The sequence below is a fragment of the Agarilytica rhodophyticola genome (assembly GCF_002157225.2).
Classification (GTDB): Bacteria; Pseudomonadota; Gammaproteobacteria; order Pseudomonadales; family Cellvibrionaceae; genus Agarilytica; species Agarilytica rhodophyticola.
This window is the reverse complement of sequence record NZ_CP020038.1, coordinates 1,361,029-1,476,371: the sequence shown is the minus strand read 5'-3', so window position 1 is coordinate 1,476,371 and position 115,343 is coordinate 1,361,029. Positions and strand designations below refer to the sequence as shown.

At 43.3% G+C, this 115,343-nt stretch carries 95 protein-coding genes and 1 riboswitch (1 of these 96 running past the window's edge); of the genes, 27 read left to right on the top strand and 68 right to left on the bottom strand.

The window, feature by feature from the left end; genetic code table 11:
- The 37 genes from acs to BVC89_RS06095 form a co-directional block, all read right to left on the bottom strand.
- Nucleotides 1–1,616, bottom strand: the 5' portion of a protein-coding gene (gene acs, locus BVC89_RS06275) for an acetate--CoA ligase (RefSeq protein ID WP_086934539.1). It extends 322 nt beyond the left edge of the window; 1,616 of the gene's 1,938 nt are visible here — the first part of the coding sequence; it begins with the start codon at nucleotides 1,614–1,616; its stop codon lies off the left edge, out of view.
- A gap of 323 nt (nucleotides 1,617–1,939) precedes the next feature.
- On the bottom strand, nucleotides 1,940–2,899 hold the full coding sequence (locus tag BVC89_RS06270) for a hypothetical protein (protein WP_158657805.1): 960 nt from the start codon (nucleotides 2,897–2,899) through the stop codon (nucleotides 1,940–1,942).
- Nucleotides 2,900–2,965: 66 nt separating this feature from the next.
- Nucleotides 2,966–3,463 carry a hypothetical protein gene (locus BVC89_RS06265; protein ID WP_086930362.1) on the bottom strand — a complete coding sequence of 166 codons (498 nt, stop codon included), beginning with the start codon at nucleotides 3,461–3,463 and terminating at the stop codon, nucleotides 2,966–2,968.
- 8 nt (nucleotides 3,464–3,471) lie between these two features.
- Nucleotides 3,472–7,863 carry an RHS repeat-associated core domain-containing protein gene (locus BVC89_RS06260; RefSeq protein WP_086930361.1) on the bottom strand — a complete coding sequence of 1,464 codons (4,392 nt, stop codon included), beginning with the start codon at nucleotides 7,861–7,863 and terminating at the stop codon, nucleotides 3,472–3,474.
- A 3-nt stretch (nucleotides 7,864–7,866) separates the two neighbouring features.
- Nucleotides 7,867–8,940 carry a DUF2169 domain-containing protein gene (locus BVC89_RS06255; RefSeq protein WP_086930360.1) on the bottom strand — a complete coding sequence of 358 codons (1,074 nt, stop codon included), beginning with the start codon at nucleotides 8,938–8,940 and terminating at the stop codon, nucleotides 7,867–7,869.
- A gap of 29 nt (nucleotides 8,941–8,969) precedes the next feature.
- Entirely contained in the window at nucleotides 8,970–11,054 is a 2,085-nt protein-coding gene (locus BVC89_RS06250) for a type VI secretion system Vgr family protein (RefSeq protein ID WP_086930359.1), read from the bottom strand.
- Between the two features lie 284 nt (nucleotides 11,055–11,338).
- A complete protein-coding gene (locus tag BVC89_RS06245; protein ID WP_086930358.1) occupies nucleotides 11,339–12,163 on the bottom strand; it encodes a universal stress protein in 825 nt (274 codons plus the stop codon).
- A 167-nt stretch (nucleotides 12,164–12,330) separates the two neighbouring features.
- Nucleotides 12,331–13,197 carry a DUF2931 family protein gene (locus BVC89_RS06240; RefSeq protein WP_245929409.1) on the bottom strand — a complete coding sequence of 289 codons (867 nt, stop codon included), beginning with the start codon at nucleotides 13,195–13,197 and terminating at the stop codon, nucleotides 12,331–12,333.
- Nucleotides 13,155–13,376 carry a hypothetical protein gene (locus tag BVC89_RS06235; protein ID WP_086930356.1) on the bottom strand — a complete coding sequence of 74 codons (222 nt, stop codon included), beginning with the start codon at nucleotides 13,374–13,376 and terminating at the stop codon, nucleotides 13,155–13,157. The genes BVC89_RS06240 and BVC89_RS06235 overlap by 43 nt, the downstream gene beginning before the upstream one ends.
- 37 nt (nucleotides 13,377–13,413) lie before the next feature.
- Complete coding sequence (locus BVC89_RS06230) at nucleotides 13,414–14,421, bottom strand: DUF2931 family protein (RefSeq protein WP_086930355.1); 1,008 nt, start codon at nucleotides 14,419–14,421, stop codon at nucleotides 13,414–13,416.
- A gap of 64 nt (nucleotides 14,422–14,485) precedes the next feature.
- Entirely contained in the window at nucleotides 14,486–15,538 is a 1,053-nt protein-coding gene (locus BVC89_RS06225; RefSeq protein WP_086930354.1) for a DUF2931 family protein, read from the bottom strand.
- On the bottom strand, nucleotides 15,531–16,901 hold the full coding sequence (locus tag BVC89_RS06220) for a phospholipase effector Tle1 domain-containing protein (RefSeq protein ID WP_086930353.1): 1,371 nt from the start codon (nucleotides 16,899–16,901) through the stop codon (nucleotides 15,531–15,533). The genes BVC89_RS06225 and BVC89_RS06220 overlap by 8 nt, the downstream gene beginning before the upstream one ends.
- Nucleotides 16,901–18,019, bottom strand: a complete 1,119-nt coding sequence (locus tag BVC89_RS06215) for a beta-ketoacyl synthase N-terminal-like domain-containing protein (protein WP_086930352.1) — start codon at nucleotides 18,017–18,019, stop codon at nucleotides 16,901–16,903. Before BVC89_RS06215 ends, BVC89_RS06220 begins: the two co-directional genes overlap by 1 nt.
- Complete coding sequence (locus BVC89_RS06210) at nucleotides 18,012–19,325, bottom strand: TIGR02270 family protein (protein ID WP_086930351.1); 1,314 nt, start codon at nucleotides 19,323–19,325, stop codon at nucleotides 18,012–18,014. Before BVC89_RS06210 ends, BVC89_RS06215 begins: the two co-directional genes overlap by 8 nt.
- 12 nt (nucleotides 19,326–19,337) lie before the next feature.
- Nucleotides 19,338–19,718, bottom strand: a complete 381-nt coding sequence (locus BVC89_RS06205; protein ID WP_086930350.1) for a DUF4150 domain-containing protein — start codon at nucleotides 19,716–19,718, stop codon at nucleotides 19,338–19,340.
- A gap of 53 nt (nucleotides 19,719–19,771) precedes the next feature.
- Nucleotides 19,772–20,764: a DUF2169 family type VI secretion system accessory protein gene (locus tag BVC89_RS06200; RefSeq protein WP_086930349.1), complete on the bottom strand. Its 993-nt coding sequence runs from the start codon at nucleotides 20,762–20,764 to the stop codon at nucleotides 19,772–19,774.
- A gap of 52 nt (nucleotides 20,765–20,816) precedes the next feature.
- Nucleotides 20,817–21,425: a DUF6484 domain-containing protein gene (locus tag BVC89_RS06195; protein WP_086930348.1), complete on the bottom strand. Its 609-nt coding sequence runs from the start codon at nucleotides 21,423–21,425 to the stop codon at nucleotides 20,817–20,819.
- 36 nt (nucleotides 21,426–21,461) lie between these two features.
- Nucleotides 21,462–23,444: a type VI secretion system Vgr family protein gene (locus BVC89_RS06190; protein ID WP_086930347.1), complete on the bottom strand. Its 1,983-nt coding sequence runs from the start codon at nucleotides 23,442–23,444 to the stop codon at nucleotides 21,462–21,464.
- 611 nt (nucleotides 23,445–24,055) lie between these two features.
- Nucleotides 24,056–24,904 (bottom strand): pantoate--beta-alanine ligase, encoded by an 849-nt coding sequence (gene panC / locus BVC89_RS06185; RefSeq protein WP_086930346.1) that lies wholly within the window; start codon nucleotides 24,902–24,904, stop codon nucleotides 24,056–24,058.
- A gap of 87 nt (nucleotides 24,905–24,991) precedes the next feature.
- On the bottom strand, nucleotides 24,992–26,341 hold the full coding sequence (dnaB, locus tag BVC89_RS06180; RefSeq protein WP_086934538.1) for a replicative DNA helicase: 1,350 nt from the start codon (nucleotides 26,339–26,341) through the stop codon (nucleotides 24,992–24,994).
- Nucleotides 26,342–26,709: 368 nt separating this feature from the next.
- Nucleotides 26,710–27,156 (bottom strand): 50S ribosomal protein L9, encoded by a 447-nt coding sequence (rplI, locus tag BVC89_RS06175; protein ID WP_086930345.1) that lies wholly within the window; start codon nucleotides 27,154–27,156, stop codon nucleotides 26,710–26,712.
- 33 nt (nucleotides 27,157–27,189) lie between these two features.
- Nucleotides 27,190–28,059, bottom strand: a complete 870-nt coding sequence (locus BVC89_RS06170) for a hypothetical protein (RefSeq protein ID WP_086930344.1) — start codon at nucleotides 28,057–28,059, stop codon at nucleotides 27,190–27,192.
- Between the two features lie 35 nt (nucleotides 28,060–28,094).
- Nucleotides 28,095–28,322 (bottom strand): 30S ribosomal protein S18, encoded by a 228-nt coding sequence (gene rpsR / locus BVC89_RS06165; protein WP_086930343.1) that lies wholly within the window; start codon nucleotides 28,320–28,322, stop codon nucleotides 28,095–28,097.
- A 2-nt stretch (nucleotides 28,323–28,324) separates the two neighbouring features.
- On the bottom strand, nucleotides 28,325–28,765 hold the full coding sequence (gene rpsF / locus BVC89_RS06160) for a 30S ribosomal protein S6 (protein WP_086930342.1): 441 nt from the start codon (nucleotides 28,763–28,765) through the stop codon (nucleotides 28,325–28,327).
- Between the two features lie 203 nt (nucleotides 28,766–28,968).
- A complete protein-coding gene (rlmB, locus tag BVC89_RS06155; RefSeq protein WP_086930341.1) occupies nucleotides 28,969–29,721 on the bottom strand; it encodes a 23S rRNA (guanosine(2251)-2'-O)-methyltransferase RlmB in 753 nt (250 codons plus the stop codon).
- Between the two features lie 74 nt (nucleotides 29,722–29,795).
- Complete coding sequence (gene rnr, locus BVC89_RS06150) at nucleotides 29,796–32,324, bottom strand: ribonuclease R (RefSeq protein WP_086930340.1); 2,529 nt, start codon at nucleotides 32,322–32,324, stop codon at nucleotides 29,796–29,798.
- A 308-nt stretch (nucleotides 32,325–32,632) separates the two neighbouring features.
- Nucleotides 32,633–33,931, bottom strand: coding sequence for an adenylosuccinate synthase (locus BVC89_RS06145; protein WP_086930339.1), 1,299 nt, complete (start codon nucleotides 33,929–33,931; stop codon nucleotides 32,633–32,635).
- Nucleotides 33,932–33,999: 68 nt separating this feature from the next.
- A complete protein-coding gene (locus tag BVC89_RS06140; protein ID WP_245929352.1) occupies nucleotides 34,000–35,190 on the bottom strand; it encodes an ATP phosphoribosyltransferase regulatory subunit in 1,191 nt (396 codons plus the stop codon).
- A gap of 152 nt (nucleotides 35,191–35,342) precedes the next feature.
- Nucleotides 35,343–36,224, bottom strand: coding sequence for a protease modulator HflC (gene hflC, locus BVC89_RS06135; RefSeq protein WP_086930337.1), 882 nt, complete (start codon nucleotides 36,222–36,224; stop codon nucleotides 35,343–35,345).
- 2 nt (nucleotides 36,225–36,226) lie between these two features.
- The gene (gene hflK, locus BVC89_RS06130) at nucleotides 36,227–37,387 is read right to left on the bottom strand and encodes an FtsH protease activity modulator HflK (protein WP_086930336.1); all 1,161 of its coding nucleotides are present in this window, start codon (nucleotides 37,385–37,387) and stop codon (nucleotides 36,227–36,229) included.
- 152 nt (nucleotides 37,388–37,539) lie between these two features.
- The gene (gene hflX, locus BVC89_RS06125; RefSeq protein WP_086930335.1) at nucleotides 37,540–38,880 is read right to left on the bottom strand and encodes a ribosome rescue GTPase HflX; all 1,341 of its coding nucleotides are present in this window, start codon (nucleotides 38,878–38,880) and stop codon (nucleotides 37,540–37,542) included.
- Between the two features lie 12 nt (nucleotides 38,881–38,892).
- Nucleotides 38,893–39,150: an RNA chaperone Hfq gene (hfq, locus tag BVC89_RS06120; RefSeq protein ID WP_086930334.1), complete on the bottom strand. Its 258-nt coding sequence runs from the start codon at nucleotides 39,148–39,150 to the stop codon at nucleotides 38,893–38,895.
- Nucleotides 39,151–39,487: 337 nt separating this feature from the next.
- A complete protein-coding gene (gene miaA, locus BVC89_RS06115) occupies nucleotides 39,488–40,420 on the bottom strand; it encodes a tRNA (adenosine(37)-N6)-dimethylallyltransferase MiaA (protein ID WP_086934537.1) in 933 nt (310 codons plus the stop codon).
- Between the two features lie 92 nt (nucleotides 40,421–40,512).
- Nucleotides 40,513–42,432, bottom strand: coding sequence for a DNA mismatch repair endonuclease MutL (gene mutL / locus BVC89_RS06110; RefSeq protein WP_086930333.1), 1,920 nt, complete (start codon nucleotides 42,430–42,432; stop codon nucleotides 40,513–40,515).
- Nucleotides 42,433–42,450: 18 nt separating this feature from the next.
- Nucleotides 42,451–43,758 carry an N-acetylmuramoyl-L-alanine amidase gene (locus tag BVC89_RS06105; protein WP_216825099.1) on the bottom strand — a complete coding sequence of 436 codons (1,308 nt, stop codon included), beginning with the start codon at nucleotides 43,756–43,758 and terminating at the stop codon, nucleotides 42,451–42,453.
- Between the two features lie 56 nt (nucleotides 43,759–43,814).
- Complete coding sequence (tsaE, locus tag BVC89_RS06100) at nucleotides 43,815–44,309, bottom strand: tRNA (adenosine(37)-N6)-threonylcarbamoyltransferase complex ATPase subunit type 1 TsaE (RefSeq protein WP_086930331.1); 495 nt, start codon at nucleotides 44,307–44,309, stop codon at nucleotides 43,815–43,817.
- Nucleotides 44,309–45,853 (bottom strand): NAD(P)H-hydrate dehydratase, encoded by a 1,545-nt coding sequence (locus BVC89_RS06095; RefSeq protein ID WP_086930330.1) that lies wholly within the window; start codon nucleotides 45,851–45,853, stop codon nucleotides 44,309–44,311. Before BVC89_RS06095 ends, tsaE begins: the two co-directional genes overlap by 1 nt.
- A 150-nt stretch (nucleotides 45,854–46,003) precedes the next feature.
- Here BVC89_RS06095 and queG point away from each other — a divergent pair, with 150 nt between their 5' ends.
- Nucleotides 46,004–47,113, top strand: a complete 1,110-nt coding sequence (gene queG / locus BVC89_RS06090) for a tRNA epoxyqueuosine(34) reductase QueG (RefSeq protein ID WP_086930329.1) — start codon at nucleotides 46,004–46,006, stop codon at nucleotides 47,111–47,113.
- Here queG and BVC89_RS06085 read toward each other — a convergent pair.
- Together BVC89_RS06085 and orn are read right to left on the bottom strand one after the other, a co-directional pair.
- Complete coding sequence (locus tag BVC89_RS06085) at nucleotides 47,110–47,394, bottom strand: hypothetical protein (protein WP_086930328.1); 285 nt, start codon at nucleotides 47,392–47,394, stop codon at nucleotides 47,110–47,112. The two genes, queG and BVC89_RS06085, sit on opposite strands and share 4 nt — an antisense overlap.
- Before the next feature lie 295 nt (nucleotides 47,395–47,689).
- On the bottom strand, nucleotides 47,690–48,247 hold the full coding sequence (gene orn / locus BVC89_RS06080; protein ID WP_086930327.1) for an oligoribonuclease: 558 nt from the start codon (nucleotides 48,245–48,247) through the stop codon (nucleotides 47,690–47,692).
- A gap of 111 nt (nucleotides 48,248–48,358) precedes the next feature.
- Between orn and rsgA the strand changes: the two genes are divergently transcribed.
- The 3 genes from rsgA (at nucleotide 48,359) to asd (ending at nucleotide 51,272) form a co-directional block, all read left to right on the top strand.
- Nucleotides 48,359–49,420 (top strand): small ribosomal subunit biogenesis GTPase RsgA, encoded by a 1,062-nt coding sequence (gene rsgA, locus BVC89_RS06075; RefSeq protein WP_086930326.1) that lies wholly within the window; start codon nucleotides 48,359–48,361, stop codon nucleotides 49,418–49,420.
- Between the two features lie 25 nt (nucleotides 49,421–49,445).
- A complete protein-coding gene (locus BVC89_RS06070; RefSeq protein ID WP_425428388.1) occupies nucleotides 49,446–50,276 on the top strand; it encodes a rhodanese-like domain-containing protein in 831 nt (276 codons plus the stop codon).
- 138 nt (nucleotides 50,277–50,414) lie between these two features.
- Nucleotides 50,415–51,272, top strand: coding sequence for an archaetidylserine decarboxylase (gene asd, locus BVC89_RS06065; protein WP_086930324.1), 858 nt, complete (start codon nucleotides 50,415–50,417; stop codon nucleotides 51,270–51,272).
- 24 nt (nucleotides 51,273–51,296) lie between these two features.
- On the opposite strand, the gene BVC89_RS06060 is transcribed toward asd, so the two are convergent.
- From BVC89_RS06060 to BVC89_RS06005, 12 genes are all read right to left on the bottom strand, one after another.
- Nucleotides 51,297–52,703: a cyclic di-GMP phosphodiesterase gene (locus BVC89_RS06060; RefSeq protein ID WP_086930323.1), complete on the bottom strand. Its 1,407-nt coding sequence runs from the start codon at nucleotides 52,701–52,703 to the stop codon at nucleotides 51,297–51,299.
- 141 nt (nucleotides 52,704–52,844) lie between these two features.
- Nucleotides 52,845–53,912 (bottom strand): uroporphyrinogen decarboxylase, encoded by a 1,068-nt coding sequence (hemE, locus tag BVC89_RS06055; RefSeq protein WP_086930322.1) that lies wholly within the window; start codon nucleotides 53,910–53,912, stop codon nucleotides 52,845–52,847.
- Between the two features lie 413 nt (nucleotides 53,913–54,325).
- Nucleotides 54,326–55,744, bottom strand: coding sequence for an FAD-dependent oxidoreductase (locus BVC89_RS06050; protein WP_086930321.1), 1,419 nt, complete (start codon nucleotides 55,742–55,744; stop codon nucleotides 54,326–54,328).
- Between the two features lie 3 nt (nucleotides 55,745–55,747).
- Nucleotides 55,748–60,196: a glutamate synthase large subunit gene (gltB, locus tag BVC89_RS06045; RefSeq protein ID WP_173780749.1), complete on the bottom strand. Its 4,449-nt coding sequence runs from the start codon at nucleotides 60,194–60,196 to the stop codon at nucleotides 55,748–55,750.
- A gap of 439 nt (nucleotides 60,197–60,635) precedes the next feature.
- Nucleotides 60,636–62,177 carry an SPOR domain-containing protein gene (locus BVC89_RS06040; protein WP_158657804.1) on the bottom strand — a complete coding sequence of 514 codons (1,542 nt, stop codon included), beginning with the start codon at nucleotides 62,175–62,177 and terminating at the stop codon, nucleotides 60,636–60,638.
- Nucleotides 62,178–62,341: 164 nt separating this feature from the next.
- Nucleotides 62,342–63,418, bottom strand: coding sequence for a 3-dehydroquinate synthase (gene aroB / locus BVC89_RS06035; RefSeq protein ID WP_086930319.1), 1,077 nt, complete (start codon nucleotides 63,416–63,418; stop codon nucleotides 62,342–62,344).
- Nucleotides 63,419–63,422: 4 nt separating this feature from the next.
- Nucleotides 63,423–63,935 carry a shikimate kinase AroK gene (gene aroK / locus BVC89_RS06030; protein ID WP_086930318.1) on the bottom strand — a complete coding sequence of 171 codons (513 nt, stop codon included), beginning with the start codon at nucleotides 63,933–63,935 and terminating at the stop codon, nucleotides 63,423–63,425.
- Between the two features lie 7 nt (nucleotides 63,936–63,942).
- The gene (locus BVC89_RS06025) at nucleotides 63,943–66,219 is read right to left on the bottom strand and encodes a type IV pilus secretin PilQ (RefSeq protein WP_086934535.1); all 2,277 of its coding nucleotides are present in this window, start codon (nucleotides 66,217–66,219) and stop codon (nucleotides 63,943–63,945) included.
- A gap of 5 nt (nucleotides 66,220–66,224) precedes the next feature.
- A complete protein-coding gene (locus BVC89_RS06020; protein WP_086930317.1) occupies nucleotides 66,225–66,764 on the bottom strand; it encodes a pilus assembly protein PilP in 540 nt (179 codons plus the stop codon).
- A gap of 1 nt (nucleotide 66,765) precedes the next feature.
- Nucleotides 66,766–67,383: a type IV pilus inner membrane component PilO gene (locus BVC89_RS06015; RefSeq protein WP_086930316.1), complete on the bottom strand. Its 618-nt coding sequence runs from the start codon at nucleotides 67,381–67,383 to the stop codon at nucleotides 66,766–66,768.
- A complete protein-coding gene (locus BVC89_RS06010; protein WP_086930315.1) occupies nucleotides 67,376–67,942 on the bottom strand; it encodes a PilN domain-containing protein in 567 nt (188 codons plus the stop codon). The genes BVC89_RS06015 and BVC89_RS06010 overlap by 8 nt, the downstream gene beginning before the upstream one ends.
- A gap of 1 nt (nucleotide 67,943) precedes the next feature.
- Nucleotides 67,944–69,011: a pilus assembly protein PilM gene (locus tag BVC89_RS06005; protein WP_086930314.1), complete on the bottom strand. Its 1,068-nt coding sequence runs from the start codon at nucleotides 69,009–69,011 to the stop codon at nucleotides 67,944–67,946.
- Nucleotides 69,012–69,204: 193 nt separating this feature from the next.
- Between BVC89_RS06005 and BVC89_RS06000 the strand changes: the two genes are divergently transcribed.
- Nucleotides 69,205–71,946, top strand: coding sequence for a penicillin-binding protein 1A (locus tag BVC89_RS06000; RefSeq protein ID WP_216825098.1), 2,742 nt, complete (start codon nucleotides 69,205–69,207; stop codon nucleotides 71,944–71,946).
- A gap of 219 nt (nucleotides 71,947–72,165) precedes the next feature.
- Here the strand turns inward: BVC89_RS06000 and rpmE are convergent, their stop codons facing one another.
- Nucleotides 72,166–72,378 carry a 50S ribosomal protein L31 gene (rpmE, locus tag BVC89_RS05995; RefSeq protein ID WP_086930312.1) on the bottom strand — a complete coding sequence of 71 codons (213 nt, stop codon included), beginning with the start codon at nucleotides 72,376–72,378 and terminating at the stop codon, nucleotides 72,166–72,168.
- A 209-nt stretch (nucleotides 72,379–72,587) separates the two neighbouring features.
- Here rpmE and BVC89_RS05990 point away from each other — a divergent pair, with 209 nt between their 5' ends.
- On the top strand, nucleotides 72,588–74,846 hold the full coding sequence (locus BVC89_RS05990; RefSeq protein ID WP_086930311.1) for a primosomal protein N': 2,259 nt from the start codon (nucleotides 72,588–72,590) through the stop codon (nucleotides 74,844–74,846).
- Between the two features lie 2 nt (nucleotides 74,847–74,848).
- On the opposite strand, the gene BVC89_RS05985 is transcribed toward BVC89_RS05990, so the two are convergent.
- Complete coding sequence (locus tag BVC89_RS05985; RefSeq protein WP_086930310.1) at nucleotides 74,849–75,982, bottom strand: Ig-like domain-containing protein; 1,134 nt, start codon at nucleotides 75,980–75,982, stop codon at nucleotides 74,849–74,851.
- Nucleotides 75,983–76,312: 330 nt separating this feature from the next.
- Here BVC89_RS05985 and BVC89_RS05980 point away from each other — a divergent pair, with 330 nt between their 5' ends.
- From BVC89_RS05980 to BVC89_RS05965, 4 genes are all read left to right on the top strand, one after another.
- Nucleotides 76,313–76,840: an SPOR domain-containing protein gene (locus BVC89_RS05980; RefSeq protein WP_086930309.1), complete on the top strand. Its 528-nt coding sequence runs from the start codon at nucleotides 76,313–76,315 to the stop codon at nucleotides 76,838–76,840.
- Between the two features lie 338 nt (nucleotides 76,841–77,178).
- Nucleotides 77,179–77,718, top strand: coding sequence for an ATP-dependent protease subunit HslV (gene hslV / locus BVC89_RS05975; protein ID WP_086930308.1), 540 nt, complete (start codon nucleotides 77,179–77,181; stop codon nucleotides 77,716–77,718).
- A 29-nt stretch (nucleotides 77,719–77,747) separates the two neighbouring features.
- Entirely contained in the window at nucleotides 77,748–79,070 is a 1,323-nt protein-coding gene (hslU, locus tag BVC89_RS05970; protein WP_086930307.1) for an ATP-dependent protease ATPase subunit HslU, read from the top strand.
- Nucleotides 79,071–79,096: 26 nt separating this feature from the next.
- Nucleotides 79,097–79,483 carry a gamma-butyrobetaine hydroxylase family protein gene (locus BVC89_RS05965; RefSeq protein WP_086930306.1) on the top strand — a complete coding sequence of 129 codons (387 nt, stop codon included), beginning with the start codon at nucleotides 79,097–79,099 and terminating at the stop codon, nucleotides 79,481–79,483.
- Between the two features lie 46 nt (nucleotides 79,484–79,529).
- Here the strand turns inward: BVC89_RS05965 and BVC89_RS05960 are convergent, their stop codons facing one another.
- The 3 genes from BVC89_RS05960 to BVC89_RS05950 are packed head-to-tail and all read right to left on the bottom strand — an operon-like array spanning nucleotide 79,530 to nucleotide 82,186.
- Nucleotides 79,530–80,396, bottom strand: coding sequence for a DAHL domain-containing protein (locus BVC89_RS05960; RefSeq protein WP_086930305.1), 867 nt, complete (start codon nucleotides 80,394–80,396; stop codon nucleotides 79,530–79,532).
- 45 nt (nucleotides 80,397–80,441) lie between these two features.
- The gene (locus BVC89_RS05955; protein WP_086930304.1) at nucleotides 80,442–81,221 is read right to left on the bottom strand and encodes a DAHL domain-containing protein; all 780 of its coding nucleotides are present in this window, start codon (nucleotides 81,219–81,221) and stop codon (nucleotides 80,442–80,444) included.
- On the bottom strand, nucleotides 81,218–82,186 hold the full coding sequence (locus BVC89_RS05950; protein ID WP_216825097.1) for a cytochrome-c peroxidase: 969 nt from the start codon (nucleotides 82,184–82,186) through the stop codon (nucleotides 81,218–81,220). The genes BVC89_RS05955 and BVC89_RS05950 overlap by 4 nt, the downstream gene beginning before the upstream one ends.
- Nucleotides 82,187–83,004: 818 nt before the next feature.
- Here BVC89_RS05950 and ubiE point away from each other — a divergent pair.
- The 4 genes from ubiE to BVC89_RS05930 all read left to right on the top strand — a co-directional run bounded on the left by ubiE (nucleotide 83,005) and on the right by BVC89_RS05930 (nucleotide 86,461).
- Nucleotides 83,005–83,754, top strand: a complete 750-nt coding sequence (gene ubiE, locus BVC89_RS05945; RefSeq protein WP_086930303.1) for a bifunctional demethylmenaquinone methyltransferase/2-methoxy-6-polyprenyl-1,4-benzoquinol methylase UbiE — start codon at nucleotides 83,005–83,007, stop codon at nucleotides 83,752–83,754.
- Between the two features lie 12 nt (nucleotides 83,755–83,766).
- Nucleotides 83,767–84,396, top strand: a complete 630-nt coding sequence (locus tag BVC89_RS05940) for a ubiquinone biosynthesis accessory factor UbiJ (protein WP_086930302.1) — start codon at nucleotides 83,767–83,769, stop codon at nucleotides 84,394–84,396.
- A 12-nt stretch (nucleotides 84,397–84,408) separates the two neighbouring features.
- Nucleotides 84,409–86,019 (top strand): ubiquinone biosynthesis regulatory protein kinase UbiB, encoded by a 1,611-nt coding sequence (gene ubiB / locus BVC89_RS05935; protein ID WP_086930301.1) that lies wholly within the window; start codon nucleotides 84,409–84,411, stop codon nucleotides 86,017–86,019.
- A 169-nt stretch (nucleotides 86,020–86,188) separates the two neighbouring features.
- On the top strand, nucleotides 86,189–86,461 hold the full coding sequence (locus BVC89_RS05930; RefSeq protein WP_086930300.1) for a glutaredoxin family protein: 273 nt from the start codon (nucleotides 86,189–86,191) through the stop codon (nucleotides 86,459–86,461).
- Between the two features lie 41 nt (nucleotides 86,462–86,502).
- On the opposite strand, the gene BVC89_RS05925 is transcribed toward BVC89_RS05930, so the two are convergent.
- From BVC89_RS05925 to BVC89_RS05880, 10 genes are all read right to left on the bottom strand, one after another.
- Entirely contained in the window at nucleotides 86,503–87,441 is a 939-nt protein-coding gene (locus BVC89_RS05925; RefSeq protein WP_086930299.1) for an AraC family transcriptional regulator, read from the bottom strand.
- A complete protein-coding gene (locus BVC89_RS05920; RefSeq protein WP_086930298.1) occupies nucleotides 87,441–88,244 on the bottom strand; it encodes a MipA/OmpV family protein in 804 nt (267 codons plus the stop codon). The genes BVC89_RS05925 and BVC89_RS05920 overlap by 1 nt, the downstream gene beginning before the upstream one ends.
- Nucleotides 88,245–88,337: 93 nt before the next feature.
- Nucleotides 88,338–90,479: a polyribonucleotide nucleotidyltransferase gene (pnp, locus tag BVC89_RS05915; RefSeq protein ID WP_086930297.1), complete on the bottom strand. Its 2,142-nt coding sequence runs from the start codon at nucleotides 90,477–90,479 to the stop codon at nucleotides 88,338–88,340.
- 353 nt (nucleotides 90,480–90,832) lie between these two features.
- A complete protein-coding gene (rpsO, locus tag BVC89_RS05910) occupies nucleotides 90,833–91,102 on the bottom strand; it encodes a 30S ribosomal protein S15 (RefSeq protein ID WP_086934533.1) in 270 nt (89 codons plus the stop codon).
- Nucleotides 91,103–91,437: 335 nt separating this feature from the next.
- Complete coding sequence (gene truB / locus BVC89_RS05905; protein ID WP_086930296.1) at nucleotides 91,438–92,376, bottom strand: tRNA pseudouridine(55) synthase TruB; 939 nt, start codon at nucleotides 92,374–92,376, stop codon at nucleotides 91,438–91,440.
- Between the two features lie 57 nt (nucleotides 92,377–92,433).
- A complete protein-coding gene (gene rbfA / locus BVC89_RS05900; RefSeq protein WP_086930295.1) occupies nucleotides 92,434–92,820 on the bottom strand; it encodes a 30S ribosome-binding factor RbfA in 387 nt (128 codons plus the stop codon).
- 21 nt (nucleotides 92,821–92,841) lie between these two features.
- Nucleotides 92,842–95,805 (bottom strand): translation initiation factor IF-2, encoded by a 2,964-nt coding sequence (gene infB / locus BVC89_RS05895; RefSeq protein WP_086930294.1) that lies wholly within the window; start codon nucleotides 95,803–95,805, stop codon nucleotides 92,842–92,844.
- Nucleotides 95,806–96,066: 261 nt separating this feature from the next.
- The gene (gene nusA, locus BVC89_RS05890; RefSeq protein ID WP_086930293.1) at nucleotides 96,067–97,554 is read right to left on the bottom strand and encodes a transcription termination factor NusA; all 1,488 of its coding nucleotides are present in this window, start codon (nucleotides 97,552–97,554) and stop codon (nucleotides 96,067–96,069) included.
- A gap of 17 nt (nucleotides 97,555–97,571) precedes the next feature.
- Nucleotides 97,572–98,027, bottom strand: a complete 456-nt coding sequence (gene rimP, locus BVC89_RS05885; RefSeq protein ID WP_086934532.1) for a ribosome maturation factor RimP — start codon at nucleotides 98,025–98,027, stop codon at nucleotides 97,572–97,574.
- A 623-nt stretch (nucleotides 98,028–98,650) separates the two neighbouring features.
- Nucleotides 98,651–99,103 (bottom strand): amidohydrolase family protein, encoded by a 453-nt coding sequence (locus BVC89_RS05880; RefSeq protein WP_086930292.1) that lies wholly within the window; start codon nucleotides 99,101–99,103, stop codon nucleotides 98,651–98,653.
- A gap of 808 nt (nucleotides 99,104–99,911) precedes the next feature.
- Between BVC89_RS05880 and BVC89_RS05870 the strand changes: the two genes are divergently transcribed.
- From BVC89_RS05870 to thiE, 10 genes are all read left to right on the top strand, one after another.
- Nucleotides 99,912–101,135: an acyl-CoA dehydrogenase family protein gene (locus tag BVC89_RS05870; RefSeq protein WP_086930290.1), complete on the top strand. Its 1,224-nt coding sequence runs from the start codon at nucleotides 99,912–99,914 to the stop codon at nucleotides 101,133–101,135.
- A gap of 3 nt (nucleotides 101,136–101,138) precedes the next feature.
- Complete coding sequence (locus BVC89_RS05865) at nucleotides 101,139–101,948, top strand: SDR family oxidoreductase (RefSeq protein ID WP_086930289.1); 810 nt, start codon at nucleotides 101,139–101,141, stop codon at nucleotides 101,946–101,948.
- Complete coding sequence (locus BVC89_RS05860; RefSeq protein ID WP_086930288.1) at nucleotides 101,945–103,036, top strand: phosphotransferase family protein; 1,092 nt, start codon at nucleotides 101,945–101,947, stop codon at nucleotides 103,034–103,036. Before BVC89_RS05865 ends, BVC89_RS05860 begins: the two co-directional genes overlap by 4 nt.
- Nucleotides 103,037–103,738 carry a histidine phosphatase family protein gene (locus tag BVC89_RS05855; protein WP_086930287.1) on the top strand — a complete coding sequence of 234 codons (702 nt, stop codon included), beginning with the start codon at nucleotides 103,037–103,039 and terminating at the stop codon, nucleotides 103,736–103,738. It begins immediately after the preceding gene.
- A 17-nt stretch (nucleotides 103,739–103,755) separates the two neighbouring features.
- Nucleotides 103,756–104,505, top strand: a complete 750-nt coding sequence (locus BVC89_RS05850; protein WP_086930286.1) for an SDR family oxidoreductase — start codon at nucleotides 103,756–103,758, stop codon at nucleotides 104,503–104,505.
- Between the two features lie 282 nt (nucleotides 104,506–104,787).
- A riboswitch (TPP riboswitch) is annotated at nucleotides 104,788–104,931 on the top strand.
- A 303-nt stretch (nucleotides 104,932–105,234) separates the two neighbouring features.
- The gene (gene thiC, locus BVC89_RS05845; protein WP_086930285.1) at nucleotides 105,235–107,088 is read left to right on the top strand and encodes a phosphomethylpyrimidine synthase ThiC; all 1,854 of its coding nucleotides are present in this window, start codon (nucleotides 105,235–105,237) and stop codon (nucleotides 107,086–107,088) included.
- A 9-nt stretch (nucleotides 107,089–107,097) separates the two neighbouring features.
- Nucleotides 107,098–108,195 carry a glycine oxidase ThiO gene (gene thiO, locus BVC89_RS05840; protein ID WP_086930284.1) on the top strand — a complete coding sequence of 366 codons (1,098 nt, stop codon included), beginning with the start codon at nucleotides 107,098–107,100 and terminating at the stop codon, nucleotides 108,193–108,195.
- Complete coding sequence (gene thiS / locus BVC89_RS05835; protein WP_086930283.1) at nucleotides 108,192–108,389, top strand: sulfur carrier protein ThiS; 198 nt, start codon at nucleotides 108,192–108,194, stop codon at nucleotides 108,387–108,389. The genes thiO and thiS overlap by 4 nt, the downstream gene beginning before the upstream one ends.
- A gap of 2 nt (nucleotides 108,390–108,391) precedes the next feature.
- Entirely contained in the window at nucleotides 108,392–109,177 is a 786-nt protein-coding gene (locus tag BVC89_RS05830) for a thiazole synthase (protein WP_086930282.1), read from the top strand.
- 10 nt (nucleotides 109,178–109,187) lie between these two features.
- Complete coding sequence (thiE, locus tag BVC89_RS29575; protein ID WP_086930281.1) at nucleotides 109,188–110,756, top strand: thiamine phosphate synthase; 1,569 nt, start codon at nucleotides 109,188–109,190, stop codon at nucleotides 110,754–110,756.
- Between the two features lie 45 nt (nucleotides 110,757–110,801).
- Here thiE and pdxR read toward each other — a convergent pair whose 3' ends face one another.
- Nucleotides 110,802–112,265 carry a MocR-like pyridoxine biosynthesis transcription factor PdxR gene (gene pdxR, locus BVC89_RS05820; protein WP_086930280.1) on the bottom strand — a complete coding sequence of 488 codons (1,464 nt, stop codon included), beginning with the start codon at nucleotides 112,263–112,265 and terminating at the stop codon, nucleotides 110,802–110,804.
- Between the two features lie 140 nt (nucleotides 112,266–112,405).
- On the opposite strand from pdxR, the gene BVC89_RS05815 reads away from it, so the two are divergent.
- The 3 genes from BVC89_RS05815 (at nucleotide 112,406) to BVC89_RS05805 (ending at nucleotide 114,891) form a co-directional block, all read left to right on the top strand.
- A complete protein-coding gene (locus tag BVC89_RS05815) occupies nucleotides 112,406–113,182 on the top strand; it encodes an aldolase (RefSeq protein ID WP_086930279.1) in 777 nt (258 codons plus the stop codon).
- Nucleotides 113,183–113,193: 11 nt separating this feature from the next.
- Entirely contained in the window at nucleotides 113,194–114,063 is an 870-nt protein-coding gene (locus BVC89_RS05810; RefSeq protein WP_086930278.1) for a dihydrodipicolinate synthase family protein, read from the top strand.
- A 126-nt stretch (nucleotides 114,064–114,189) separates the two neighbouring features.
- Nucleotides 114,190–114,891, top strand: a complete 702-nt coding sequence (locus BVC89_RS05805; RefSeq protein WP_086930277.1) for a type 1 glutamine amidotransferase — start codon at nucleotides 114,190–114,192, stop codon at nucleotides 114,889–114,891.
- A 36-nt stretch (nucleotides 114,892–114,927) separates the two neighbouring features.
- On the opposite strand, the gene BVC89_RS05800 is transcribed toward BVC89_RS05805, so the two are convergent.
- Nucleotides 114,928–115,305 (bottom strand): thioredoxin domain-containing protein, encoded by a 378-nt coding sequence (locus BVC89_RS05800; RefSeq protein ID WP_216825096.1) that lies wholly within the window; start codon nucleotides 115,303–115,305, stop codon nucleotides 114,928–114,930.
- Between the last annotated feature and the right edge of the window lie 38 nt (nucleotides 115,306–115,343).

Below are 115,343 nucleotides of genomic sequence, written 5' to 3'. Positions count from 1 at the left end.
ACCTTATCATGTAACACTAAAGCACTTTCCACTTCGGCGGTTCCCATACGGTGGCCAGAAACATTAAGTACGTCGTCTATACGTCCGGTGATCCAATAATAACCATCGCTATCTCTACGTGCCCCATCACCGGTAAAGTAGTAGCCGGGATAGGTACTAAAATAGGTTTGGATCATGCGCTCGTGATCCCCGTATACAGTGCGTATTTGACTTGGCCAAGTACTTTTTATAGCCAGGCTGCCTTCTCCTTCACCACTAATTTCATTGCCTTTGTCATCAAGCAGCACCGGTTCTACACCAAAGAAAGGTAAGGTTGCAGAACCAGGTTTCAGCGCCATAGCCCCAGGCAAAGGGGTAATCAACTGCGCCCCTGTTTCTGTTTGCCACCAGGTATCCACAATGGGACAGCGGGCTTCACCAACGACGTGATGATACCACTCCCAAGCTTCGGGATTAATCGGCTCACCAACCGTGCCTAATATTCTAAGACTTTTTCGTGACGTTGCAGTGACCAATTCATCTCCCAAGCCCATCAATGCACGCAGTGCCGTCGGCGCCGTGTAAAAGATATTGACCTGATGTTTATCACAAATCTGCCAACAACGACCACCATCGGGATATGTGGGAACACCTTCAAACATAAGGGTAGTGGCACCATTCGCAAGAGGGCCATAGACAATATAAGTGTGGCCGGTTACCCAACCCACATCGGCGGTACACCAATAAATATCACCATCGTGATAGTCGAAAGTATATTTGTGCGACATGGCCGCTTGTAGTAAGTAGCCACCAGTCGTATGCAGAACACCTTTAGGCTTACCAGTAGAGCCGGAGGTATAGAGGATGAACATGGGGTCTTCCGCATCCATGGGCTCAGGAGCGCACTGACTTTCTACTTTGGCACCCAGCTCGTGGTACCACACATCTCGCTCAGAAGACCACTCAACCGCACCTGATGTATGCTGAATGACAAGAACGGTATGCACATTCGGGCAGCTGGCCACTGCTTTATCGGCATTGGCTTTTAGGGGGATGCGTTTACCGCCGCGAACCCCTTCATCAGCAGTAATCAGTAATTGGCAATCGCTATCGAGAATACGATCCTTGAGAGCTTCTGGTGAAAAGCCACCAAAAACTACCGAGTGAATGGCGCCAATTCGTGTACATGCCAACATCGCATAAGCGGCTTGCAAGATCATCGGCATGTAAATACAAACACGATCGCCCTTTTTTACCCCTCTTGCCTTTAGAGCATTAGCAAAACGGCACACCTCATCATGTAATTGCTGGTAACTAATTTTTTTATCAACATTAGGATCATCACTTTCCCAAATAATGGCCGTCTGCTCGGCGCGTTCAGGTAAGTGGCGATCGATACAGTTGTAGCTGACATTTAGTTGGCCGCCTAGAAACCACGCAGCATGCCCTTGGTGAAAATCAAACTCCCTCACAGTGTGCCATTTCTTATCCCAACTTAAAAAGGCCTCCGCCTGCTCAGACCAGAAAGCATCAGGCTCACTGATTGAACGCTGATACATATCGCGGTATGTCTCTTGATCAATATGGCATGATTGAGAAATAGATTCCAATACAGGATAAGTTTTAATGTCGGACATGTGCACACCTCGCTTATTATCATTATGACTGGTCATGATACGTCGCCAAACAGAATCTTGATGGCTTTGCTATGATGTCAATCCTAAAGTAAAGAACTATCTAACGTCTATAAGACGTTGGGTTTATATGTGTGTGGCACAAAAATCTAAAATGTAATACACAGAGCATAAAGTGCTACTGCTTATGTGACGCTACTCAATACTAATAACCGAGAAAATAAAACATCAGAACCTGATTTAACTCATCACGAACCTTGAACATATCAAAGTAGAGAGCAAAACACATCGCGAGTAAAGGAGAATAATAGAGAGTATGCTTGAGCTTAAATAGGAGAACATTGTTGCTTTATGTTTTTGACTAGGGTCTGAATAAATGGCAAGTTAATGGGCATACTTAGTTCTGCTGTATTATCTAAAAATTCTTTAGTAGATGCCATTCTAAGTAAGGGGTGATCAACATCAACTGGCACTACTAAGCCTCGCTGTTGACGTAGCTTAAACCATACTAAAATTTCATAAGGTAATAGGTATAGACTAGGCAAAAATAGCTCGCTAAAGTCAAATGCATTGTTCTCTAAATTATCAAGGTTCGTCGCCGACGATATCCTCGCTTGGGCAATATGATTATCTGCCAGAAGTAAGACATACTTTTCTAACTTACGCTGATCTTGCGTATCCCAGTTATTTAACACTTCTTGAAATAAATCAAAATCTTTTGGTTTGAATGCTTTATTTATATCTAACTTTTTTTCATTATGCTGGATATAAAGACCTGCAATAAACCACGCAATATGCGCATTAGGCTGCCCTCGTTTCATAATCGATGAGACACTGTTTAGTGAGTCGATCAAATGCTTACCTACAAGTTCCGCATTTTTCTTTTGATTAAGAATAATACACAAAGATAAGATGAGTAACGCCTTATTCATTGGCACAAAAGGCTTTGGGCTTGGAATATAAGAAGAAGACAACACCCCATAGTGTATCACAAATACACCATAAGCACTTGCCTTAGTCAGGTGTTCGGTAGCAATTACATTATCATTTAACTTCGTTTTAGCAAACATACCGTACTCGAAATGAAGTTCAAATAGCTCATAAACTGATTTAAAACCAAGAGCATCGATAGGTTGCTTAGGGTCTTCTAAAATAGGCCATGTAGACTCATTAAATATCTTACAATATTCATTTTCCTCAAATGGAATATGATATTTAAAGTTGATATCCTCTTCGACAGCATCATCGTATAAATTTTGCAAGAACTGTATGTGATTATCCATCATGGCTTCTCTTATTATAGTATGTAAAGCATTATCGTTTTGACTATTCTCTACACACTGACATTTTACTTATCTATCAGCCTCATTTAAGACAAATTTTTTCGCTTCATCCTCGGGAGGAAAGGCATATAAAGCAAAAGCGACAATCTGCTCCATACTTTTGTCAAAACGAATGGATATCGCATACGGTTTGCCATCTTCACGAACTAGCTTCCATGTTCGAGATGACTTTAGATATTTATGACCAAAGGCCGCAGAAGAACCTATTTTCTCTTTTACTACAGCATAAGAATCTGATCGCTTTATACCATACAATAAATCATGCGGGTATTCCTCATGAACAAAGGATTGAAATACAAGTGGGGAACCTTGGCTCGCTGTTTCGCCACTAATTTCTTTAAAAGTAAACTCTAATCCTAAATCGGATTTTTCCGTAGAGACATCCCCTTCAGTAATATAGCTATCATCTAAAATTGGTAGATTTAAGCCCAATGAGTCAAGAGCGGAAATAACGACATCACTATCCATTGGTAGATAAAGCAGATCAATTACATCTTCAATTTTCATATTTTCCTCTATAAACAGTGGCTGATGGCCGCATCGATAATTTCATCAAAATATTCTTGCCCTAGTTTTTCAAACTCATTCAGCTGGCTGATAATTGCGGCGCGGCAAGGGTCATTCATATGCATTTTTTTAATTGTTTGTTTCTTTACTTCTTTAACTTCAGCTTTAGCAATGTCAGGTAGACTTTTACCTCTTGCCATAGCTTGACCAGCAGTAGTATGTGGCGCTGTAACTTTTGTTTTCGCTTTATGTACATCATGTGGTATTGCCAGTGTATCCATATTTTTACTAATCTGATTTTTTATACATTTCTTCTCAGCTGCACTCATTTCAGCCATATCAACACTATTATTAACATGACCTTTAGATGGCAAATGATCCTTATCAAGCTTTTCACTATCTGTTTTCTTATCTTTACTATGGCCACCACTACCTTGGTCTTTATATTTTTTCTTATCGCCGCACTTAATTTCTTTCCCTTTTGACTTATTTTTTTCTTTAGTTTTTGTAGTTTTAACTTTTTTAGATTTTGCCAGACATTTTTGCAGGGCATCTTCTAGGGCATCGAACTGGTCGTAAAGGTCTTTTAATTCAAGGCCCAAATTTACCAAATCATAAGCACTCCACGCCGCCATTGCCCAGCCTACAAAAGGTACAGCGGCAGCACCAAGCTTAGCCGTTTGTTTAGCGACAACTTTAGCTAGTGGCTTTATCGCTTTTTTATATAATTTATTTTTCTTTCTCTCGATTGCTTTACATACTGGGTTGTAACCGGCAGGATCGACGAAGTTCACCGGGTTATTTTCAACGTAGCGATAGAAGTTGGTGTCGCCGGATATAAAACCCATAGGGTCGTTGCTAAGAAAACGTTGAATTTGCGGATCATAGTAACGAGCGCGATAATAGTAAAGATCGGCAGCATCGAACTCGCGTCCGGTGTACGCATAAGGATTATATGTTTCCTGTTTTTTTGTATGTTTTAAAACAGTACCGTAGCTATCATCATATTCGAATTGTTCTACTATTTCACCGTTGGCGTCCGTCAACATTGTGATACTGCCTTGGTGGTCGCGATGATAATAATAAGTACGTTGTGTTTTCGCTTTTAGTATAGCTTGTTGGTCTATTTCATTGAGAGAATCGAAATAGGTTTTTTCTACATCACTTAAAGACAGTACTTCATGATTATGTGTAGTGATAGATAGAGGCACATCAATTTCATCGCCGTGAACAATACTTGCTAGCAGTTTCTTGTCTTCATCCAATACAGCAATGATATTGTGCTGATCATATAAATAATGGTGAATAGATTGTTGTACTTGCTGATTATTCTCAAACAATGTAAGCGACTTACTTACTCGTCGATTTAGTGCATCGTATTGAAATTGTAAACATTTAATGCACTCATTATTTTCATCATAAGTGGAAACTTCTTGTAGCTGATCAAATAAATTATAAAAGTAATAAACGCTTTCTGAGTGATCTAAACGTTGCTTTTTAACTAGGTTGCCACGCTTATCATAACTATATTGATAGTAGTTATTTTTTAACAACTGATTGTTGGCGGCATTATAAGTGGCACGGTAGGTAAGTGCATTATCATACTTACTAAGTAGCAGATTACCCGCATCATCATATTCAAAGCTATGCTTGCCCGCGCTAGTTAGTCGTCCGGCGGCATCATAATGATAGCGTATTTTTTTATCTGTTTGGCTGCAGTTTTTTTCAGCCAATAAGCCTCTGGAGTCAATACTGTAGTTAAGTTCTGCCAAGTTCGATAATTCGCGAGTATTGGCAGTTGTTATCTGCGTGATATTGCTGCTTTCGTCATATTGAATTGTATCAGCAAGATCATTTGGAAAAGTGCGTTTGATTATATCGCCATTGGGATTATGTAATTGTGTAATACAATCAAGTTCCCTTTGCACTTGGTTCATACGCTGCTTAGAATCATAACGATAGTTATGAGATTCCCCCATAAAACCGACACCTGCATGCAAGTCGCCCTTTGAAGTATACCAGCGGCTTACCTCAATTCCGTGTTGTCGGCTGGCGACTAAACGACTTTCACTATCATAATTAAATGTAAGCTTTTGTCCGTTTAAATTCGCACTAACTAAGTCACCATCGGAATCATACTGACACAGTAACTTCTCTTCATAATAGCGAGGGTTTTCAGATGAGCTATCATTGGTTTTTTGACGGGCGGTAACTTGCACTACGTTACCTAGGTCATCGTAATGAAAAAACATCTCACTATTATCTTCACGTTGAATAGCAATCAGCTGGCCGCGATCATTATGACGATAGCGTCTACGACTTTCGTCACCATTTTGCTGGCCGATGACCCGGTCTTTTTTATCATATGCATAACACGTGGAGTTTCCACTTGCATCAATAATATGATCCAACTGCTGGCTATCGTTGTAAACAAATTTTGTGGTGTGATTTAGTTCATCTCTATGATGGGTGATGAGATCGAGAATATCGTATGAAAATGTTTCAAGATTACCCTGAGGGTCACTTTGGCTAACTTTACGCCCAAGCTCATCGTAGGTCATTTGAAAGATATTATCGCGAGCGTCGATAATATGAGTAATCTGATCCTTATCATTGTAAGCAAATTTAGTAACACTTCCTTTCGCGTCGGTGCTCACCGTGCGACGCCCTTTTTCGTCATATTGATATTTAAAAATAACATCGTTCGATATAGCAGTGCTTAACAAATTATAACGTTCATCATACACATTAATAATTTTACGACCATCATCACTGACGACAGCAGGCTGAGGATTATTACCTTCGTATTTGTATGTCACTTGGTGACCACAGCTGGCACAACATCCGTTTGTCACGGATACTAGACGATGACGCTCATCATACTCTTCAATTCGCGGATCACCGTCATTGATAATGATTTTTGCCGTGCGCGTAGTAGGATTATAATCTTCTCGCTGAGTACTGCCATCAACAGCGGTAATAGCTTTTATCACACCGTAATCATCTAAGCCATAGAGTATCGACTGTTGCTGTTGGTTAATTTTTTCAACCAGTTTTTGCTGGTGATAGATATAGCGAAAAGTCTCACTATCTTCGGTGTATCTGTTGACTCTACCATTATCTCCATAGCCAACACTAAGACCTATTTTTCTAGCAGAATCACGCACTTCAATTAAACGAGACCAAGGTAGAGGTGCTTCATCTCTTTTACCATTTGCAGGAACTGTATTTTGCAATGTTTGATAAACATAATGTTCGCTGCGACCTGCCGGTGGTGTGATCTGAATAAGATTATCATCTGCATCATAGTGGTATTGCCACGTTCGTTGCGAGTGATCATACATACGATTGACACAGTGGCGAGCGTTATATTCAAAATGTAAGCGTGCACCACTGCTATTGTAAATACTAAGTAAGGCGCCATTCGCTTTATAGTCAAACTTCAACCAGTTTTGATTAGCGTCTCGGATTTCTAATAAGCGATTATTTCTATAGATTTCCGTGGTGGAATCAAAATAGTTTAATATCCAGTATTTACCGTCATGGTTAACATCAACCCCCACACTACCAACGTCGATATATTGCTGATCCTGCAAGATAAAATCAAATTCTCGACCTTCAGCGGTATACAAACGACAACGTTTTTCGTCTAAGGCAACAAATTGTTTTTCATAATGAAAACGACGATCACGACCAAAAAAGCCGCGGTATTGACTACCGGATAAATACCTTAGCGAGGGTGTAATTTCCATCTTACCAGCCAAAGTAATCGCCATGTAATCATACACATAGTAAAGCTGCCCTGTGTATAGCATGACCGGGGAACCTGTGGCAGCACCAAGGCCGCCAGAGCTACCCCCTGCCGTTGGCTTAGTGGCACCAGGCATGGACTGTGCGCCAGCACCCTGCCCCGCAGATTGATGCAACTTTTGTGCTGCCGGGCCATCGAGATCGGAAGGTAGGGTTTCACCTTGAATAGCGCCATCATCTTCAATGGTAACGAGGGAAGCATTTTCACTACAGGTAATTTTGCCGATGGTATTACCACCTTGCATCATTTGCAGATCACCTTCCCTGACTACATGTTGCTTATTGGCTTTAACTGTAGGGCTGGCCATCGCTTTTATCGGCTGTGATTTAGCTTCTACAGTGCCCGACTTTACTCCTCCCTTGCTGCCCTTACCATCGCCTTTTACCGAAGTTGTGTCACTGCCGTGAATATAAGTGGGTTTACCATTAACCAAGACATCATCAGCGGTAGCTACAGCCTTACTCAATTTTTCACTAACCGGATAAGGCACAGGAACGATGGCATTACCGATGGGCGTCAAATTAACACTTGGAGCAGAACTTACAACTTTATATTTGCTGTCTTTTCTTGCCCAGAATTTATTCGGCATATTTCACTCCCTACCCTGTTTTTTTTCTTGCTCAGGAATCAACATGGCCTCGGCTTTAATTGCTGAGTCCATAAGTTGAGTATACGAACGCCAGGATGCGTAAACACATAATTGCTCACCATCCAGGCCATCAATATCAACAATCAAGGTGTCTAAGTTCATCACTTGATGTTGTGTGTAGGTATTACTGAAAACTCTTGCTAAAAAACGAAAGTTGGGTATTTCAAAGTAACTTTCAGGTGAATTTTTAATAAGGTTAGACAGTGACACTTTGGCCCCCGCCTGCAGATAGCCACGCATTATTAAAGCTGGATGAGCGCCTTGGTTATGATGAAAGTCAAAATCGTGGGGAGGCAATGGATGCTGTTTTTCAAGCCAGTTATCATCATAAGTTCCAGCATAATCCAGACGGCTTTTCCAACTGCGATGAATAAAACCAAAACCCGCTGGGATATGTTTATAAGGCTCATGTTGATAGTCTATGCGAACATCAGGTATATGCTGTTGGTGTTTATGGGGGTATCTACCGCAACCCACTGGGTTGTACAAATCAAGTTCATAGACTTCATTAGCTTTGCCTTTGTTGTGTATTTTCTTAACGCCACCGGTACAGTATTCATAGCGAATAGGCAAAGATACTTGCGTGCTAACATCATTAAAATAACGGCTCGCTTTAATCATTAACGACTGACGATTAAGTAAGGTTTTTCCATCAGCGGCATAAACACTAACGGCACTCCCCCAGTTATTCGTCATCATATTTTGGGGAGCATAACTGCTAGCATTAACAATGATGTCCGTATGGGCTTTGTGGTTGACATAGTCAGATTCGTAACGCACTGAACTATCGACTTCGTCCGAGAAAAACTGGTCTTCGGAAAATAACTCCCCTTGCTCTTTATCTAACTGCAAGCGCCATTTAGTGCCTTCGTTTGATTTAACGTTACCATCGTTATTTTCCTCAGCCATAATCAATTTAAACTTCACACGAACCATACAGGTCGCGGACCATTTATTGCGATTATTAACTGTTTCCCAAGCATTGCCAGGAAAAGGCGTGTAATTATTAAACTCCACTAGTGGGGGCTCCCGTGGATTTATTCACTTTAGTTAATTTCTACGACTTTGCCTTTTACCGTAGTTTGCTGACCACTTTCAATAAGAATCTCTTTGCCTTTAAGCACAATGGTACCGTCGCTATTTAACACAAGTGAACTATCTCCCACAGCTAACTCGAAGCGTTTACCAGCCAGGATATGTTTCATAATACCCACCTGCTCGGTTGAACTTAGACCCACAGTTTCGTTTTTTGCCGCACCCACAGAGATCTGATAAGCCGCACCAATACTCAAGGCTTTGGCAACCGTTATGGTCTCGGCTTTATTGCCGCCGACGGTTTCAACTTGGTTGCCACCTATAGAGACTTTTTCATTAGCGCCGACACTTTCAACACGATTACTGCCAATGCTAATGGATTCGTTAGCTCCCACTTGTTCTGTACGATTACTGCCGATAGATATTGTTTCGTTGGCACCGACACTCTCTGTGCGATTACTTCCTATGGAAATTTTCTCATCGACACCCACACTTTCTGTGCGATTATTGCCTATAGAAATTGTTTCATCATTGCCAACATTTTCCGTGCGATTATTACCGACATTTGTCGTCTCGTCGTTTTTAACTAAATTATTCTGATCTTTTTCTGCTTGGATATAAACTTCTTCAGCACCCAATTTATCGTCAAAGCGCAACTCATTGTAGTTAGAGGCGCTACCACCTTTAGTAGAGCGAGATTTAATTCCGCTTTGGGTTTTTGAAGTATAAGGAGGGCGATTCTTACCATTGTAAACAGTACCGCTAATGTAAGGGCGATCAGGGTCTCCATCAAAAAAATCAACAATCACTTCGTGACCGATGCGAGGAATAAACGACGCTCCCCACTTGTTACCCGCCCAGGTTTGCGCAACACGCATAAAGCATGTGCTATTTTCATTTTTCTTACCTTCGCGATCCCAAATAAATTGCACTTTAATGCTGCCAAACTCATCCACGTAAATTTCTTCACCTGCCGGGCCTACCACAACGGCAGTTTGAGGACCCCGCATAACAGGGCGCTTATGTACAATGGTGGGTCGGATATGAATGTCAACAGGTAAACAGGTGAACGAATTACTGTAACCTAAATCATTATCCTCATCGTGATTGATATAAGTATTGTCATATGCCTCGTGAGTAACACTATGAAGAATATACTCGCCTTTTTCTTTTTTTGTTGTGTGCTTGTCTAAACAGAAACGTCCGCCTGCATAAAGGCTGCTATAGCTGCTACCGGCCTCAACCAGATTACGGCTACTCTCTTCTGCTACCATTCTCTTTTTTGCCAACTCCCGCCCAAGTGCCTTACCGTAAAGTCCTGGATATTCATAATGCTCATAAGCACCATTTTTTTCAAAACTACTGACCGTAGGCGTATCTGCTTTCAAATCTTTATCGGGGGTTTTGAAATCGTAATCGTTGAGAGTCCAGCGACCCTTTCGAAAGCGATGTTGATGCTCCCAACGGTGAATTTGGGGACCTGGATGGCTGCCATGAGAATATTCCAGTTGAAATTCAGCACATGGATCATATGCATGGTTTTCATCCACTAAAATTAGCTGATGCTTATCTTTTTCATGTTGGAAAAAATAGCTAATTCCATCCTCTTCTAACAAGCGAGAAACAAAGTGAAAGTCGCTCTCATTGTGCTGAATACAGTATTCTCTTTTTTTACCGCCATCAGTTCTAAATTCAAAATCGGTAAAGCCAAGATCATTGAAAATTGTACTGACGATTTCTTTGGTATTTTGATGCTGAAATACTCGATGATCATTAGTTTGGGACAAAAACCATAACCAAGGAACCATCGTAAACTTATATTCACGTAGGTCATCAGCTTTGATTTCACCAAACACAAAACCAACAACAAAACCATGGAAAATACGCTCCTGCACATTTTGAATGGTGACAGTTACATCTTTGCCAATAATTTGCTCTGGTTCGATATCTAAATTAGAAGAAAGGGCAGTAATTTCAAAATCAAAAGGTTTAGAGATGTATTCCGTCCCTTTAAAGCCTGTAATCAAGAAAGTATCTTGCCCGAGAGAAAAGTCCGAAATATTGATTAGACGGTGTTCCTGAGTATATTGCGACATATCAGTTTTTCCATATCTCAATGGTCAGTTTTCTTAAATGCCTCTCACTATTATTATCTCTGCTTGCAGACATCAGCTCTACCTACAAGGAGCAGTAGCATTTAATACTAAACTATATTGCACGCAAATATATCATAATAAAGGCACAAAAAATCATGCCTTCATTCGCAAAATAGGGCGCCTACCTTAAGCTCTACCCTGCAGAGTATTTCGGGGTTAGTATGTAACGGTTGAGATAAGCGCCTTTGTTAACTCGGAAGATCACTTTTATTACCACAAAAAGGCTACATTTTCTGGCTATTTATTACCATAATATCTTGTGTTAGGCCTGCCACCACTCGGGAAGCTGTATTACCACGGCGCGAGCTTGTCATACCATTTTGACCGAGAGTTCCCATTACCACCAGATCAGCATGTATTTCTTTAGCTATCTTGGCAACACTCTCGTCGGTATAACCTTGGGTCACATGAATTTTCTCTGCAGGCAAACCGGTCTGGCGCGCTAATTGACCGCGGTCAGGGTAGTTCATTGAATCAAGATAGGCATTCACCACGTGCAGATCGGCGCCATAGGTTTCCGCTGCTACTTTGGCCCAGGAAATAATGCCGGTATTTAACTGCTTCTGTATGTCCTTAACTGCTTGGAAGTTCACGGCAGCTAAAATAATAGAGCGTTTTTTGGGTGCCTCTGGCTGAATCAATACTACGGGACATTCTGCTGTTTTAAGCAGATCCCACTTGGATTCACTAAAAGTAAAACGAGAGGTATTGCTGCGCGCATGCACAGGTAAGTAGATACGATCTGCGGTAAAATGTTTCGCCGACTGTACTATCGACTCCTGCCATTGGTGAGACCAGGAAACTTCGATACTGTATTCAAAGCCAATTTCTTCAATAGGCTTGCGAATCACCTCTTCAAACCACGCCTGATCGCGAAAAAGATTATCATTCACTGCCCGAGTATCCACCGACTCACCATCAATCGCGACAAAGACTTTTAATTGGGTCTTGCTTGGTCGTAACTTAGACACTTCTAGCACGCGCTCTAAAGCTACAGGGGCAGCATCAGAAGGATCGACGACGACAAATAACTTTTCTATATCAGACATTTCTATTCCTCGGGACTTGGTATGTGCACGCACATCATAGAACAAAGGAGCGGCCTATAGCTACGGTTTGATACGATTCAGGGCATTATTTTGAGCCGTATCAAAATACTATAGTCACTGCGCTATCGCGCTTCTTTTATCACTAAATACCTTGGCGCTCGGAATCCCTATAGACGTTTTGCTTTTTCTTCTGAAACGGCTGCGCGGTGGACAATGACCTCCGTTTTCTCAAGGGCGATTACCGTATCCTGATAACGTAAACTAGCCCTTAACTCCCAGCGTTTTTTGGCGGCGATATGAATTTCTAATTGTAAGGGGCGTTGTCGCTGATCTTCTGGAGCCAAGGTTTGGAAGGCGTGAATTATTTCTACTTCATCAAAATTTAAACGAAATTGCATCACTTTATTCCAGGGACTTTTCCAGGCAAACAGCATACTTCGAGGGATGGCTCGGGTTTTCGCTAAATCGTCCTCATTTAAGGGGTAATAGAGATAATCCTTTTCCCCATTAAAGTAACCAATATAATCAATCACTTTAGGAGGACGCTCCACATTGGTAATAACGGGTTGCCAATGATATTGGGTGCGGTAATTTTTCCAAATGTCAAAAGGAATAGTGTCTTGTTGGATTTGGTTCAAGACTTTTTGAGGGACTTTTCGATTCACAATGTTACTAACATATTCTTCACGAGGGGTATCGCTTTCAGTAACACGCGTCCAAGGGATATCCACTTCTTTTGCCTGACCAAAAAATACCTCAGTAATTTTATGCACCCCAGATATCCATACCGCCACACTGCCACCTGGCGCTAAACCAGCGGTAATACGCCGATAGGTAGCATGTTTTTCCAACCAATGATCGTCATAGCCGTCTTGGAATAACTTTAGAATTTTATCGTAAGGGAGATCAAAAGTACCCTCATAAAAGGTATTTTCCGTATAGGAGAAATACAAAATATAAAGGCGATTGGGTAAGGGTTTGAATTCAGGTCCTACTGCATGGGTAGAAACAAATCGTCCCCAGCCCTTGCTAATGGAAGCTTTATTAGGGATATATAGGGAGCCTTCGCTATCGTGATAAAAAAACGGCCATCGATAACCTGCATAGGATAATTTTGCGGAGCGCTTTCACTGGCATCCCAATCAAATTTGCTCTGAGCACCGCAACCAGTTAATAATAAAAACAAGGAGGAGGTCAGTTTTTTCCATAACATATTAATGCTAATTCCTTTTACTAAAGTAATATTGCAACTATAAACGCTTGGCTTTTTCTTCTGAGATAGCAGCAAGATGTATTTTTACTTCTGTTTTCTCAAGCTCAATAACAGTATCCTGATAACGTAATCTGGCTCTTAGCTCCCAACGTTTTTTGGCGGCAATATGAATCTCTAATTTTAGAGGGCGTTGTCGCTGCTCTTCAGGGGCAAGAGTTTGAAAGGCCTGAGTAATTTCTGCCTCATCAAAATTTAAATCAAACTGCATGGGTTTATTCCAAGGACTTTTCCACACAAAAAGAATACGCTTAGGCACAGCTCTGGTAGCGGATATAATAGATTCATCTAATGGATAATAGAGATAGTCCTCTTCGCCATTTAAATAAGCAATATGATTAATCAGCTTAGGAGGGCGTTCAACATTGGTAATGATCGGTTGCCAGTTATACTTGATGCGATAGTTTTTCCACAGATCAAAAGGAATGTTACCCTGTTGGATTAAAGCCATCACCTCTTCGGAGACACGATCTTCAACAAGGGTGGATGAAACATATTCTTCACGAGGTATAGTACTTTGTGTAACACGTGCCCAAGGGACCTCCACCTCTTCTGCTTGGCCAAAAAAGACTTCAATACTTTTATGCACGCCAGTAATCCATACAGCAACACTACCAGCTGTAATACGCCAGAATGTAATATCTTTTTCAAGACGAGGGCTAAAATAACCAGCCTGAAAAAGCTTTAATATTTTATCGTAAGGCAAGTCAAAAGTGCCTTCGTAAAAGGTATTTTCTGCGTAAGAAAAATAAAGAATATAAAGCCGATTAGGCAAAGGCTTTAATTCTGGCCCTACAGCATGAGTAGAGACAAAATCTCCCCAGCCAGGACTAATAGAAGATTTATCAGGGATATATAGGGAGCCTTCGCTATCGTGATAAAAAAAACGGCCATCGATAACCTGCATAGGATAATTTTGCGGAGCGCTTTCACTGGCATCCCAATCAAATTTGCTCTGAGCACCACAGCCACTTAATAGTAAAAACAAGGAGGAGGTGAGTTTTTTCTATAACATATTAATGGTAATTCCTTTTACTAAAATAACGTTATTGCTATAGACGTTTTGTCTTTTCTTCTGAAACAGAAGCAAGGTGCACTTTAACTTCGGTTTTCTCAAGTTCAATAACAGTATCCTGATAACGCAAACTGGCCTTTAGCTCCCAACGTTTTTTAGCCGCAATATGAATCTCCAACTGTAAGGGGCGTTGTCGCTGCTCTTCTGGAGCCAGGGTTTGAAAAGCCTGGGTAATTTCCGTCTCATCAAAATTTAGACGAAACTGCATGGGTTTATTCCACGGGCTTTTCCAAACAAAAAGAATGCTTTTTGGAACGGGTCGGGTCTTGGCTTGATCGTCTTCATTTAAGGGGTAGTAGAGATAATCCTTTTCCCCATTAAAGTAACCAATATAATCAATCACTTTGGGAGGTATTTCCACATTGGTAATGATCGGTTGCCAGTGGTATTGGGTACGGTAATTTTTCCAAAGTTCAAAAGGAATAGTGCCTTGTTGGATTTGATTCAAGACTTTTTCCGAAGCGGATCTATTAACTACGCGTTCAACATACTCTTCTCTAGAGCTTTGGCTTTTAACAACATCGTGCCACTCTATATCCACTTCATTTGCCTGACCAAAAAATACTTCAGTAATTTTATGTACCCCGGATATCCATACTGCCACACTGCCACCGGGGGCTAAACCAGCGGTAATACGCCGATAGGTAGCATGTTTTTCCAACCAGTGGTCGTCATAGCCGTCTTGAAATAACTTGAGAATTTTATCGTAAGGAAGATCAAAAGTACCTTCATAAAAAGTATTTTCCGTATAGGAAAAATACAAAATATAGAGGCGATTGGGCAGAGGTTTGAATTCAGGCCCTACCGCATGATCAGAAACAGATGTACCCCAGCCTTTGCTAATAGAAGATTTGTCAGGAATATATAAAGAGCCGTCACTATCGTGATAAAAAAAACGGCCATCAATAACCCGCATAGGATAATTTTTGGGAGCACTTTCACTAGCACTCCAATCAAATTTGGTCATGGAGCCTCCACAGCCACCAATTAATAATAGTAAGGATGAACATAGGTATTTCCAGTTAGCCATAGTGCTCCACTCGCTCGCGCCTACCGTTCACCAAGTTGGGCTTATGGGCGGCCACCCCCCAAGTGGTTTCTAGCTGGGCCGAGAAATGCAGATAGTCGTGGCGTAACTGGCGCAGCCAAGGGGCATTATGAAACCAGTCCTGTTTTTTTGAGCCACCATTAGCATAAGCATCCAAACGCTGATAGACCTGATTTAAAAAAGCACCAGTAATAGCATTTTCATCTTCTAAGTCGGGTAGAATATTAATCCCGTTTTCACGGGCAAAACGGGCCATAATACGCAGAGGAATGCGGCTATAGTGATTGCTAATACTTTGCCGGGTTACCGTTATTTTGCCCGGAATGGGGGGCGCCATATAGCCGTAGCCCATACTCATGGTGGAAATAAAGGGCTTAACTACTGTAATTTCCTGATCGTGATACCAGCCCTGAGCCATAAGATCAGCGCGATCGCGATTTAGCTCCGCCTCACTATGGGACTCCCTTATTACTAAGTCTTCACCATGGCCATCGCGATAGCCGCCACCAATATCCGAGTGTACACCGGGTAAAAACACCTGTTTGCCGCCAGTACTATTGACATTGGTAAGGGAAAAGTTCGCGCGGTACTCCTCAGCAGCAGCCAATTGCAGCACCTTTTTTGCTTTGTATTTAGCGATGCTGTCTAGGTGTAAGGTTTCTGTGTCGTTGCTATGGGACAGGCCATGGGAGGCCACCGTATCGTAGAGGCCAGCAAAATGTACTTCCACCAATTCGACATCTTCAAAGCCCGCAGAAACTAGGCGGCGTTTTAATGGCCTTGCAGGTACTTCCACCATGCCCCCATAGCCGGTGGCAATATAGGAGGACTGGGTGCTGAGGGCCTGGTGAATAAAATTACGTGCCGCCGCCGCCCCGCGGCTAAAGCCAAAGACATCCAGAGTCAGCTTTTCGATAATGCCTTTATCCTCAATCTCTTCCTGCATTTTGTTAAGCACCCTGGTGATACCAATGCGTACCTTGGCCTCCACTCCTGTTGATCCTTGCCCCAGGGCATAACCAATATTTTTATCACTGCCAAAGTTTTGCGTACCAATTCCTTCCACATAGGTGGAGAAGGCAAAATCGTAGCCGTCGGCCTGCTCCTCCACATAACGTTCCATTTTCGCCACATTACTGTAGTCGTTACCGTAACTGTCGGACTTTTTGTTGTTGCGGTAGGCCGCTGTGTTTTTTTCCCTTGCTCCGGTGTTGTCACGGTTATTAAGGGTACCGTCGAAAAATACGCTAAAGCGCACTTTTATTTTGGATTTGAGGTCATCTTCCGGTCGCTCCGGTTCTTCCGGTGGCTGCGGGGCGTGTACGGATTCACCAATATCAGTCATCAGCCTTGATCTCCTTTTTGCATAGAGTGTGATATAGAGTGCTTATGGTTTGGCGAATGGGCAATAGACGCTAATTTTACAGCAGAACGCCGACTGTAATCAGAGGAGGCATAGACAAGATGGGCCGCCTGCCCTGTTGAGCACAGCATATTATCCGCCGCCAGGGCAATAAGCACAGGGCCTGTGGCCGCCCCTAAATCTCCGTAATAATCTGCTGGATGTTCGATTCTCACTTGTTCGCTAAAGTACTGTTGATTGCGCGTCATTGCCACACCGTATTCTTTTGCCCAGAAGCGCTCGCCATTCATGGAACTGTAAATGGTAGCAATATCCCCCTTCGGCTCTGACCCTAAGGCCTGTTTAAAGGCTTTATCTAGGCCTTCACCTAAATAGGGTTGATCGCTGTGTAAATGGCCCGTTTCCTCTGCACTGCCGGGGTGGTGTATGCCCACGATCTTGCCTTTATGGACCATAGCTTTCGCAGGATCACGGGTGAGCAGTAAAAAACCAGCGCCTTCTCCCGCTGCAAAACCGTCCAGCGTCGCCGGCGCCAGTACCCGATCGGCGGCACTAAGCTTGGCAATAATGGGATAGTGCCAGTAACTGTCGCTGCCCCCCACCAGAACATAATCTTCTCCTGCTTCATAGAGATAGCGAAAAGCCAATTCCAAGGCTTCAATACCCGCTGCACGGCCATTATAGATATAGCGAATATGCTCGCGAGATAGGGGCAAGTCACTGCGCTCAACCAAATTATTGGTAATGCTGCTAGCGCTGACTTGGTCAATGCTCTCATCCACTTCGGGCATGGCCATAATAAGGGGAATAGGTTTATCGAGGCTATAATTGGCGACGGCTTCTCGTAGGGCAATCAATGCCATTTTGATCACATGATCGTAAAGACCGCTGTAATAATTGCCTTGATCAATCTTATCTTCAAGATGGGCGAAGACCTCTTTGGGCACACCGGCCATGGTAATAGGCTGGTTATCTTCTGTGTAATAGCCTGACACCTTGTAGCGCACGATTTCTGCTTTTACACCAGCGATGGTCATGGCAGCCTGGGTGCCAAGGGCAGAGACAATGCCGCGGCCAGCCAGGTAAATCAGCTCAAACATCTGCGCCTCCCTCTAAAGCTTTTCCTAGCCGAGCCTTGACATTAGGCAAGATACAACTGGGGTCGAGCAAGGCCAGCTCCATTGCCGCGCTGTGGCGATGGGCCTGGTAACCTTGTTGTAGCTGCTGTTGCAGCAGTTCCGGTGTGATAGCTTTGCCTAAAAAGTAACGCTTACCGCTAGCATATTGTTGGCCGTACTGCTGCCATAGCACTTTCAGTTTCTCAACATTGGGCCAGGGCAGATTTTCATCTGGATCTAAGCTGACATCCTCGTCTTGAGGGTCATCATTGGGGACGATGGCGGCAATATCCGGCACATCGATGGCCAGGTCATTTTCCTCTAGATAGATACCCGTAATATGGGTAAAGGCCGCACCAGCGATGCGGGCAAAAGGCAGATGTTCCATGGTTTGCAGCAACCAAGGCACCACTTGGGGATCGCCAAAAACGCTACAGGCATTAATGGTGGCACGCTTAAGTTTTTTATTTGCAGGCTCTTTATTACTAGGCCCTTTATTACTAGATAGGGCCGAGACCAGGCGTCGCCCCTGCTCAGCACTGACGCAACGCATGACAATATCAATCGCCTGCTGTTGGAAGGGGTTAGCTGTTACCACGGTCGGCTCTAGTACTTCAAGCATATGCCTATTGCCAAGTAGTAAGGCCGACCAGCGCGCCCAAAATGCGACAGCTTCGTCGCTGGCATCAACCCCGGCATTAATGGCAGGCATCAAGGCTTTTAGTTTTAACTCGCCAATAAGACGCATAGCCCTGGCGTGAAACTGGCTGTGGGCGAGGCAGTCCTCGCGCTGGAGCAGCTCAAACAAAATAGGCCCCGGATCTTGTCGTCTCGCACTGTAAACAGCAATCGCTAGGTATTTATGATCCAGGTCTTTGCTCTTAATAAATCTATCTAACCAGGGATCAACAAACTTTGCCGGCAGCCAAGCCAGGGCTGAAATTAAGCCTTTTAAGGCATTGTCATGGCTAAAAGCGGTCTCGACTACCTGTTGTATACGCTTAACTTCAAGACTGCGAAAAGCAAAGATAGCGGCAGTAAATACCTCCCCGGCCTGACGCCATTCCAAACCCGCTTTACAAATCTCCCAGGCATCCTCGGTGGAGGTGGTATGCAGGGCATTGAGATTATTCTGGATACGATCTTCCAGCTCGATTAGCTCAGCCGGTAAGTAGTGAGGTTGTACCAGTGCCGTTGCCCGCAGCAGCCATAAAAACGACGCGTTATCGACAGACTGTTCGAAAACTTCTCGAAAATAACCGTGAATGGATGTAGGTGTATTTCTCATGGATAAAGCTGTTTAACCCACAATATTCTTTTTATTGTGAAATAAAGGATCACCCAGTCGGCAGACATTTTTGCCTTCAAATTTAACATCGGGGGAGTACATCATAAATTCACATTCAGATTTTTGCGTACCGCTGACTACGCCTTTTTGCACACCGGGTTCATCACCGCTACTCTTGCTATAGACTGCAGTTTTTACCATCGGCATTTGTTTATCTGTTTTCACCGTTTTCGGCCCTTTGGTGGTGTCACTGGCCTGCCCTAAATTTGGGTAAGGTATGGGCACAATGGCCGAGCCTACTGGTGTTTTACAAACATCAGGAAAGACAATACTTTTACCGCCACTGCCCTTGTGAACAATGCCTCTGCCATTTGCAAATGTGGTTTGTGCCATGTAGGTGGCTCTCCTTGGTTTTTCCGTGGTTTAGCTCGCGGCCTTCAATTTAATTACCGATTTAAATAAACGGTGGCCTGTTTAATTTTTGTTAATTTTTTATCGCAGCGATAGGCCGCTTTCCAGCTCATGGAAAACAATTTTTGATTGGGTTCAATCGTTAGCGTTTCCATATTAAAAGCTATCTGCTTAGCTTCATTGTTAACATCAACACGACACGCCAGCGACACGGTGGGCAGCTGGCAGTGAATCTCCCCTTGCGGGTGCATATTGCTAATGCTCACCGATTCTCCCCCTTGGATAAAACCCGGATAGATGAGATCTTGGTGGGCGCAGTTAAGGAAGCGCTTATTAAAATCTTCTGGCAAAAAAGGCGCACGCTGTAAACGCCAAGTATCGTCATAGGTACCCGCATAGTTAGTACGCGGGTGCCAATTAGGGGCCACAAAAGCAAAACATGTCGGTGCTGGCGTGTCCTTGGGCGAACGAATCAGCTGTTGAGGGTCTTCAAGATTCGGTAAAGCAGTACCATCTAACACACTCTCATTGCGCTCACCAAGATATCCCAACCCCACAGGATTACGCACTTCTGCGCTAATGACACGCCCTTCTTCTACATGCTGACCACCATAAGCACGTTCGTAGACGAGCGGCATTGAGTGGAAAGCTTGCGGCGGGGTTATTTCACCTTGATGCCATTGACGATCACCAAATACCCGAACTGCCTTGCGCCGTTTACCAACTTCAAGGGTAACATCAAGACCTCTTACAGCTTTACCGTCTTTGGCGCAGGCCGCGCCCAGCATAATAATATCAGTAGCGGCTTTGCCTGTATGGAAGTCGGAAGCGAGGGTAATACTTGATTGACCAGGCTCTGCTAGGTATTCATCGAATTGCTGCGGCGGCAACTGCTCATCACACAATACCCAATTAGTTTTGAACTGAAAACGAGCCTTAACATTGACATATAAGGTATCAATTCCAGATTCATCGGGAAAAGTCGCCATACTTGCACTAAAAGGTGTGCGATTATCCAGCTGTAACATAGGTTTTTTTAAAAAATTACCTCGTGCTTCATCACATTGCTATCTCAGCAGCCTAATTTACTTGGACTGAACCACCAAGAATACGATTGACTCCCGTCGAGCGATTGAGTAAGTAATTGCCCCTAATCATAATCTTGCCGGATTTTGTTAAGGTTATGCTGGATTCACCACAACGTAACACAATGTTTTCTTGTGCTTCGATGGTGACCTGCTTGCCATCGACCAGCACTTGTTCTTGCAACTGCTCTTGCATAGGGGGATTCACCTCCTCATGACGCTGTTGTTCCAATTCAACTGGTGTACTCATTTCAGGCTGCGCAACTTTTATATTATCAAGCAAGTTCATTAATGTGCTGCGCACAATTCCCATAACAATGGGTTGACGAATATCCTGGTTCACAAACATTAACGCCACTTGCATACCAACATGTTGTTGCTGCAAATTAATTGTGGAGACTGCTGGTATTGACGCCGGCTTATCTGTGACCTGATCGAATTGATATTGCACCAAGGGCCGATGATGTTCATCAAAACCGATAAAAGATCCTATCAATACATCTCCAGGTAAAATTTTGCCAGAAGATTCCAAAGCAACGTCTTCTTCATCGTTTGCCATAGCAAAAGGATCAATGTCATCTTTGTGCTGTATATCATCGCTCATAGTAATTTAGCGCTCATAATACTGTCCGTACGGAAATTAATTAGAGGATACTTTACTACCTTTAATAATGATGTCACTAGAACCTTTAACATTAATGGTTTTACCGCTAATGGTAATGTCACCATTGTTCTTCATCATAATTTTTGCAGCACCGGTTTGGATAATAATCTGATCGTCAGCATCCATAGTGATAGTTTTCGAACGAAATTTATAATGTTCTGTAACAGCTTCGGTGTAATTGCCTTCGACCGTTTCTTTCAGATCTTTGCGCACGGTGATGGTCATATTTTTGCCGATAGTTTCGGTATGATTTTCACCTACATCTATCGATACATTCTTGCCGATATTTTCGGTATGGTTGTTACCTACATCGATAGACTTATTTTTACCAATAGTCTCAGACTGGTCGTTATCGACAGTTTTATGACGATCATGATTGATAAAAGAGTTTTCATCATGTTTTACTGTTTTGGTGCGATCGTTATCAACGGTTAAAGTCTCGTTATTTTCAATCTGAGTATCCATATTTTTTTCAGCATGGACATAAATTTGCTCAGAACCTTTTTTGTCGTCGAAACGAATTTCATTGTAGTTATCTGCCGTACCACCTTTGGTAGAGCGAGTTTTAATACCACTTTGAGTTTTTGAGGTATAAGGCGGCCTGTTTTTGCCATTGTAAACCGAGCCACTAATATAAGGTCTGTCTGGATCACCATCAAAAAAATCAACAATAACTTCATGGCCTATGCGAGGAATAAACGACGCACCCCATTTATTGCCTGCCCAGGTTTGAGATACCCGCATAAAACAGGTGCTGTTCTCGTTTTTTTTACCTTCGCGATCCCAGATAAATTGTACTTTGATTCGACCAAATTCATCGACATATATCTCTTCACCCGCAGGGCCAACCACCTCAGCCGTTTGCGAGCCTCGCATCACTGGACGCTTATGTAGCACGGTAGGACGAATATGAACATCGGCAGGAATACAGGTGAAACTATTGTCGTAACCCAGCTGACCTTCTTCTCCAGAGGTATAAGTGTTATCGTAAGCTTCATGGGTAACGCTTGTAAGAATATAATCACCCTTTTCTTTCTTAGTCGTATGCTTAGTCAGGCTAAATCGACCACCGGCATATAAGGAACTGTAATTGCTACCTCCTATCACGATATTACGTGTACTTTCTTCTGCTTCCATGCGTTTTTTTACCAGTTCACGCCCAAGGGCTTTGCCATACAAAGCTGGGTATTCATAGTGTTCGTAGCGGCTATTATTCTCAAAGGTACTAACAGTGGAAATATCTGTTTTTAAATCTTTATCCGGAGTTTTAAAATCATAGTCATTTAAAGCCCAACGCCCTTTGCGAAAATTATGCTGATGCTGCCAGCTATGAATCTGCGCATTGGGGTTGCTACCGTGAGAATATTCCAAAGCAGACTCAGCACATGGATCATAGGAATGTTTTTGATCTACCAATACCAGCTGATGTTTGCTATTTTCATGCTTAAAGTAATAACTGATACCATCTTCTTCTAACAGGCGAGAAATAAAGTGAAAGTCACTCTCGTTGTGCTGAATACAATATTCTCTTTTCTCGCCACCTTCTGCACGGAATTCAAAATCGGTAAAACCAAGATCATTAAATATTGTTGAAACTATTTCTTTAGTATTCTGATGTTGAAAAATACGATGGTCGTTGGTTTGGGTTAAAAACCACAACCACGGCACCATAGTCAACTTATATTCGCGCAAATCATCTGCTTTTATTTCACCAAAAACAAAGCTTACAATAAAACCATGAAACGGCCTTTGTTGAGCATTTTGAATGGTCACTGTGACATCTTTACCCACAACATCTTCTGGTTGAATCTCCAGGTTTGTGGATAAAACCGTAATCTCAAATTCAAAGGGCCTGGATAAATATTCTGTTCCCTTGAACCCGCTAATCAATAAGCTATCTTTGCCTAAAGAAAAGTCAGTGATATTGATTAAACGATGTTCCTTAGTATAGTGTGCCATATCAGTTTTCCAAACCCTCAAAATCTACTCACTTAAAGCATTTTTCGCCAAGCCCAATAAAGGAAATAAACGACAAATTTGATGGCGAATTACACGCTAACGGTTACAAAGCGGCAGCATAAAATTTCGCCATCGCGGCCTATATTATGACATATTTATGAAGCGGGAGGGTTAACGAAAAAGCGCAAAAGAACAGTTTTTATTTAATATTTTATATTTATCAGCAACAGGATTTAATAAGTACTGTGGTAGAAATAAATGTTACCAAGCTCTAGCTCGAATACCCCGTTAAAAGCCAAAAAATTTTCCCAACAAAAACCTGTAAAGTAAACCGACACAACCTCCCAGGTATTATAATAATTTTATCGATAAGACTTAACATCACTTTACTGTGAAGCTCAATATAATATTTATAAAAATAAATTATCAATTAATCTTCACTCCCCGAACACCCATCATTTTGAAAAAAATAACTGTATTGATTCGCATAAACAAGTAAGTATTTTAATGCTTAAGAAAATAATTTATACGCCGTAAGAATAGATGCAAGAACAAGTGCCCATTGTATTAACGTAAAAATAAGGGCACTGTGTATGTGGATAATTAAGTGTTTATAATTCAAGAGAAATATTGTCGATAAGCCTAGCACCCTGGGTATACATGGCACCGAGAACAGTAATATATTTATCGTCGTTAGCTGCTGGTGCAAGGGTTTTACTGTTGCACACATTAAAATAATCTGGACGAAAGCCCGCTGCACTTATTTGTGCTTTTGCTTCGTTTTCCAATAGCTGAAAATCTTTTTCTCCTTGATTTATTTGCTCACACACCCATTTTAAACTCAGGTGCAGCTGATTAGCTTTAGGACGCTCTTTAGCAGTGATAAAAGTATTGCGTGAGCTCATTGCCAAGCCATCGTCTTCACGCACAATATCACCTGCAATAACTTCAACAGGAATACATAAATCTTCAGTCATGCGTCGGATAATCGCCAGTTGCTGAAAGTCCTTAAGGCCAAAAACCGCAATATTAGGTTGGACAATGTGAAATAACTTAGAAACAACTGTAGTGACCCCTTCAAAATGGCCAGGGCGGCTCGCGCCGCAAAGAACATCAGCCATCGAAGGTACAATAACACGGGTTTGTGCATCCATCCCGTTGGGGTATATTTCCTGCTCTTCAGGGCAGAACAATATATGGCAGCCAACACTTTTTAGCTTTTGAATATCATTTTCCAGAGTGCGCGGGTATTTGTCCCAATCTTCATTTAAGCCAAATTGCAGGCGGTTGACAAAAATACTGCACACCACAATATCTGCATAGTTTTGTGCTGTTTTCACCAGCGCCAGATGGGCATTATGAAGGTTGCCCATCGTGGGCACAAAGCCAACTTTTTTACCTTCATTTTTTGCTTGCTGAAGTGCTTCTCGCACGCTTTTTATTTGATGAAAAACTTGCATGATATGTCCTGAACAGTGGTTATACAGCAGAATAATAATCTGCTGCACTGCAACGCACAAGCTTTAAAAAAGCCTTTTCGTCGGAACTTATTGGGGGCCTTGGAAATATTCTGGAGCGAGATTATCAAAGCGGGTAAATTTCCCCACAAAAGCAGCTCTACATGTACCTATTTCACCATTACGTTGCTTACCGATAATTAATTCTGCAATCCCTTTATCCGGGCTTTCTTCATTGTAGTATTCATCTCGATAGATAAATAAAATGACGTCTGCATCCTGCTCAATGGCACCAGATTCCCGCAAATCCGAGTTCATAGGCCGTTTGTTGGGTCGTTGTTCAACACCACGATTAAGCTGAGAAAGTGCAATAACTGGACAGTCATATTCTTTCGCCAGCGCCTTAAGCGCACGTGATATTTCAGATATTTCCTGAGTTCTACCCTCACTGCCACCGCCAACGTGCATCAGCTGTAGGTAATCCAGCATGATCATGCCTGGGTTACCATGTTCTCTGGCGATTCTTCGTACACGGGCACGAACTTCATTAGGGGTTAGTCCCGCGGTATCGTCGATAAATAACTTTTTATCTTTTAGCTTGCGCGCAGCAACCTCTAGCTTTGGCCAATCCTCTTCAGTCAATTTACCATTACGCAAACGCCCTTGGTCGATTCGCCCCATCGACGACAACATCCGCATTACTAAAGATCCTGACGGCATCTCCATACTGAAGATCAATGCCGGGCGATCTTGAGTAAGAATAGCGGACTCGACAAAGTTCAATGCTAGCGCCGTTTTCCCCATAGAAGGACGAGCAGCAAGAATGATAAGTTCGCCATTTTGCCAGCCTGACGTTTTCTCATCGAGTTCGTTAATACCTGTTTTAAGGCCCGTGATATCACTATCAGAGCGAAAAAGCTCATCAATTTTATCAACCGTCTCCTTCAAAAGCGTATTAACGTCGGCAAAGCCCCCTTCTTTAGGACGCTCTTCAGAAATTTCTAATACACGTTTTTCAGCCAGCTGTAGCAAATCATCAGAAGCCAGTCCACCAGGGTTGTAGCTAGCCCGGCTGATCTCGGTAGCAGCAGAGATCAACTGCCTTAACGTCGCCCGCTCGCGTACGATTTTTGCGTAGGCGACCACATTGGCACTACTAGGAACCTGGGTAGCAAGGTCAGCAATATAGTCTAAGCCGCCTGCACTCTCTAGCTCATCTCGGTGGCTCAGCTCTTCAGAGACAGTAATAACATCAATCGGTTGCTCACGTTCAATAAGCTCAGCCATGACACTGAAAATCTTACTGTGACCGAGCTTAAAGAAGTCACTATCTGATACCACTTCAGCGACAGCGTCATATTGACTGGAGTCACGCAGCAGGCCGCCTAAAACTGACTGTTCGGCTTCTAATGAGTGAGGCATAACACCCGCAGCAGGCATTTCATCACTGTGAAGCTCGCGCTCTATTTCAGGATAATCGTAGGGTTCAGACTCAGACATTCGTATCTTTATTTAAGTATAAATATTTGCAAGCATTGTATTATTGATTGTACTGCCTTGTGAGGATATTTCCTCACATAGTTGCGATGAAAAGGTTGCGATGAAAAAATTTTGCAGCCTTCTTAAAGTAACTTTCTATGGTAACAGCAGTAAGGTTTTCAGTAGCTTAGGGCCTGTAGGCCTCAAAGTAAGCACTTTTTGCTTAGATATGTATATTTAAGATGCAAAAAAGCGCACTGCCGGCCATTATTCCAGCAGTGCGCTCGATTTTACTCAGAAATAACGCTACGGGTATAGCGTATTTGCAATTACTCAGCTTCGACTTGAAGTTTAACTGCTTGTACAACGTCTACGTGAAGTTGCAAAGTGATTTCATATTCACCTATTTCACGTAAAGTACCTTCTGGCAGTTTAACTTCGGCTTTAGTAACTGCAACGCCTGCAGCAGTGATTGCTTCGGCGATATCACGTGCACCAACAGAACCGAACAACTTGCCTTCATCACCCGCTTTAGCAGTGATAGTAACGCTAAGCTCTTCGAGTTCACGAGCGCGAATTTCAGCAGATTCTTTCTTATCTGCTGCAGCTTTCTCAAGCTCTGCTCTGCGCGCTTCAAATTCTTTTAGGTTATCTGCAGTGGCGGATATCGCTTTACCTTGTGGCAAAAGATAGTTGCGGCCAAAGCCTGACTTAACGTTAACTTTGTCGCCAACGCCACCTAGTTTACCCACTTTTTCGAGTAGAATAACTTCCATCTCGCTTTCCTCTATTTTTCAGTAATATTATCATTACTGCTTAAATTGAATTTTTTGTCTGTAGTCGAGCCAAGTATCGGTAAGGCCAGCCAGCATTAAGATAATGCTCAATGGTAAAAACAGAATAATGGCAACATACATCACCACCACGCTGCTGGGCCCCATATTCGACTTAGCAATTGCATAATGTGCTAAGCCCAAACCTGCAAAAAATAAGGGCATGCCAAAGAGGCCTGTCCAGTATACGTATTCATCCCCTCGCATCAGGCAATAAACAAGTGCCAATGCAGAGCTTAGAGCGATTGGTGTATTCAAACGAAGTGCATGAAATTCAGTCTGAAATCCACCTGGATTATATAAAATCGCCTGCCACCAGCGCCCTACAAGCAAGCCGAATATCGCACTGACACCGATAAGGCATGCGAGGATACCCGTCGCTTTGACTGCGCTGATATCTTGCTGACTAACAACACTAACACTATCTGTCGCGTCATTTTCAAGTGCCAGATTTGCAGCAAGATCCATAAAAGAACCAGAGAAATCTGGGGCTAAATTGAAAACATCAGCGCGAATCAGAATTGCTATTAGGCAAGCTAACGCTACTGTTGCCGCCAAGGCAGCGGGCCATATCACACACCACCTTAATACCAACGATATGCCGTAACACACCACGAATACGCCTATTGTTGCCAAAAAGAGTATTGCATCCACATTACCAGAGTAAACTCCGAAGAATGCGGGCAGTGTTGTTGCTACCGCGATAATCAGCCCTTCTTGCCAACCTTTGCGCAAGGTCACTAGGGCAATCGTAGCCTGAGGTACAACTGGAAACCAACTGCCGATCAGGGCTACTACAATCGCTTCAAGACGCCCGCGCATAATAAATTCAGCTAGCAAGCGCATGAGGATTTGCTCTCTACAATTTAGTTAACTAACGATTAGTCGTGGCTATCAGTGTATGGCAACAACGCAAGATAACGTGCGCGCTTAACTGCTGTAGCCAATTGACGCTGATACTTTGCTTTAGTCCCAGTGATACGACTAGGTACGATTTTACCTGTCTCAGAGATATAAGCTTTTAATGTATCAAGGTCTTTATAATCAATTTGCTTCACACCTTCAGCGGTGAAACGGCAAAACTTACGACGACGAAAAAAACGAGCCATGATTATGCCTCCTCACTATCTGCTGTTGGTTGATCATCTGCACTTTCTTCTACCGCTGCTGGAGCTTCAGCTTCGGTATCGTTAGAACGGCGGTCAGTGCGATTTTTGCGCTCACGGTTTTCTTTTTCCGCTTTCATGATAGGTGACTCTTCAGTCACAGCTTCGTCAGTGCGGATCACCATGTTTCGCAAAACAGCATCGTTGTAGCGAAAGTTAGTCGTCAGCTCTTCAAGTGCTTCATCAGTGCACTCAACGTTCATAAGAACGTAGTGAGCTTTGTGAATTTTGTTAATAGGATAAGCGAGTTGACGGCGACCCCAGTCTTCTAGACGGTGCACCGCGCCACCCTTAGTGGTGACATTAGATGAATAGCGCTCGATCATACCGGGCACTTGTTCACTCTGATCCGGATGAACCAGAAATACAATTTCGTAATGACGCATTTTATGCTCCCTACGGGTTAAAGCTTCTCAGGATATTCTGATGAAGCAAGGAGTGGTTAGCCCTTCATAAATTGAAGGGCGGCGTATTCTATGTGGCCGACGATCAAATTGCAACCGAGCAATGAGATTAGCTGCGTATTAAACTATTTTAGAGTCGATAAATGTAGGACGAGGATGTCCTACGATACGAATTTGAGGAATGATTAGGCCTCAGAGGAAAGGGATCGTTGACGCAATGTCTCAAATAACACAACCCCGGTCGCCACCGAGACATTAAGACTGGAGACACTGCCATGCATGGGAATCTTCACTAATACATCGCACGTTTCTTTAGTTAAACGCCGCATGCCGGAACCTTCAGCCCCCATGACAATAACTCTAGGGCCGGTTAAATCCGAATCATAAGTGGAGTCCGTCGCTTCGCCAGCAAGCCCGGTCACCCATAAACCGAGTTCCTGCAGCTTTTTCAAGCAACGGGCTAAATTGGTAACAGCAATAAGAGGTGTCGTTTCGGCAGCGCCCGAAGCCACTTTACGGGCTGTTTCGTTAAGACCTACAGAGTTATCCTTGGGAATTACCACTGCATGCACACCCGCCGCATCAGCACTTCGTAGGCATGCGCCTAGATTATGGGGGTCAGTAACACCATCGAGTACTAATACCAAGGGCACAATATCAGGGGTTTGCACAAGTTCGTACAAGTCGGCTTCAATAAGGTTTTTCCCCGCTTTTACCAGCGCCACGACCCCCTGATGGTTGCCATCACATAAAGCATCTAAGTCTTTCTTTTCAACATATTTAACAACACCATTAATAGCAGCTACCGCATCTAAGATTTTCTGCACTTTTTGGTCTCGACGACCGCGGTAGATATATAACTCTTTGAGTCTGTGTGCAGAAGTCTTGAGCAGCGACTGCACTGCATGTATACCAAAAACTTGTTCATCATTGCTCATAATTTGTATGCAGCTAGCCTGCCCTAATCGATGTTAGTAACTTTTGTTTTTCTTCGTTTTAGCTATTTTTGAACTTAGTTATTCTTAGACTTAGTCTTTCTTCGCTTTTCTCTTTTAGTTTTCTTGCTCTTTTTCGCTTTTGACGAACTGGTGGCTTTAGTTTTTTTCTTAGCTTTAGCAGCTACCTTTGCTTTCACAGCCTGCGGTTTACCTTGATCTTGTTTAACAGTTTCGACTTCCCCTTCGCTGACTGCATCTGAGATGGGTCTTTTACGTACTCGTCGACGAGACTTTGGCTTTATTTCACTGTTCTTACGGTAACCCGGCTCCATATCATCACTAAGAGTATTTGTGCCTTTGCGTTTTTTCGACTTAATCTTTATCAGCTCAAAATCCACTTTACGCTCGTCCAGATCGACTCTTGCCACCTGAACCCGCAGTTGATCACCAATACGAAAAACCCGTCGGCTTCGCTCGCCTACTAAGCGATGCTGTGAGGCTTCGTGGTGATAGTAATCCTGGGGCAGCGAGGTTATATGTATTAACCCCTCTACATATAAGTCTGATAATTCTACAAACAACCCAAAGGCTGTGACGGCACTAATAACTCCATCAAACTCTTCGCCGACACGTTCTTGCAAGAATTCACACTTCAACCAGCTAATAACATCGCGTGTCGCTTCATCTGCGCGTCGCTCGGTAGTCGAGCACTGTTCGCCAAAGCTCACCATATCTGCTGTGTCATAAGGGTAATTTTCCGAAAATGGCACAAGAGCTCGTTCCGGATGACGACGGACTTTGTTGGAAGCTATATCAGCACGCACAAGTGCGCGAATAGCGCGGTGAACAATCAAATCGGGATAACGGCGAATGGGAGAAGTAAAATGTGCATACGCTTTATAAGCCAATCCAAAATGCCCAAGGTTTTCCGCCTGATATTGCGCTTGGTTCATACTTCGCAGCATAACTGTTTGAATTAAGTGAGCATCTGGCCGCTCTCCAACCTGTGCCAATACATCACGATAATCCTGTGGGCTGACCTTGCCGCTGCCTTTCATACTTAGCCCAAGCTCGCCTAAAAATTCATTAAGCCCTTCTAATTTCTCAGCTTTGGGGCCTTCATGCACACGATAAAGGGTAGGAATTTTGAGACTCTCTAATAACTTTGCAGCACAGACATTGGCCGCCAACATGCACTCTTCAATCAGTTTGTGGGCTTCATTTCTTTCCACAGGTATGATTTTGTGTATTTTGCGCTCTTCATCGAAGATGATGCGCGTTTCTTTTGTTTCGAAATCAATAGCCCCTCTCGCTTCCCGTGTTAAACGCAAAGCGAGATAAAGACGATAAAGCTCATCGATATGCTGTGTGAGAGCAGCAATATCTCCTTTTTGCTGCCGCTTAGGGTTTGCCAGAAATGCTCCCACTTGGGTATAGGTAAGACGAGCATGAGAGTGCATAACACTCTCATAAAATTTATAGCCACTAATTTTACCAGCAGCACTTATCGTCATCTCACAAACCATACAGAGTCGATCTGTCTTCGGGTTCAAAGAGCATAAGCCATTAGATAAAACCTGCGGCAGCATGGGCACAACATAGTCGGGAAAATACACCGAGTTGCCCCGTACCATGGCTTCCTGGTCTAGAGCTGAGCCAGAAGGCACATAGTGTGAAACATCGGCAATGGCCACAAATAAACGCCAACCACCTGAGCGCTTACGTTCACAATAGACGGCATCGTCGAAATCTCTGGCGTCTTCACCATCGATAGTGACAAACGGCAGGTGACGTAAATCTATCCGGTTTAATTTATCTTCTTCTTTTACCTCAGCGGTAAAAAACGAGGTTTGCTGTTGCACGTCCGCAGGCCAAGTATGAGGAATACCATGGGAGCGAATGGCAACATCGATTTCCATCCCAGGTGCCATATGGTCACCAAGCACTTCCATAATGCGGCCGACGGGCTTTTGGTAACGATCTGGTTGTTGGGTAACCTCCACCACCACAAACTGTCCCGCCTGGGCATTAGCCGTATCTTCTGGTGGAATAATAACATCTTGGCTATTGCGCGGATTGTCTGGCCGCACAAAATGACTGCCTCCCTGGTTAAGGTAGCGCCCTACCAGTTGATGGGTATTGTGGCTTAAAACCTCGACAATTTTTCCCTCTCTACGCCCTTTAAAATCTTCTGGGCTTGGTCGGGCAAGAACTTCATCACCATCAAAGACTTTGCGCATTTGCCGATTACTTAAATGAATATCGGCAGAACCATCAGTAGGAATCACAAAGCCAAAGCCGTCGCGATGCCCTTGTACCCGGCCACGTACTAAGTCCATTTTATTGGTTAAACCATATTCCCGTCGGCGGTTGGTGGCCAATTGCCCATCCCGCTCCATAGCATTTAAGCGCCTACGCAAAGCTTCTTTCGCCTGGTCACCGTTAATTTGTAGTGCTTTACATAGTTTTTTGTAGTCCATTGGGCCAGAAGATTTTTCTAGCACTTGAGATATTAATTCACGACTTGGAATAGGGTTAGCGTAATTGGAAGCTTCTCGTTCAGCGAAGGGATCTTTAAGTTTATTTTTTTTCAAACGATTCATCCTTCATTATTTTATTTATGCCCATGGAAAATACAGTAAGCGAGCCACTATCGAAACTAACTATCGAAACTATGAGCCACCAGTATAACGGCATGTCACCTTCGATTTGAAGGAAAGCTCTTATCATACCAAAGACAGTATAACCAAAAAGTAAGCAGACCTTAGATTTTGAAATCTGCGAGCAGTTTCAAAAATACATTGGGTGGGATGTAATAGGAAATTCAAAGCCCATAATTGCACAGAAATTATGGGCTCTTAAACAAAGGCTAAAGAGCCATAATATGGAGAACTAAAAAAGATGAAAGGGGCTAGCCAACCGCAAATAAGTCGTTGCGAATAATGGTTTCCATACGATCGGGCCCGGTTGAAATAATATCTACAGGCACACCTACCAGCTCTTCAATTTTCTCGATATAAGATAATGCAGTATCAGGCAAATCGTCCAAAGATTTAACGCCAAAAGTAGAAGCATTCCAACCAGGTAGCACTTCATATACAGGTTGAATTTCCTCCCAGCCTTCGGCATCGCAAGGAACGCCAACAGCTTGCCCTTGAGCATTTGTATAACCGACACAAATCTTAACTTCATCCAAGCCATCCATTACATCGAGCTTGGTAAGACATATGCCACTCATACTGTTAATACGCACTGCATGTTTAACCGCGACCGCATCAAACCAGCCAGTGCGACGCTTACGCCCGGTGGTTGCGCCGAATTCATTACCTTTAACACCCAGATGCTCGCCGACATTGCAGTCCAATTCTGTAGGGAATGGACCAGAGCCTACGCGAGTTGTGTAAGCTTTTGTAATGCCTAAAATATAATCTAGATAAAGTGGACCAAAACCTGAACCTGTAGCTGTTCCTCCAGCGGTGGTGTTGGAGGATGTCACGTAGGGATATGTGCCATGATCGATATCCAGCAGGGAGCCTTGCGCACCCTCAAACATAATGCTTTCACCTTTTTCGCGAGCACTATGCAGGTAGTCGATCACATCAATAATAATATCTTTCACTTGTGCGAACTGTTCAAGTATATCAGCCAGGGTTTTATCATAATCCAAGGCTTCACATTGGTAGTACTGAGTCAATACGAAGTTATGATACTCCAGCACTTCTTTGAGCTTGCTAGCAAAGCGATCAGGCTGCAGAAGATCACCTAAACGCAGACAACGGCGAGCGATTTTATCTTCATAAGCAGGCCCGATTCCTCGCCCAGTAGTACCAATTTTTGCGCTGCCACGCTTGACTTCCCGCGCGTTATCTAACGCGATATGGTAAGGCAAGATAAGTGGACAAGCGGGCGAAAGACGCAAGCGTTCACGCACAGGCACATTGCGCGCCTCAAGCTCTGCCATTTCTTTTAACAAGGCTTCGAGGGAGAGGACAACACCATTGCCGATGAGGCAGGTGACACCGTCTCGCAAAATGCCCGAGGGAATAAGGTGCAAGACGGTTTTTTCACCGTCGATAACCAACGTATGGCCAGCATTATGCCCGCCTTGAAACCTCGCTACATTGCTCACCTTTTCGGTGAGTAGATCAACGATTTTACCTTTGCCCTCATCGCCCCATTGCGAGCCGAGAACCACAATGTTTTTACCCATTACCGTATTGCTCTCTTGAATAGCTATATTTTAAATTGATGGATTTAGGGAGTACCTAATGTGTCTGATTACATATTTTTCAATAGCACTTGATCGTTTTCCACACACAGAATGCGATCGCAATGCTGATAGTCTTCCGGCATAGCTTGCCCCGGAACTCCCATAACTACACGCTCACCTTGAGCACGCAATTCTTGAACTTTTTGCCAAAGCGCTTCACCGGCTTCATGGCAAGCAAAAATACCTTTATCCGGAGGTGAGCACTCATGTCTTTGCAAACGACATATGGCACTTAAGTTAATATCAAAGCCCGTCGCAGAACGAGCGCGACCAAAGGCTTCGCCAACAGAATCATAGCGCCCACCGCGGGCGATAGCATTGCCGACACCTGGGGCAAAAGCACCAAAAACAATACCTGTGTGGTAGTGGTAACCACGTAATTCGCTTAAATCAAAATACAGCTGCACATTAGGGTAACGAGCAAGTACGGTATCCGCTAATGTTGCAAGATCGTCGAGTGCTGCGTGTATTTCAGATGGTGCATCAGCAAAAGCTTCACGGGCCAGCTCAATAATTTTGTCACTGCCTGAAAGTTTCGATAGCGCGGAAAGCCATTGTCGCGCCTGCTCATCTTTAACATTCTCATTAAGCCAACGATCTATATCAGAGAAGGCCTTACTTTGCAGCAACGAAAATAGCGCACTTTCTTGCTCAGTATTTAACTCAGCTGCTCGTGCTAAACAGCGAAAGATCCCCACATGGCCCAGGTCAATATATTGGCAATCTAAATTTGCTACTGTCAGGGCTTCAAGAAGTAGGCTGACAACTTCAACCTCTGCTTCTAAGGCAGAGACGCCGAACATTTCAACTCCAACCTTAATCGGCGAGCGAGATCCCAGAGGGGATTTGGCTTTGGTCTGCAATACATGGCCGGCATAACAGAGCCGGTTAACACCTGAACGCTTAAGACTGTGAGCGTCCATCCGCGCCGCCTGGGGCGTAATATCGGCGCGCAATCCGAGGGTACGACCAGATAGTTGATCCGTCAGCTTGAATGTTAATAGCTCGATATCCTGGCCTGAACCAGTTAGCAGAGAATCTGTAAATTCGATCATTGGCGGAATGACATAGTCATAGCCCCAACGTATAAACAAATCTACAAACCGCCTACGCAAACTCTCAAGATACAATGCTTGTTCAGGTAATACTTCTTCAATGCCATCAGGCAATAGCCAACGATCGACTTTATTGTTCATCATGTCTCTAAATTATTACTTGAGTCACTGCTTGGTCAGAAAATAGCGTTGCTCAGAGGCTTGCTATTATTTAAAGCATAAAAAAACCGGCTCAATGGTGGCCGGTTAATTTATTTTACAGAAGATTGTGTAGTTTAGACAGTATAAATATTATCTTACTTAACTTTCTTGCCTGTGGAATTATTCAGATACTTGAAAAAGTCACTTTCAGGATCGAGTAAAAGAATATCTTCCTTACCACTAAAGGTAGCTCGATAGGCATTTAAGCTGCGAACAAAGGCATAGAATTCAGGGTCTTTGTTGTAAGCTTCAGCGTATATGGCAGCAGCTTTCGCATCTCCCTCACCACGTAATAACTCGGCTTTGCGGTAAGCGTCAGCTTCAATGATAACCTTTTCCTTATCAGCATTAGCCATAATGATCACTTCTTGCTCTTTACCCTTAGCGCGATGCTCACGTGCTTCTCGCTCACGTTCGGCCCTCATCCTGTTGTATACAGGCTCACTCACTTCATCAGGAAGATCAATCTTTTTGACACGAACATCGACGATTTCCACCCCAAGAGACTCTTGGGTAAATTCATTAAGTTGCACCGTAATGCTGTTGATCAATTGATCCCGCTCGCCGCTGACAACTTCCTGCAGAGAACGTCGAGCAAACTGGTTGCGCAAACCTTCATTAATACGCTGCGCCAGCAAGCGCTGAGCGCGATCTTCTTCACCGTTGGTAGCGGTATAGAATTTACTAACATCGATAATACGCCACTTAGCATAAGAGTCGACCATCATACTTTTCTTTTCGACGGTCAAAAAACGCTCAGGTCTAGCATCCAGCGTCAACACACGAGCATCAAACTTCCGGATAACATCAATAAGAGGTATTTTAAAATGCAAACCCGGACGCAAGTCTTCGATGTGCACTTTACCCAAACGTAGTAATACACCACGCTCATATTCGTTGACGATATAGGCAGAGTTGCCCCCGATAATTATCGCAACAATAACTAGTACAGAATAAAGCATCGTTTTTGGCGTCATGATTAACGACCCTCCCGGCGACGAGAACTGGAAGTAGTTAATTCACGTTTTAAGCGCTCAACCACTTGATTGACAATCATATCTCGATCCGAAGGTGAGATGTTTTTACCCATAGACGGAATTGATGATCCTCCTGGCGCAGAAGACACGATCTTATCAAGAGGCAGGTACAACATATTGTTACCACCCTCAACATCTACCATAATCTTCGATGAACTAGACATAACTTCCTGCACTGCATCAAGGTATAAACGTTGGCGCGTTACTTCTGGTGATTTCTTGTATTCTTCTAGCAAATAACTAAAGCGTTGAGCCTCACCTTGAGCTTGCGCAATGACTCGCTCTTTATAGGCATTGGCTTCTTCTTCCATGCGCTGAGCAATACCTCTTGCTTCGGGAATGACAGCATTGGCATGAGCTTGAGCACGGTTTTTATAACGCTCTTCATCTTCACGAGCTTTAATCACATCATCGAAGGCATCTTGCACTTCAATAGGAGGATTAGAATCTTCCACATTCACCTTTTCAATGGAGATCCCAGTCTCGTAATTATTCAAGTAGGCTTGCAAACGCTCTTGGATATTGGCAGCAACTTCCTCTCGTCCTTGGGTTAAGATATCGTGCATCACAGTAGAACCAGCAACATGGCGCAGAGCACTGTTTGCCGCTTGGCGCAAGCTCGCTTCGGGATTGCGTACATTAAGAATAAAGTCACGAGCATCGTCGATGGAATATTGAACAGAAATCTTAACATCGACAATATTTAAGTCTTGGGTCAACATTTGCTCTGTGGTTGACCAGTTCCTAAGTTTAGTTACGTTCTCAGTATAAACACTGTCAATAAGTGGCGGATTCCAGCGAAAACCTGGGGTTTTAGTTTCATGGTAAACGCCCAGACGCAAGACAACAGCGCGTTCTTGCTCATTGACAACTGCCATACCAGAATAAAGGTAGCCCACAACAACGATAATAGCTGCAACTATAAAAAGGGTTTTATTAATCCCGGAGTTATCATTCGAGCTGCCGCCGCCATTACCACCAAATAAACCGGAGAGCTTTTTCTGCAAGTTTTTTAATGCTTCGTCTAGGTCGGGAGGGCCATCATTACCTCGATTGCCGCCACCCCATGGGTCTTTATTATCACCCGGCTCGTTCCAAGCCATAGAAATCTCCGCTTACTTAAGTTTAAATTTAGGATATAAAGATGAATTAATATTTTTCAAGGAAGATACGATAATCTGCCTGCAAATCACCTATAAAATAAGCGACCTCGTACTAATTTTCTTGGGCTGTATTATTTTTAATCTACCTTACCCTAATGCCTGTTAGCAGTCCTCACTGCAGGTTCATCGTGGTTACGGTGATTGTCAACGCACACCAATGAATCCAACGAATGATTCTCTGCTGCTAGTAATTTGATCAAGTCTACTTCGGGCAAGCATATATCCATCTCACAAGAACCATCTTCCTGGTAACGCTCATCCAAAACGGCATTATGTCGATAGAGACGAGCCCGCAAGCTGCCTTCGCTCATTTCCAGACGGATACTCGCTTGAAAAATTTTCTCCGCTACTAATGCAGTAATCGCCTCAAAAAGCAGATCGACCCCTAGGTTATTTTGCGCAGACAACCATACCGCACAGGGCTTCCCCTGCTCATCATAGTCAATTCTTGGAGAATAGTCCTCCATCAGATCAATTTTGTTGTAGACAAGTAATTGGGGAATCTCATTCGCGCCGATTTCTTCAAGCACTTCATTAACTTGATAAATATTGCGCGCACGTTCCTCATCTGCAACATCGATAACATGCAGCAGTAAATCAGCATTAGCTGCTTCTTCAAGAGTAGCACGAAATGCCTCGATTAATCGGTGTGGCAGATGGCTGATAAAACCCACTGTATCGGCTAAGACAGCGGGTCCAGAATTCCCTAATTCAATACGTCTCATTGTGGGATCGAGTGTTGCAAACAACTGATCTTTGGCATAAACACCTGCATCAGTGACCACATTAAATAAAGTGGATTTCCCTGCGTTGGTATAACCGACCAAAGACAAGGTGGGTATCTCAGCACGAGAACGGGAGCGACGACCTTGCTCCCGTTGCTTTCTCACTTTTTCCAGCCGTTTGTGAATAGATTTAATTCTGGCACGTAGCAAACGTCTATCAGTTTCTAACTGCGTCTCACCAGGGCCACGCAATCCAATTCCGCCTTTTTGCCTCTCAAGGTGAGTCCAGCCGCGAATCAAACGGGTAGACATATGCTCCAGCTGCGCCAATTCCACTTGTAACTTACCTTCGTGGGTACGGGCGCGTTGAGCAAAAATATCGAGAATCAAACCATTGCGATCGAGCACTCGGCACTGCAACTCTTTCTCTATATTACGCTCTTGGCTGGGAGAAAGTTCATGATTAAAGATCACCAAGCCTGCTTGGTGGTGCATAACCAGTGAACGCAGCTCGTCTAATTTACCGGAGCCGATAAAATAACGTGAGTCGGGCACGGTGCGTTGCCCAGTTAAAAATGCCACAGGATCACCGCCAGCCGAAAGAACAAGTTCTTCAAACTCTCGGGGATCGTTGGCATCTACTTTTTGGGTGATGTTCAAGTGAACTAAGATTGCTAGCTCACCAGAATCAGGCCTTTCAAAAAACAATAAAGGCTCCGCTTACTCTGTACTATCCAAATCTTCACCAGCCTCCGGGTTCAGCATTGGAACTCGCACTGGTCGCGATGGGACAATTGTGGATATGGCGTGCTTATATACCATTTGGCTAACCGTATTTTTCAACAGTACGACGAACTGATCAAAAGATTCAACTTGGCCCTGCAGCTTAATTCCGTTTACTAAATATATTGAAACAGGGATACGTTCTTTACGCAAAGCGTTAAGGTAAGGGTCTTGTAAGCTATGCCCTTTTGACATTGTTGTTCTCCTTATTGGAAAGTAAATAAAACATCTGCCATATGTTCAATACAAAATGGTGTACTGACTACCATTTAGGCTGTTTGAGCCTGTGGCGATGCAAGCATACAAAAATAAATAACAAGTGAAAGGGACAAAAGTTCCCCCGCGATTCAGGAATTGTCGTGACAAATTCTTTTATTCTGTAGCTGACCAAAATATGCATTTAAGGAGCTTAACTTTAAATATATACTCGGTGTTATACCAGAGTTAATTTGTATGACAAAACATTAAAACTGAATAGTCAAAGGTCAGTTTATCTATGTAGTACTCTAAGAATATATCATTTTAGTCTACATTATATGGCTCTTTTAGCTATAATTTTCAAGGCAATTTGCGTTAATTCTTCAACTGTCATGAAATTTCCATTTTCTTGTTGAGTAAATAGCCACTGTGCCCCTTGCCACGAACGCAACCACGTAAGTTGCCTTTTTGCCAGCTGACGTGTGGCGGCAATACCCTTGTCACGCATTTCACGACGATCGTACAAGCCTTCCAGATGCTCCCATACTTGCCGATAGCCAACAGCTCGAATTGCAGGTAAGTCTTTGTGCAGTTCCTTACGAGTCATTAAAGCCGCTACTTCTTCTAGCAAACCATTTGTTAGCATCTGATCAAAACGCAATTCGATACGCTCATGTAGACAATGTCGGTCTCTTGGGGAAATAGCAATTTGGTACCAGTCATATTTTTCCAAAAGCCCTCCGCTGAGACGATTTTGAAAGCTGGAAAATGGTTTACCACTAATACGGCAAACTTCTAATGCACGACTTAGACGTTGAGAATGATTAGGATGAATCTTAGCCGCTGAAATAGGATCTACTTCTTGTAAAAGCTTATGGATATGGGGCCAGCCAAATTGTTTGGCCTCTTGCTCAATAGCATTGCGGATATTGCTATTGGCAACAGGCATATCGGACAAGCCTTCTAGTAACGACTTAAAATACATCATTGTCCCACCCACCAAAATGGGTGTTTTATTCAAGGCTAAAATTGCTTCAATTTCATGTTTAGCATCGCGACAAAAATCAGCCGCAGAATAAGGCTCATTCGGTTCGCGAATATTAATCAAACGATGGGGTGCTTTGGCAAGTTCTTCTGCCGTAGGCTTGGCTGTACCAATATCCATACCCCGGTATACCAAAGCGGAATCCACACTAATAATTTCGCCATTGAGATGCCCACGCAAGGCAATAGCAAGGTCAGTCTTGCCTGATGCTGTCGGCCCCATAATCGTAATAATACGCTGGCGCGATGCATGGTTTAATGTATCAGATAGGACATTATCACCTGATAACTCATCAGCATTTCCAGTGGACAATATTACTGGCCTCGCATAAACAATTTATCTAATTCAGACATACTCATCTGCGTCCAGGTTGGACGACCGTGATTGCACTGGCCGCTGCGCTCGGTCTCCTCCATGTCACGCAGTAAAGCATTCATTTCGGCAATAGTAAGGCGTCGGTTGGCGCGCACAGAGCCATGACAAGCCATGGTTGACAGCAATGCATTAATATTCTGCTCGATACGCTGACTGGTGCCAAACTCAATGAGATCAGAAAGTACATCACGTACTAATAATTCGGTATCGGCATCTTTTAAGATAATAGGAATTTGCCTTATCAAAAGCGTTTCAGGTCCTGCGCGTTCGACAATAAAACCTATACGTGAAAATAACTCGTTGTTATCTTCCGCACAGTTGGCTTCCTTCTCACTAATAGCAATAGATTGGGGCACAAGTAACGGTTGGGATTGTAAGGATTGGGCGGAGAATTGTCGTTTCAGTTTTTCATAAGTAATACGCTCATGAGCCGCATGCATATCAACAACCACTAAGCCCGCACTATTCTCCGCCAGAATAAATACCCCTTTAACCTGAGCAATAGCAAAACCTAATATAGGTATTTCGCCATCATGGTCGATAACATTCTGTGCCCCTTGTAATGTCTGTGCATCAGCAGAATGGGGTACAGATGAGGAATTCACCAAGGCAGAATAATGTGCTACCTGCTCACGAGCATTCAGCGGTGAAGGTGTGGGCGTGGATGAATAAGCCGCAGATGATGCATGGTTTGAAGAAGCAAAGTTTGATGAGGAAAAGTTTTGTGCTGAGGCTGATGACCCCGCCCCCAAACCAAGGGAAGATTGAGAAGGGCTTTGGCCAAAGCCCTCGGCTTCAGTTACAGGTTCCTGCCTCGGACTGCTTGTTCGCTCATGAGAAGCGCTCTCGGCATCGGGACGAATATCGGCCAGAGCCTTATGTAAGCTGCTAAACAAAAAATCGTGTACTAAGCGGCCATCACGAAAACGCACTTCATGTTTGGTTGGATGAACATTTACATCCACGTTGCTAGGATTCACTTCCAGGTATAAAACAAAAGCAGAATGGCGACCATGGTATAGCACATCGTGATATGCCTGCTTAATCGCATGGGTCACAAGTCGGTCTTTAATAGCTCGACCATTAACATAAAAATGTTGTAAATCGGCTTGGCTGCGCGAGAAAGTGGGCCGCGCGACCCACCCCCAGAGACGCAAATTTGCGCGCTCAATTTCAATATGCACAGCATTTTCAATAAATGCAGGGCCGCATATTTGCGCGATACGGCGTTCTTGTTCAGGACGAGTGATGGCAGGTCGCCAACTATGAATAACACGGCCATTATTTTTTAAACTAAAACCCAGTTCAAAACGAGATAATGCGATGCGTTTTAAGACATCTTCAATACGATTAAACTCTGTTTTCTCAGTACGTAAAAACTTGCGCCTGGCAGGTGTATTAAAAAATAGATCGCGAACTTCGACCGTACTCCCTTGAGGATGTGCCGCTGGTGAAAGCTGAGCTTCCATATCACGCCCTTCTGCGTGGGCGCACCAACCTGCAGTGCCATCACCGTTGTTACTGGTTAACTTCAAACGAGCAACAGAGCTGATACTTGCCAGCGCTTCACCACGAAAGCCAAGGGTTAAAACGGCTTCAAGATCATCAAGTTGATGAATTTTGCTGGTTGCATGGCGGCTTAAGGCTAGAGGCAAATCCTCTTGCGAAATACCACAGCCATTATCTCGCACACGAATCAGCTTAACACCGCCTGCCTCCACTTCAACATCTAACTGTGTTGCTCCTGCATCGACACTATTTTCCAGTAATTCTTTAATCACCGATGCCGGGCGCTCTACTACCTCTCCGGCAGCGATCTGGTTAGCCAAACGCGGACTAAGTATTTTTATTGCATTCATAGTGATACAGCTTGTGAGTTAACTTGCAGGAATAGTCAGCACTTGGCCTATTCGTATAGTCGATGATGTCAGCTTATTTTTGTTTTTTAATTCAGTCACACTAATTTTATATTTCTTAGCAATAGAAGATAAGGTGTCCCCCGCCGCTATGGTGTGAGATTGGCCTCCAGCTCCACGGCCGGCGGTTTCTTTACCACCATATTTTTTCCACGCAACGTAAGTGCCCTCGGGCGGATTGTCATAAAAATAAGCCTTAATCCCCTTAAAAACAGCTTTTGCTAATTTCTGTTGATGGGCCGGCGACTTTAGTTTTTTCGATTCTTTGGGATTGGTAATAAACCCTGTCTCCACCAAAATTGAGGGCACATCGGGCGATTTCAATACAATAAATGCAGCCTGTTCAACATGATTTTTATGCAAGCTGGTAAAACTGCCCATATTTTTTAATACTCGACCGCCAACATCTAAACTACTTGCCAAAGTGGCTGTCATCGACAAATCAACCAGCACGCCTGCGAGAACATCGTCTTTATCACTCAGGCTAACGCTGCCAGCACCGCCGATAAGATCTGACTCATTCGCTTTTGATGCCAGAATACGAGCCATCTGGCTGGTAGCGCCTCGACGCGATAAAGCAAAAACAGACGCGCCTTTTGCACGTGGGTCGGTAAAACCATCCGAATGAATGGAGACAAAAAGATCAGCCCTCATTTCTCTGGCTTTTTGCCGCCGCAAAGTGTTTTCAACATAGTAATCACCATTGCGTATCAGCGTTGCTTTAAATCCAGGCTCTTTATCGATGATACTTTTGAGGGCCTTACTAATTTTTAACACCACGGTCTTTTCATAGATACCACCTGGACCAATAGAGCCTGGATCCTCGCCACCGTGTCCGGCATCAATAGCAATTAGAATATCTTTTTTACTACCGACACTGGGTTGAACTTTCGCTACCGTTTTTTGGGTTTTAGTACCTTCGCCATAGATATCAATCACTAGACGATCAGGTTTACCCGCATGTTTCTTTAAAACAAAACTGCGTGGCTGAGTTGTCTTAGCCATATCTAAAACAACACGTAGATCGTCTTTATCACGTTTGCCATAACGCATTTTGCTAATAGATGTTTTATCAAAGTCAAGGCTAGCTAAACTGGCCTTAAATTGACTTTTATCGATGTCGATAACAATACGATCAGGTTGCTTTAGAGAAAAGATTTTGTGTTCGACAGGGCCTGAGAGGTCAAACACTAAACGAGTATGATCCGGCGCTCGCCAGAGCCGAACACCCTCGACATTAGCGCTGTTGACATCTGCAACAAAGAGCACAAAACAGCAAATTAAGCTACAAAGCTTTAGCCCTAGCTTTGATAATAGAGTGCTCTCTACAGGTTTTGAGTTTCTAGCAACGATAATACAGCCACTCCACGTTCCGTTTTACTTGTTATAGTCAGCTTACGTCCCTCATCCATAGGGTTTAAACTCACGATCATATCTGCCTTAGGAATATATCCGTGACCTTTTTGCGGCCATTCAATAAGCGCCACTGTATTTTCGCCAAAATAGTCACGGATTCCCATAAACTCCAATTCTTCAGGATCACCAAGACGATACAAATCAAAGTGATACACTTGTATGCCATCGAGGTCATAGGGCTCTACAAGAGTATAAGTTGGACTCTTAACTTGACCTGAATAATTATACGCCGCTAACACACCTTGGCAAAAAGTGGTTTTACCAGCACCGAGTGTGCCTTCGAGGTAGACTACGATAGAGTCTTTTACCCTACTACCTTTTAAAAGGCCGCCTATTAATCCCCCAATGGCTCTGCCGTAAGCAATAGTCGCCTTTTCATTAGCTAAAAAGAATTCCTTGTGCATCAATTTGACTCTATACCACGATTAACTAATTGACGAATAAACGGCATTAAATCGCTTGCCAAAATACCCACTTGACCATCTTGGGAAGCGCAATCTCCAGCATGGCCATGAATACAGACACCAGCCACAGCAGCCTCTTTCAACGTCATACCTTGCGCGACCAAGGCTGCGATAATTCCAGTCAGAACATCTCCCATCCCAGCGACAGCCATACCTGGATTGCCGACATTAGTCAGCGTGCTACCCTGCTCATCCGCGATTAAGGTGCCCGCGCCTTTTAAAACACTGATACCGCCATACTTTTTGTGTAAGGCTGTCACTGCAGCAAAACGATCGTTAACAATTTCAGCGGTTGAACAACCAAGTAAACGGGCAGCCTCACCTGGATGAGGTGTCATCACAAACCCTATTTTATGATAGCTGTTTTTGTCCCACGCTTCTTCTGTAGTTGTTGTATCTTGATCACAAGATACAAATCTTTGGGCAATTAAATTGAGTGCGTCGGCATCAATAATTTTGGCAACCTGCGCTTTTAAAGCAAAATACAAAAGTTGTTGTGACCAAGCACTCTGCCCAAGTCCCGGCCCCACAATAAGCACATCGGCTTTCGCAGTGTAATCTTCCAACTCTGGCCCTGAGTTAATACCGACACTCATTACTTCAGGGATGCGCGCTAAAGCTGCGGCAACATGTTCGGGCCGAGTGGCGAGCATAACGCCACCTGCTCCAGCTCTCATAGCAGACTCGGCAGCTAATAGCGCAGCGCCTCCCATGCCTAAATCACCACCAACCACAAGCACCCGTCCGTAATCTCCTTTATGGGAATCAGCAGAGCGAGGCATCAGCTTGGTAATCTGGGAAATACGTTCAACAGGCCGATCCACGTGTTGATAAATATGATCTGGAATGGCCAAGTTATCGAAGAAAAGCTTGCCACAATACTCCGGGCCTGATGCGGTCAATAGCCCCTGTTTAACCGCCACAAATGTCACGGTGACATCAGCCTTGATCGCGCCTTCACAAGCAACACCGGTATCGCCGTTAACACCAGTGGGAATATCCAAAGCTAATACGGGGGAGTTAGTGCGGCGAATTAACGCACAGGTTTGACGCACATTATCTCTGAGCTCACCATGGAAACCGCTACCGATCATGGCGTCGACAACGATGGCATCATCAAGCGTGTCGGCTGCAATATTCTGCACAGGCAAAACCTCCGCCCCTTCGCCAATAGCGAAGTAGTAGGCTTTCTGTACATCCCCCGATAGGGAGCTAGGAGTTGCCAATGAAAATACAGACACCGGTATTTTTTTCTGGGCGGCTAAGCCCGCTAATAAATAACCGTCTCCGCCGTTATTCCCCGAGCCACAAAAGACAACAATTCTGCGGCTTTGCCCCCAGGTATCAATAAGGACGGATAATGCGGCTCTTGCAGCATTTTTCATCAGTACAATACCGGAGATATTGGTTTGCTCAATAGCTGCTTGATCGAGTAAACGTGTTTGTTCACAGGTGTAGAGGTACTGGGGAAGCTTACTTGTCATAGAAATGATCACACTACTTTTAACTTTTCATCAAATTATACGTGACTTACATCTTCCCCCATAGTCAAATAGTTACCCTAAAGAATTCACCATATTATATGGTGTCAAATTTATTGTGACTAAACTCCAACCCCCATGCTAGCTTGATCTATGTCATCCCTTTACCAGACGCTTGCTGAACAAATACACCATTGGACGCGAGAACTCGGCTTTCAGCAGGTGGGTATTAGCGCAGCCGATGTCTCGGATCAGCAACAGCACTTTCAAAATTGGATTGATAAAGGCTACCACGGGGATATGGCGTGGATGGTGGAGCATGGAGAAAAACGAACACAGCCACAAAAATTGATTCCTGGCACAACTCGGGTTATTTCGGTGCGGATGAACTACTTACCCCCGGAAACAGAGCAAATCAAAATTCTTAAATCCCCCTCCAAAGCTTATGTCTCTCGTTATGCTCTAGGGCGCGACTATCACAAGCTCATCCGCAAACGCTTGGCCACTATTGCACAAAAAATTGAGGACTTCTGTCAAAGCCACGATATCCCCCTGCCAGAAAATCAAAGGGCATTCGTCGATAGTGCGCCGGTTTTAGAGAGGCCTTTAGCGCAACAGGCCGGCCTCGGGTGGGTGGGTAAGCACACATTGCTGATCAATAAGTCTGCAGGCAGCTGGTTTTTTCTAGGTGAAATTTATACCAACTTGCCCTTGCCTACTAATCAACACATCCCTGAAAATGCCTGCGGCGATTGCCAGGCCTGTCTGCAAGTATGCCCAACAGACGCATTTCCCAAACCCTATGTTCTTGACGCCACCCGCTGTATCTCTTATCTCACCATTGAAAACAAAGGTCCGATTGCCGAAGAGTTCAGAGAAGTTATGGGTAACCGCGTGTTTGGGTGCGACGATTGTCAGGCCATATGCCCCTGGAACAAATACGCCGATTTTACAAAAGAAAAGGATTTTCACCCAAGGCACCATCTGGACTCAGCAGAGCTAGTGGATCTGTTTAATTGGAATGAGCAGGAATTCTTAGATCGGACTGCCGGCTCAGCTATTCGTAGGATCGGTTACCAAAACTGGCTGCGCAACCTTGCCATCGGCTTAGGCAACGCTCCAGCATCAACAGAAATTGTCCACGCACTAAATAGACGAATAGAAGCAAATGAGGAAGGTTGGTTACAAGAACATTTCTTATGGGCGCTTGAGCGGCAAAAACAACCGCCCAAACGTCGTAAGAGGAAACTTAAAAGAAATTAACGCATGTTTAGATGGCATGATATATCGATGGAGCCATCGTCTTGCAATAAACCAAAATTCTGTTTACTGACGTTTTGCACAACTACCAATGGGTTATCCCTATGCTCGCGTCTAACAAAGGCAATTTGCCATCCAAAGCTTTCCATCTGACGCAGCGATTTTTGTTGTTGAGAATTGAGCAGACTACGTGTATTTAAAGGTACAGGGGATTTGCCTCTGCGCTTATCCACCGTCAGCTTAATCTTCTTAGGCCTTTCCAAAGGGGTATAGTATTGAGACATACAACCTCCAACTAATGCGCTAACACATAGTTTGTTAGTACGTATTCTCCTTGGATCATGATTAGCGCGCATTTAGTTTTCGAGCGTTTTTACATCCCAGGCTCGTCGAATAACAGCAATGGTAGAGCTTCCATGTTTGCGGACACTTTGTCAAAAATATCATTTCATAGATAAGGCTGTATTCATTCTCAAACAGAATAAAAGGTTAAGCGTTCTCATCAAAATTAAAGACGTTCACGTTTTTAATCAGCATTTCATGAATAATCAAGTATTTTTTACAACTACTGCCTCAGTATTACACCTTAAAAAAATGCTCTCGATAACATTTGAGCTCATCAATTGAGTCTCTAATGTCATCCATTGCAAGATGTGTCCCTTTCTTCTTTACATGTTCAAGGATTTCAGGCTTCCAGCGCGATGCAAGTTCTTTCACACTGCTGACATCAAGGTTACGATAGTGAAAGTAAGCTTCAAACGTTGGCATATAGCGCGCCAAGAAGCGCCTATCTTGTCCAATTGAGTTACCACACATAGGCGACTTCCCACTGGGAACCCACTGTTCTACGAAAGCCATCGTTCGGCGCTCGGCCTCAACCACACTAATTTGGCTATTAGTTACTCGGTCAACCAAGCCAGACCCCCCGTGCTGGTTGGTATTCCATTCGTCCATCGCATTTAGCACAGCCTCAGGCTGATGAATGGCCATAACCGGGCCCTCGGCTAGGATATTGAGATTTTGATCGGTAACAATCGTCGCTATCTCGATAATGACATCTCGTTCGGGAATTAATCCGGTCATCTCAAGATCAAGCCAAATTAAATTGTTTTCACTGCTAGAAGTTAGGTTTTCCATTAGAATAAGCGTTAGCCTTTAAATTTATATATGTTAAATATTAGAGCTGCTGAGTAGCGTTCTAATTGGCTGAGCCAGAAAAACTAATAAGCAGCTTACTTTATCTAGGTTATGAGCAAACGTAGACTATCGCAAACCCAGGCGCGAAGAATAAAACAAAAACAGCAAAAGCAAAGAGAAAATGCAAATAAAGGCGATAACCCCCCCTTGGGCCTTGATGAAGATTCTCTCGGCATAGAACAACATGGTAGAGTTGTCGCCCACTATGGTACACAGGTAGATATTGAAGCACACAACGCTGATCCAGATAACGGGAGAAAAGGCACCATACGTTGCTTTTTACGTGCAAACCTGGGCAGTATTGTCACTGGTGACCACGTCATTTGGCGAGCCAGTAAAAAGGATGATTTGGGGGTTGTGGTTTCATGCCAGCCTAGGCAATCTCTGCTCAGCAGACCCGATACTTTTGGTAAGCTAAAGCCTGTGGCAGCTAACGTCAGCCAAATTATTATTACCATCGCACCGAAGCCAGAGGCACACACTAACCTTATCGATCGTTACCTAGTAATAGCAGAAATAAATGATATTGCTCCCATAATCATTATCAATAAAGCGGATTTAATTAGTGAGCAAAACCGAGCTAACTTCTCCGCCATCACCAAGCTCTATACCAACCTGGGATATCGGGTCCTTTCAATGAGTGCTCATAGCCATCAAGATATCGCACAATTGACAGCATTGATTAAAGGCAAAACCAGCATATTTGTTGGTCAATCAGGGGTCGGCAAATCTTCTATTATTCAGCGCCTAGTCCCCGAGCAGGAAATACTGGTTGGCAGCTTGTCTGAAGCCACTGCCAAGGGCCGACATACCACGACTCACTCACAACTATTTCATTTTGCTCAAGGTGGGGAGTGTATTGACTCGCCGGGTATTCGTGAATTTGGGCTCTGGCACTTGCACAGTGAAGATGTCATCAAGGGTTTTGTCGAATTACGGGAAATTGCCCAAATGTGTAAATTTCGCGATTGTCTGCACGAAGTAGAGCCAGGCTGCGCTATTCGCCAAGCGCTAGAAGATCAAACCATAACGCAGCAGAGATTTGATAGTTATAAACGCATCATCGCAAGCCTAAATGATGTCGCAATGAAAACAATGAATAATTTAGATTAAGCAGCAGGAAAAAACTATGTCCGATATTACTGAGAACGGCTTACCCCTTGTGATTTCAGCTAATAGCTTTGCAGAAAAGTTAACAAGTTCAGCATTGCCTGAAGATATTTGTATTGTCGACCTCTCTGAAGAAACCAACTTCATCGCTGGACACATCCCTGGCGCAATCTATTTACCTTATCGCATGCTGGTGGCGGGGGAAGCGCCTGCACCAGGAAAATTACCCAACCAGGAGCGTTTAACAGAAATTTTCCAATATCTAGGGCTCACTCCAGAGACTCACTTTATTGTCTGCGACGACGAGGGCGGTGGTTGGGCTGGCCGCTTTATCTGGACACTAGACGTTATCGGCCATAAACACTATTCATACATTGACGGAGGAATGATCGCCTGGAAAGCAATGGGCCTTCCCATAGAAACAGGCCAACAGGAAAACCTTCGCACAAGAACAGATATCATTATCAAAGATATTGATCGCAGTCCTATCATTGATCTCGATGAAATAGTACAAGAGCTACCGCATAAAACCTTTATCGTATGGGACGCTCGCAGCCCACAAGAATATGACGGAAGCAAAGTTGTCGCAGCGAAAGGCGGCCATATTCCCGGTGCTATTAATGCTCAATGGACAGATTTAATGGATAGAGAAAACAACTTTATTATTCGACAAGATGCGCAAGCATATTTACAACACTTAGGACTTGATGGAGCACTGCCCGTCATTACTCATTGTCAAACACATCATCGTTCAGGTTTCACTTACTTAGTCGGCAAAACTTTAGGTTTTGATATTCGTGCCTACGACGGCTCGTGGTCTGAGTGGGGCAACCATCCAGATACTCCTGTTGAAAAGTAAAAAACTGACTTTACAAATTATTGTGTAGGATGCGTATTTAAACCTTAGAAGCTGTTTCATGACTCGCGAACGCCGTCTCGACAAGTGCAGCGGTTATCAAATGTCTTCTAAACACATTACTCAAAAGAGAATTGTCGATTGAAAAGCTTTATTTTTATTACATTACAGTATTTAACACCGCAACATTTATTGTCCCGCTGTGTAGGATGGTTTGCAGCCACTAAAATTCATTGGATTAAATCTTTGTTCATTAATAAGTTTGTCGCTACTTATAAGGTCAACATGAATGAAGCCGAAAATAGTGACCCTAACAGTTATGCTTGTTTTAACGACTTCTTTTGCCGACCACTAAAACCAGATGCTCGCCCGATAGACAGCACTGAGTCCGGTATTGTTAGCCCTGCAGATGGTGCTTTTAGTCAACTAGGGCCTATTAATGATGGCAGAATATTTCAAGCCAAGGGGCATGACTTTAGTGCTTACGAATTACTAGGAGGTGATCACAACCTCGCTAAAGAATTTACCAACGGTGAGTTCGCGACAATATACTTATCACCGAAAGATTATCACCGTTTGCATATGCCTATTACTGGTGAATTAATATCTATGTGTTATGTTCCAGGTGATTTATTCTCTGTTAATCCTACCACCACAGAGAATGTACCTCGCCTATTTGCAAGAAATGAGCGGGTTATTTGTGTATTCAAAACAGAGATAGGACCTGTAGCATTAGTCTTGGTAGGCGCAATGATTGTGGCTTCGATTGAAACTATATGGGCAGGTCAAGTCGCCCCTATAGAACGAAAAATTCATACCACTAATTATGGACTGCAAGAAAACATTACTTTGCAAAAAGGCGAAGAGATGGGTCGTTTTAAATTAGGTTCAACCATCGTCATGCTGTTTCCGGAAAATAGCTTAGAGTGGAGTGAAGAAATTAGTGCTGACAGTTCAATTAAGATGGGAGAGCTTATTGCTCAATACAAGAAACGCTAAATACATGACATAAATTACTAGAAATTAGCTACGAGAGCGACCTGAAATCTTCTTCAGGTTGCGCTTAAAGATAGAGAAAAGGCCTTTGCCTTCTTTTACTTTACTTTCGATGTAAGTATCACGAATAGTAGCAATATCAATATCGTATTCACCAGGTTCAAGATCCTGGACAATTTCAATACGATCAATTTCATGACGAGTGGCTTTGCCCGAATCAATCTTAGCTTGATTAATACGGTCATGTTCAGCTAGATCTAACACAAAAGGATCAAATAAAGTCTGTTTTACTGCGTCGGTGACTACCATCACAATAGGCTTTAAACGACGTTCAAAATTCTGTTCCACAACCACGGCAACTTCGCCCGTGGACAACTCTACTTGTGTACCTGTAGGGTAAAGGCCAATGGCGCGAATAAATTCAACTACCATTTCTTCCTGGAATTCAACGCCTCTTTGCTCATACAACTTAGCTACAGCTTTAGAGGGAGACAGGGGCTTATCTAAACCTCGGGGATTGGTCGTCTCATCATAAAAAGTAACAATTCCAGCAATTTTCCCTAATAGAGGAATCTTGTCACCTCGCAAATGACTTGGGAAGCCACTACCGTTAACTCGCTCGCAATGAGATTTAACAACAGATGTCACCCGCGGTTTTACATCAGGCAACTTCCTTAATATTTCTACCCCGTAGTCAACAAATTTCTCGTAGGCATCCTGCTCTGCTTCCGAACGATTAGTTTTATAGATGAGGTGCTCTGGAATACGAGTTTTGCCAATATCTTTTAACAGCACTCCCATTGCGAGAATATCTAGCTCGGATTTAGGCATACCGATATGGCGGCCAAATAAAATAGCCCACACAGCTGAACGCACCGAATGGCTGTAAGTATACTCATCTTTCTCGCGCACTCGGCTCAACCAAGTGAAGGCGTCAGGACTGCGCAATACACTATCCACCATATTGCTAGCAACACGCTTTGTTTCAGCAATGGGAATATTATTATGATCTCTTTCAACTTGCTCCATAACGCTGCTGACCGCGCCATATACTTGTTGATGTAGCTCCTTAGCCTGGCCTATTTCCTTCTCGAGGCCGTGCTCGACTTCGTATAGATCTCGGCGAATTTTTAGCGGCGCAACATCGGTAACTTTCGCGCTTTTACTATTTCGCTCTAGTTTTCTGCGTTCTTTTGTGCCGCCGACACCAGCGCCAGTTAAATTTTTGAGGTTGGTCTTAACAGGACCCGAGCCTTTGACAACATCGATATAAACGTGACTACAGTGTACTTTGAGTTCACGAATTTCATCTGCATCGCGAATATAAAATCCTTGTAAGGGAAACGGGGTTTGCGTCCACGGGCGATCAAGACCGGAAACAAACATTCCGACCGTAAGTTCATTCGCTGCGACTTTGACCTGTTTAATTCCCAAAAAAACTTCCTCTTGCTAGAGCAATTGTCCTGTTATTTTTTCATCGGGATTATAACTATAGTACTTAAACCTTGTAACCACACAAGGCACAAGAAACTTAGTTTTGATAACTAAGTTTAACAAAAACCTTCATTATGCGCCTTATCCGACATGATATTTTGGTGATAACTCTCTAACTGCCTCAAAAAATGCCTTGGCATTATCAGGCTTTACTTCAGGCGTGATACCGTGTCCGAGGTTAAAAATATGGCCTGTACCATGACCAAAACGCTCCAGGATAGTCTCTACTTCTTGCGCGATACGATGTGGTTTTGCATATAACACCGCAGGATCCATATTGCCTTGCAAGGCGACTTGAGCACCCACGCGCGCACGCGCGCCACCAATATCAGTCGTCCAATCGAGCCCCAGACAGTCCGGGCCTGTTGCCGCCATCGCTTCTAACCACTGCCCGCCACCTTTGGTAAACATAATAACAGGAACTCGCCTCCCTTCGTGCTCGCGAATCAAACCTTTCAATATTTTGTGCATGGGCGCCAGAGAAAATTCGCGATAAGCGTCATGCGCTAATGAACCGCCCCAAGAGTCAAAAATTTGTACCGCCTGAGCCCCCGCTTTAATTTGAGCATTTAAATAGTCAGTGACAGCGTCGGCCAATTTGTCCAGTAAGCGTTTAGCTAACTCAGGCTGGTCGTATATCATCGCTTTCGCTTGTCTAAAATCCTTACTAGAACCACCTTCTACCATGTAAGTGGCGAGGGTCCAGGGGCTACCAGAAAAACCAATCAATGGCACCGAGCCATTTAGCTCACGACGAATAGTTTTTACTGCATCCATAACGTAAGACAAGTCAGACTCAGCCTTGGGAATAGGTAAGGCATCAACTTCCTCGGCGGTTCTCACCGTTTTCTTAAAACGAGGTCCCTCACCTGTTTCAAAATACAAACCCAATCCCATAGCATCAGGAATAGTTAAGATATCGGAAAACAGAATTGCAGCATCAATTGGATAACGAGCCAGGGGCTGCAAGGTCACTTCACAGGCCAATTCAGGATTTTTACACAACGACATAAAGTCACCGGCTTGTGCTCGCGTGGCACGATACTCAGGGAGATAACGTCCCGCTTGGCGCATCATCCATACCGGTGTGCGTTCAACAGGCTGACGTTGAAGAGCTCGAAGAAATACATCATTTTGTAACTCAGCCATAAAGCTTTATGCCTCTTTAAATTGTTTTAGGTAGTCAAACCAGAAAAATATATTACTCGGCCAATTGAGCAATAAAATGGGGAATTACCCCCTCACGACAACCTCTCTCTTACAATCATTTCCATATTAAAATTAAAGTGGTTGGCATTAACACGCTTTTCTAGTCGACGTGCAAGCCTTTGATGGCTAGCCTATTTTCTAAGTTCGTTTTTTAAGTCCGTGTGCTTAATCAGTATGAGCAGCAAAAACGCAGTTCAAATAGCCATATCGTGTTAAGCATTTTTACTATTTCCTTTTTCAAAAACCGAAGAGATTTTCAAAGGTAACGGCACAGTCAGGTTTGACAAATTAGCAACATATTTAAATTGCTTATTTGGCACATTACTTATTTGCCAGGAAAACTAAAAAAGTTTTTATACCTCTAAATAATCTAAAATGCCTTCTGCTGCTTCTCTACCTTCCCAAATAGCAGTAACAACTAAATCAGATCCTCGCACCATGTCACCTCCGGCAAATATTTTTTCATTACTGGTTTGGAACTTAAATTCTTGTTCCTCTGGTGCAACTACTGCCCCCCAGTCAGACACTTCAACATTATGTTCATTAAACCATGCTGCAGGGCTTGGTCGAAAACCAAAAGCAATTAATACCACATCTGCAGGTAGTATTTCTTCACTATCTTTGATCACTTCTGGACGACGGCGTCCATTTTCATCAGGTTCACCAAGACGAGTGGAAACTACCTTGATACCCTCAACTTTTTCATCGCCAACAATCGCAACGGGCTGCCGATTAAATAAGAAAGTAACCCCTTCTTCTCTAGCATTCTGCACCTCTCTCCTAGAGCCCGGCATATTTTCTTCATCTCGGCGGTAAGCACAGGTAACACTTTTTGCACCTTGGCGAATTGAAGTGCGATTACAATCCATCGCCGTATCACCGCCACCAAGCACAATGACCCGTTTGCCTTCGACACTAATAAAATCCTGCGGGCTTTTTTCAAACCCAAGATTTCGATTCACATTAGAAATCAAAAATGGCAGAGCATCATAAACCCCGTCAAGATCTTCACCGGCAAAACCACCTTTCATATAAGTATAAGTGCCCATACCCATGAACACCGCGTCATATTCTTTAAGGATCTCGTCCATTGAGATATCTTTACCGACCTCAGTATTCAAGCGAAATTCCATTCCCATCTCAGAAAAAACTTCGCGCCGACGTCTCATCACATCTTTTTCTAACTTAAATTCGGGAATACCGAATGTTAGCAAGCCACCAATTTCAGGATATTTATCGAAAACAACGGGTTTTACACCATGGCGCACAAGAATATCAGCACAGCCTAAGCCAGCAGGTCCCGCTCCGATAATTGCCACCTTTTTACCAGTGTCGACAACTTTTGACATATCAGGCTTCCAGCCAAGTGCAAAAGCTGTCTCTGTAATATATTTTTCTGCATTGCCGATCGTGACAGCACCAAAGCCATCGTTGAGTGTACATGCTCCCTCGCAAAGCCTATCCTGCGGACAGACTCGACCACACACTTCTGGTAGCGAGTTAGTTTGATGACACAACTCCACTGCTTCTAAAATATTTCCCTCAGACACAAGCTTCAGCCAATTGGGAATATAATTATGTACCGGGCACTTCCACTCACAATATGGATTACCACATGCCAAGCAACGATGGGCCTGATTCGCGGCCTCTTCTTCACCAAAAGGCTGATAGATTTCAACGAATTCTGTGGTGCGTGTTCTGATACTTTTTTTAGAGGGATCAACTCGTCCCACATCGAGAAATTGAAAATCATTGTTTAAGCGATCAACCATGACTTATTCTCCTCGCTTGGTAACGCTGTTTAACAAAGTATTGAGGTTCGAAGCCTTTGGCTTCACTAACCAGAATTTGCCGAGATATCGATTAAACTCATCAAGTAGGGTTTTACCCCATTCGCTGTCAGTTTCTCCCACATACTCTTCAATAATGCCGCGTAAATGGTTGCGATATTCTTCTAAGGGGTAGGTATTAATGCGACTGATCTCCACCAACTCATGGTTGTACTTGTCAACAAAAGTACGATCTTCATCAAGAACATAGGCAAAGCCGCCAGTCATACCTGCACCGAAGTTAACCCCGGTCTTACCAAGAACGGTGACGATACCGCCGGTCATATATTCACAACAGTGATCTCCAGCCCCTTCAACCACCACATGAGCACCAGAGTTTCTAACACCGCAACGCTCCCCGGCAATACCAGAAGCGAAGAGCTTGCCTCCAGTGGCACCATAAAGACAAGTATTACCCATAATGCTGGTAGTGTTGGTGGCAAAATTAGAACCTTCCGGGGGACGGATCACAATCTTGCCGCCCGCCATACCCTTGCCGACATAATCGTTGGCGTCACCCTCTAGATACATGTGCAGACCACCAGCATTCCAAACCCCTAAGCTCTGGCCAGCTACGCCTTTAAGCTTTAGGACAATAGGGTGATCAGCCATACCCTGATTACCATAGCGCTTGGCAATTTCACCACTGATACGGGCCCCTACCGAGCGATCACAATTGGTGATATTAAACTCAAACATACCACCATTCTTACTTTCAATAGCAGGTAAGACCGTCTTCACCATTTTCTCTGCCAGCACCCCTTTGTCGAAGGGAACATTTTTAGAGTTTTGGCAAAGCTGAGGCTTACTTTCAAGCAGAGGATCAGTGTGAAGTAAAGGCTGCAAATCAAGTTCGCCGTGTTTGCTGGTGGTACCATCTATGGTTTCCAGCAAATCAACACGACCTACCAGGTCACTGAGCTTGCTCACCCCCAACTTGGCCATCCACTCGCGCGTTTCTTCTGCAACAAACTTAAAGAAGTTCATCGCCATTTCCACAGTACCGATATAGTGATTCTTACGCAGCTTCTTTTGTTGAGTGGCAACACCAGTGGCGCAGTTATTCAAGTGACAAATACGCAAGTACTTACACCCTAAGGCTACCATCGGGGCCGTACCAAAACCAAAACTCTCCGCTCCGAGAATAGCAGCTTTAACTACATCTAGACCGGTTTTCAAACCGCCATCGGTTTGCACTCGAACTTTACCGCGCAAATCATTAGCACGCAGGGTCTGGTGAGTTTCTGCTAAGCCCAACTCCCACGGCGAGCCAGCATAACGAATTGAGGTAAGGGGACTGGCGGCCGTGCCACCGTCATAACCAGAAATAGTGATCAAGTCTGCATAGGCTTTGGCGACACCAGCAGCAATAGTACCCACTCCTGGGCGGGATACCAGCTTCACCGAGACGAGAGCATCAGGGTTCACCTGTTTCAGGTCAAAAATCAACTGGGCGAGATCTTCAATAGAATAAATATCATGGTGAGGCGGCGGCGAAATGAGGGTGACACCGGGTACAGAGAAACGCAAACGGGCAATTAGCTCGTTGACCTTGCCACCTGGAAGCTGACCACCTTCACCCGGCTTCGCTCCTTGCGCCACTTTGATTTGCAGTACCTCTGCATTAACTAAATATTCTGGTGTCACACCGAAACGACCGGAGGCAATTTGCTTAATTTTAGATACGCGATTGGTGTTGTAACGGGCCGGGTCTTCACCACCCTCACCACTGTTTGAGCGACCACCCAAGGTATTCATCGCCTGGGCTAAAGCTTCATGAGCTTCCGGACTAAGTGCACCGAGAGACATGCCGGCCGAGTCAAAACGAAGAATAATATCTTCTATTGGTTCAACTTTATTTAGCGGCAATGGAGTAATATCAGTCTTCAAGCTCAGGAGATCACGCAGGGTAGCAACAGGTCGATTATTAACTAACTCACTGTAAGATCGCCAAACGGCGTAATCGCCTGATTGCACCGCTGCTTGTAAGGTCTGCACCACATCGGGATTAAATGCATGATACTCCTGGCCGTGCACATACTTCAGTAAACCTCCTGGAGAAATTTTCTTGCGAGGATTCCAGGCTTCTTTGAGTAAGCGCTTATGATCTTCTTCCAGCTGCTCAAACGTCACACCTTTTATACGACTGGGCGTACCATTGAAGCAAAGATCTACTACCTCATCAGATAAGCCAACAGCTTCAAAAAGCTGCGCCCCCCGGTATGAGGCGATTGTGGAAATACCCATCTTAGACAGGATTTTGAGCAGGCCTTTATCCATGCCTCGCTGGTAGTTTTTATATGCGTCGTTATGGTCGAGTAATAACTCATCAGATTCGATTAGGCGGTTGAGAGCATAATAACTCAGATAGGGGTATACGGCTGTAGCACCATAGCCGATAAGCGTGGCCACCTGATGGGAGTCCCGAGCGGTGCCAGTTTCGACCACGATATTGGCATCGCAGCGCAACCCTTCGTTGGTCAAACGATGATGCACAGCCCCAGTGGCCAGCAGTGCATGAATAACACCTTGGCCCTGCACGAGCTTAAAGTCGCTAAGCACCACGATAGTAATACCAGCTTTTACCGCAATAATGACGTCATCGAGGAGTTTTTCCAGGGCCTGTTTTAGAGTGCTGGCATTTTGGTCATACACCAGACTAAACGACTGCGAGGCATAGGCTTTATTATCCAGCTCAATCAAGGCTCGGTATTTAACTGGCGATAACACAGGGCTGCGAAGAACTATTCTGTGAGCATGGGCTTCAGACTCAGTGAATACTGACAACTCCCGTCCCAAACAGGTCTCTAGCGACATCACAATAGATTCGCGCAGAGGGTCTATTGGCGGATTCGTTACCTGAGCAAACTGTTGACGAAAATAATCGTAAAGAGGGCGCTGCTTTTTGGAAAGCACGGCCATGGGGGTGTCATCTCCCATGGAGCCAACCGCTTCTTGTCCACTCTCACCTAATGGGCGTATAACCTGATCACTCTCTTCAAATGTGATCTGAAACAGCTTCATGGCAACTTCAACTTCTTCCTTGCTCAAGCTGTTTTCTGCCACTTCCCGAAGGAGGGTTTGTTCGATACGGACGGCGCCATTTTTCAACCATTTCTGATAGGGCTGACCGTGCTTAAGTATCTCATCGATATCTTTCGTATGGTGCAACGTACCATTTTCAGTATCTACGGAAAGAATTTGTCCTGGCCCTAAACGCCCCTTGGCAACTACATCTTCAGGCTCATAGTCGTAAACACCAATCTCAGAGGCCACGGTAATAACATCATCTTTCGTAATCACCCAACGAGAGGGTCGCAAACCGTTGCGATCGAGCGTACATACCGCGTAGCGGCCATCCGTAAGAACTAGGCCTGCGGGGCCATCCCAAGGCTCAATATGCTGAGAGTTATATTCGTAAAATGCTTTAAGGTCTTCATCCATATGCTCAACATTCTGCCAAGCGGGTGGCACCAACATACGTGCCGCGCGGTAAAGATCCATACCACCGGTTAATAGCAATTCGAGCATATTGTCCAGACTGGAGGAATCTGAACCAACGCGATTAACGAGAGGTTCGATCTCTCTTAGGTTAGGCAATAAGTCACTTTGAAACTTATTGGTGCGAGCAACCGACCAATTACGGTTACCCATAATGGTATTAATTTCGCCATTATGGGCGAGCATTCTAAAAGGCTGGGCTAATGGCCACTTGGGTAGAGTATTGGTGGAGAACCGCTGGTGAAATACACAGATCGCAGTTTCCAGATCAGGATTAGCCAAATCAAGATAAAAACTTGGCATATCTACCGGCATCATCAGACCTTTGTAGGAAAGCACTTTGCAGCTGAGACTTGCAACATAAAACTCTTCATCTTGCTCCATTCGCAGCTCAGTTCGGCGGCGGGCAAAGAACAACTTGGCGTTTAGCTGCTGCTCTGTAAGATCTTCACTATTGACGAAGATTTGATAAAACTGTGGCAGGGACTCCAGAGCTATAGGCCCTAAGCAACTAGCATCAGTGGCAACTTCACGCCACTTAACGTTCTTCAGCCCCTCTCTGGCGAGTTCTTCTTCTAAAGCCTGTTGCGCGCGCTGGCACTTTTCTTGATCTTGACTCAGTTGAACAGATCCCACACCGTAGGTTTCCGATAGAGTAAATCCCAAATCGTCAGCGGCAATCTTGCGCAAAAAACTATCTGGCTTTTGAATCAAAAGACCACAGCCATCACCTGTTTTGCCATCTGCAGCAATTCCTCCGCGATGGGTCATGCAAGTGAGAGACTCAATTGCGGTTTGCAGTAGTTTATGGCTAGGTTTGCCTTTAAGATGGGCGATCAATCCAAACCCACAGTTATCTTTAAACTCGTCTAAGCTGTAAAGACCAGTATTCATAGGCATATTCACCTCGTCAATCCAACACTCTGATGATTCAGACATGGAGATCACTCCACATAGAACACATCCCAAGGTGCACCACTGAGAAAAGCATCCATTTTCTTAAACAGCGCACAAAACAAGCACAAGGCTTATTTTCACCAATGAAAACCAAGCGACTTACTCCAGTTATCAGTATTTGCTCCAATTACCAATGCTTGGTTTTACCGACGTTTTCCTCTATCGGTATGGGGCTGTTGAAACCATAATTGAGCTGCAACAATCCACAAAAATACATGTATAAAAAACATGTTAAGACAAAAAAGCCCCTTTATATTAGGGGCTTTTTTACAATTCTGTGTAATGGGGCGCAGAATGTTACCTGCTGCTGTGCGTTATGGCAAGCATTCGGATATTTAAGTGTTTGATTTTGATAGATATTTTACGCAAAAAGATGCTATTTGCGCCTAAATGTTTCGATCTCCTGCTGTATTGCAGAAATTTTTCGTGGCCACGGACCAGCTTTAGACTGCTCACTTGGCAAAGATTTTATCCCTTTTAGAGCCTCTTCCCTCGAAGAATATACGCCTTGAACCACTACAAACCAGTTTTTTCTTTTGCTAACACCACGATACATATGCAATGTTTTACGGTTACTTTGTCGTTCTATATATGCCTCTAAAGCGGCTTTTCCGCTAGCTGCAATTACCTGTAAAGTATAGGCATTAGGGTTTTGCTGCATCAAATAAGCTTCTGATATAGTTAAATCGCTAGCAACCTTCTCTTGTTTTTTAGCAAGTGGTTTTATGGTAGGTGGGGAAATCACCTCAGGCCTACTTGGCGCAGAATCGGGTGTCTTTAGCTCAGTGGTTTTAGGAGGAAGACGGTAACGTGTCTTTGCCTCGTCAAGCTCTGTCACAGTTAGAGCAGGTTCAGTGTTATCTATTGCTGGAGAGCCCTGTATAGTTCCACTGCCTTGATCCTTCTGTTGTTGGCCTGTTGCCACTTGCACTGCCTCAGACTCGGGCAAAGCCTGCGCTAAATTATCGATCTTAGAAGGTTTTGGCTCCAAAGTAGGCACCTGGCTCTTCTGATATAGTTGTTTAGTTTGCTGGTCAAGGTCACCGTTTATAGCTTTAGCCGGTGCAATAGGTGTAGATATCTGCTTGTCACCATCGTCATTGGTCAACAACAGAGACCATATAAGCGCCAAGCCAAGCAACACGATTGCAGCTATATGAGCGTAGGGGATTGCGCTATTTTTGTTAACAAAATCGTCGGCCTGATCTTTAACTTCTCCGCTATCTAACTCGTCCAATAAAGCCAAAGCTGGCCCTGGCATACCATGGGAGCTGGCCCAAATTTTTTGCAATTGAGGGGATTCTAGAGGCTCCAGCTGAGGTCGCAAATGCTCAAAAAAACGGGAAAGCTCAGAGGGCGATAGATTCGGCATATCAAAATCATAGACCGGCACATCAATAATTTGCAGAGCATCAATACGCTGATCTAGACCGGGCTTTGACAATAGTATCAAGTGTAAACCCACATTCGCTTCTGTGCGTCCTTGCATTAAACTAATCAGTGCGCCAATAGCTTGGTCATCTAGAAAATGGGCATCATCAATAATTAAAGTAACGAGTTTTTTATCCTGTGCGAGCGCTTGCACAAAATGGCGCAACTCGGCCAGCATCTCCCCCACACTCAGTGAATCGGAGCCTTGTAAACCAAGAGCAGTGAGTATTTCAGCCATGCATTCGGCCAACTCAAAATCGGCATCGAGTGTTATGGCGATAGTATCATCGGCTTGACTGAGGTTTTGAGTGAGCTCACTGCAAAGGGCCGTCTTACCACTCCCCTTTGCACCCAATACTAAAGAAAGGCCATCGCCAAAAAAAGCCAGATGCGATAACTGCTGTACTAGCCCTTTCAATGAGGGCGTGCTGAAATACTCGTGAGAATCTGATATTTGTGCAGAGTTTGTCTCTGGCGCAGAGGTCATACCCATCCCAAATAATGTTAATGGTTACTGACTGACAGTTACTGCCAGTGATTAATGCCGCGTTGAGGATCTATTGATCCGTCATTCACAAGCCCCAGAATAGAAAATTATCAAGCAGAACACACTTGTCGTGCCTGATTATATCAATATTCAAGGTAACAGTATCACACGCCTTGCAGTATCTCATGGAGAACTTCGTCAGAAAAATCGCTTGTCACTGTAGCATCACCACATGCTTTTAGTAATATTAGCCGTAGTGTTTTATCCAGTACTTTTTTATCCACAGACATATACTTCAGGAAAGTTTCAGGTGTCATATCCTCTGGTGGAAGTATAGGTAGGCCTGCTTTTGTGATCAGGGCTATCGCGCGTTCTACAATGGATTCATCCAACCAGCCGAGTTTAGCCGACATTTTACAGGCCATAATCATACCCGCGCCGACAGCCTCACCATGTAACCAGACACCGTAGCCTTGATGCGCTTCGATGGCATGACCAAAGGTGTGACCGAAGTTTAAAATCGCTCTTATACCGCCTTCTTTTTCATCTTGGGCAACGACATCTGCCTTAATTTGGCAAGAGCGCTCAATCGCATGAGCGAGGGCTTCGCCGTCGACAGCCACCAGCTTTTCAATATTTTGCTCAAGCCATGAGAAAAACTCTTGATCGGCAATAAGCCCATATTTAATGACCTCAGCCAAACCTGCAGATAACTCGCGGCTAGGTAAGGTCTTAAGCATATCGGTATCGATGACGACACTCTTAGGTTGGTGGAAAGCTCCTATCATATTTTTACCTAAAATATGATTAACACCGGTTTTACCGCCGACGGAAGAATCCACCTGAGAAAGCAAAGTCGTAGGGATTTGAATGAAATTCACACCCCGCTGGTAACTTGCTGCAGCAAAGCCAACCATATCCCCAATAACTCCGCCACCTAATGCGATGAGCGTAGTTTTGCGGTTATGACCTTTTTTCAATAAACCGTCAAATATTGCATTTAAGGTATTGAGGTTCTTATATTGCTCACCATCGGGTAAGAGTACTTTATCGAGGGTTTCAACAAAAGACAAAGCACTTTCAATAGTCTTGCTATATATTGGATCAATAGTTGTATTGGTCACTAGAAGAACTTGACTGCTAGCAATAAAAGAACGGTAATTTTCAGGATCATGTGCAATGCCTGAACCAATAAAAATAGGATAACTGCGATCCCCTAACTCAACATTTATTTGTGACATAATTTTACGATCTAGAAATGATTTCAGATATTTTCTGCACGATGGATCGAGTTCCGCCGTCATCTGTCATAACGATCTCATCAGCAACTTCACGATATATTGGATCACGATGTTCAAAAAGTTCACGAATTTTTTGTTGTGGATTTTCTACTTGCAGCAAGGGGCGCTTTTTATCTTTGAAAGTGCGCTTAATCAATTGATCAATACTTGCCATCAGATAAATAACTTTAGCCGATTGCGCTAGCAACTTTCGATTTTCAGGTCTCATCACTATGCCACCGCCGGTTGCGATTACCACGGCATCACGATCAATAATTTCAGCCAGCACACTGGTTTCCCGATCACGAAAGCCCTGTTCCCCTTCAACATCAAAGATCCAAGGGATATCGGCTCCAGAACGACTCTCAATAATATGGTCGGTGTCTAGAAATTCGTAATTGAGCTTACTAGAAAGTTGTCGGCCAATGGTAGACTTGCCTGCCCCCATTGGCCCAACTAGCACGATGTTATTTGCCACTTGGCGACTATTCTATAATTTCATTTGCCATGATGCGCGGCGTAATGAATATTAATAATTCTCGCTTATCGACTTCCCTTTCCTCACGCCTAAACAAGCGACCGAGATATGGAATATCTCCCAGAAGTGGAACCTTGGTAACCCCTTCTCTGGTTTCATTACGATAAACACCACCTAACACAATGGTTTCACCATCGCCAACTAAAACTTCTGTATTTAAGCGCGTAATATCAAGAGTAGGTACACGACTAACAGGGTCAACGCCTCCGATTGAGTCTTCAGTAATTTCCAAGGTCATAATAACCTTGTTATTTGGAGTTATCTGCGGCGTTACATCAAGTTGTAACACAGCTTCTTTAAATGAAGTAGTAGTTCCTCCACTGGCCGACTCCTCTTGGAACGCAATCTCAGTACCAGACTGAATTCTTGCCTGTTGTTTGTCCCCTGTAATAACTTTCGGCTGCGATACAACTTCAGCATGGCCAGTATTTTCAAGAGCCGACAATTCCATACCAAGCAAGAAGTTTGAGCTGATAATATTCCAGGTAAAAGCGCCAGCAGGATTTGTCACACCTAAATCAACTAAGTTAGAGTTCACCAGATCACGTTCGTCATCACTAATACCATCGCCATCACCATCGACGAACAATGATTCCGGTCCGTTGCCATCCCCGCTTGTTAACCCTTCAAGTCTGCCGGTAAATTCGAACTTATTGCGACCACTAGAGGATGATTCAACAGCGTCACCGGCGATGCGAGCGCCTAGCTCCTTCCTAAAATCATTATTGGCAACAACAATACGCGCTTCGATCATCACCTGACGAACAGGGATATCAACTTTCTCAATGAGACGTTTAAACTCTTCGATTTTCTCTTCAGTATCAGTAAGAATAATCGAGTTAGTTCTCTCATCAACGATCGCTTGTCCACGCTCAGATAAAAGACTTCCCGTTGAATTGCGCTGTGCTCCGCCAGCACCACCACCGAATCCGCCAGCGCCACCACCAGCGCCGCCACCAACACCAGCACCGCCGGCTTCTAAGAATAAATTAAACAATTCTCGAGCATTGGCATAGCGAACTCGCAAGTATTCGGTGCGCAAAGGCGCAAGCTCTTCAAGCTGTTTTTTAGTCTCGATTTCTTGACGTTCACGCTCGGCAATTTCAGCTGCTGGAGCCACCATAAGAACATTGCCAATTTGCCTCTTATCCAGCCCTTTAGTTTTAAGCACAATATCCAAGGCCTGATCCCAAGGCACACTGTCGAGACGCAAGGTAATGTTGCCTTCTACTGTATCACTAGCCACCAGGTTAAGGTCTGTAAAATCAGCGATAAGCTGTAACACATTTCGCACAGGAATATTCTGAAAGTTTAAAGACAAACGATCACCGGTATAGGCAAACTCTTTTTTCTTCTCTTCAATTTCTTGCGCAGTGAGAGGTTTGATATTGACCACGTATTCATTATTTGCCTGGTAAGCAAGGTAGTCATATTCACCACTAGTCTCAATACCAATAACAGTACCATCGCTTTCCTGAGAAGAGGCAATCAAAGAAACCGGTGTCGCAAAATCGACCACATCCAATTTTCTACGCAACTCTTTAGGCAGTGAGGTATCGTGGAATTTAACTTCAACACCGCTAGAAACCTCTTCGATATCAACGCGTATAGATGAATCACTAAGAGAGATAATAACCTTACCTTCTCCCACATCACCTCTTCGAAAATCAATATTATTAACGGCAAAACCACCAGCACTGCTGGTTCTAGTCGGCGCAGATGTGACGAGAGACGATGGCGCAGCGGCAACGGAATTTGTAGCTGTAGCGGGCGCGGTGCTACCTGAGGAAGCCGAGCTGGGAGCAGGAGCACCACCGGCTACAAAATTGGGGTTAGCATCACTGGCATCAACACCAATTTCAACCACCACTTCATTGCCTTCAACATATGAATTATAAGGAACAGAAGTATCTAAGTTGACGATAAGTCTCGTTCTACCGCCACCTTCAACAACAATCGCGCTATTCACCTTACCAACGCTCATGGAGTATTTTTTCTTATCTAGACCACTTCTAGCGTCACTAAAATCTAGCACTATACGTGCAGGTTGTTCTATCGAGTAGCCTGTTGGGGCACTTGGAGGAGAGTCAAAAACCAAGCGCAGCTCAGCTTTTTCTCCCGGAAGTTCTGCGAAATTAATATTAGACAACGTCGCCGCCCTTGCTAGGCCAGTGCAGAGAAGTAATGCCAATACACTTATATATTTTAGTTTTAGACTGTACATGCCCATTATTCCTTCTCTTCGGATAATGCAATGACTCTCGGCCTTTCGACCCAACCATCTAAGCCGTCAGAAACAATTTCCAACAACTCAACTTTATTTTCAGCAGTCTCAATGATCCTGCCATGATTTTTACCAACATAGTTACCATTTTTCACCCAATGAATGACTCCATTAGGATCTGATAACAACGCCCAAAGGACATTTTTTCGTTTTATATTCCCCACCATCTTAACTTCACCCAATTCGAATCCTTCCAAATATTCGCGCACGCGATTTAAATTAGGTTTCACGTCAGATGACGATTGCGCAAAAATACGTCTTTTAATTTCTACAGGCCGATCGAAGGGACTGCGTTTTGCTGTTGCACTGTATATAAAAGCCTCAAACGGACGAAAGGTAGGTAGCGGCTCAATGTTACCAGCCGGCCGCGCCTTGGTCTTAGCAATATAGTCAGTTAAATCAGAATGCTCACCACCAGAACTGCACGCAACCAGAGATGCAAGTAATGATGCTGCACAAAAGGACTTAATAGTTATGTGCGACATCTTACTCCTCCTGCGATTTGTATCTGTAGGTTTTGGCAATAATTTCCATGTTTAGGGAACTACCTTGATCTCGATCTCGTTTAATAGAAAAATCATGTAGAGTTACAATACGAGGCATGCCGGCGATGCCACTGACAAATGCTCCGAACTCGTGATAACCGCCGGTGACATTAATTTTAATAGGCAGCTCAATATGGAACTCTGTCTGAATCTCTTTTTCTGGCTTTATACCTTCGATATCTAGGCGCGCTTCTACTGCTTTATCATCGATATCTTCTAACAGGCCAGGAACCTCGATATTACTTGGCAGTCTTGATACCAACACATTTAGCGTGCCTGACATTTCTTCCATTTGCTGGCGATAGCGGTCTAAATTTGCCGCCTCATAAGCTTTAGACTCGAAAGAGCGTCGCAGTTGAGTTTCTTTACTTTTAGCTGCTTCAAGCACGGTATTTTTATCTTTTACGATAAAAAAATGACAAGCGAATAAAATTGCACCGCAAGCTAGTAAGCAGACAAAAATTCTTGCAGGCAACGGCCAAACACCGATGCGCTCCCAATCAATATCATTAACATCAAAATTCTGAAGTTGCTCAATATACTTGTTTAAATCAGCCATCAGTTTCCTCCGAGGTTTCAGGAAGTACGGCTTTTAGATCTAAAGAAAATACTCGTGCCTGCTCACCGATATTAGGCGATGAAGATGTCGACAATAAGTTGGTATTTGAAAACCAATCAGAGTCATCGAGCTGGCGCATAAAAGCTGATAAGCGATTATTGGATTCACTAACGCCGACAACCGAAAACACATCACCTTTTCTTTCAACTTCAGTAATATAAACACCGTCGGGAACTGCTTTAGCAAACTCATCAAAGTAGTGAACAATGATAGAGCGTTTACCCTCCAGATCCTGAATAACATTCATCCTATCCAGTAGCTCTTGCCTTTCCTTTTTTAAGTTCTTAATTTCTTCAACTTGCTTGGCAAGTATATCTATTTCACTTTGCAAAATATTATTGCGGGAATTTTGCGAAGCTATAGCATTATCGACAGAATTCACCCAAACATAACCAATCAACAAAGCTAGGATGCACACCCCTGCAAGATGGGTTAGAAATTCTTTCTTCTTTTCCTGTCGGAGTTCTTCCCGCCAGGGAAGTAAGTTAATTTGAGCCATACTATTCGAAGCTCCTTAAGGCTAACCCTGTCGCAATCATGAGCGAGGGAGAGTCATTAGCCAACATGGCTGCGTTAACACGCGATGAAATTGACATATTTGCAAAGGGATTAGCAACCGTTACCGATGTCCCCAATTTCTCTTCGATCAAACCAGATAAACCTTCAAGCGAAGCGACACCGCCGGCTAACACAATATGATCCACATCATTGTATTGGCTTGATGAAAAGAAAAATTGTAAAGATCTTGTTACTTGTTGCACCACTGCATCTTTAAATGGCTCAAGCACCTCTGGCTCATAATCGTCAGGTAGGCCGCCTTGTTTTTTTGCCAAGCCAGCTTCCTCCGCAGACAAACCATAACGCCGCTGAATTTCTTCTGTTAGTTGTTTGCCACCAAATAATTGTTCACGAGTATAGATAGTTTTGCCGTCTATAAGCACACTTAGCGTTGTCATTGTCGCACCAATATCAACCACGGCGACAATCTGCTCTTCTTGATCCTCAAATTGCTCTTGCACGAGGGCGAAGGCTCGCTCTAGGGTATAGGCTTCCACATCCACAACTTTTGGAGAAAGATCAGCCATTTCCAAAATACTTGCTCGGGTGTCGACGTTCTCTCTTCGACAAGCAGCGAGCAATACCTCTACTTGATCCGGATTTTTGTCAGAGACGCCTTGGATGTCAAAGTCGATGGCCACTTCTTCCAATGGGTAAGGGATATACTGATCCGCCTCCAAAGAAATCTGCAATTCCATCGCCTCTTCGTTGAGATCGCCAGGCATTTCAATTAATTTAGTAATCACTGACGAACCTGCTACGGCTACCGCAGAATCTTTAAGCTTTGTGCGAGATGATTGCACCACAGACTTAACGACCTGTGCGACAACTTCAGGGTCATTGATGTTTTTTTCCACAACCGCATTGGCTGGCAGCGGCTTGACCGCATAGTTTTCAACGCGATAACTGTCGCCTTGGCGACTTATTTCAAGCATCTTTACGGAAGTTGAACTGATATCCAATCCAAGCATCGGCTTTTGTTTTTTATTGAGAATATCTAGGAGGCCCATTTTTCTATCTATTTCCGTCACTTAGCTTATGTTTATGTTATAGCACTTTAAGTGTAGCCTGCAACACATCTACACGTATGTAAAGTGTGAAAAAGATCTTATAATGGCGATTATTGTTTTAAATCGCTTAAATGAACATTTCGCATATTCGAAATGTAACTAAAAAAAACTTTATTAATTTCTTCTGTACTACATGAAACTTAAAAAAACGCTATTCATTGTAACTTTCTTAGTATCATTATTCGGCTTAGGTTCAGCATTCATGGTACTTGCAGGCTTTTATCTATATTTGAGCCCAACTTTACCATCGGTTGAATCGATTCGTGACTACCGACTACAAACGCCATTGCGAGTTTATACGGCCGACAAAAAATTAATTCTAGAATTTGGCGAAAAAAGGCGCCATCCCATCCAATATCACGATATACCTCAAAATTTTATCAACGCACTCATTGCAGCAGAAGATGACGATTTTTATACACACAATGGAGTGTCAATACGCGGGTTACTCAGAGCCGCCGTCCACTTAATTACAACGGGACGCAAAGGCCCTGGCGGCAGCACACTAACCATGCAGCTCACAAGGCATATATTTCTATCACTTAAGCAAACATTCTCGCGAAAATTCAACGAAATTCTTCTGGCGCTTCGCCTTGAGAAAGAACTTACCAAAGAAGAAATACTAGAAATGTACGTCAACCTAATGTTTTTAGGTAAGCGTGCATACGGCATCGAAGCCGCCGCTGAAGTTTACTACGGTAAAACAGTACGCGAGCTAAGTTTAGCTCAACATGCCATGCTAGTGGGTGTATTTAAGGGACCTTCCACACAAAACCCTATAGCCAATCCCGAAAAAGCGCTACGAAGGCGCAATTATGTACTTTCACGTATGCGAAAGCTTGACTATATCTCGCAAGAAGATTACCAAGCCGCAGTTGACGAGCCAGTTACGGCTTCTCATCACAGCTATAAGATCGAAGTGGAAGCACCATATGTCGCTGAGATGGCACGCAAGAAGATTTTCGAGATGTTTGGACCTGAAGCATACACCAACGGCTACAAGGTATTTACAACAGTTAAAAGTGATTTACAGACTCGAGCACAAACATCTATTGTCTCCGGTCTACTAACTTACGATAACCGTCATGGCTATCGCGGCTCTGAAAGGCAATTTGATATCGCCGATGCCCCCCTTGTGGACGACAATGTGATTGTCGAAGAAGCTGAAGATAGTGACAGACTTATCGCTGCAGCAATAGGTAATAATCCTAAGCAAGGAGAAGATCAGGATGAGAGTGTTGAAAGTCAAGAAGCAAGCAGCGCAATTCCAAAAGAACAACGGGATTACACAGCATGGTTGAAAACACTAAAGTCTATACCAGATTATGGTGGATTAGTGCCCGCTGTAGTCACTCAAGTGGCCGATCAAACTATTACCGTGTTGTTAAAAGACGCACAGTTTTTGACCTTAACATGGGAACAGGGTCTGGCCAAAGCACGCCCTTACGTGTCGGAAAATATCCTTGGTGCAAAACCCGAGACAGCCAATGATGTGGCACAAGTCGGTGATGTTATTCGGCTCCAACAAGTACAAGATAAAGATGAGCAACATAGCTGGAGATTAAGTCAGTTACCGGCAGCGCAGGCCTCACTGGTCTCCTTATCACCTGAGAACGGTGCCATTCTGGCGCTAGTTGGGGGCTTTGATTTTAATTACAGTAAATTTAACCGAGCGATACAGGCGGAGAGACAGCCTGGCTCCAACTTCAAACCCTTTATTTACACAGCAGCTCTAGAAAACGGGCTTACCGCAGCTACATTAATAAATGATGCGCCCATCGTATTTGATGATAATCAGTTAGAAGCAACCTGGCGACCAGAAAACTCCAGTGGCAAATTTTATGGGCCGACGCGTTTGCGTACCGCGTTGTATCGCTCCCGCAACCTAGTATCCATACGTGTCCTTCAGCGCATTGGAGTTAAAAATGCTATCGAAAGCCTTGAACGCTTCGGCTTTAACCCTGATGAATTGCCTAAGGATCTATCGTTAGCACTGGGCACTCATGCCTTACCCCCTATTGAAGTGGCTAGCGGTTACGCATCATTTGCCAATGGCGGCTATAAAGTCGACCCCTATCTTGTCCAGAGCATAGAAGACGCTGATGGCGAAGTGGTGTTTGAGGCTGCACCTGCAACAGTATGCCGTACCTGCGACGAACCTATATCTCAACTTGAGGAAGCCGAAGATGGGATAGAAAGTTCTAATAACCCTCTGATGGCAGCATTGATCAAGTCAGAACTTGAAGTTCAAGTAGCAGATAGTGAACAAGAAGAAGTTATGGAAGTGGCCGAAGCTGAATACGATATTGACGAAGATATATTCGATTTAAGCTTTGAAACTAAGCGCTTACTCCGGATCTTAACCCCTGAAGATTACCCCAAAGCACCCAAAATCATCGATGATCAAATAGTCTACATCATCGACTCAATGCTAAAAGATGTGGTCAAGCGTGGCACAGCATATAAAGCTGGGCAAAAGTTTAAGCGCCCGGATCTTGCCGGTAAGACAGGTACAACTAACGGTCCTTTAGACGCTTGGTTTTCTGGGTATCACCCGAACATCGTTACTACAGCTTGGGTCGGATTTGATCAAAACCTTCCTCTTGGCAATGCAGAATTTGGAGGTACTGCTGCACTACCGATTTGGATGGATTTTATGGAGTTAGCCCTTGCTGACGAGCCTATTGTCAATCGAGTGCAACCTAATGGTGTTGTATCTGTGAGAATTGACCCGGAGACAGGGCAGAGAGCCAGAGCAGGCGACCCTGATGCCATATTTGAAATCTTTCGTAAGGATTATGTACCAGCAGTGGGTGCAGCAGAAGAATCGGATCCGTGGAAATCAGAAGAGAATATTAACGAAGAGTTATTCTAGAAATTTAGGCTCAAGACAGACATGGATGTCTGTGGACAATATTCAAGTTTAAAAGAGAAAAGAAAGTAAGAATTTCTAGGAAGGGTTTTGTCTTTTATACCTATATATAATGGCTGAAAGCTGCTGTCAGCCGTTAAAATATTAGCAAAATTGTGTTTACCCTAAGTATTTTAACGGCGACCCAATAACAACGACGTTGAAGCCGCTGTTAACACAATACTACTTAGAAGCGCGACGAGTAAAACGCTTATTGAAGCGATCGATACGACCACCACTATCTAAAACTTTCTGCTTACCAGTGTAGAAAGGATGGCAGTTTGAACACACGTCGATATGAATATCTTTCGCCAAGGTCGAACGAGTTTCAATGGTATTACCACAACTACAGCGAGCTGTGATCATGCTATATTTAGGTTGGATATCTTCTTGCATAATATTGCCTTATTTTCTCTTTGTGTATCGCCACCCGATCTAGTAAGAACCTATTAGTTAGAATAGGTTGTGCCGAGCACCATACACCATTAATGTATCGGCCTGTAAAAACAGAGGCGGCATACTAGTCATAAACACTGACTAGTGCAAGCTCTGACAACAAACATAGCTGTTTTTTCCATCAAGGGCATGAATCAAAAGCATCTCGAATGTCATTATTTCTAGAAGTAGCACTCCCAGTTCCACTACGAGACCACTATACCTACGCCTTTGAGGCCAAAGCCTCAGAGTCTTTAATCATGCATGATGATCAGCAAGAAGAGCTAAAACAAGAGGCGAAACAAAGGGCAAAATCCCCGCAAATAGGTAGCAGGGTTGTAGTGCCATTTCGTTCGCGAGAGCTAATCGGCATAGTCACTAGTGTGTCAGAGCACTGCCAATATGACACTTCAAAGATCAAACCCATTATCCGATTGCTTGACCAAGAAGCATTTATTCCCAGCGAATTACTACTCCTGTGTCAGTGGGGAGCCAAATACTACCATCATCCACTAGGTGAAGTTATTCAAGCCGTTATTCCCCTGCGCTATAGAGAAGGTAAGGAGTACGAAGCGGACGAAGTTTACACCCACACACCAGAAGGCAAAGGCCTGCCATTCGAAGCTCTAAAACGTGCCAAAAAGCAGCAAGAGATTCATCAATATCTACTTGAGCACACCTACATCAGCCCACAAGAACTGAAATCCAGAGACTTCTCAAGCAATGCAATTAAAGGGCTTATCGACAAGGGGCTTGTACAACAAACTGCGCTGACAACATCCACTGAGATAGAGGCTAACAAGGACTTATTAAAGGAAGAACCAAGGACACTGACAGATGAGCAAAACATAGCACTGCAGCAGATTCGCTACCACACTTACAATTGTTACCTGGTTGAAGGGGCAACAGGCAGTGGTAAAACAGAGCTCTATATGCACATTGTTGCTCGTGTCTTACAAGCCAAACAGCAAGTATTGGTATTAATTCCAGAAATAGGATTGAGCCCGCAAACAGTAAAGCGTTTTCGGGCACGTTTTAACGTCAATATTGTTGAACTTCACTCTAATGTTTCCGAAGCAGCAAGAGCTCGGAACTGGTGGCAAGCAAAAAGCGGACAGGCACAAATTGTTATTGGTACTCGTCTCGCCTCTTTGACACCATTCAAAAACCTCGGAGCGATCATTGTCGATGAAGAGCACGATAGATCATACAAGCAACAAGATGGTTTTAAATACTCAGCCAGAGACTTGTCAGTTTTTAGGGCACACACGCTCAAGATTCCCATTATTCTAGGCTCGGCGACACCATCACTTGAAAGTCTGCACAATGCCGAAAGTCAGCGCTACCAAAAGCTAGTTCTCAGTCTAAGAGCTGGTGGCGCGAAGATGCCTGAAATAAAAACCACTGACCTGCGACAAGCGAATCTAGTAGCGGGGCTCAGCCAGAATAGTCTGCATCAACTAAAGCAAACCTTGGAAAACCATCAACAAGTTTTAGTTTTTGTTAATCGCAGAGGATATGCGCCAGCCCTACTTTGCCACAACTGCGGCTGGTCGGCACAATGCTCTTCATGCGACATGAGGATGACTCTCCATAATTCCCCCAGACATTTGCGTTGTCATTATTGTGATCGCAGCACTCGAGTCCCTATATCATGTCCTTCCTGCAAAAGTAAGAGCTTACAAACATCCGGCTATGGAACAGAGCAGATAGAACAAATACTGGCAGCGCAGTTTCCCAACGTTCCTGTTGTAAGGATTGATAGGGACTCAACTCGCACAAAACAAAGCATGGAGAAAAAACTGTTAGTGGGAGAATCTGCGCAGGCCTGTATTTTTGTCGGCACCCAAATGCTAGCCAAGGGACATCATCTACCCCATCTTACTTTGGTGATTGTCGCCGATACCGATCAAGGGCTGCTAAGTCCCGACTTTCGCACACTCGAACATATGGGGCAATTAATTACACAAGTTTCTGGCCGTGCAGGCAGAGGCGAGAATGCGGGCACAGTACTGCTGCAGACACACAGGCCCGATCATCCCATGCTGCAAATCTTAATAGAGCAAGGTTATGCCGTTTTTGCACGAGAATTATTGACCCAGCGCTACCAATCAAATCTACCGCCATTTTGGCATATGGCCGCTTTTCGCTCAGAGAGCAAGCGAGCTGATAACAGCCTACGGTTACTTGAACAAATTGCGCAGATATTGCAACGCCTCAGTCATGGAGTAGATAATATCGCAATTCTAGGCCCCCACGCCGCAGCAGTAGAAAAAATTAACGAACGCTACCGGTTCGTCTTGCAGATCAAGTCGGCGTCGAGAAATAATTTACAAAGAGTATTAAGTGAAGCTGTGAAGGAAATAGACCAACTAGCAATGAGTAAGCGTGCTCGTTGGTCTATTGATGTAAATCCGGTAGAGATGTAAATCTAAGGCATTGGGGTTGGGGTGGGTGTTGGAGCCTCTATTGGCAACAACCTAAGCGTAAGTGTTGAAGATATTATGGTTGAGTCTTCACCGGGACATAAATTCGGCTCAGTTAAACATGGGCCGTCCCATTCACCATTACCTGCAGAATCGTACATCCCATCGCTATCAGCATCCACAAAGAACTCACCCAAATCATATGTGCCGTTATCGTTTTCATCGACAAAGGGCTCGCCTAAATCAGTAAAAGGCTCGCCCATATCAAAAATATTATTACCGTTCTGATCTGTAAACGCTTCAGCACCATTAGCGTAAGCCATTAGAGATACGAGACTATAAGGGCTTACACCTGCGTTGGTAAAAAAGGTCGCCCGGCAAACGCCAGCAGTGAAAACACAGCGAGCGGGTTCAACCAAACCAGTCTCTGGTGAAACAATCGTTATTGCGGATCCATTTAGAACCCTATGACCAAATTGGTCGGTGGCAATCATTTGCAGCCCCACTTCAACACCCGCAACATTTGAAGCCTCTTCAACCAGCAAATATGGCCCAGTGATACTTGGATCAATTGCATCAATACCAGCAAAAGGCGCCACAACATCATCACCGTCTGCAGTCAACGGGAAAGAAGAGGCAATAAATGTACTGGTTGATATCTGTACTTCGCTCGAAACAGCCGTCTTATCATCAGCTAAGGTAGCTGTAACACGAATTGCTGCTGCGACTGTGCCACTTTGTATCGTAGTCGATACGTTACCAGAAGCGTCAGTAGTGCCTGTGTCCGATAATAGCCTAGCACCACCAAGGGTGTTGCTGATTTCAAAGCTAATATTCCTATCTGCGACAGCTGTTCCGCCAATAGTAGCAACCCTAAAATTGACAACACTAGTCTCATTTCCCCCCTGACCTCTAATAACAATTTGGTCAGCAGAATTAGAAGTAAAACTTATCGTTTCTTCGCCGGTTGAATCATTAGGAGTAGCCGTACCACTGCCGTTAGAGCCTGTCCCTGTAGTAGGCGTTGTCGTAGTTGTCGAAGACGATTGCCCTGCAGGCGCTCCTCCACACCCTTGTAGCAATGCAACGAAGGCACCCATTAAAACAATATGTTGCCAAGAACGGCACTTGAAACCCATAATTTCACCTGACTATTACGAAATGTAGCGATTCAATAGACTTAATGAAACGCACTTACTATTCTAATTGATCTAATCGAAATCCCCTGCCACCCAGCATACAGCACAGAAAAGGCTCTGGAAAGGGTATTGCTGTTAACCTCGATAATAGCTTAGAAAACATCGCTAAGCCAATAAAATTTATGAAGAAATTACGTTTAGCATAAGATTTTATGCTATCATCACCGCATATTTTTGTGATCAAATATACTTTGTTTTTATAAAATTAAAAACCATACACCTTTCGGTAACATTAACGCTTAAAAACACCGGCCACATACACGCGAAATTATGGCACGCAGTCCTTCAAACACCCGAAAAAACCACGAACCTTCACGCGTACCTGCGTGGGTATGGCTGTTTACTGGCGCCGTGTTAGGTGCATTTATCATGTTCTTAACTCGTCTGTCAGAAATACAACCCGACCAAGGAAAGAGCAACAGCTCCCCAAAAGAGAGCGCTAAGGAATCTCAAAAGCCCCGCTTTGATTTTTACAGCCTGTTAAAAGAAACCGAGGTACCGACACCAAAAGCAGCGAAGCCTAAAACATCTCAACCACAAAAAATATCCCCTAAACAAGAGTTTTTATTGCAGGTTGCATCGTTTCAATCGATGAAAGATGCGGATCAACTGCGTGCAGAATTAATCCTACTTAACCTAGACGCCTACACAGAAAGGGCCAAAATTCGCAATGGTGAAACCTGGCATCGTGTTATCGTCGGCCCTTTTACCTCTAAATCAAAATTATCAAAAGCGCGCTCAATACTCTTGTCTAATCGCCACGAAGCCCTAGTATTAAAGCGCAGTCCACAAGGATAAGCAGCATTGAATGTTAGAGCTAATTAAATACAAATTAGCATAAATTAAGAACGGTTATTTTGCCGCCCGTTGTCGTTGCTTGCCTTGCTCGTAGCAATGCTATTAGTACCACTATGAGAGGCGGCAAGCACCTAAACAGACAACAAAATTCCTCTCTTTTCTCTATGGCCACCTACAGTTAATTAGCTCTAAATTCACGCTTGAATTTATCATTTGCACCCCCACTTCCATATATGAATTAGATCCTCTAAAAAACAGAGGACACTAGGGCCTGTAAACTAATCTTGAGCGGCCCAGGAAAATCTATAACCAATCCAAGCAAAATTTAAGGAACATTCGTGGAACAATACAGAGGTACCACTATTTTATCTGTGCGCAGAGGCAATAAAGTTGTCATCGGTGGCGACGGCCAAGTGTCTCTGGGCAATACTATTATGAAGGGAAACGCGCGTAAGGTTAGACGGCTTTATAAAGATAAAGTAATTGCGGGCTTTGCCGGGGGCACCGCAGATGCATTCACACTGTTTGAGCGATTCGAAGCAAAACTGGAAACCCATGGTGGCCAACTAGTGAGAGCAGCCGTGGAGCTTGCCAAAGACTGGAGAACAGATCGTGCGTTAAGACGCTTAGAAGCTTTACTCGCTGTGGCCAATCACGAAGCATCACTGATTGTTACTGGTAATGGCGATGTCATACAACCTGAGGATGACCTTATCGCCATTGGCTCAGGCGGCGCCTTCGCCCAATCTGCTGCACGAGCTTTATTAGAAAACACAGAATTAGACGCGAAAACCATTATTGAAAAAGGCCTTACCATTGCCGGCGATGTCTGCGTTTATACTAATCATAACTTCACCATAGAAGAACTCAGTTATTAACTAACTTTAAAGTAAGAGAGAATCTCTTCATGTCACAGATGACTCCCCGTGAAATTGTTCACGAATTGGATAAGCATATTGTCGGCCAACAGTCGGCCAAAAAAGCCGTGGCAATTGCCTTGAGAAACCGTTGGCGGCGCATGCAACTCGATGAATCCATGCGCAATGAAATCACACCAAAAAATATTTTAATGATCGGGCCTACCGGTGTAGGTAAAACTGAAATTGCACGTCGCTTAGCGAGATTAGCCAACGCACCTTTTGTAAAAGTAGAAGCAACAAAGTTTACCGAAGTGGGTTATGTTGGCCGTGATGTGGAATCGATCATTCGCGATCTAGTCGATCGCTCGATTAAACTGTATCGCGAACAAGAGATGACGAAAGTAAATCACAGCGCACAAGATGCAGCCGAGGAGCGCATACTCGACGCCTTGCTAACGCCAGCAAGAGATGTTGAGCCAAGCGAAAACTCAGCGCAGTCATCGACGCGACAAATCTTTCGAAAAAAACTGAGGCAAGGCGAATTAGACGACAAAGAAATTGAAATTGAGGTCACTGCTGCGCAGGTAGGTGTTGAGATTATGGCGCCTCCAGGCATGGAAGACATGACCAGCCAATTACAAAACATGTTTTCATCCATGTCGAGCGGTAAAACCAAAAAGACAAAAATGACGGTTAAAAAAGCCTTCAAAAAAATTGTCGATGAGGAAGCCTCAAAGCTAATTAACGAAGAAGAACTTAAAGCTCGGGCAATTGAAGCAGCGGAGCAGAATGGCATTGTCTTCCTTGATGAGATAGACAAAGTAAGTAAGCGCGAGGGAGCTTCGGGGGCAGATGTTTCCCGCGAAGGTGTGCAGCGTGACCTGTTGCCCTTGATCGAAGGCTGCACGGTTAGTACTAAGCACGGTATGATTAAAACTGATCATATTTTATTTATTGCTTCAGGTGCATTCCATCTTTCCAAGCCTTCAGATCTTATTCCCGAACTGCAAGGACGTTTACCTATTCGAGTAGAACTTGAAGCCCTGACGCCTGCTGATTTTGAGCGCATACTTACTGAGCCCGATGCATCCTTAACAGAACAGCACCAGGCCCTATTATCAGCAGAAGATATTGCTCTGAGTTTCACCGATGAAGGAATACGCAAGATTGCCGAGACAGCTTACCGTGTAAATGAAAGTACCGAGAATATTGGTGCAAGACGCTTGCACACAGTGTTGGAAAAGCTATTGGAAGAAGTTTCGTACGACACAGACGGAGCCACCAAAGAGGTGGTTGTTACTGCTGAGTTTGTGGAAAAACAGTTGGGTGAGTTATCACAAAATGAAGACCTCAGCCGATTTATTTTGTAAAGGCAAGCTTATAAACAAAGGCCTTCATGCCCACTAAAACACCAACTAATATCAAACTCCATCGTCGATCTCAAATTTTAGAGGTGGAGTTTGATTCGCATGTTTACCAATTAAGCGCTGAATATTTGCGGGTGTTTTCACCTTCAGCCGAAGTGAAAGGTCATGGAGAAGGACAAGAAGTATTGCAGCTAAATAAATCACAAGTTGGAATTACTCACATCGAGCCACAAGGTAACTATGCCGTAAAGCTTATCTTCAGTGACGGTCATGACTCAGGCATTTACACTTGGTCATATTTAAGATCTTTGGGAGAAAACTTTAGTTCAAACTGGCAAGAGTATTTAGCTAAAGTCGCCGATCACAACGAGAACAAAGATGTTGCTGCAGTTAAATGGGTAGAGCCCCCCCAATAACATCTAATAAGAGACTATCTAATAGCAACTTTAGCTTTAACCAAAGTTATTCAACCGCCTGTGATGAACGTTGACTATTAAAGAGCCAACCAGTTAGAAGCACCAAAATAAAACATAGCACTAAGTTGTAATTTTTCAAAAGGCTTAGTTGCTCCTTTTGTTGAGATAAATTATCTCTGTGATGCCCTTCATAAATAGTTTTAATTCTCATAAGCGTTTCGGCGTTATGGTTACTAACCGCTTCTAACATAAAGTTGGCGGTATCTTTTTGTTTCTCAACCACAACTCTTAGATGACTTAAGTATTCCTTAAAAATACGTTTTGAATGACGATCTTCAATAGCATTAGTTGCTGAAGCCAAATCTAACATTTCGAGCTTAATGCTATCTAAGTAACGGCGATTGCCGGATGCAATATACTTGTATAAAGTTGTATTTATGTTATCAATAGCACCGGTAATTGTTTCGAGATTAAAACTCTCTATTGCTTTTATTGCACGCTCTCCAGCTTCAGGGGCATAAGCTACGGAGTTTCGCAAAATAGAATTATTGCCTTTAAAAGCTTCTATAGCATCTAATTTTTCGCGCAAATCTTTCTCATAAGTATCCCAGTAATTTTGCACACCCACACCGGAAGAAAATAATTGTTGCGAACGCATTTCACGCTCTAAGACACTAGCCTTTTCCAAAATTTGTTTAGAAGCTGTGACCAAACCATCATAGTTCTGATCCAAACCAAATCTAGACCTAATAATTAATGTATTGATTTCCTTATCTTTTAATGAAAGCTCCTCAATAATATTTACTGTCGATTGATAACGCTGCTCATTAAGCTGGTTATCTTTCGCTGGCTGATAAGCGATCGCTCCTCCTAACAAAATTAATACAACAATTATTAGTGTGAAAGTTTTCATAGTATCCTTTTAGCCTTCTTTTTCTTAACATCCTAAGTTGGTGTTTTAAAAGCGCGAAAGTAGCTGAGATGAATCCTCTTCTCCATAGGAGTGACGTCGATAGTGATTGTCTAAAACATTTCTAATCCTATCTAAGGTGATAAGGTTGCGATTATTAATCGCTCTCATCATATAGTTATCTGTATCTTCTTGCTTTTCAACAACAACTTTTAAGTGATTAAAATACTCGTTAAGTATAATTTTTGAACGTCTATCTTCGATAGAGCTAATAACTCCAGGTAGATCCAATACATACAGTTTCAGGTCTGCCAGATATCCGCGATCACCAGAGATGATATATTTGTACAAAGTTCTATTTATACTACTGATAGTCTCTTCAACTTCAAGCCCCTTAACGGCCTTGATAACATTTTCTCCAGCTATAGGTGCGTAATTAACAGAATTACGTAAGATAGAATTATTCCCTTTAAACGATTCAATTGTATCTAGCTTTTCAACCAAATAACTTTCATAAGTACTCCAGTAATTCTGAATACCTATTCCTAAAGAGAAAAGTTCTTTTTCTCTCATTACTTGTTCTAAGGATTTAGCTTGTCGTCTAATTTGAGCAGAAATATTTGCCAGTTCATCATAGTTTTGATCTAGACCAAACCTAGACTTGATAATCAATGTATTAATTTCTTTATCTTTCAAAGATAACTGCTCAATTACATCGACAATATATTGATAACCATGCTCATCTACTTGATCTTCGCTGGTAGAGCGAAAAACAATAGCTGCTCCGAAAACTACTACTACAACCATCATTAATATACTATTTTTCATAATTTTTTGCTCTTATGTAAGTCACCAACAAGCGTTTCTAAAAAAGCGATTATCGCTGATCGTTCATCTTCCGGGAGAGTACGACCAAGTTGAAACTCAGCCATAACATCTATAGCTCCTTCAAGGGTTGCCACTGACCCATCGTGAAAATAAGGTGCGGTCAAAGTTACAAAGCGAAGGCTAGGCACCTTAAAAACACGTTTATCCCATTCTTTTTTGGTAATTTTATAGCGGCCAAGGTCAATATCTTCTGTGTTACGTAAGCCACCATCCTTCAAGACGCCAAAACGTTGGAACATATTTCCACCAACGTTTTTCCCTTGATGACAACTTGTACAGCCATAACTTTTAAATAAACTGTAGCCTTCTTTGGCTTTCTCACTAATCGCTTCACTATCACCTTGCAAAAATTTGTCAAAAGGTGAATTTGGGCTGATCAATGTTTTTTCATATTCTGCAATGGCATCCAAAACCGAATACTCACTAATCCCTGTCTTACCATAAACAGAAGAGAATTGTTTTTTATACTGCGGAATTTTATTTAATTTCGTTACCACATCATCTACAGACTTCATTGCCATTTCTACAGGATTAGTAAGAGGTCCTGCAGCTTGCTCAGCTAAATCCATAGCACGGCCATCCCAAAATTGACGAAAATTAAAAACACTGTTGTATACCGTTGGGGAATTACGATCTCCCGCTTTTCCACCGACACCAAATGAAACCTTTTTGGCATCGGCACCACCTTGATTTAACATATGGCAGGTCGCACAAGAAACTGAATCATCAGCAGAAAGTCTTTTATCGTGAAAGAGTAGTTCTCCTAACTCAGCTTTTTTATCATCATATTCAACTTTCTGGGGAATCACTTCAATAGGTTCATATGCGTATACCCCATCCATACAAGTTAGTAAAAAAATTGCAACAACAGTTCTAGGCAAAAAAATAAATTGTTTAAGTGACACGAATATACAACTCTACTAGTTATGATTAGAATTTAAATCACATTACTGGCAATTCATTTGACTTTTATTTAGCAAATGAAATTATTTAATATGACTTTCCTCTACTGATAAAAATTTATCGAATATCTAAATGCTATCAGTGCACTCAATAAAAATTAAGGTATAAAAAAACATTGAACAAAAATGCGACATATACTTTTAAATTTTTTGAGTTCTGGTATGTGCTCCAGAAAACAATATTTTACTACAATCTGTTAAATAGGTATTTTTTTAAACTAAAAATACTCATTTAATTCGAACTAATATCTAAGTGGACTCAAGGGGAAAAATGGTCATAAGTTTTTTCAAATCCCTGTAAATTTGTCACCCATCCCTGCATATGTATCAGCGCAGTTTAATCTATAGCAAAAGTTATTAGATTACGTAAAAAAGTGAACGGCTTAGATAGAAGCATTAGCGTTTAGAAGAATCGAAAATGTCGGATTCAATAAACGGATTTTTTGGGTATTTAGATGAGGCCTTAAACCTTAAATAAGATATTGGAGCAATAGAATAGAAACAACACTCAACAACATATAACAAAGCCTTTAAAGACGGTGTAAAAACAAGGGCCCTCGAGCGGGCAAGAAGACACCAATAAGCCGACCGTAAATTCGGCCTATCACTATGCAGGCGAAAGCAGTAAGAGCAAGTGATAAGGGCTGCCATAAGTGTAAGTAAGTGCCAACAGTGCCTAGTGCCTTTTAACACCAATATCCCATTAGAATCAGACGCCATTAAACGTTACAATAGTAGCAAGTTCTTGTATGGGGGTTTCCATGTCTGAAAACAAAACAACGCATTTCGGTTATGAGCAGGTCAATGTTGCGGATAAAGCTAGTCGCGTTGCCGGCGTGTTTCATTCTGTAGCAGCAAAATACGATATTATGAATGACCTTATGTCTGCTGGCATACACCGAGTTTGGAAACGCTTCACAATTGAATTGTCCGGTGTTAGAAGTGGCGATAAGGTACTTGATATCGCAGGCGGAACTGGAGACTTAAGTGCCAAATTTTCCGCTCTTGTTGGTACTAAAGGCCATGTTGTACTGGCCGATATTAACGACTCTATGCTCAATGTAGGGCGTGATAAGCTGACAGATAAAGGGATTGCAGGCAATGTCTTTTATACTCAAGCAGACGCTCAGTACCTGCCATTTCCCGACAACAGCTTCGACTGTATTACCATAGCATTTGGTTTGCGTAATGTGACCGATAAAGATATGGCCTTGCGCTCCATGTTACGGGTGTTAAAGCCAGGAGGGAGACTTCTGGTATTAGAGTTTTCAAAGCCAGCCAACCCCTTACTTGAAAAAGCCTACGACGCATACTCTTTCTCGCTATTGCCAGCCATTGGCAAGATAGTCACCAACGATTCCGATAGCTACCGTTACCTAGCTGAAAGCATTCGTATGCATCCTAACCAAGAAACCTTAAAGGACATGATGTCAGATGCCGGTTTTAGCCAGTGTAAATACTATAATATGACCGGCGGCATTGTCGCCATTCACAAAGGAATCAAGCCTTAGGCAATACTTGCTATGCTAAACACACCGGAAATAAGCACTGCCGTTGCTGCGATTATCGAAAAGAGTATAAACCTTGCTCTTAAGTACGATCCGGCAACGCGCTTGCAACTTCAAGCGCTCTCAGGACGCAGTATATGCATTGAGTGTCAATCACCTGATATTCAGCTGTTCTTTTTCTTAGAAGATACTCAAGTGATTGTTAATGCTCACAGTGACGAAGCGACAGACGTGAAAATTTCGGGTAATACTTCAGATTTTATAAGTATGCTAGGCCAGTCAACCCATAGCTTCGCCGAATCAAATATCACAGTATCGGGAAAGATTAATGTACTTAACCAACTGAAAGAGATTTTGAGCGACCTAGAAATCGACTGGGAACAGCCACTGACGGAAATCATAGGCATATTACCAGGCCATGCCTTAGCACAAAGTATCCGTGCGTCGTTTAACTGGGCTAGGCGCCAGCAACAAGAAGTAAAGCGCGTGCTACCAGAATATTTAACAGAAGAACTAAGGTTGATTCCAGCCAAGGCCGAGATAAACAAATACAATCAGGATGTCGATATGATAAAGTCCGCCGTCCAGCGCCTTGAAGCTCGCGTACAACGCTTAAAGAATCAGCTATCAACTAACGCCCCTTAACATAGAATATACGTGTCTACTCTACTTCGCTTTCTCAAAATCATCCACACTATCGGCCGCTATCGTCTGGATCTGCTATTGGAAAATAGCAACATCCCCAAAAAATTTGTTTTGCTACTCTTACCATTTAAACTATATCCAACGCCCCAGCAAAACAGAGGTCAGCGCTTACGTTACGCACTGGAAGAATTAGGCCCTATCTTTGTTAAATTCGGCCAGTTACTGTCTACCAGGCCAGATTTAATCGCGGCAGATATTGTTCAAGAACTGGATCACCTGCAAGATAATGTCGCCCCTTTTGATAACAGGGAATTTAAAAACATTGTTGAAAACGCCCTTGGTGCTAGCGTAGACAATATTTTTGCATCATTTGAACACTCTCCTTTGGCTTCAGCTTCGGTTGCACAGGTACATGCGGCAAAACTAAAAAACGGTGATGATGTTGTTGTAAAAGTCGTGCGCCCCAATATCGAACAAACAATTGCGCAGGATATTCATCTACTTACATTTTTTGCCCAAACCGTAGAAAGAATTAACCCTGATGGAAAACGGCTACGGCCTGTGGAAGTGGTGGACGATTACCGTAACACTATTTTTGATGAACTCAATTTATCACTAGAAGCTTCAAACGCGACGCAATTGCGACGCAATTTCGAAAGCTCAAGCGACCTCTATATTCCCCAAGTATACTGGGAATACAGTAATTCTAACGTTATGGTAATGGAACGTATTTATGGCATTCCAGTAACGAATGTGGAAGAGCTTGTTGCCCAAAAAACCAATTTAAAAGTATTGGCTGAAAAAGGAGTAGAAATATTTTTTACCCAGGTTTTTGAGCATAACTTCTTTCATGCTGATATGCACCCGGGCAATGTCTTCGTGTCCTACAATAGTCCGGAAAATCCAAGTTATATCGCAGTGGATATGGCAATTGTCGGCTCCCTCACCAAGGAAGACCAGTATTACCTTGCCCGTAATTTACTGGCAATGTTTCGTCGGGATTATCGGCAAGTAGCTACCTTACATGTTATGAGTGGCTGGGTGCCTAAAGGCACATCAGTGAGCGGTTTTGAATCTGCCATACGTGCGGTGTGCGAACCAATTTTCGAAAAACCATTAAAGGAAATATCTTTCGGCGAAGCGCTTATTACCATATTTAAAATCGCAGGCCGCTACAATATGCCGGTGCAGCCACAACTGGTATTGCTACAGAAAACATTACTCAATATCGAAGGCTTGGGCCGTCAACTTTATCCAGAACTTAACCTGTGGGATACCGCACATCCATTTCTAGAGCGCTGGATAAAACAACGCTTTCATCCCAAAACCCTATGGAAGGAATTCCGCTATCAAGCACCAGAATGGATGGAAAAGCTCCCAGAAATGCCGCATCTAATGTTTAATACCGTGCAGGAAGTCAAATCCCTAGCAGAAAATGCACCTCTACTTATAGAAGCTAGTGAAAGCTTGGCGAGGTCACAACGCAGTAAGCGAAAAGCTCGCTTGCTCATTGCTTTACTCGCCATTAGCAGCGCCACGTACTTATCATGGCCAACGCTGCAAAGCTTAGAAGTAGAAAGCTTAATCTTGCTGGCTATCGCTTTTATGGCTTTGCTTATTTAACTTTTGATACAGACTTAACAAACGACAGATCTTACAAAATGACAAGTTTCCATAACATTCGCACATGGTAAGGCGTTTCCCTGTTATAGATAATACTGTTATTGATTTTTAACAGTTACAGCAAGGGCCTCGAGACATTACAGCTGGAGCCCTTAAGGAGAAAACGACAATGAAACTTGACCATATTACATTTTATTATCGACGCGAATGCCCATTTTGTGTGTATGTGAAACGTTTTTTACTAAAAAACGATATCACAGTAAATGAGAGAAATATTTCCTCTGACCGCAGCGCTTTGAAGAAGCTTGTTAAGGAGGGAGGTAAGCAGCAAGTTCCCGCTATTACCATCGAACACGAAAATGGAAAGGTAGAGTGGCTATACGAGTCGCAAGATATTGTCGATAGAATCGCAGCAATCGCCAAAAAAATGCAAGCGGCTTAATGATGGGATGTAGAGTGTTTTTGCAAGTAGTGATTATTTACTTAATTGCTCTTGCGCACTCGACCGGGTGAGTCACCAAAAAAAGCTTTAAATGCTTTACTAAATGAAGCTTCCGAAGCGTAGCCCGCAGCTTGGGCAATATCTATCATGGCTTCATTGGTTTCATTCAACATGACTTTGGCTTTTTGCATGCGCCACTGAGTTAAATATTGCTTGGGTGATAGCTTAACAAGGTGCGTGAATTTCTCACTGAAGGCTGCGCGCGAAAGGCCGATATGATCAGCAAGTATTTCAACACTCCACTTCGCTTCAACTTCGTTGTGAATAAGGTTTAGCGCCTTGCCTATTTGTGGATCGTTTAGCGCACGCATATAGCTCAAGTCACTATTTGACTGTGTGATATATTGACGCAGCAAATAAACAAATAGGGTCTCACATAGATTATTTACCACTAAATCGGCACCCGCTAAATTCGAGCGTGTTTCTTCTGATATTTTTTGCACTAAAGAAGAATGCCATGATAAGTCTTGATGATCTTTGGCTTTGACTAAAATAAAACAAGGTAAATCCACTAAAAATGGATGTTTAAACTTTGAGTCATAGGAAAAAGAGCCACAGAGCAAATTGACGTTACTGTCTTTATTAATTCCACTCTTTTCCTTACAACCTTTTGCGTTAAATGGGTTATTACCTTTTGCAATCGCCTGCACTACTTGGCCACCAGCGAGGCGCTTAGTTTCTGGTTGATCCGAAATCCAATGAGCACCACCAGTAGGGAAAGCAACAATATCGCCGGCTTCTAAGATTATCATGTCATCTAGAACTGGCCCATTAAGATAACAATGTCCATCTAACACAGCATGAAAAACACCTGTGTTGCTGGTACCGATATCCATACCCCAAGGCCCCCAAAACTCCGAACAAAAATCTGTAGAAGCAGTGAGGTGAATGGATTTTAAAATATCGGCTAAAGCGTCCATCAGTTGGCTTTCCAGCCAATCCAGGCAACAGCAAAGCTAAAAGAGAAATAGTCGTTAGTTTCAACCAAGGGGCTATCCTCAAATGTTGTACCGCTTAGATTATCGTATCGTAAACTCAAACCATACCAAAAGTCTTGTTTGCGCGCACTTAAGCCTGCTTTAAAATAATATCCACTAAAGCCCGCATCCGCTTCATAACGGGGACGAGTAGGCGTAACAAACTCTTCTCTTACAGTGTAGTAATAATCGTGATAGCGGTTAGATCCATATAACACGCCCACATTAAAAGACGCTAACCAACGATTAAATAACTTCGGCTGATTGTAAGTAAAGCGCGGATTAAAATTATATCCTTCATAGTGAACGCCGGTGCGTCCAACAGTAGTGACAGCGCGTAAAGGCAAACGCAGTTGCCACCCCCGTGTGAAGTCCTCTCCAGTAAGATTTATATTCAGCGAAGGCCCTAACTCAAATGCTGATTCCAGCTCAGGCATTCCTTCTCTCAGTTCATTATCTTCAGATTGCCCATTAAGCGCAGCCTCACCGCTTACAGTAAATTCTATGCGATCATTGGTCAGGAATTCTCCTCGCACACCACCTCGATCAGCTTTTATAAAATCGCCGCGATAAATCACAAATGGAAAAGGGAAAGCGTTTACTTGCCCTTCCTTGGAACCACGATAGTCACGCAGAACTTGACCACCTAAGCCAAGACCTGCTTCCCATTTAGGAAGTGCTTGAGCACTAGCCTTATTAATGCATTCCATATATAACAGAACAATAACTAACCAGAATATCTTCATTTTTCCCGTTTATAGATCCTCAACCCAATCACAAAAAAAGCCCGCGTAAAGCGAGCTTTTTAAGCTTAATACAACCGTACAACTGCAAAAACTTTATTGTTCAGATTCGTCCGAAGATTCTGCAGCTTGCTCTTGTGCTTCTTCGACTGGTTTTTCCAGTAGCTCCTTAATCGAAAGCTTGATACGACCACGCTGATCAATGTCCATACATTTTACATCGATTTCTTGACCAACTTCCAAGTGATCTTCTACTTTTTGTACACGTTCGTGTGCAATTTGTGAGATATGCACTAAGCCGTCTTTACCCGGTAGGAAATTAACGAATGCACCAAAATCGACAATACGTACTACTTTACCTTTATAAACTTTACCAATTTCGGCCTCAGCAGTGATTTCATTAACTTTATATATAGCCTGATTGAGACCTTCACCGTTATCGGCGTAGATCTTAACAGTGCCATCGTCGTCGATGTCAATTGAGGCTCCCGTTTCTTCAGTGATAGAACGAATAGTCGCACCACCTTTACCAATAATATCGCGAATCTTGTCTGGGTGAACTTTCATCGTATGGAACTGAGGTGCACTATCGCTTAGCTCCTTACGAGGGCTGGCAATAACTTTGTTCATTTCACTCAGAATATGCAAACGCGCATTTAAAGCTTGCTCAAGCGCTGTCTCCATAATTTCCTCGGTGATACCTTCAATTTTGATATCCATTTGCAAGGCTGTAATACCATCAGACGTTCCAGCAACTTTAAAGTCCATATCGCCAAGGTGGTCTTCATCACCAAGAATATCGGTTAGTACAGCAAAGCCATCGTCTTCTTTAACCAAGCCCATAGCAATACCCGCAACCGGTGCTTTGATGGGTACGCCAGCATCCATCAATGCCAAGCTTGCGCCACACACGGAAGCCATCGAGCTCGAACCATTAGACTCAGTAATTTCACTGACCACACGCATGGTGTAAGGGAAGTCTTCTTCTTTTGGCAGCATTGCAGCAACACCACGGCGAGCTAAACGACCATGACCAATTTCACGGCGTCCGGTTGCTCCCATACGTCCACATTCACCTACCGAGTATGGAGGGAAGTTGTAGTGCAACATAAAGTTATCTTTGCGCTCACCTTCTAAGGCATCGATTACCTGTGCATCGCGTGCAGAACCCAAGGTGGAAACCACCATAGCTTGGGTCTCACCACGAGTAAATAGTGCAGAACCGTGTACGCGAGGTAGAACACCAATTTCGATATGTAATGGACGCACAGTTTTGGTATCACGACCATCGATACGAGGCTCGCCAGCGACTACACGGCTACGTACTATTTGCTTCTCAATTTTACCAAATATCTTTTTAACATCATCACCATTGTGATCAGAATCATCATTCACAAGCTCTTCTACTGCTTGTGTGCGCAGTTCATTGAGACGAGCATAGCGATCAGCTTTATCAGTAATGAGGTAGGCATCGCCAATTGGCGCAGCGTATTTTTCTTTAACAACAGCAGTTAAGCTTTCGTTTTCTGCCGCAGCAGTCCACTCCCAACGTGGCTTACCAGCATCTTTGACAAGCTCGTTGACTGCGTGGATAGCACTTTGCATTTCTTGGTGAGCATAAAGTACTGCGCCTAGCATAATGTCTTCTGGCAATTCGTTAGCTTCAGATTCCACCATCAAAACAGCATCTTTAGTACCAGCTACCACCATGTCTAATTCAGAGGCTTCAAGACCACTATAAGTTGGGTTAAGAAGGTAACCATCGGCTTCAGAATAACCCACACGCGCTGCACCAATCGGGCCATTGAAAGGAATGCCTGAAATAGCAAGAGCTGCTGATGTACCCAACATCGCGGCGATATCTGGATCAACGTCTTTTTCTGCAGAAACAACAGTACAGACCACTTGTACTTCATTTAAGAAGCCCGCAGGAAATAATGGACGAATTGGGCGGTCAATTAGACGCGAGGTTAATGTTTCTTTCTCGGAAGGACGAGCTTCACGTTTGAAAAAACCACCTGGAATTTTACCTATCGCATAGGCTTTTTCTTGATAGTGAACTGACAATGGAAAGAAATCTTGCCCTGGTGCTGCCTCTTTGGCACCGACTACTGTTGTCAATACGCTAGTCTGACCGACGGTTGTTAATACAGCTCCTGTGGCCTGTCTAGCAATTCTGCCAGTTTCGAAGGTAACGGTCTGGTTACCATATTGGAATTGTTTTATTACTGGATTCACTTTTTTATCCTTTTATTCGCTCGTGCCCCATTGCACAGAGCATTTGTCTACAATTTATAAATACAAAAACTAGAATACATACCAACTTAGTAATTCACGTATAAGCTAATTTAGTATCTTATTCTTAAGGTATTCTTCTTAGTTTCTTATTCTTTTTGTTAATCCTATGAGTTGAGATCATTCAGATTTTTCTTCTATTTATCCTTATTATCCTTAATTCTTCAATCCTCAACGTTTTGTCACAAATTTCTTTAATATACGAAGCTATCTATTATGAAGCTTAATATAGAATTACAAGAATATTGACGATATGAGCACAATAAAAAATGCCCGCTTTAGGCGGGCATTCAGTATTAGCGACGTAATCCCAACTTTTGGATTAGCGCGGCGTAACGGTTAACATCTTTAGCTTTAAGATAGTCTAGCAATTTACGACGCTGATTCACCATGCGAATCAAACCACGACGAGAGTGGTGATCTTGCTTGTTATCGGCAAAATGGCCTTGCAACTTGTTGATGTTGGCAGTCAAAAGAGCAACTTGCACTTCTGGAGACCCAGTATCACCTTCTTTAACTTGGTGTTCGCTAACAATAGCTTTTTTCTCTTCAGCACTTAGTGCCATAATATTATCCTCAGTATCAATGAATATGCGTAACGGCAAAAACACGTGTTAACCACTTTTGCCCACTGTGAGTTTCGGCCTACCCGTGCATATTTACAGATAGGTCATTAGCTAGGTTAAAAACCTAAAGAATCTTTTAATTAAGATAAAACAGCTAACTTATAGATCCTTACGGCACATCTTTGTGCCACTGTAACCGATGGCGCTAAGCCATTGATTACACTAAAGAAATAAAAAATTATACTTTTATTTCTCGCACCAAGAGTAATTCATAAATGAATTACTCAAAGTTTACCTATACGCCTAAGCAATTAAGGGATATGGTCTTAAAATGCTTATCGTACAACTAGACGCCTGGGAGTCACTCTCCCATCGTCAGTAATTTCTCCGAGCCCGAGAAAATCTCCGGCTGCGCGAAAAACGCGCACTGTATCACCTTCTTCTCCAATGTGATAGACCTCTTTATCCATAACTGCTTGCCCGCGACCAAAATAATAACCACTGTCGTCATCTAAAGTAATTTTGGGCAAGCGCCAAACAGGCGCATCAGTAGCAAGTAGATGATGATCAAGCACTTCTGCCTTTTCCTCACCACGCTCTTCAGTAAGTTCTGCAAGGCTGTATGCGTTTTCTAGCAAAAAGTCACCGGTAGCAACTCTCTTCAGCGACGAAACATGCGCACCAAAGCCCAAAAGCCTACCGAGATCATCACAGAGGCTGCGCACATAGGTACCTTTTGTACATTCTATTCTGACTTTAGCTTGCGCTATAGCGCCTGCGGAAAAATCCAAGATATCGAATGCATGAATAGTAACCTTGCGCGCCTCTCGTTCCACCTCTATTCCGGCTCTTGCCAGCTTATACAGAGGCTGGCCGTCTTTCTTCAAAGCCGAGTACATAGGAGGAACTTGCTCAATGTTACCGCGAAACTGTACAAGTGCCGCTTCTACTTGTGCTTGTGTTAAAGCACTCGCATCAACCTGCTCAATGACCTGGCCATCGGAATCACAAGTATCAGTAGCGACACCAAAGCAAAAGGTACTTTCATATACTTTATCGGCATCTAAAAGATACTGAGAGAACTTGGTCGCCTCACCAAGGCATATGGGCAAAACGCCGGTAGCCAAAGGATCAAGCGCACCTGTATGACCAGCTTTAGAAGCAAAAAACAACCGCTTTACTTTCTGCACAACATCATTGGATGTCATGCCAGTTGCTTTATTTATTAGAATAACACCATCAATAGGACGGCCAAATTTACGTTTTCTTGCCACTTACTATTCTCGACCTATTCTCGACTCTATCTATTCCCGGCTCTACTAATGACAGCCCTATTCCTTGTCGTCGCCCTGATGGCTTTTGTCTGATGACACTGCACGTGCGATGAGGTCACTTAACTCTTGGCCCTGAACTACAGACTTATCATAGACGAAAGTCAAGCGAGGAGTTGTGCGAATATTTAAATCTTTAGACATAAGCGTGCGAATAAAATTAGCAGCCTTATTTAAGACCTCAACCTTATCTTTATCTTCTGCCGGACTATCGTTGCCAACAAAAGTAACGTAAACCTTAGCAATCGATAGATCTTTGGTGACGGATACTGCATTAACATTGACCATGCCCAAGCGCGGATCACGAACTTCCATTTGTATAATCTGCGCGAGGCTGCGCTGGATAGCATCAGCCACACGGTCTGAACGTTTAAATTCTCTAGGCATTTCAATTAACCAAGTCTAGGCTCAAAGCTCTCGAGCGAGTTCTTTTACATCAAAGACTTCAATCTGGTCGCCGACCTTAACATCATAGTTCTTAACGCCGATACCACACTCCATGCCGTTTCTTACTTCATTGACATCATCCTTAAAGCGTCTGAGCGACTCTAATTCGCCTTCAAAAATTACCACATTATCGCGTAAGACACGGATCGGCTTATTGCGGAAAACACTTCCTTCAACCACCATGCATCCGGCCACTTGGCCAAATTTGGGAGAGCGGAAAACATCGCGAACTTCTGCAATACCGACAATTTCTTCCACACGCTCAGGATCAAGCATACCGCCAAGTGCGCTTTTCACTTCATCAATCAATTGATAAATAATACTGTAGTAACGAATTTCGATAGACTCAGTTTCAGCTATCTTACGAGCCGAAGCATCAGCACGTACATTAAAGCCTAGAACAATTGCACCGGACGTTAATGCTAGATTGATATCGTTCTCGGTAATACCGCCAACACCACCACCAATAACATTAACTTGAACTTCTTCATTACCGAGATCTATCAAGGCTGCTTGAATAGCCTCCAAGGAGCCACGCACATCAGCCTTCAGTACAACAGGAAGAATTTTTGTTTCATTCTCACCAATACCAGCAAACATATTTTCCAGTTTGGACGCTTGCTGGCGAGCCAATCGTTCTGCACGCTCTTTCTCTGCACGGAAACCAACCACTTCTCGCGCTTTTCTCTCATCGGGAACAACAACGAATTCATCTCCCGCATTAGGTGGCGTATCCAGACCAAGCAACTCGATAGGCACGGAAGGTCCAGCATCATTGACTTTTTGGCCCAGCTCATTAGTCATGACACGCACACGACCAAAGCTTTGCCCCGCCAGCATAATATCGCCACCTTTCAAATGGCCCTTCTGGACAAGCACGGTAGCAACCACACCACGACCTTTTTCCATGCGTGATTCGATAACAACACCGCTAGCAGGTACGCCGATAGGGGCATCCAGTTCAAGCAACTCTGCTTGTAGAGCCACAGCCTCTAACAACTCTTCAATGCCTTCCCCAGTGTGGGCAGATACGGCGATAAATTGCGTATCACCGCCCCAGTCTTCAGGGATGACATCTTTGGCCGACAATTCGTTTTTAACACGATCGGGATCGGCACCTTCTTTATCAATCTTATTGATAGCAACTACTAAAGGTACGCCAGCAGCACGAGCATGCTGCACCGCTTCTTCAGTCTGGGGCATAACACCATCATCGGCAGCTACCACCAAAATAACCACATCAGTACATTGAGCTCCACGTGCTCTCATTGCGGTAAATGCGGCGTGCCCAGGAGTATCTAAGAAAGTAAGTTCTCCATGACCGGTCTGCACTCGGTAAGCACCGATATGTTGTGTAATTCCACCTGCTTCTCCAGCGGCAACCTTGGCTTCACGAATATAGTCAAGTAGTGATGTCTTACCGTGGTCAACGTGGCCCATGACGGTCACAACAGGTGCACGATGTATAGTCTCAGCATCACTTAGCTCAACGCTTTCCTTCAACTTAACTTCAACTGCATCAGCCGTGGTCAGAGTAAATTTATGCCCCATCTCTTCAACAACTAGCTGAGCCGTATCTTGATCGATCATTTGATTCATCGTGGCCATGGTGCCCATCTTCATCAAATGCTTAACAACCTCACCGCCTTTAACACTCATACGAGAGGCTAGTTCGGCGACAGTAATCTCTTCTGGAATTTCAACAGTATGCACTATTTTCTCAGTTGGTCTTTTAAAGCCATGCTTGTTGGCGATTTTTATTTGCTTTCTAGTAGCTCCAGAAATCTTTTTCGGCTTAGGCGCATGAATAACTTCATCAATTTCTGACTTGTCTTCCACATAGTCCAATGGCGAAGCCACTTTCTTCGGGCCTGCCACCTTCTTAACCGCTTTGCCTGCTTTCTTATTGTGCTTAGACTTGTCTTCTTCAGTATCATCGAATGCTGCGCCGTGCTTTTCCTTGCCCTTCTTAGAATGCTTACGTTCATCTTCCGCTTTTACATCAGCGGCTTTAGGCTCAGGTTTGGCGTTTGCATTAGCCTTCGGATTTTTAGCTTTTTCAGACTCGCTCGCTTTACGCTGCTCTTCGTTTTTGCGTTTTTCCTGCGCAGCTAGTTTTTCTTCTGCTGCCTTCTTTTCTTCAGCCTTACGAGCAAGAATCGCTTTCTGACGCAAAAGTTCGGCATCATCTACAAGAGAGGAAGCCACAGGCTTGGGTGGCGCAGTATCTTTCTCAGCTTTTTTAGCTTTTTTAGGCTTGCTGGCTTTGTCAGCTTTAGCTTTTGCCGGTGCAGCCTTATTTTCTGCAGGCTCTTCTTGCTTAGGCTCAGGCGCTTTTTTAGGTTCTGGCTCTGCCTTAATTTCTGGTTCAGCTTTAGCCTCTACTGGCTCAGGTTCGGCCTTCGCTTCAGCCTCAACTTTTGGTGAAGCTAACACTTCTTCCAGCGCTGCTTCTTTTTCTACTGTTTCAGTAGCCTGCACCTCTTTTTTAGGCGCCTCATCAGTGGTAGCTTCTTTAACAGGCTCATCCTTAGTCTTAGGCACTTCAACAACTGTGCTTTTCGCCAGTTCTGCATTCTTTGCAACTTCGGTTTCTAGAGCTAGATCTGCCTCTACAGGCTCGACAGGGTCGCGTTTAACGTAGGTACGCTTCTTACGCACTTCAACGTTAACTGTTTTGCGCGAGCTGCCACTTCCAGTTTTTAGGGTTTGTGTAGTCTTGCGCTTAAGCGTGATCTTTTTGGGAGTGTCAGCGCTGGCCCCATGACTAGATTTCAGGAACGACAATAACTTTTGTTTCTCTTCATCAGAAACAATATCGCCAGCATTTTGATGAGACAAACCAGCCTGCTTCATCTGCGTCAGTATGCGATCGACTGAAGCGCCAACCGAGGTGGCGAGTTCACTAACTGTTACATCTGCCATATTAATCTAGATTCCCAATACAAATATATCTGTTTACTATTAACTTAACCTGAAGACCCAAATAGTTCTCCTGAACGCTATACAACAGCTAAACCTATTCAATGCTCGCTTAGTTTGTTGATTTAGCGAACATTAATAAGTAGCCACACAAGCCTTTAACTTGTGCTGACACATCCTTTTATCACAACTATTAGCCTACAGGCGTAACAGCAAGATCAGATCCACCAAGTGACGCCTAAACGGTCACATTTAATTTTTTATTTACTCGTCAGCAAACCAAGGTTCACGGGCTTTCAATATCAATGCGCCCGCTCTATCTTCGTCCATACCTTCGATATCCATCAACTCATCAACTGACTGCTCAGCCAGATCTTCCATTGATACCACACCTCTAGATGCCAATATATTCGCGAGGTTTTCATCCATTCCCTCCATGGTAAGCAAATCTTCTTGCGGTACGGAGTCGCCCGTTTTCTCTTCTGACGCAAGCGCTTGAGTAAGTAGCGCATCTTTTGCACGATCACGTAGTTCAGTGGCAATATCCTCGTCGAAACCTTCTATATTGAGGAATTCTTCCATTGGCACATACGCCACCTCTTCCAAAGTGGTGAAACCTTCTTCAACCAGGATTTCCGCCACATCTTCATCAACATCTAAATGCTCGATAAAGATATCAATAGAACTGCCAGCTTCAGCTTCCTGCTTTTTATTCCAATCTTCAACATTCATCACGTTGATTTGCCAACCGGTGAGCTCAGATGCAAGACGCACATTCTGACCACCGCGACCAATCGCCTGTGCTAGGTTGTCTGCGCTTACAGCCAGATCCATTGCACCCGTTTCTTCATCGACAACAATAGATTCAATTTCAGCCGGAGCCATTGCATTAATAACGTATTGAGCTGGATTATCGTCCCATAACACAATATCAATTCGCTCATTGCCCAACTCATTGGACACAGCTTGCACACGAGAACCTCGCATGCCAACACAGGCACCTACGGGATCCATACGTCCATCATTAGTGGAAACAGCTATCTTGGCGCGTGAACCTGGGTCTCGCGCGGCCCCGCGCAGAGTGATAACTTCTTCCGCAATCTCTGGCACTTCAATCTTAAATAGCTCAGTGAGCATCTGGGCACTGGCGCGACTTAAAAACAGTTGCGGGCCACGAATTTCAGGACGCACAGCCATTAATAGTGAGCGTACACGATCATTCATACGGAATACTTCGCGCCCCACCAACTCTTCTCTTGGCAATAAGCCCTCTGCGTTATTGCCCAGATCAACGATAATATTATCGCGTGTAACTTTTTTAACAGTTCCAGAAATAAGTTGGCCAACCTGTCCTTGATACTGCTCTACAATTTGAGCACGTTCCGCTTCGCGAACTTTTTGTACAATAACTTGTTTTGCCGTCTGGGCAGCAATACGACCAAACTCAACATTCTCTACCACTTCTTCGTGGACATCGCCAACTTTTAAGCTGCTGTTTACTTCGGCAGCTTCTTCTGTTGTTAATTGTGTTCCCAGTTCTGCAAGAGTGTCATCGTCTACAACTGTCCAGCGTCGCACGGTAACATAGTCGCCAGACTTCCTATCGATGGTCACTTGAATATCTGAATCCTCGTCATAGCGCTTTTTTGTCGCCGTTGCTAACGCCAATTCGATAGCTTGAAAAATCACTTCCTGGTCTACGCCTTTTTCGTTGGATACAGCATCTGCGACCAGCAATATTTCTTTTTTCATCGGTTGCCTCTAAATTCCTAATACGTGGGAACAACGTTCGCCTTATCTATCAATTCATATGGGAGGAGGTACTCTTCGTTATCAACTTCTAACACGACCTCGTCCTCCTCAATTCCTTTGAGAATACCTGTAAAATTCTTCCGCCCCTCGAATCCCATTCTCAACTTAACTGTCAGCTTTTGACCAATGAACTCATCATATTGCGTTAATTTATACAAGCGCCTATCCATCCCAGGGGACGAAACTTCCAAGGTATACTCAGCAGCAATAGGATCTTCTACGTCTAAAACACTACTTATTTGCCGACTTACGGCTTCACAGTCCTCTATCACTACACCGCCAGGCTTATCAATATAGATCCTAAGCAGTGTTTTCTTTCCCTGTACAAAATAATCCAGCCCCCAAAGCTCGCAGCCTAGAGCGGTTATCGCCGATTCTACAATTTTTTCAAGTTTAGCCTGTATTCCAGCCATTCTTATCTCAACTAGCAGAAACAAAAAATGGGCACAAAGCCCATCTACCATCCAATAACATTTACATTATTGGCTTCTTAATTTGCAAAATCCTCACCTTATAGATGCTAAAAAGCCCCAAAAACCGGGGCCTTCACCGCGAGAATACACAAAATACAACACAGCATTCTTAAGTTACCAAATATGATATACCAAATAACACATTTGATGAAGTTTGATATAGAAAGAACCCCTAACAGAGAAGGCCGCTTTTCAGCAAACCGATACCTCCATCATGGCTATCATAACTTGAACAGGCAGTGAGAACTCTCTGCCAATGCATCCATACGTATAGAAATACTTCAAATATTCACTTTCATATCGAGTATATGTATATACGATGCGCTGTTATAGGCTTTCGAGAACGCTACTATCAGAACAAGCTTGTGCGTAAAATAGGCCTGTCACTTTTGAGGGAGCCCGCTCCACGAAGGGCGCGGATTATAGCAGGATATTAAGACAGGCTTCAATAGTTAGCGAGGTAAAAAGAACCTTCTTAACAGGAAACCTAAGAGGGTCGGCAAAGAATAAGACTTCACGGGGTAAAGTGCCGTAAAGCCTACTTACCTAGCTAGCACTTGATGTTAGCAAGTGATACTCAAAGGCGCTAACGACAAGTCAAATATAGCTATAGCATTGTCACGCAATAGTTTCCTTCGTTCCTTGTAAGTGAAATGATATCTATCTATAACAGAACGGGTTTCAGCAAGGTTAAAAATAGGGAAATCAGAGGCGAACAAGAATTGATCCATACCTATATGTTGCATTGTCCACACCAATTCATCTTGCCGAGGAGAATCCACATAAAGTTCAGCCGTTGCAGATAAGTCAAAGTAAACATTGTTGTTGTAAAAAGGCCCCTGCCTCATCACAGCAAATAAGATCATTTCATGGAAACAATAACCCGCCATAATTCCCGCTTTCCCAACACCTGCTGCACGCATTTGTCGCCGAAATTCACATGGAGAAGCTGCTACATTTGGATTCAAACCACGCTCATTACCAGGCAGAAGGATATGAGCGTGAGTATCTATCACGACATAATCCTCATCAAAAATCCAAGGAAAATCATAGGCATAGTCATCATAAGCAAGTTCTGGACTTTGGTAGTTGGACTAGATTTGGGCATCATGAACAAAATACGCCGAAAGATTCAAAGAAAAAGGCAAGAATACGGCCGCAAGCGCCGCAGCAAAATACGCTTTCATAATAGACTCTACAGTATACTTAACGAACAAAAGCTGGTTCATTAATTAAGCAAAATAGATTTATAAATGACATGGAAATAGCACCAGGGTCTTATCGTATTAACGCAAATTATGCAGCTCCCTATGACGGCTACAACAAGATTAAAATTCTTCTCATAAAATTCTCCAACGTCGCGGATGCGGTTAATAGAAGGTGGAGAAGGTGGCTATAAAGATTCTATTTTTATGTTTGTGCCTGTGCACTTAGAAACCATAGTTGAGCGTTATACAAACGCTGAATTTCGCACCAAGAAATCACAATAAAACCGTAGAGAACAAGACAAAACAAACCATCTGTCGTTAAAAGACAAACTTTGTGCTCCTTTATTCCATCAACAAAAGCTGCAATATGTGCTAGCTTCCCTTGTTAGCTCTTAATGTTCAGACTTGAGGGGCTGTGATAATGTCAGTATCGTTATTCTGGAAATAAAAATAAGTTGCCAAGATCGCCATACTGAGTAGCCAGGAGTAAGGTAACCATTGCGCTTAGAGTCTGACGAAAAAAATAAATATATAAAATGAGCACAGGCAAAAGTTATTTCAACACTCACATGTTTTGCCAGAGAGTTCGGAAAAAACAGACCGCAGGAGTCTTAACATGCAGTTTACCCATAGCGAAAAAACGCAAGATTATCTAGGTCGCTTGAAAGCGTTTATAGATGAACATATAAAACCTGTAGAACAAAAAATATACAACGAAACAGAAGAGCTCAATCCCACCGGGGATTGGCGCACATGGAAACTTCACCCTCTAATCGAGCCCCTTAAACAGAAAGCCAAAGATGCCGGACTTTGGAACCTGTTTCTCCCAGATGCAGAACTAGCACAAGGTTTGAGTTGTGTTGAATATGCGCCTTTAGCTGAAGAAATGGGACGCTATCTGTTTGCCTCAGAAATTTTTAATTGCAATGCCCCAGATACAGGCAATATGGAAGTGCTTTACCATTTTGGTAATGAACAACAAAAAGAACGCTGGCTGCAACCTCTGCTCAGTGGAGAGATTCGCTCTGTGTTCGGCATGACCGAACCTGACGTCGCCTCGTCAGACGCTACCAATATGCAGGCCTCTATAGAAGTTGACGGCGATAATTTGGTGTTAAACGGCAAGAAATGGTGGACAACAGGCTTAGGGCACCCTAATGCCAAGTTGGCCATTTTTATGGGCTTATCCAACCCTGAGAATGACAAGCATAGCCAACACAGTATGGTACTAGTACCGCTGGATACTCCAGGAATCAAAATTGTTCGAATGCTCAGTGCCTATGGCGACTACGACGCTCCTGTGGGTCACGGCGAAATGCATTTTACCAATGTTAGAGTTCCCAAAGAAAATCTATTAGTCGGCTTGGGCCAAGGCTTTCTAATCGCTCAAGGCAGGCTCGGCCCAGGACGCATTCACCACTGCATGCGAGCCATAGGCATGGCCGAAAAAGCTTTAGAACTTGCCATGCAAAGATCCCTAGACCGAGAAGCATTTGGCCAACCATTATTTAAATTAGGCGGTAACTCAGAGCGCATGGCCGATGCCCGTATCGCTATTGAGCAGGCGCGACTACTCACCTTGCACGCGGCGTGGAAAATCGACAATGTCGGCGTCAAACACGCCATGACCGAAATTTCTGCCATCAAAGTTGCTGTGCCGAATATGCTGCAAAAAGTAGTTGATATGGCCATACAAATTCACGGTGGCGCCGGTATGTGTCAGGATACACCACTGGCTCGTTTTGCTTCTGGAGCCAGGGCTCTGCGTTTGGCTGATGGGCCCGATGAAGTACATAAGAAAATGGTAAGCCGTTTGGAGTTAGCAAAATATAGGAGATAAGACATGAGTCAAAACGTTGTTATTACCGGTGCCGCTTCTGGTTTGGGTAAAGCTTTAGCTTTGCGCTATGCCGGCCCGGACGTAAAGATTTGCGTGGCGGATATTAATTTTGAACGAGGACAAGAAGTCGTTGACCAGGCCAAACAAAAAGGTGCTGAGGCTTTTTATCAGTCTTGCGATATTACGAATCAAAAAGATATAGATGATTTAGCCGAGGCACTGAAAGCCCATTGGGATGGTCAAATAGATATACTGGTAAACAACGCCGGCGTCGCCACTGGCGGCGGTTTGGGTTATGAAGATATAGAGCAGTGGCAATGGGTGTTCAACATCAATCTCTTTGGCGCTATCCGCATTTGCCGAACCTTAGTCCCACTTATGCAGGCACGCAGTCAAGGAACTATTCTTAACATTGCTTCTCAAGCAGGCTTAACCCCCGCTCCACTTATGGGAAGCTATAACGCCAGTAAAGCTGCTACCATTAGTTTTTCTGAAACCATGCACTTAGAACTTGCTCGTGACAATATTCATGTGTGCGTGGCTTGTCCATCCTTCTTCGCAACTAACCTCGGAGAGTCCTTACGAAGCACCCAACCAGGTCTAGATAAATCTTTAGGACGGCTTCTAAACCGACCGGGAATCAACGCAGATCAAGTGGCCGACCTTATTTATCGCGGCGTCGCTGCTAAAAACTTTATGATAGTCACGCATAAAGAAGGACGCATGGCCTTTCGCTTGAAAAATTGGCTGCCCCTCAATCGTTATCTAAAGATGATGAAAGAGAAAACCAAGAATTTTGGAAATATTAAATGAGTCAACAGACAAACCACGGTGCCATTGATAAAGCGAGTGATGTAAGGCCTGGAGAAGAACTGGATTTATCTAAACTCGTCCCTTGGTTACAAGAAAGCCTAAAGGATAAAATTCCTAACCTCAGTGGCCTGCCAGAGGTGACACAATATTCTGGGGGAGCTTCCAACTGGACCTACTGTCTAAGCTATCCTAAGGCCGAGCTGATTTTGCGCCGCGCGCCAAAGGGCACCAAGGCCAAGGGTGCACACGATATGGGACGTGAGTATCGTCTGCAGGCAGCCCTGAAACCGGTGTACCATTATGTACCTGAAATGCTGGCCCATAGTGATGATGAAAGTATCATCGGCGCTGAGTTCTATGTTATGGAAAAGCTCACAGGCCTAATTCCCCGAAAAAACATGCCTCGAAGTACTGCGCTTGATGAAGCCCAGGTTCGAAAATTATGTTTAAACGCTATCGATAGTTTAATCAACTTACACAAAGTGGACTACCAAAGTGCCGGGCTTTCTCACCTGGGCAAAGGTGCAGGTTATACTCAACGTCAAATAGAAGGCTGGACAGCACGTTATCAAAAAGCCAAAACATGGAATGTACCCAGCGGCAAGTTTGTCAGCAATTGGTTAGCGCACAATATGCCGGACAAAGAAAACATTTGTATCACCCATAATGACTTTCGCTTTGACAACTTAGTGCTTGATGAAAATGATCCGACAAAAATCATTGGTGTATTAGACTGGGAGTTAGCAACTTTAGGTGACCCTTTGATGGATCTTGGTAATAGCCTAGCCTACTGGGTGGAAGCTGACGACGATTTTCTAGCACAATCGACACGTCGCCAACCAACACACCTCAAAGGTATGTTAACCCGACAAGAAGTGATCCAGTATTATTTGGAAAAAACTGGGTTTAATGTTGATAATTTTACTTTTTACGAGGTTTATGGGTTATTTCGCTTGGCTGGAATTGCTCAACAAATTTATTACCGCTACCATCATAAGCAGACCCGTAATCCCGCGTTCAAAAATATGTGGTTTTTTGTCCATTATCTTTTGTGGCGCTGTCGTAAAGCAATTAAACGAGTAGCCTAGATGACCAGTATCTATTTAATTCGTCATGGCCAAGCGTCTTTTGGCCAACAAAATTATGATCAGCTTTCACCTCTTGGCAAGCAGCAGTCAAGGCGCCTTGGTGAATCCTTACAACAACGTTTGGGGCATTTCGACCGGGTATGCTTGGGCAGTATGTTTCGCCATAGACAAACAGCAGCCGAATGTTTAGAGGCAATGGGTCAAGACACGCCTGATGGTGAATGGGATTGCAATTCAGGATGGAATGAATACGATCATCAAAATATTCTCGCACAATTAAACCCCGAGTTCGCTACTGTAAGCGGCATTCAAGCTTATGTTAGCCAGCAGGCAGATACCAAGCATGCATTTGAAAAACTATTCAATGATGCCATTAGTCGCTGGATGAGCGGAGAGTACGATGGGGAATACTCTGAAGCTTGGCCCGTCTATCAAAAACGTATTAAGCAGGCGCTTGCAAAGACTATAGAAAAAAATCCCAATGCCGAGAAAATAGCAGTATTCACTTCCGGAGGAGCTATTTCCGTTATCAGCCAATACCTGCTTGGCGTGGCGCCTGAACATTTTATGAAACTAAACTGGACATTATTAAACTGCGGTGTAACAAAATTAGTAACAACAGGCAGTCGGCTATTTGTTGCCTCACTAAATGAACATACACATTTTGAAGGCCAGCACCAATCATTAATAAGTTATAAATAATAATAAAGACGACCATTATGAGTAGACAAAACATCTTAATTACAGGCGCAAGCTCAGGTCTAGGTAAGGGTATGGCGATAGAATTCGCCAAAATGGGGCGCAACCTCGCATTATGTGCTCGGCGTTTCGAAAGATTAGAGGAATTAAAAAAGGAATTACTCGATATCAACCCCAACATAAAAGTGGAAATACGCTCCTTAGATGTTGATAACTCAGACCAAGTATTCGAAGTATTTAAAGCATTTAAAGAAGATTTTAAAACACTGGATCGAATAATTGTCAATGCAGGCATGGGCAAAGGCGCTTCCATAGGGACAGGGTATTTTTATGCCAACAAACAGACAGCTGTGACAAACTTTGTATCTGCATTGGCTCAATGTGAAGCTGCAATGGAAATTTTTCGCGAACAAAACGCAGGTCACTTGGTTACTATATCTTCTGTCAGCGCAATTCGAGGTGCACGCAGGGCACTTAATGTTTATGCCGCCACCAAGGCAGCATTGACATCTATGAGTGAGGGTATGCGAATCGATGTATTAGCAACACCTATAAAAGTATCCACTGTTCACCCTGGTTTTATTCGCAGTGAGCTTAACGAAAAAGTCAAAAAAGTCCCATTTATGGTGGACACAGAAACAGGCTGCAAAGCCATAGTAAAAGCTATCGAAAAAGAAGGTGCAAATAGCTATGTCCCCGCTTGGCCATGGCTACCAATACGTTATGTGCTTAGTATAGCGCCTCTTTCTTGGCTCAAAGTCTTGGCTTAAAATGTTTAGCAAGGGCCTAACGGCCCTTAGCATCATTGTTATATTTTCTCGTTAATTCTTCTAATTTTTAGCATTGCCGTCTTAATCTCGCAATGAATTCTTCACCAAAACTCTTGTCACGTAAAAATTAGATTAGGGCATGCCAACAGCCCTGTCCAAATCTCTATTCCTACCGGTTGCATAGATTAAATTCTTAGGTAAAAGCTGACTGCATAAACAAACTTAAAGTTGCTGACTCAGGCAATAGCTATTTACAAATGCAAAAAAGAAGATCTATAATCTCATCCACTCGCGGGGTGCCATGTGCTGAGATGTACCTTATTTGAATCACTCGCTTAGACTCACTGTTTAGTTGAGATGTATTTTTACAAACCCGCATAACCTGATCCGATTAGTATCGGCGTAGGGACGAGTTTCATTTATTGCAAATAAAGCATCTTAAATTCATATATGATCATAGAGCTATAAATCTACATATGAATTTATAATAGATAAAAAGAGTGGCAGCAGTTTATTACACTTATTACGTAAAAAAATAATGAGTGTAAATTGAGAAAGGCTTTAGAAAAGTAAATTTACTTAAGTTCTGACTCTGCTTTCACACTATAAACGGCTTAAAGATTGATTAGCTAAAGAACTGATCAAAGGCCAACTTATAAAAACTCGCTTTGCTTTGTGATAATACACTTCCCTATCGCCGTATTATTAATTTATTTAACGGCGAAAGATATGAATACTCCTGAATTTCTCAAAAGCGAATCTGATACAGATACAGTTAAAAGCAGTATCTCAACCACACCATTACCTGCGAGTAAAAAAATATATTCTCAGGCATCAATTGACGGTGTGGAAATTAAAGTTCCGATGAGAGAAATTGCCTTAACCGATGGCACTACCACTGCCGTATATGATACTTCAGGCCCCTATACAGATGAAAACGAAGCCATCGATATTCATCGCGGTCTAAAAGATATCCGCTCCCAATGGATACAGCAACGAGGAGATGCTGAGCATTATCAAGGGCGAGAAATTAAAGCGATTGACAATGGTTTTGAAGACGCAAGCAAGGCTTTTCCATTTAATTCTCCTGAATTACAACGCCAACCTTGTCGCGCTAAAACAGGAAAAAATGTTTCTCAAATGCACTATGCTCGCCAAGGTATTATCACGGCAGAAATGCACTACATTGCGATTAGAGAAAACCAATTACGCGAAGCAATAAATAACGAATTTAACACCGAAGAAAGACAAAAGCGCCTGCAAGGAAATCCAATGGGAGCTAAGCTTGCACCTATAACAGCAGAATTTGTGCGCAAAGAAGTAGCAGAAGGACGAGCGATTATACCCGCAAATATTAACCATACTGAACTTGAGCCAATGATTATTGGCCGCAATTTCTTAGTAAAAGTGAATGCTAATATAGGTAATTCAGCATTAGATTCTGATATTGAGCAGGAAGTAGAAAAATTAGTTTGGGCAGTTCGCTGGGGCGGCGATACGGTAATGGATTTATCTACTGGCAAGCATATTCACTCCACGAGAGATTATATTATTCGCAACTCGCCCGTACCTATCGGCACCGTACCCATTTATCAGGCACTAGAAAAAGTTAACGGTGTGGCCGAGGATTTAACTTGGGAGATTTTTCGCGATACTCTGATTGAACAAGCCGAACAAGGTGTCGATTATTTTACTATTCACGCTGGCGTCCGTTTAGCTTTTATTCCCTTGACGGTTAACAGGGTTACGGGAATTGTTTCCCGTGGCGGCTCGATTATGGCTAAGTGGTGTATCGCCCACCACCAGGAAAACTTTCTCTATACCCACTTTGAAGAAATTTGTGAAATCATGAAAGCCTATGATGTAAGTTTTTCTCTAGGCGATGGTCTGCGCCCAGGCTCAGCGGCAGATGCAAATGATGAAGCACAATTTGCAGAATTAATTACCTTAGGCAAACTGACAAAAATAGCATGGGAACATGATGTTCAAGTGATGATTGAAGGTCCAGGACATGTGCCAATGCATCTAATCCAGGAAAATATGGACATGCAACTTAAACACTGTCACGAAGCCCCCTTTTATACACTTGGGCCATTAACTACTGACATTGCACCAGGCTATGATCATATTACCAGTGGCATTGGCGCCGCCATGATCGCGTGGTACGGGTGTGCAATGCTCTGCTATGTTACTCCCAAGGAGCATTTAGGTTTGCCTGATAAAAATGATGTTAAAGAAGGTATTATTACGTATAAAATCGCGGCCCACGCAGCCGATGTAGCAAAAGGCCATCCCGGAGCGCGTTATCGCGACGACTTACTTTCTAAAGCACGTTTTGATTTTCGCTGGCACGATCAGTTTAATTTGGGGCTTGACCCTGAGCGAGCGCAGGAATTTCATGACCAAACATTGCCAAAAGATTCTGCCAAAGTAGCACATTTTTGTTCTATGTGTGGGCCTAAATTTTGTTCTATGAAAATTACTCAAGAAGTAAGAGAGTATGCTAATCAGGGAATGCAAGAAAAGTCCAAGGAGTTTCGAGATAAGGGAGCGCAACTTTATATTAATGCAGAAAATATTTAACTATTTATTATGAAAATTGGCATTGTCGGTGCGGGCATTATGGGGAGACTGTTAGCTTGGCAGTTGGCCAAGCATCATTATGATATCAGTCTTTTTGATAAAGATAATATTTGCCAAGGTGAAAATAATGGCGAGGCGGCAGCTTACACTGCCGCAGGTATGTTAACGCCTTTTTCAGAAGCAGAGTCCACCGAAGAAGAAATTGTTAACATGGGTCGAAGATCCCTTCTCCTATGGCCTCGAATTGTCAATGCTTTAGGCAATGGCGTAGACTTTCGGCAAACTGGCAGCATTGTATTATCTCACCCGCAAGATTATGCCGACTTACAAAATTTTATAAAGCACAGTACTCGACTGGCATCTACCAACAGCAAAAAAGGTAATACTATTTACCAACCCCTTGCTGCTTCAGCGCTGAGGACGCTAGAGCCTGGACTTGCTAATAATTTTGAACAAGCAATATTTATTGCATCTGAAGCTTGGTTGCAGCCTTCATTACTACTACAAAAGCTAATAGATAGCATGTTAAATATGAAGGTGCAATTTTATAACAATTGCGAAGTCACGCATATCAGCTCCGCGACAATAACCACAAAAGCCAGTAGCCATCACTTTGACTTAGTAATTGACTGCCGCGGCCTCGGCGCCAAAAAAGATCTTCCTCAATTGCGAGGCGTACGTGGTGAAACCATATGTGTGCATGCACCAGAGGTAAACATTAAACATTTGATTCGACTTATGCATCCTCGTTATCGTATCTATATTGTTCCCAGACAAAATCACCACTACCTTATCGGCGCTACGCAAATAGAAAACGACTATAAAGGCTCAATTACCGTGCGTTCCGCCCTGGAGTTGCTATCTGCAGCGTATAGTGTGCACTCGGGGTTTGCCGAAGCCTCTATTCAATATACTCGAACAAATTGCCGTCCAGCATTACCTGACAACTTACCTCAAATAGATTATTCAGATGGATTAATGCGCATTAATGGCTTATTTAGGCATGGCTTTTTATTAGCGCCAGCGCTAGTAGAAAAGGCAACTAAAATAATAGAAGCAAATGCACATTTTTATCAGGCAGCAAAAACAAGAGCTAGCAATTTATGAATATCGAATTCAATGATAAAGCCATCGTCATCGATGAAAATACAAACCTCGCACACTTAATAAAAAATCAAAATATTCAAGGCTCTTTCGCTGTTGCTGTAAATATGGAGTTTATTCCAAGGTCACATTATTCTCAAACAGTACTTTGTGAAGGCGACCAGATAGAGTTACTCAAACCTATGCAAGGAGGATAACTATGTGGCAACTTGCGCAAACCCAGATAAATAGCCGCCTTTTAATTGGCTCTGCACTATATCCTTCACCTCAGATAATGCTTGATGCAATTAATGCCAGCGAGGCACAGGTAGTCACAGTATCTTTACGTAGGATGAATCCAACACAAGAAGGAGGACGAGACTTTTGGGATCTACTCAGCACTTTAAAAGTAAATATTTTACCCAATACCGCTGGATGCAAGAGTGTAAAAGAGGCAATAACTACAGCACAAATGGCGCGCGAGATATTTAATACATCATGGATTAAACTGGAAATCATCGGTGATGATTATAATTTACAGCCTGACCCTTTTGGCCTTGTTGAAGCAAGCAAAGAATTAACTCAGCAAGGCTTTGAGGTTTTTCCTTATTGTACCGACGATTTAGTACTATGCGAAAAACTTGTGCAGGCGGGTTGTAAGATATTAATGCCTTGGGGAGCCCCCATAGGGACAGGCCGAGGATTAATTAATCCCTATGCACTTACGACTTTGCGTCAGCGTCTGCCCGAATGCACATTAATTGTCGATGCCGGCATCGGTGCGCCATCACATGCAGCGCAAGCGATGGAACTTGGCTACGATGGTGTTTTACTCAATACAGCAGTGGCCAATGCCACCGACCCTGTAGCCATGGCAAAGGCATTCAAACATGCAGTTATTGCCGGGAGAAGCGGCTACGAAGCAGGTATTATGCATCAACGCAACCTCGCACAGCCAAGCACACCAGTAGTGGGTACCCCCTTCTGGCACCAAGAAAAAATGTAAGATTTTCACTATGTCAAATAATGTTATGCACCCCCCCACTTCTCGCCCAGTTGTTATCACTATTGGCGGCATTGATAGCTCCGGTATGGCAGGCTTACATAGCGATATAAAAACTGTTCAGGCGATGGGAGCCCATACAAAAGTAGTATGCAGCGCAAATACAGTGCAAGACTATAGGGGTGTTTGTCGAGTAGAACCTACAGCAACTGATATATTCGCAGAACAACTGAAAAGTGCCATTGATTTAAGTAGTAGTCTCATTATTAAAATAGGCATGCTAAGCTCACTCGATCAAATACTGGTAATAAAAGAGTTGCTAAGCGCTGTTCAAGACAAACACATTATTATTGACCCAGTTTTATCTGCTTCAAGCGGAGAGGTTTTTTCTACCGATGACATTAAAAAAGGCATCGTTGATCATCTACTACCTATAACGAATCTCATTACTCCCAATTTGCACGAAGCTCAGGCTTTAAGTGGTATTAATATTGACTCAATAAAAAGCATCGAAGAAGCAGCTAAAGAAATAATATCATTAGGCGCGCAAAGAGTATTAATCAAGGGGGGGCACCAAAAAGAGTTCTTAGCAACACAAGGCGATGTTGTCGCAGATTATTTTCACACTAAAGTCCATCAATTTTGGCTGAACTCGCCCTATATAGACACTCAAAACTCCAGAGGAACCGGATGTGCAATGGCATCATCCACGGCAGCAGCAATCGCTTTGGACTATAGCTATGAAGATGCAGTAGTCATAGCCAAAATGGCTATTAATCAAGGTTTACGCAATAGTTATAGTGTAAGGGGCCAAAAAGGGCCTATTAATATTTCGCAGTTTCCTAATCAACAACAAGACATTCCATTATTAACTCATCACTACCCAGAAAAAAAATTTAGTCTGAAAGAAAAAGAAGAGTTACTAAATTTCCCACCTGCCACCTTGCCTAATAAAAAAAATCTAAACACATTGCCTCAACAGGAGCCACTAGGACTCTACCCTATTGTTGATAAAGCTTCATGGTTAGCACGTTTATTACCGTTAGGAGTGAGTACAATCCAACTTAGAATAAAATCAGGCTCTTATGAAAAAATAGAGCAAGAAATTTATACCAGCATACAGCTTGCACAGCAATATAATGCGCGTTTATTTATTAATGATTATTGGCAGCTGGCACTTAAGCATGGTGCCTATGGTGTGCACTTAGGCCAAGAAGACTTGTGCGACGCAGATTTACAAACTATAAAAGACGCTGGCCTACGTCTGGGCATTAGCACGCATTGTCATTACGAAGTTGCCAGAGCTATGGCATTGCGCCCATCTTATATCGCCTGCGGGCCGATATATCATACCAACACAAAGAAAATGCCGTGGATTCCTCATGGATTAGAAGGTTTTGCTTATTGGCGAACATGTCTTAGTCAACAAACTTTGGTGGCTATTGGAGGGATAAATGAAGATCGTATCGAAAATATAACAAAGCAAGGCGCTAATGGTATCGCATTAATTAGTGCCATTACACAAGCACAAGATCCTGAGACAATGACGCTAAATTTAATGAAAAAACTCGACCATACATAATTCTTACTTTAGCGATAAGCAATAACAAATGATTATTTATAATAATCATTTGTATGAACAGGCCCTAGCCAGTTGCATAATTGAATCGCTAATCTCTTCTTCACTCAGCGCACCAAAACCAAAGCGAATATGGCTAAATTCACTTTTATTTTCACTAAACAAATACTTAAAGTGGAAGTTGGGATGATTGAACTGGGCTATTTTATTTTCACACATGATACGGCTTAAATTCACCCACAGTGCCATACCTCCTGCGGGCTTCTCTATAATTATCTCCTTACCAAATATTCTGAAGAATTCTTGTAATGCGAAATCTCGCCTAGCTTGATATAGTTTTCGTACTTTACGAATGTGTTTTTTTACCTCACCACGAGCCATTAAATGGGAAACTGCAAGTTCCGTAATAGTATTGCCTTGTCGATCAATTAATAAAATTTCTTGCGCAAGTAAATCAATAAAGCGTTTATCAGCAGCCACATAGCCGAGCCTAAGTGCAGGCGCAAACACTTTAGACATGGAACCTATATGTACCACATGATCCGAGTTAGGCAAGCTAGATAAGGGGGGGATCGGCTTGGTGCCATAGTGAAATTCGTGGTCGTAATCATCTTCTATGATCCATATTTTGTGTTGGCAAGATAGCGCTAACAACATCAGACGGCGTTCCATGCTCATGGATACAGTGGTGGGATATTGATGATGTGGCGTGGTATAAACAGCGGCAACCCGGTTATTTGCAATAATACTTTTTAAATGATCGGTATTTAGCCCATCGCCGTCTAATTGACACCTCAGAACTTGAAAACCATTGTTTTCAAAAGCCGCGACAGCAGGAGGGTAACTTAGCTCCTCACATACAATAACCCCTTTTTTAGGGTCGAGCACCCTCGATGCTAAATAAATCCCCATCTGACTGCCACGCACAGTACATATCTGATCGACGCTTACATTCATAAAGCGATCGAGTGTCAACATATCCCTAATCGAACAGCGCAAAGCCATTACCCCGCGTGGATCGCCATAGCTCAATTCACCAGTTCGCGTGGAATGAATGATAGCGCGGCGGTAGGCTTTCGATAGCTGCTCATAAGGAATTAATCGAGGATCAGGGACGCCATCATTAGTGCTTACAACGTCATTATGTTGTGCCAAGCTAGACTTATAGAGTTCCGTCGCCAAATCGCTAGGGGTAAGCGTGTCTTCAGCAATATCGATAAGTTTTCTATCTCTATCAGATAACGCAGGCTCCGGTAAAATATCAGCCACAAAAGTGCCTTGTCGAGGGCGCGTATAAAACCACCCTTGAGATTCCAATTCCTCATAAACTAACTGTATGGTTTTACGATTGACGCCCAACTGCTTCGCCATTGAACGAGAGCCAGGCATACTCATACCTGGTTTCAGACGTCCAGACTGAATATCTTTTGTCAGCTGATTAGCAAGTTTGGCATGAAAGGAAGTACCTTCACTATCTTCAAGCCACAACTGAATTTCCCATGGTTGTTGCATCTATCGACCTTTATGCGACTTTCTGTATCGCGAATTTAACTGGACCATATAAAAAAGTGAAACTGGATGGTTCTTGCAGTCCAGTGGCTACCTATTATGTTCCCAACTAGTTAAGTAAGCAATCGAACAGGAGTGGAATAATGAAAACCGCATCCCTTAGTAAACAAGAGCTTATGGACAAAGCCAAGAGCCGTATGGACGAGTTATTTAGCGATGACCAACTCACAGACAAGCAAAAACTTGCGTTGACGTGTCGTATTTTATTTGAAAAAGGACATGACTCAGGACTGGCAGGCCAGATCACTTGTCGCTCACAAACCCCCAATACCTTTATTACTCAGCGGTTTGGTCTAGGTTTTGACGAAATCACAGCAGATAATTTATTAACGGTGAATGAAGATTTACAACCTCTAGATGGTGAAGGTATGGCTAACCCAGCTAATCGCTTTCACACCTGGGTGTATAAAGAGCGTCCAGATGTTAATTGTATTATTCATACACATCCCACTCATGTTGCTGCACTAGCAATGTTGGAAGTGCCACTAATGATATCTCAGATGGATACCTGCGCGCTCTATGATGACTGCGCGTTTCTCAAAGAGTGGCCTGGAGTGCCAGTAGGCAATCAAGAAGGCATTATTATTTCCGAAGCGCTCGGTAACAAACGTGCAATATTACTTGCCCATCACGGCCAACTCGTTGTCGGAAAAACTATCGAAGAAGCGTGCAATTTGGCCGTATTAATCGAACGCGCAGCAAAGCTGCAACTACTGGCAATGTCCGCCGGAGAAATAAAAGCCTTGCCGCCAGCTTTGGCAAAAGAAGCTCACGATTGGGTTTCAACGGACAAGCGCAACAAAGTCAACTTTGCCTACTATACAAGACAAGTACTTAACAAGCACGCTGATTGCGTCTAAGGAGCTACACAGTGAATATTTCAGGTATTATTTCATACCCTATTACACCGTTCGACGATAGTGGAGAAAACATAGAGTTTTCCATACTAGCTCAGTGCCTAGAGCAGCTCATTGAAAACGGTAGTGACGCTATTGCACCGCTTGGCAGTACCGGAGAAAGCGCTTACCTAAGCCAAGAAGAATGGCAGCAAGTAGCTGCGTTTACTGTAAAAACTGTCGCAAAACGTATCCCAGTCATTGTTGGAATTTCTGAGATAACCACGTCACAGGCTGTAAATAAAGCAAAATACGCAGAATCAATTGGTGCAGATGCAGCAATGATTATTCCTGTCTCTTATTGGAAACTAACAGATCAAGAGATTTTTGATTACTACCAAGAGATTTCCGACGCAATATCAATACCTATTATGGTTTACAATAACCCAGCGACTAGTGGTATCGATATGTCGCCCGAGTTATTAATAAAAATGTTCAAGGAAATTAAAAATGTCACCATGGTAAAAGAAAGTACAGGTGATATTCAGCGTATGCATAAACTATTTGAGTTTAGCAATGGTGAGCTACCATTTTTCAACGGTAGCAATCCACTTGCTTTAGAGGCATTATGTGCAGGCGCAAGCGGTTGGTGTACAGCGGCACCTAATTTACTGGATAAGCAACCCAAAAAACTATTTGAGTACGTAAGTCAAGGCGACCTTCAGTCTGCCAGAGCAATCTTTTATCAACAGCTACCTATGCTACGCTTTATAGTTGCCAGCAATATTCCGCGAACAATTAAAGCCGGCCTCAAAGTTAGAGGAATAGATGCAGGCTTACCCCGAAAGCCTTTGCGAGGGCCTGTTGCAGAAGAACAAACACTACTGCAAGAGCTCATGGCTTAAAAGCTATTCGTGCCAATAGAAAAAATAACTTTTCCGAAACTAAAAAAATATTATTTTTTAGTTTCTCTTATCAATGAGTAAGACCCTAGCTAAGCAGGGATGTAGTTTAAATAAGGCCAGTTATTTATGAGAGTTCATTACTTTCAGCATGTCCCTTTTGAGGATTTATCTCTAATTGAAAACTGGGTATCAGAAAGGAAGTTCTCATTAAGCGTTACGAGCTTTTTCAAGGACAACTATCAAATCCCGAGGACAGAGGATTTTGATCTGCTTATCGTTCTCGGTGGGCCTATGAGTGTACACGATCAAGATATCTATCCGTGGCTAGTTAAAGAAAAAGAATGTATAAAAAAATCTATCGATGAAGGTAAGCAAGTGCTAGGAATCTGTCTGGGAGCCCAACTAATTGCTCAAGTATTAGATGCTAAAGTAAAAACAAATAAAAATAAGGAAATTGGTTGGTATCCTATTGCGTTTACCGATCAGATTGTTGGACACCCCTTATTAAGTGGTCTTAACTATGCGATTACAGTACTCCATTGGCACGAAGAAACCTTTGGCATTCCTTCTGGAGCGACACATATAGCAAGTAGCGCAGCATGTAAGCACCAGGGATTTTTGTATCAAGATAATGTCTTAGCTTTGCAGTTCCATATGGAAATGGACTATATTGCTGTGGATAAGATTATTACTGCTTGTAAGAAAGAATTAGTTGACGGCCCATACATTCAGGATCAATCATCAATACAAAAAAATGCAGAAAATTATGATTTGAAGCACACACTATTCCAATTACTGGATAATTGGATATTAATGAATCCTCGATAAACAAACCTAGACGCTATTAATTTAGACAACAAAAAATCAGTTCTCATTATCATTTTTTTCCATAATCAGTGTCATTAGCTCAGCCCCTAAAACTAAATCGTGCTCGTGCCCCATCTTGTGTTTTCGTAAATAACCATTGTGATCAAACAATAAGAGTGTTGGTGTTCCCTGTGTTTGATATTTTCTCATCGTTTTAGGAATGGGATCATTTATATCATCCGATGGCTTATCAATAGCAACAGGGAAATTTACTCGATACTCATGTAAAAAAGCTTTAAGAGAGATCTCTCCCATGGCATCGTGATACTCAAAAACTGTATGTAAACCAATAACAATAAGATCTTCCCTGGAGAAAAATTCATATATTTTTTTAGCCTGAGGGATAGCATATTTAACACCCCCAGAACAAAGCATTTGAAAAGTAAAAACTGCTACGACTTTACATCGTAAAT

Bases quoted from the DNA above. Each gene is read 5' to 3' on its own strand.
- BVC89_RS06270 (WP_158657805.1), bottom strand. From the start codon at position 2,899: ATGATGGATAATCACATACAGTTCTTGCAAAATTTATACGATGATGCT.
- BVC89_RS06265 (WP_086930362.1), bottom strand. From the start codon at position 3,463: ATGAAAATTGAAGATGTAATTGATCTGCTTTATCTACCAATGGATAGT.
- BVC89_RS06260 (WP_086930361.1), bottom strand. From the start codon at position 7,863: ATGCCGAATAAATTCTGGGCAAGAAAAGACAGCAAATATAAAGTTGTA.
- BVC89_RS06250 (WP_086930359.1), bottom strand. From the start codon at position 11,054: ATGTCGCAATATACTCAGGAACACCGTCTAATCAATATTTCGGACTTT.
- BVC89_RS06245 (WP_086930358.1), bottom strand. From the start codon at position 12,163: ATGTCTGATATAGAAAAGTTATTTGTCGTCGTCGATCCTTCTGATGCT.
- BVC89_RS06235 (WP_086930356.1), bottom strand. From the start codon at position 13,376: ATGTTATGGAAAAAACTGACCTCCTCCTTGTTTTTATTATTAACTGGT.
- BVC89_RS06225 (WP_086930354.1), bottom strand. From the start codon at position 15,538: ATGGCTAACTGGAAATACCTATGTTCATCCTTACTATTATTAATTGGT.
- BVC89_RS06220 (WP_086930353.1), bottom strand. From the start codon at position 16,901: ATGACTGATATTGGTGAATCCGTACACGCCCCGCAGCCACCGGAAGAA.
- BVC89_RS06215 (WP_086930352.1), bottom strand. From the start codon at position 18,019: ATGTTTGAGCTGATTTACCTGGCTGGCCGCGGCATTGTCTCTGCCCTT.
- BVC89_RS06210 (WP_086930351.1), bottom strand. From the start codon at position 19,325: ATGAGAAATACACCTACATCCATTCACGGTTATTTTCGAGAAGTTTTC.
- BVC89_RS06205 (WP_086930350.1), bottom strand. From the start codon at position 19,718: ATGGCACAAACCACATTTGCAAATGGCAGAGGCATTGTTCACAAGGGC.
- BVC89_RS06200 (WP_086930349.1), bottom strand. From the start codon at position 20,764: ATGTTACAGCTGGATAATCGCACACCTTTTAGTGCAAGTATGGCGACT.
- BVC89_RS06195 (WP_086930348.1), bottom strand. From the start codon at position 21,425: ATGAGCGATGATATACAGCACAAAGATGACATTGATCCTTTTGCTATG.
- BVC89_RS06190 (WP_086930347.1), bottom strand. From the start codon at position 23,444: ATGGCACACTATACTAAGGAACATCGTTTAATCAATATCACTGACTTT.
- panC (WP_086930346.1), bottom strand. From the start codon at position 24,904: ATGCAAGTTTTTCATCAAATAAAAAGCGTGCGAGAAGCACTTCAGCAA.
- dnaB (WP_086934538.1), bottom strand. From the start codon at position 26,341: ATGCCTGCTGCGGGTGTTATGCCTCACTCATTAGAAGCCGAACAGTCA.
- rplI (WP_086930345.1), bottom strand. From the start codon at position 27,156: ATGGAAGTTATTCTACTCGAAAAAGTGGGTAAACTAGGTGGCGTTGGC.
- BVC89_RS06170 (WP_086930344.1), bottom strand. From the start codon at position 28,059: ATGCGCTTGCTAGCTGAATTTATTATGCGCGGGCGTCTTGAAGCGATT.
- rpsR (WP_086930343.1), bottom strand. From the start codon at position 28,322: ATGGCTCGTTTTTTTCGTCGTCGTAAGTTTTGCCGTTTCACCGCTGAA.
- rpsF (WP_086930342.1), bottom strand. From the start codon at position 28,765: ATGCGTCATTACGAAATTGTATTTCTGGTTCATCCGGATCAGAGTGAA.
- rlmB (WP_086930341.1), bottom strand. From the start codon at position 29,721: ATGAGCAATGATGAACAAGTTTTTGGTATACATGCAGTGCAGTCGCTG.
- rnr (WP_086930340.1), bottom strand. From the start codon at position 32,324: ATGAATCGTTTGAAAAAAAATAAACTTAAAGATCCCTTCGCTGAACGA.
- BVC89_RS06145 (WP_086930339.1), bottom strand. From the start codon at position 33,931: ATGGGTAAAAACATTGTGGTTCTCGGCTCGCAATGGGGCGATGAGGGC.
- BVC89_RS06140 (WP_245929352.1), bottom strand. From the start codon at position 35,190: ATGATGAACAATAAAGTCGATCGTTGGCTATTGCCTGATGGCATTGAA.
- hflC (WP_086930337.1), bottom strand. From the start codon at position 36,224: ATGACGCCAAAAACGATGCTTTATTCTGTACTAGTTATTGTTGCGATA.
- hflK (WP_086930336.1), bottom strand. From the start codon at position 37,387: ATGGCTTGGAACGAGCCGGGTGATAATAAAGACCCATGGGGTGGCGGC.
- hfq (WP_086930334.1), bottom strand. From the start codon at position 39,150: ATGTCAAAAGGGCATAGCTTACAAGACCCTTACCTTAACGCTTTGCGT.
- miaA (WP_086934537.1), bottom strand. From the start codon at position 40,420: ATGGGGCCGACAGCATCAGGCAAGACTGACCTTGCTATTGCCTTGCGT.
- mutL (WP_086930333.1), bottom strand. From the start codon at position 42,432: ATGAATGCAATAAAAATACTTAGTCCGCGTTTGGCTAACCAGATCGCT.
- tsaE (WP_086930331.1), bottom strand. From the start codon at position 44,309: ATGCACAAGGAATTCTTTTTAGCTAATGAAAAGGCGACTATTGCTTAC.
- BVC89_RS06095 (WP_086930330.1), bottom strand. From the start codon at position 45,853: ATGACAAGTAAGCTTCCCCAGTACCTCTACACCTGTGAACAAACACGT.
- queG (WP_086930329.1), top strand. From the start codon at position 46,004: ATGTCATCCCTTTACCAGACGCTTGCTGAACAAATACACCATTGGACG.
- BVC89_RS06085 (WP_086930328.1), bottom strand. From the start codon at position 47,394: ATGTCTCAATACTATACCCCTTTGGAAAGGCCTAAGAAGATTAAGCTG.
- orn (WP_086930327.1), bottom strand. From the start codon at position 48,247: ATGGAAAACCTAACTTCTAGCAGTGAAAACAATTTAATTTGGCTTGAT.
- rsgA (WP_086930326.1), top strand. From the start codon at position 48,359: ATGAGCAAACGTAGACTATCGCAAACCCAGGCGCGAAGAATAAAACAA.
- hemE (WP_086930322.1), bottom strand. From the start codon at position 53,912: ATGGCTGAGTTACAAAATGATGTATTTCTTCGAGCTCTTCAACGTCAG.
- BVC89_RS06050 (WP_086930321.1), bottom strand. From the start codon at position 55,744: ATGGTTGATCGCTTAAACAATGATTTTCAATTTCTCGATGTGGGACGA.
- gltB (WP_173780749.1), bottom strand. From the start codon at position 60,196: ATGAATACTGGTCTTTACAGCTTAGACGAGTTTAAAGATAACTGTGGG.
- BVC89_RS06040 (WP_158657804.1), bottom strand. From the start codon at position 62,177: ATGACCTCTGCGCCAGAGACAAACTCTGCACAAATATCAGATTCTCAC.
- aroB (WP_086930319.1), bottom strand. From the start codon at position 63,418: ATGTCACAAATAAATGTTGAGTTAGGGGATCGCAGTTATCCTATTTTT.
- BVC89_RS06025 (WP_086934535.1), bottom strand. From the start codon at position 66,219: ATGTACAGTCTAAAACTAAAATATATAAGTGTATTGGCATTACTTCTC.
- BVC89_RS06020 (WP_086930317.1), bottom strand. From the start codon at position 66,764: ATGTCGCACATAACTATTAAGTCCTTTTGTGCAGCATCATTACTTGCA.
- BVC89_RS06015 (WP_086930316.1), bottom strand. From the start codon at position 67,383: ATGGCTGATTTAAACAAGTATATTGAGCAACTTCAGAATTTTGATGTT.
- BVC89_RS06010 (WP_086930315.1), bottom strand. From the start codon at position 67,942: ATGGCTCAAATTAACTTACTTCCCTGGCGGGAAGAACTCCGACAGGAA.
- BVC89_RS06005 (WP_086930314.1), bottom strand. From the start codon at position 69,011: ATGGGCCTCCTAGATATTCTCAATAAAAAACAAAAGCCGATGCTTGGA.
- BVC89_RS06000 (WP_216825098.1), top strand. From the start codon at position 69,205: ATGAAACTTAAAAAAACGCTATTCATTGTAACTTTCTTAGTATCATTA.
- rpmE (WP_086930312.1), bottom strand. From the start codon at position 72,378: ATGCAAGAAGATATCCAACCTAAATATAGCATGATCACAGCTCGCTGT.
- BVC89_RS05990 (WP_086930311.1), top strand. From the start codon at position 72,588: ATGTCATTATTTCTAGAAGTAGCACTCCCAGTTCCACTACGAGACCAC.
- BVC89_RS05985 (WP_086930310.1), bottom strand. From the start codon at position 75,982: ATGGGTTTCAAGTGCCGTTCTTGGCAACATATTGTTTTAATGGGTGCC.
- BVC89_RS05980 (WP_086930309.1), top strand. From the start codon at position 76,313: ATGGCACGCAGTCCTTCAAACACCCGAAAAAACCACGAACCTTCACGC.
- hslU (WP_086930307.1), top strand. From the start codon at position 77,748: ATGTCACAGATGACTCCCCGTGAAATTGTTCACGAATTGGATAAGCAT.
- BVC89_RS05965 (WP_086930306.1), top strand. From the start codon at position 79,097: ATGCCCACTAAAACACCAACTAATATCAAACTCCATCGTCGATCTCAA.
- BVC89_RS05960 (WP_086930305.1), bottom strand. From the start codon at position 80,396: ATGAAAACTTTCACACTAATAATTGTTGTATTAATTTTGTTAGGAGGA.
- BVC89_RS05955 (WP_086930304.1), bottom strand. From the start codon at position 81,221: ATGAAAAATAGTATATTAATGATGGTTGTAGTAGTAGTTTTCGGAGCA.
- ubiE (WP_086930303.1), top strand. From the start codon at position 83,005: ATGTCTGAAAACAAAACAACGCATTTCGGTTATGAGCAGGTCAATGTT.
- BVC89_RS05940 (WP_086930302.1), top strand. From the start codon at position 83,767: ATGCTAAACACACCGGAAATAAGCACTGCCGTTGCTGCGATTATCGAA.
- BVC89_RS05930 (WP_086930300.1), top strand. From the start codon at position 86,189: ATGAAACTTGACCATATTACATTTTATTATCGACGCGAATGCCCATTT.
- BVC89_RS05925 (WP_086930299.1), bottom strand. From the start codon at position 87,441: ATGGACGCTTTAGCCGATATTTTAAAATCCATTCACCTCACTGCTTCT.
- BVC89_RS05920 (WP_086930298.1), bottom strand. From the start codon at position 88,244: ATGAAGATATTCTGGTTAGTTATTGTTCTGTTATATATGGAATGCATT.
- rpsO (WP_086934533.1), bottom strand. From the start codon at position 91,102: ATGGCACTAAGTGCTGAAGAGAAAAAAGCTATTGTTAGCGAACACCAA.
- rbfA (WP_086930295.1), bottom strand. From the start codon at position 92,820: ATGCCTAGAGAATTTAAACGTTCAGACCGTGTGGCTGATGCTATCCAG.
- infB (WP_086930294.1), bottom strand. From the start codon at position 95,805: ATGGCAGATGTAACAGTTAGTGAACTCGCCACCTCGGTTGGCGCTTCA.
- nusA (WP_086930293.1), bottom strand. From the start codon at position 97,554: ATGAAAAAAGAAATATTGCTGGTCGCAGATGCTGTATCCAACGAAAAA.
- rimP (WP_086934532.1), bottom strand. From the start codon at position 98,027: ATGGCTGGAATACAGGCTAAACTTGAAAAAATTGTAGAATCGGCGATA.
- BVC89_RS05870 (WP_086930290.1), top strand. From the start codon at position 99,912: ATGCAGTTTACCCATAGCGAAAAAACGCAAGATTATCTAGGTCGCTTG.
- BVC89_RS05865 (WP_086930289.1), top strand. From the start codon at position 101,139: ATGAGTCAAAACGTTGTTATTACCGGTGCCGCTTCTGGTTTGGGTAAA.
- BVC89_RS05860 (WP_086930288.1), top strand. From the start codon at position 101,945: ATGAGTCAACAGACAAACCACGGTGCCATTGATAAAGCGAGTGATGTA.
- BVC89_RS05855 (WP_086930287.1), top strand. From the start codon at position 103,037: ATGACCAGTATCTATTTAATTCGTCATGGCCAAGCGTCTTTTGGCCAA.
- BVC89_RS05850 (WP_086930286.1), top strand. From the start codon at position 103,756: ATGAGTAGACAAAACATCTTAATTACAGGCGCAAGCTCAGGTCTAGGT.
- thiC (WP_086930285.1), top strand. From the start codon at position 105,235: ATGAATACTCCTGAATTTCTCAAAAGCGAATCTGATACAGATACAGTT.
- thiO (WP_086930284.1), top strand. From the start codon at position 107,098: ATGAAAATTGGCATTGTCGGTGCGGGCATTATGGGGAGACTGTTAGCT.
- thiS (WP_086930283.1), top strand. From the start codon at position 108,192: ATGAATATCGAATTCAATGATAAAGCCATCGTCATCGATGAAAATACA.
- BVC89_RS05830 (WP_086930282.1), top strand. From the start codon at position 108,392: ATGTGGCAACTTGCGCAAACCCAGATAAATAGCCGCCTTTTAATTGGC.
- thiE (WP_086930281.1), top strand. From the start codon at position 109,188: ATGTCAAATAATGTTATGCACCCCCCCACTTCTCGCCCAGTTGTTATC.
- pdxR (WP_086930280.1), bottom strand. From the start codon at position 112,265: ATGCAACAACCATGGGAAATTCAGTTGTGGCTTGAAGATAGTGAAGGT.
- BVC89_RS05815 (WP_086930279.1), top strand. From the start codon at position 112,406: ATGAAAACCGCATCCCTTAGTAAACAAGAGCTTATGGACAAAGCCAAG.
- BVC89_RS05805 (WP_086930277.1), top strand. From the start codon at position 114,190: ATGAGAGTTCATTACTTTCAGCATGTCCCTTTTGAGGATTTATCTCTA.
- BVC89_RS05800 (WP_216825096.1), bottom strand. From the start codon at position 115,305: ATGCTTTGTTCTGGGGGTGTTAAATATGCTATCCCTCAGGCTAAAAAA.